General features: G+C 68.4%; 112 protein-coding genes, 1 tRNA gene and 3 rRNA genes (2 of these 116 cut by a window edge). 86 read left to right on the top strand and 30 right to left on the bottom strand.

Translation table 11 applies throughout. From position 1 onward, the window contains the following. The 3 genes from QU603_RS10800 to QU603_RS10790 all read left to right on the top strand — a co-directional run. A protein-coding gene (locus QU603_RS10800) for a PrsW family intramembrane metalloprotease (protein WP_308491394.1) crosses the window boundary here: on the top strand, positions 1-425 show its 3' end. 742 nt of this gene lie to the left of the window's left edge; 425 of the gene's 1,167 nt are visible here — the last part of the coding sequence; its start codon lies off the left edge, out of view; the stop codon is at positions 423-425. A 170-nt stretch (positions 426-595) separates the two neighbouring features. After that, complete coding sequence (locus tag QU603_RS10795) at positions 596-964, top strand: FKBP-type peptidyl-prolyl cis-trans isomerase (RefSeq protein WP_308491393.1); 369 nt, start codon at positions 596-598, stop codon at positions 962-964. A 137-nt stretch (positions 965-1,101) separates the two neighbouring features. Then, the gene (locus QU603_RS10790) at positions 1,102-1,665 is read left to right on the top strand and encodes a YceI family protein (protein WP_308491392.1); all 564 of its coding nucleotides are present in this window, start codon (positions 1,102-1,104) and stop codon (positions 1,663-1,665) included. A gap of 148 nt (positions 1,666-1,813) precedes the next feature. Here the strand turns inward: QU603_RS10790 and QU603_RS10785 are convergent, their stop codons facing one another. Both QU603_RS10785 and QU603_RS10780 read right to left on the bottom strand, forming a co-directional pair. Next, positions 1,814-3,121 carry an MFS transporter gene (locus QU603_RS10785; RefSeq protein ID WP_308491391.1) on the bottom strand — a complete coding sequence of 436 codons (1,308 nt, stop codon included), beginning with the start codon at positions 3,119-3,121 and terminating at the stop codon, positions 1,814-1,816. Between the two features lie 80 nt (positions 3,122-3,201). Further along, positions 3,202-3,423 carry a DUF167 domain-containing protein gene (locus tag QU603_RS10780; protein WP_308491390.1) on the bottom strand — a complete coding sequence of 74 codons (222 nt, stop codon included), beginning with the start codon at positions 3,421-3,423 and terminating at the stop codon, positions 3,202-3,204. A 214-nt stretch (positions 3,424-3,637) separates the two neighbouring features. Between QU603_RS10780 and QU603_RS10775 the strand changes: the two genes are divergently transcribed. After that, positions 3,638-5,218 (top strand): HNH endonuclease signature motif containing protein, encoded by a 1,581-nt coding sequence (locus tag QU603_RS10775; RefSeq protein WP_308491389.1) that lies wholly within the window; start codon positions 3,638-3,640, stop codon positions 5,216-5,218. Positions 5,219-5,410: 192 nt separating this feature from the next. Beyond that, on the top strand, positions 5,411-5,680 hold the full coding sequence (gene rpsO / locus QU603_RS10770; protein ID WP_153745616.1) for a 30S ribosomal protein S15: 270 nt from the start codon (positions 5,411-5,413) through the stop codon (positions 5,678-5,680). Positions 5,681-5,788: 108 nt separating this feature from the next. Here the strand turns inward: rpsO and QU603_RS10765 are convergent, their stop codons facing one another. Continuing rightward, positions 5,789-6,790: an isopenicillin N synthase family dioxygenase gene (locus tag QU603_RS10765; protein ID WP_308491388.1), complete on the bottom strand. Its 1,002-nt coding sequence runs from the start codon at positions 6,788-6,790 to the stop codon at positions 5,789-5,791. Between the two features lie 245 nt (positions 6,791-7,035). Between QU603_RS10765 and efeU the strand changes: the two genes are divergently transcribed. The 5 genes from efeU to QU603_RS10740 all read left to right on the top strand — a co-directional run bounded on the left by efeU (position 7,036) and on the right by QU603_RS10740 (position 12,442). After that, the gene (efeU, locus tag QU603_RS10760) at positions 7,036-7,971 is read left to right on the top strand and encodes an iron uptake transporter permease EfeU (RefSeq protein ID WP_308491387.1); all 936 of its coding nucleotides are present in this window, start codon (positions 7,036-7,038) and stop codon (positions 7,969-7,971) included. Next, positions 7,968-9,197 carry an iron uptake system protein EfeO gene (efeO, locus tag QU603_RS10755; RefSeq protein WP_308491386.1) on the top strand — a complete coding sequence of 410 codons (1,230 nt, stop codon included), beginning with the start codon at positions 7,968-7,970 and terminating at the stop codon, positions 9,195-9,197. Before efeU ends, efeO begins: the two co-directional genes overlap by 4 nt. Continuing rightward, entirely contained in the window at positions 9,194-10,453 is a 1,260-nt protein-coding gene (gene efeB, locus QU603_RS10750) for an iron uptake transporter deferrochelatase/peroxidase subunit (RefSeq protein ID WP_308491385.1), read from the top strand. Before efeO ends, efeB begins: the two co-directional genes overlap by 4 nt. A 148-nt stretch (positions 10,454-10,601) precedes the next feature. Further along, the gene (locus QU603_RS10745) at positions 10,602-11,798 is read left to right on the top strand and encodes an LLM class flavin-dependent oxidoreductase (RefSeq protein WP_370655353.1); all 1,197 of its coding nucleotides are present in this window, start codon (positions 10,602-10,604) and stop codon (positions 11,796-11,798) included. Beyond that, a complete protein-coding gene (locus QU603_RS10740; RefSeq protein ID WP_308491383.1) occupies positions 11,795-12,442 on the top strand; it encodes an FMN reductase in 648 nt (215 codons plus the stop codon). Before QU603_RS10745 ends, QU603_RS10740 begins: the two co-directional genes overlap by 4 nt. A gap of 43 nt (positions 12,443-12,485) precedes the next feature. Here QU603_RS10740 and QU603_RS10735 read toward each other — a convergent pair whose 3' ends face one another. After that, complete coding sequence (locus QU603_RS10735; protein ID WP_308491382.1) at positions 12,486-12,671, bottom strand: DUF5302 domain-containing protein; 186 nt, start codon at positions 12,669-12,671, stop codon at positions 12,486-12,488. A gap of 335 nt (positions 12,672-13,006) precedes the next feature. Between QU603_RS10735 and QU603_RS10730 the strand changes: the two genes are divergently transcribed. The 5 genes from QU603_RS10730 (at position 13,007) to QU603_RS10710 (ending at position 18,604) form a co-directional block, all read left to right on the top strand. Then, entirely contained in the window at positions 13,007-15,289 is a 2,283-nt protein-coding gene (locus QU603_RS10730) for a polyribonucleotide nucleotidyltransferase (RefSeq protein WP_308491381.1), read from the top strand. 222 nt (positions 15,290-15,511) lie between these two features. Next, positions 15,512-16,615, top strand: a complete 1,104-nt coding sequence (locus tag QU603_RS10725) for an aldo/keto reductase (RefSeq protein ID WP_308491380.1) — start codon at positions 15,512-15,514, stop codon at positions 16,613-16,615. A gap of 95 nt (positions 16,616-16,710) precedes the next feature. Then, entirely contained in the window at positions 16,711-17,313 is a 603-nt protein-coding gene (locus QU603_RS10720) for a histidine phosphatase family protein (RefSeq protein WP_308491379.1), read from the top strand. Between the two features lie 77 nt (positions 17,314-17,390). Continuing rightward, positions 17,391-18,161, top strand: a complete 771-nt coding sequence (gene dapB / locus QU603_RS10715; RefSeq protein WP_308491378.1) for a 4-hydroxy-tetrahydrodipicolinate reductase — start codon at positions 17,391-17,393, stop codon at positions 18,159-18,161. After that, positions 18,158-18,604 (top strand): tetratricopeptide repeat protein, encoded by a 447-nt coding sequence (locus QU603_RS10710; RefSeq protein ID WP_308491377.1) that lies wholly within the window; start codon positions 18,158-18,160, stop codon positions 18,602-18,604. The genes dapB and QU603_RS10710 overlap by 4 nt, the downstream gene beginning before the upstream one ends. Here QU603_RS10710 and QU603_RS10705 read toward each other — a convergent pair. The 4 genes from QU603_RS10705 to QU603_RS10690 all read right to left on the bottom strand — a co-directional run bounded on the left by QU603_RS10705 (position 18,568) and on the right by QU603_RS10690 (position 20,965). Further along, positions 18,568-19,539, bottom strand: coding sequence for a TIGR01777 family oxidoreductase (locus QU603_RS10705; RefSeq protein ID WP_308491376.1), 972 nt, complete (start codon positions 19,537-19,539; stop codon positions 18,568-18,570). The genes QU603_RS10710 and QU603_RS10705 overlap by 37 nt on opposite strands. Continuing rightward, on the bottom strand, positions 19,532-19,957 hold the full coding sequence (locus QU603_RS10700; RefSeq protein ID WP_308491375.1) for an OsmC family peroxiredoxin: 426 nt from the start codon (positions 19,955-19,957) through the stop codon (positions 19,532-19,534). The genes QU603_RS10705 and QU603_RS10700 overlap by 8 nt, the downstream gene beginning before the upstream one ends. Positions 19,958-20,034: 77 nt before the next feature. Beyond that, the gene (locus QU603_RS10695) at positions 20,035-20,538 is read right to left on the bottom strand and encodes a DUF4395 domain-containing protein (RefSeq protein WP_308491374.1); all 504 of its coding nucleotides are present in this window, start codon (positions 20,536-20,538) and stop codon (positions 20,035-20,037) included. Further along, positions 20,531-20,965, bottom strand: a complete 435-nt coding sequence (locus QU603_RS10690; protein WP_308491373.1) for a TlpA family protein disulfide reductase — start codon at positions 20,963-20,965, stop codon at positions 20,531-20,533. The genes QU603_RS10695 and QU603_RS10690 overlap by 8 nt, the downstream gene beginning before the upstream one ends. A 74-nt stretch (positions 20,966-21,039) precedes the next feature. On the opposite strand from QU603_RS10690, the gene QU603_RS10685 reads away from it, so the two are divergent. The 15 genes from QU603_RS10685 (at position 21,040) to QU603_RS10615 (ending at position 35,750) form a co-directional block, all read left to right on the top strand. Continuing rightward, positions 21,040-21,843, top strand: a complete 804-nt coding sequence (locus tag QU603_RS10685; protein WP_308491372.1) for a thymidylate synthase — start codon at positions 21,040-21,042, stop codon at positions 21,841-21,843. 1 nt (position 21,844) lies between these two features. Further along, positions 21,845-22,435 (top strand): dihydrofolate reductase, encoded by a 591-nt coding sequence (locus tag QU603_RS10680; RefSeq protein ID WP_308491371.1) that lies wholly within the window; start codon positions 21,845-21,847, stop codon positions 22,433-22,435. A 3-nt stretch (positions 22,436-22,438) separates the two neighbouring features. Beyond that, positions 22,439-23,209 carry an SDR family NAD(P)-dependent oxidoreductase gene (locus QU603_RS10675; protein ID WP_308491370.1) on the top strand — a complete coding sequence of 257 codons (771 nt, stop codon included), beginning with the start codon at positions 22,439-22,441 and terminating at the stop codon, positions 23,207-23,209. Positions 23,210-23,273: 64 nt separating this feature from the next. Continuing rightward, positions 23,274-24,251 (top strand): 4-hydroxy-tetrahydrodipicolinate synthase, encoded by a 978-nt coding sequence (gene dapA / locus QU603_RS10670; protein WP_308491369.1) that lies wholly within the window; start codon positions 23,274-23,276, stop codon positions 24,249-24,251. Continuing rightward, on the top strand, positions 24,248-25,927 hold the full coding sequence (locus QU603_RS10665; RefSeq protein WP_308491368.1) for a ribonuclease J: 1,680 nt from the start codon (positions 24,248-24,250) through the stop codon (positions 25,925-25,927). Before dapA ends, QU603_RS10665 begins: the two co-directional genes overlap by 4 nt. A gap of 92 nt (positions 25,928-26,019) precedes the next feature. Further along, entirely contained in the window at positions 26,020-28,713 is a 2,694-nt protein-coding gene (locus QU603_RS10660) for an FtsK/SpoIIIE family DNA translocase (RefSeq protein WP_308491367.1), read from the top strand. 18 nt (positions 28,714-28,731) lie between these two features. After that, a complete protein-coding gene (pgsA, locus tag QU603_RS10655) occupies positions 28,732-29,298 on the top strand; it encodes a CDP-diacylglycerol--glycerol-3-phosphate 3-phosphatidyltransferase (RefSeq protein WP_308491366.1) in 567 nt (188 codons plus the stop codon). Further along, the gene (locus tag QU603_RS10650; protein ID WP_308491365.1) at positions 29,295-29,780 is read left to right on the top strand and encodes a CinA family protein; all 486 of its coding nucleotides are present in this window, start codon (positions 29,295-29,297) and stop codon (positions 29,778-29,780) included. Before pgsA ends, QU603_RS10650 begins: the two co-directional genes overlap by 4 nt. Before the next feature lie 156 nt (positions 29,781-29,936). Further along, positions 29,937-30,245: a helix-turn-helix domain-containing protein gene (locus QU603_RS10645; RefSeq protein ID WP_308491364.1), complete on the top strand. Its 309-nt coding sequence runs from the start codon at positions 29,937-29,939 to the stop codon at positions 30,243-30,245. A 3-nt stretch (positions 30,246-30,248) separates the two neighbouring features. Then, positions 30,249-30,473: a DUF3046 domain-containing protein gene (locus tag QU603_RS10640; protein WP_308491363.1), complete on the top strand. Its 225-nt coding sequence runs from the start codon at positions 30,249-30,251 to the stop codon at positions 30,471-30,473. Positions 30,474-30,733: 260 nt separating this feature from the next. Then, on the top strand, positions 30,734-31,795 hold the full coding sequence (recA, locus tag QU603_RS10635) for a recombinase RecA (protein ID WP_308491362.1): 1,062 nt from the start codon (positions 30,734-30,736) through the stop codon (positions 31,793-31,795). A gap of 2 nt (positions 31,796-31,797) precedes the next feature. Then, on the top strand, positions 31,798-32,526 hold the full coding sequence (locus tag QU603_RS10630) for a regulatory protein RecX (RefSeq protein ID WP_308491361.1): 729 nt from the start codon (positions 31,798-31,800) through the stop codon (positions 32,524-32,526). Positions 32,527-32,588: 62 nt separating this feature from the next. Further along, on the top strand, positions 32,589-34,142 hold the full coding sequence (miaB, locus tag QU603_RS10625; protein ID WP_308491360.1) for a tRNA (N6-isopentenyl adenosine(37)-C2)-methylthiotransferase MiaB: 1,554 nt from the start codon (positions 32,589-32,591) through the stop codon (positions 34,140-34,142). After that, positions 34,139-35,071: a tRNA (adenosine(37)-N6)-dimethylallyltransferase MiaA gene (gene miaA / locus QU603_RS10620; RefSeq protein WP_308491359.1), complete on the top strand. Its 933-nt coding sequence runs from the start codon at positions 34,139-34,141 to the stop codon at positions 35,069-35,071. Before miaB ends, miaA begins: the two co-directional genes overlap by 4 nt. 118 nt (positions 35,072-35,189) lie before the next feature. After that, positions 35,190-35,750 (top strand): dihydrofolate reductase family protein, encoded by a 561-nt coding sequence (locus tag QU603_RS10615; protein ID WP_308491358.1) that lies wholly within the window; start codon positions 35,190-35,192, stop codon positions 35,748-35,750. Here QU603_RS10615 and secA2 read toward each other — a convergent pair. Next, the gene (gene secA2, locus QU603_RS10610) at positions 35,727-38,048 is read right to left on the bottom strand and encodes an accessory Sec system translocase SecA2 (RefSeq protein WP_308491357.1); all 2,322 of its coding nucleotides are present in this window, start codon (positions 38,046-38,048) and stop codon (positions 35,727-35,729) included. The two genes, QU603_RS10615 and secA2, sit on opposite strands and share 24 nt — an antisense overlap. A gap of 149 nt (positions 38,049-38,197) precedes the next feature. On the opposite strand from secA2, the gene dapF reads away from it, so the two are divergent. Both dapF and QU603_RS10600 read left to right on the top strand, forming a co-directional pair. Beyond that, positions 38,198-39,061 carry a diaminopimelate epimerase gene (dapF, locus tag QU603_RS10605; RefSeq protein ID WP_308491356.1) on the top strand — a complete coding sequence of 288 codons (864 nt, stop codon included), beginning with the start codon at positions 38,198-38,200 and terminating at the stop codon, positions 39,059-39,061. A gap of 64 nt (positions 39,062-39,125) precedes the next feature. Then, positions 39,126-39,488 carry a helix-turn-helix domain-containing protein gene (locus QU603_RS10600; RefSeq protein ID WP_308491355.1) on the top strand — a complete coding sequence of 121 codons (363 nt, stop codon included), beginning with the start codon at positions 39,126-39,128 and terminating at the stop codon, positions 39,486-39,488. 6 nt (positions 39,489-39,494) lie between these two features. On the opposite strand, the gene QU603_RS10595 is transcribed toward QU603_RS10600, so the two are convergent. The 3 genes from QU603_RS10595 to QU603_RS10585 all read right to left on the bottom strand — a co-directional run bounded on the left by QU603_RS10595 (position 39,495) and on the right by QU603_RS10585 (position 41,455). Next, entirely contained in the window at positions 39,495-40,097 is a 603-nt protein-coding gene (locus QU603_RS10595) for a ClpP family protease (RefSeq protein ID WP_308491354.1), read from the bottom strand. Between the two features lies 1 nt (position 40,098). Beyond that, on the bottom strand, positions 40,099-40,719 hold the full coding sequence (locus QU603_RS10590; protein ID WP_308491353.1) for a ClpP family protease: 621 nt from the start codon (positions 40,717-40,719) through the stop codon (positions 40,099-40,101). A gap of 94 nt (positions 40,720-40,813) precedes the next feature. Further along, positions 40,814-41,455 carry a class I SAM-dependent methyltransferase gene (locus QU603_RS10585; RefSeq protein WP_308491352.1) on the bottom strand — a complete coding sequence of 214 codons (642 nt, stop codon included), beginning with the start codon at positions 41,453-41,455 and terminating at the stop codon, positions 40,814-40,816. 54 nt (positions 41,456-41,509) lie between these two features. Here QU603_RS10585 and hflX point away from each other — a divergent pair, with 54 nt between their 5' ends. Beyond that, entirely contained in the window at positions 41,510-43,024 is a 1,515-nt protein-coding gene (hflX, locus tag QU603_RS10580) for a GTPase HflX (protein WP_308491351.1), read from the top strand. 3 nt (positions 43,025-43,027) lie between these two features. Here hflX and QU603_RS10575 read toward each other — a convergent pair whose 3' ends face one another. Further along, positions 43,028-44,923, bottom strand: coding sequence for a prolyl oligopeptidase family serine peptidase (locus QU603_RS10575; protein WP_308491350.1), 1,896 nt, complete (start codon positions 44,921-44,923; stop codon positions 43,028-43,030). Between the two features lie 267 nt (positions 44,924-45,190). Here QU603_RS10575 and QU603_RS10570 point away from each other — a divergent pair, with 267 nt between their 5' ends. After that, positions 45,191-46,189, top strand: a complete 999-nt coding sequence (locus QU603_RS10570; protein ID WP_308491349.1) for a methylenetetrahydrofolate reductase — start codon at positions 45,191-45,193, stop codon at positions 46,187-46,189. Further along, complete coding sequence (metE, locus tag QU603_RS10565; RefSeq protein ID WP_308491348.1) at positions 46,186-48,519, top strand: 5-methyltetrahydropteroyltriglutamate--homocysteine S-methyltransferase; 2,334 nt, start codon at positions 46,186-46,188, stop codon at positions 48,517-48,519. The genes QU603_RS10570 and metE overlap by 4 nt, the downstream gene beginning before the upstream one ends. A gap of 70 nt (positions 48,520-48,589) precedes the next feature. On the opposite strand, the gene lexA is transcribed toward metE, so the two are convergent. Further along, positions 48,590-49,306 (bottom strand): transcriptional repressor LexA, encoded by a 717-nt coding sequence (gene lexA, locus QU603_RS10560; protein ID WP_308491347.1) that lies wholly within the window; start codon positions 49,304-49,306, stop codon positions 48,590-48,592. A gap of 252 nt (positions 49,307-49,558) precedes the next feature. Here lexA and QU603_RS10555 point away from each other — a divergent pair, with 252 nt between their 5' ends. From QU603_RS10555 to QU603_RS10530, 6 genes are all read left to right on the top strand, one after another. After that, complete coding sequence (locus QU603_RS10555; protein WP_308491346.1) at positions 49,559-49,918, top strand: LysM peptidoglycan-binding domain-containing protein; 360 nt, start codon at positions 49,559-49,561, stop codon at positions 49,916-49,918. Positions 49,919-50,011: 93 nt separating this feature from the next. Continuing rightward, positions 50,012-51,106, top strand: coding sequence for a histidinol-phosphate transaminase (locus QU603_RS10550; RefSeq protein ID WP_308491345.1), 1,095 nt, complete (start codon positions 50,012-50,014; stop codon positions 51,104-51,106). 48 nt (positions 51,107-51,154) lie between these two features. Next, positions 51,155-51,763, top strand: coding sequence for an imidazoleglycerol-phosphate dehydratase HisB (gene hisB, locus QU603_RS10545; RefSeq protein ID WP_308491344.1), 609 nt, complete (start codon positions 51,155-51,157; stop codon positions 51,761-51,763). Beyond that, entirely contained in the window at positions 51,760-52,425 is a 666-nt protein-coding gene (gene hisH / locus QU603_RS10540; RefSeq protein WP_308491343.1) for an imidazole glycerol phosphate synthase subunit HisH, read from the top strand. The genes hisB and hisH overlap by 4 nt, the downstream gene beginning before the upstream one ends. Continuing rightward, on the top strand, positions 52,415-53,164 hold the full coding sequence (priA, locus tag QU603_RS10535; protein WP_308491342.1) for a bifunctional 1-(5-phosphoribosyl)-5-((5-phosphoribosylamino)methylideneamino)imidazole-4-carboxamide isomerase/phosphoribosylanthranilate isomerase PriA: 750 nt from the start codon (positions 52,415-52,417) through the stop codon (positions 53,162-53,164). The genes hisH and priA overlap by 11 nt, the downstream gene beginning before the upstream one ends. Then, positions 53,148-54,017, top strand: coding sequence for an SseB family protein (locus QU603_RS10530; RefSeq protein ID WP_308491341.1), 870 nt, complete (start codon positions 53,148-53,150; stop codon positions 54,015-54,017). The genes priA and QU603_RS10530 overlap by 17 nt, the downstream gene beginning before the upstream one ends. A gap of 33 nt (positions 54,018-54,050) precedes the next feature. Here QU603_RS10530 and QU603_RS10525 read toward each other — a convergent pair whose 3' ends face one another. After that, positions 54,051-54,446 (bottom strand): DUF1844 domain-containing protein, encoded by a 396-nt coding sequence (locus tag QU603_RS10525; protein ID WP_308491340.1) that lies wholly within the window; start codon positions 54,444-54,446, stop codon positions 54,051-54,053. A gap of 189 nt (positions 54,447-54,635) precedes the next feature. On the opposite strand from QU603_RS10525, the gene infC reads away from it, so the two are divergent. From infC to QU603_RS10420, 21 genes are all read left to right on the top strand, one after another. Further along, positions 54,636-55,292: a translation initiation factor IF-3 gene (infC, locus tag QU603_RS10520; protein ID WP_308491339.1), complete on the top strand. Its 657-nt coding sequence runs from the start codon at positions 54,636-54,638 to the stop codon at positions 55,290-55,292. Positions 55,293-55,360: 68 nt separating this feature from the next. After that, complete coding sequence (gene rpmI, locus QU603_RS10515) at positions 55,361-55,555, top strand: 50S ribosomal protein L35 (protein WP_308491338.1); 195 nt, start codon at positions 55,361-55,363, stop codon at positions 55,553-55,555. Between the two features lie 31 nt (positions 55,556-55,586). Then, on the top strand, positions 55,587-55,967 hold the full coding sequence (gene rplT, locus QU603_RS10510; protein WP_308491337.1) for a 50S ribosomal protein L20: 381 nt from the start codon (positions 55,587-55,589) through the stop codon (positions 55,965-55,967). A 78-nt stretch (positions 55,968-56,045) separates the two neighbouring features. Beyond that, complete coding sequence (locus QU603_RS10505) at positions 56,046-56,849, top strand: TrmH family RNA methyltransferase (RefSeq protein WP_308491336.1); 804 nt, start codon at positions 56,046-56,048, stop codon at positions 56,847-56,849. A gap of 85 nt (positions 56,850-56,934) precedes the next feature. Beyond that, a complete protein-coding gene (locus QU603_RS10500; protein ID WP_370655299.1) occupies positions 56,935-57,726 on the top strand; it encodes an amino acid ABC transporter ATP-binding protein in 792 nt (263 codons plus the stop codon). 26 nt (positions 57,727-57,752) lie between these two features. Then, positions 57,753-58,664, top strand: a complete 912-nt coding sequence (locus QU603_RS10495) for a glutamate ABC transporter substrate-binding protein (RefSeq protein ID WP_308491335.1) — start codon at positions 57,753-57,755, stop codon at positions 58,662-58,664. Between the two features lie 99 nt (positions 58,665-58,763). Further along, the gene (locus tag QU603_RS10490) at positions 58,764-59,444 is read left to right on the top strand and encodes an amino acid ABC transporter permease (protein WP_308491334.1); all 681 of its coding nucleotides are present in this window, start codon (positions 58,764-58,766) and stop codon (positions 59,442-59,444) included. Continuing rightward, on the top strand, positions 59,441-60,364 hold the full coding sequence (locus QU603_RS10485) for an amino acid ABC transporter permease (protein ID WP_308491333.1): 924 nt from the start codon (positions 59,441-59,443) through the stop codon (positions 60,362-60,364). The genes QU603_RS10490 and QU603_RS10485 overlap by 4 nt, the downstream gene beginning before the upstream one ends. A gap of 51 nt (positions 60,365-60,415) precedes the next feature. Then, positions 60,416-61,465 (top strand): phenylalanine--tRNA ligase subunit alpha, encoded by a 1,050-nt coding sequence (gene pheS, locus QU603_RS10480; protein ID WP_308493999.1) that lies wholly within the window; start codon positions 60,416-60,418, stop codon positions 61,463-61,465. Next, complete coding sequence (gene pheT, locus QU603_RS10475) at positions 61,465-64,017, top strand: phenylalanine--tRNA ligase subunit beta (RefSeq protein ID WP_308491332.1); 2,553 nt, start codon at positions 61,465-61,467, stop codon at positions 64,015-64,017. Before pheS ends, pheT begins: the two co-directional genes overlap by 1 nt. A gap of 18 nt (positions 64,018-64,035) precedes the next feature. After that, positions 64,036-64,803, top strand: coding sequence for an ABC transporter ATP-binding protein (locus tag QU603_RS10470; RefSeq protein ID WP_308491331.1), 768 nt, complete (start codon positions 64,036-64,038; stop codon positions 64,801-64,803). Continuing rightward, positions 64,785-66,368: a hypothetical protein gene (locus QU603_RS10465; RefSeq protein ID WP_308491330.1), complete on the top strand. Its 1,584-nt coding sequence runs from the start codon at positions 64,785-64,787 to the stop codon at positions 66,366-66,368. Before QU603_RS10470 ends, QU603_RS10465 begins: the two co-directional genes overlap by 19 nt. Before the next feature lie 24 nt (positions 66,369-66,392). Beyond that, positions 66,393-67,145 carry a dienelactone hydrolase family protein gene (locus QU603_RS10460; protein WP_308491329.1) on the top strand — a complete coding sequence of 251 codons (753 nt, stop codon included), beginning with the start codon at positions 66,393-66,395 and terminating at the stop codon, positions 67,143-67,145. Continuing rightward, entirely contained in the window at positions 67,142-68,119 is a 978-nt protein-coding gene (locus tag QU603_RS10455) for an NAD-dependent epimerase/dehydratase family protein (RefSeq protein ID WP_308491328.1), read from the top strand. The genes QU603_RS10460 and QU603_RS10455 overlap by 4 nt, the downstream gene beginning before the upstream one ends. 245 nt (positions 68,120-68,364) lie before the next feature. Further along, positions 68,365-69,483 (top strand): N-acetyl-gamma-glutamyl-phosphate reductase, encoded by a 1,119-nt coding sequence (gene argC / locus QU603_RS10450; protein WP_308491327.1) that lies wholly within the window; start codon positions 68,365-68,367, stop codon positions 69,481-69,483. Further along, positions 69,480-70,637, top strand: a complete 1,158-nt coding sequence (gene argJ / locus QU603_RS10445; protein ID WP_308491326.1) for a bifunctional glutamate N-acetyltransferase/amino-acid acetyltransferase ArgJ — start codon at positions 69,480-69,482, stop codon at positions 70,635-70,637. The genes argC and argJ overlap by 4 nt, the downstream gene beginning before the upstream one ends. After that, entirely contained in the window at positions 70,634-71,548 is a 915-nt protein-coding gene (gene argB, locus QU603_RS10440) for an acetylglutamate kinase (protein ID WP_308491325.1), read from the top strand. Before argJ ends, argB begins: the two co-directional genes overlap by 4 nt. After that, positions 71,535-72,776, top strand: a complete 1,242-nt coding sequence (locus QU603_RS10435) for an acetylornithine transaminase (RefSeq protein ID WP_370655298.1) — start codon at positions 71,535-71,537, stop codon at positions 72,774-72,776. Before argB ends, QU603_RS10435 begins: the two co-directional genes overlap by 14 nt. Before the next feature lie 19 nt (positions 72,777-72,795). Next, the gene (gene argF, locus QU603_RS10430) at positions 72,796-73,776 is read left to right on the top strand and encodes an ornithine carbamoyltransferase (protein WP_308491323.1); all 981 of its coding nucleotides are present in this window, start codon (positions 72,796-72,798) and stop codon (positions 73,774-73,776) included. After that, positions 73,773-75,197 (top strand): argininosuccinate lyase, encoded by a 1,425-nt coding sequence (gene argH / locus QU603_RS10425; RefSeq protein ID WP_308491322.1) that lies wholly within the window; start codon positions 73,773-73,775, stop codon positions 75,195-75,197. The genes argF and argH overlap by 4 nt, the downstream gene beginning before the upstream one ends. Positions 75,198-75,324: 127 nt before the next feature. After that, positions 75,325-75,969, top strand: coding sequence for a SatD family protein (locus QU603_RS10420; RefSeq protein WP_308491321.1), 645 nt, complete (start codon positions 75,325-75,327; stop codon positions 75,967-75,969). A 36-nt stretch (positions 75,970-76,005) separates the two neighbouring features. On the opposite strand, the gene QU603_RS10415 is transcribed toward QU603_RS10420, so the two are convergent. Next, positions 76,006-76,602 carry a hypothetical protein gene (locus QU603_RS10415; RefSeq protein WP_308491320.1) on the bottom strand — a complete coding sequence of 199 codons (597 nt, stop codon included), beginning with the start codon at positions 76,600-76,602 and terminating at the stop codon, positions 76,006-76,008. Between the two features lie 51 nt (positions 76,603-76,653). Here QU603_RS10415 and tyrS point away from each other — a divergent pair, with 51 nt between their 5' ends. Further along, positions 76,654-77,958, top strand: coding sequence for a tyrosine--tRNA ligase (gene tyrS / locus QU603_RS10410; RefSeq protein ID WP_308491319.1), 1,305 nt, complete (start codon positions 76,654-76,656; stop codon positions 77,956-77,958). Between the two features lies 1 nt (position 77,959). Next, complete coding sequence (locus QU603_RS10405; RefSeq protein WP_308491318.1) at positions 77,960-78,739, top strand: DUF4184 family protein; 780 nt, start codon at positions 77,960-77,962, stop codon at positions 78,737-78,739. Between the two features lie 47 nt (positions 78,740-78,786). Here the strand turns inward: QU603_RS10405 and QU603_RS10400 are convergent, their stop codons facing one another. Beyond that, the gene (locus QU603_RS10400) at positions 78,787-80,154 is read right to left on the bottom strand and encodes a CoA transferase (protein WP_308491317.1); all 1,368 of its coding nucleotides are present in this window, start codon (positions 80,152-80,154) and stop codon (positions 78,787-78,789) included. A 520-nt stretch (positions 80,155-80,674) separates the two neighbouring features. Between QU603_RS10400 and QU603_RS10395 the strand changes: the two genes are divergently transcribed. From QU603_RS10395 to QU603_RS10295, 21 genes are all read left to right on the top strand, one after another. After that, positions 80,675-82,201, top strand: a 16S ribosomal RNA gene (locus QU603_RS10395). A 383-nt stretch (positions 82,202-82,584) separates the two neighbouring features. Further along, positions 82,585-85,692, top strand: a 23S ribosomal RNA gene (locus QU603_RS10390). Between the two features lie 108 nt (positions 85,693-85,800). Further along, positions 85,801-85,917, top strand: a 5S ribosomal RNA gene (gene rrf / locus QU603_RS10385). Together the 16S, 23S and 5S rRNA genes form the textbook arrangement of a ribosomal RNA operon. A 200-nt stretch (positions 85,918-86,117) precedes the next feature. Continuing rightward, positions 86,118-87,155, top strand: a complete 1,038-nt coding sequence (locus tag QU603_RS10380) for a hypothetical protein (protein WP_308491316.1) — start codon at positions 86,118-86,120, stop codon at positions 87,153-87,155. Further along, positions 87,152-87,958 carry a hypothetical protein gene (locus QU603_RS10375; protein ID WP_308491315.1) on the top strand — a complete coding sequence of 269 codons (807 nt, stop codon included), beginning with the start codon at positions 87,152-87,154 and terminating at the stop codon, positions 87,956-87,958. The genes QU603_RS10380 and QU603_RS10375 overlap by 4 nt, the downstream gene beginning before the upstream one ends. Then, positions 87,958-89,004 (top strand): HAD-IIA family hydrolase, encoded by a 1,047-nt coding sequence (locus QU603_RS10370; protein ID WP_308491314.1) that lies wholly within the window; start codon positions 87,958-87,960, stop codon positions 89,002-89,004. The genes QU603_RS10375 and QU603_RS10370 overlap by 1 nt, the downstream gene beginning before the upstream one ends. A gap of 31 nt (positions 89,005-89,035) precedes the next feature. Continuing rightward, positions 89,036-89,197: a hypothetical protein gene (locus tag QU603_RS10365; protein WP_308491313.1), complete on the top strand. Its 162-nt coding sequence runs from the start codon at positions 89,036-89,038 to the stop codon at positions 89,195-89,197. Continuing rightward, positions 89,194-90,048 carry a TlyA family RNA methyltransferase gene (locus QU603_RS10360; protein WP_308491312.1) on the top strand — a complete coding sequence of 285 codons (855 nt, stop codon included), beginning with the start codon at positions 89,194-89,196 and terminating at the stop codon, positions 90,046-90,048. The genes QU603_RS10365 and QU603_RS10360 overlap by 4 nt, the downstream gene beginning before the upstream one ends. Further along, positions 90,045-90,974, top strand: a complete 930-nt coding sequence (locus QU603_RS10355; RefSeq protein ID WP_308491311.1) for an NAD kinase — start codon at positions 90,045-90,047, stop codon at positions 90,972-90,974. Before QU603_RS10360 ends, QU603_RS10355 begins: the two co-directional genes overlap by 4 nt. Before the next feature lie 49 nt (positions 90,975-91,023). Continuing rightward, positions 91,024-92,715, top strand: coding sequence for a DNA repair protein RecN (recN, locus tag QU603_RS10350; protein WP_308491310.1), 1,692 nt, complete (start codon positions 91,024-91,026; stop codon positions 92,713-92,715). Positions 92,716-92,732: 17 nt separating this feature from the next. After that, on the top strand, positions 92,733-94,463 hold the full coding sequence (gene pyrG, locus QU603_RS10345; RefSeq protein WP_308493998.1) for a CTP synthase: 1,731 nt from the start codon (positions 92,733-92,735) through the stop codon (positions 94,461-94,463). After that, positions 94,447-95,061 (top strand): NUDIX domain-containing protein, encoded by a 615-nt coding sequence (locus tag QU603_RS10340; protein WP_370655297.1) that lies wholly within the window; start codon positions 94,447-94,449, stop codon positions 95,059-95,061. Before pyrG ends, QU603_RS10340 begins: the two co-directional genes overlap by 17 nt. Position 95,062: 1 nt before the next feature. Beyond that, positions 95,063-95,965, top strand: coding sequence for a site-specific tyrosine recombinase XerD (gene xerD, locus QU603_RS10335; RefSeq protein ID WP_308491309.1), 903 nt, complete (start codon positions 95,063-95,065; stop codon positions 95,963-95,965). Positions 95,966-96,140: 175 nt separating this feature from the next. Further along, positions 96,141-96,974, top strand: coding sequence for a ParA family protein (locus tag QU603_RS10330; RefSeq protein ID WP_308493996.1), 834 nt, complete (start codon positions 96,141-96,143; stop codon positions 96,972-96,974). Continuing rightward, positions 96,958-97,806 (top strand): segregation and condensation protein A, encoded by an 849-nt coding sequence (locus QU603_RS10325; protein WP_370655296.1) that lies wholly within the window; start codon positions 96,958-96,960, stop codon positions 97,804-97,806. The genes QU603_RS10330 and QU603_RS10325 overlap by 17 nt, the downstream gene beginning before the upstream one ends. After that, the gene (scpB, locus tag QU603_RS10320; RefSeq protein WP_308491307.1) at positions 97,796-98,473 is read left to right on the top strand and encodes an SMC-Scp complex subunit ScpB; all 678 of its coding nucleotides are present in this window, start codon (positions 97,796-97,798) and stop codon (positions 98,471-98,473) included. The genes QU603_RS10325 and scpB overlap by 11 nt, the downstream gene beginning before the upstream one ends. After that, complete coding sequence (locus tag QU603_RS10315; protein ID WP_308491306.1) at positions 98,470-99,249, top strand: pseudouridine synthase; 780 nt, start codon at positions 98,470-98,472, stop codon at positions 99,247-99,249. Before scpB ends, QU603_RS10315 begins: the two co-directional genes overlap by 4 nt. Then, positions 99,246-100,367: a prephenate dehydrogenase gene (locus QU603_RS10310; RefSeq protein ID WP_308491305.1), complete on the top strand. Its 1,122-nt coding sequence runs from the start codon at positions 99,246-99,248 to the stop codon at positions 100,365-100,367. Before QU603_RS10315 ends, QU603_RS10310 begins: the two co-directional genes overlap by 4 nt. After that, entirely contained in the window at positions 100,360-101,043 is a 684-nt protein-coding gene (gene cmk / locus QU603_RS10305; RefSeq protein WP_308491304.1) for a (d)CMP kinase, read from the top strand. The genes QU603_RS10310 and cmk overlap by 8 nt, the downstream gene beginning before the upstream one ends. After that, positions 101,033-102,556, top strand: coding sequence for a ribosome biogenesis GTPase Der (gene der, locus QU603_RS10300; protein WP_308491303.1), 1,524 nt, complete (start codon positions 101,033-101,035; stop codon positions 102,554-102,556). Before cmk ends, der begins: the two co-directional genes overlap by 11 nt. 64 nt (positions 102,557-102,620) lie before the next feature. Then, positions 102,621-103,532: an NUDIX domain-containing protein gene (locus QU603_RS10295; RefSeq protein ID WP_308491302.1), complete on the top strand. Its 912-nt coding sequence runs from the start codon at positions 102,621-102,623 to the stop codon at positions 103,530-103,532. Positions 103,533-103,618: 86 nt separating this feature from the next. Here the strand turns inward: QU603_RS10295 and QU603_RS10290 are convergent, their stop codons facing one another. Together QU603_RS10290 and QU603_RS10285 are read right to left on the bottom strand one after the other, a co-directional pair. Next, positions 103,619-103,975: an RNA-binding S4 domain-containing protein gene (locus QU603_RS10290; protein ID WP_308491301.1), complete on the bottom strand. Its 357-nt coding sequence runs from the start codon at positions 103,973-103,975 to the stop codon at positions 103,619-103,621. Between the two features lie 128 nt (positions 103,976-104,103). Beyond that, a complete protein-coding gene (locus tag QU603_RS10285; RefSeq protein WP_308491300.1) occupies positions 104,104-104,694 on the bottom strand; it encodes a GNAT family N-acetyltransferase in 591 nt (196 codons plus the stop codon). Positions 104,695-104,921: 227 nt separating this feature from the next. On the opposite strand from QU603_RS10285, the gene QU603_RS10280 reads away from it, so the two are divergent. Then, positions 104,922-104,995, top strand: a tRNA-Pro gene (locus tag QU603_RS10280). 92 nt (positions 104,996-105,087) lie between these two features. On the opposite strand, the gene QU603_RS10275 is transcribed toward QU603_RS10280, so the two are convergent. The 11 genes from QU603_RS10275 to QU603_RS10225 form a co-directional block, all read right to left on the bottom strand. Continuing rightward, positions 105,088-106,275 carry a tyrosine-type recombinase/integrase gene (locus QU603_RS10275; RefSeq protein ID WP_308491299.1) on the bottom strand — a complete coding sequence of 396 codons (1,188 nt, stop codon included), beginning with the start codon at positions 106,273-106,275 and terminating at the stop codon, positions 105,088-105,090. 34 nt (positions 106,276-106,309) lie between these two features. Beyond that, positions 106,310-106,609, bottom strand: a complete 300-nt coding sequence (locus tag QU603_RS10270; protein ID WP_308491298.1) for a hypothetical protein — start codon at positions 106,607-106,609, stop codon at positions 106,310-106,312. 5 nt (positions 106,610-106,614) lie between these two features. Then, on the bottom strand, positions 106,615-106,875 hold the full coding sequence (locus QU603_RS10265) for a hypothetical protein (protein WP_308491297.1): 261 nt from the start codon (positions 106,873-106,875) through the stop codon (positions 106,615-106,617). Positions 106,876-106,897: 22 nt separating this feature from the next. Then, complete coding sequence (locus tag QU603_RS10260) at positions 106,898-107,629, bottom strand: recombinase family protein (RefSeq protein ID WP_308491296.1); 732 nt, start codon at positions 107,627-107,629, stop codon at positions 106,898-106,900. Continuing rightward, positions 107,626-108,009, bottom strand: a complete 384-nt coding sequence (locus QU603_RS10255) for a hypothetical protein (protein ID WP_308491295.1) — start codon at positions 108,007-108,009, stop codon at positions 107,626-107,628. The genes QU603_RS10260 and QU603_RS10255 overlap by 4 nt, the downstream gene beginning before the upstream one ends. A gap of 23 nt (positions 108,010-108,032) precedes the next feature. Continuing rightward, positions 108,033-108,317, bottom strand: a complete 285-nt coding sequence (locus tag QU603_RS10250) for a hypothetical protein (protein ID WP_308491294.1) — start codon at positions 108,315-108,317, stop codon at positions 108,033-108,035. Next, complete coding sequence (locus QU603_RS10245) at positions 108,314-108,727, bottom strand: hypothetical protein (protein ID WP_308491293.1); 414 nt, start codon at positions 108,725-108,727, stop codon at positions 108,314-108,316. Before QU603_RS10245 ends, QU603_RS10250 begins: the two co-directional genes overlap by 4 nt. A gap of 241 nt (positions 108,728-108,968) precedes the next feature. After that, positions 108,969-109,760 carry a hypothetical protein gene (locus tag QU603_RS10240; protein ID WP_308491292.1) on the bottom strand — a complete coding sequence of 264 codons (792 nt, stop codon included), beginning with the start codon at positions 109,758-109,760 and terminating at the stop codon, positions 108,969-108,971. A 102-nt stretch (positions 109,761-109,862) separates the two neighbouring features. After that, the gene (locus QU603_RS10235; protein ID WP_308491291.1) at positions 109,863-112,037 is read right to left on the bottom strand and encodes an AAA family ATPase; all 2,175 of its coding nucleotides are present in this window, start codon (positions 112,035-112,037) and stop codon (positions 109,863-109,865) included. Positions 112,038-112,111: 74 nt separating this feature from the next. After that, positions 112,112-112,330, bottom strand: coding sequence for a hypothetical protein (locus QU603_RS10230; RefSeq protein ID WP_308491290.1), 219 nt, complete (start codon positions 112,328-112,330; stop codon positions 112,112-112,114). A 114-nt stretch (positions 112,331-112,444) separates the two neighbouring features. Further along, a protein-coding gene (locus QU603_RS10225) for a hypothetical protein (RefSeq protein WP_308491289.1) crosses the window boundary here: on the bottom strand, positions 112,445-112,983 show its 3' portion. It continues 85 nt past the right edge of the window; the window shows 539 of its 624 coding nt (coding positions 86-624); its start codon lies off the right edge, out of view — the gene reads right to left on this strand; the stop codon is at positions 112,445-112,447.

The raw sequence follows: 112,983 nt of genomic DNA, 5'->3' as shown, positions 1-112,983 counted from the left end.
TCCTCGGAGCCGCCGCTCTGCACGCGCTGTGGAACGCCTCCGCCCAGTTCTTCGACTTCTTCGCGCTGTACGTCACGCTGCAGATACCGCTGTTCATCGCGTTCATCGTCGGCATCGTGCTGCTGCGCCGCGAGGAGCGGCGGCTGACCCGGGAACGGCTGGGGGAGTATGCCGCGGCGGGCTGGTTCACCCCGCAAGAGGTCGACATGCTCGCCACGTCGCACGGTCGCCGAGCGGCGCGGGCGTGGGCGCGCACGCTGCGAGGCGATCGCACCGGGATCATGAAGGGCTTCATCGCGGACGCCACATCCCTGGCCGCCGTGCGCCAGCGCATCGTGACGGGTCGTGATCCGGCGGCGGCAGCGGATCAGCAGACGCTGTTGATCCGCACGGTCGCCGCTCGCCGGGCGCTGTTCGCACCGTGAGGGCCAAGGCCCCCGAATCAAGACTCAGCGCCCGGTGCCGCGGCGATGCCTGCGTGTCTCCCGAGCGCTGAGTTGGTCTGCCACCAGGATGACACGGGCCGTCAGAGGCGTCAAGCACTGCGGCGTCACGCGCGTTGACCACGGGCGGACCGTCCGGTTGGATAGAACCCATGACTGACAACCGCACGAAGCCTGAGATCGATGCGCCCACCGGGCCCGCTCCGACAGAACTGGTCGTCCGCGACCTCATCGTCGGCGACGGCGCCGAGGCCAAGGCCGGTGACACCGTCACCGTGCACTACGCCGGCGTGGAGTACGAGTCGGGTGAGGAGTTCGATTCGTCGTGGACCCGCGGCGAATCCATCCAGTTCCCGCTGCGCGGGCTCATCCAGGGATGGCAGGACGGCATCCCGGGCATGAAGGTGGGTGGCCGTCGCGAGCTGGTCATCCCGCCGCACCTGGCCTACGGGCCGGCCGGTGGGCACTTCCTGGGGGGAAAGACCCTGATCTTCGTCATCGACCTCATCGCCGTCGGCTGACGCCGCGCGAACAGAGAGTGGATGCCTCGGCTGAGGCATCCACTCTCTTTTTTCAATTCACAGGAATAGATATTGTGGAGGGGCAGTTACACGTCTCTGACCGCGCCGTCCGGCGTTCCCCAGACAAAAGGACTGTTATGACCGACACGACCCTCGCCCCCGAGATCGCAGGCTACAAGCCCGGCACGTACGTGCTCGACCCCGCTCACAGTGAGGTGCAGTTCAGCGTGCGCCACATGATGATCTCGAAGGTGCGTGGCACCTTCGGTGTCAAGAGCGCGACGCTCTACGCGCCCGAGAACCCGCTCGAGGCCCGTGTTGAGGCCACCGTCGACGTCACCAGCGTCGACACCAACGACGACGGCCGCGACGGCCACCTGCGTTCGGCCGACTTCTTCGACGTCGAGAACCACCCGACGATGGAGTTCCGCTCCACCGGCGTGCGCCTCCAGAAGGGCGACTTCCTCGTCGACGGCGACCTGACCATCCGCGGGGTCACCAAGCCCGTCACGTTCGACTTCGACTTCGGTGGCTTCGGCTCCGACCCGTACGGCAACTACAAGGCCGGCGCGACCGCCAAGACCGTCGTGAACCGTGAGGACTTCGGCCTCGTTTGGAATGCCGCCCTCGAGACCGGCGGCGTGCTCGTCGGCAAGGACGTCACCATCGAACTCGACCTGCAGGGTGCGCTGAGCGCCTGACGCCTTCTGCGAACGACCCCGACCCATCCCAGACGGTCGGGGTCGTTTCGCGTCTGCGGGTGTGCCTGTGCGGTCGGCTGCGGGTCCGGCCGCGCGGTCGGTTGCAGGGTCGGTTGCAGGGTCGGTTGCAGGGAGCGGGGCTGCCTCGTCACGGTACGGGGTGCAGTGCGTCGTACTCCCGGAACCGCGGGTGCATGCGCGCGAACGTGGCCACCAGGGCGATGACGATCAGTCCACCCAGCAGCGGCGGAAACCACAGCGTCGTGAACGTCGCGAGGGCACCGGCATACAGCGCTCCCACGCGCGGGCCGCCGGCGACCACGACGATGAAGATCCCCTGCAGCCGGCCGCGCATCGCGTCGGGCACCGCGGCCTGCATCATCGTGTTGCGGTAGATCGAGCTGATGTTGTCGGCGGCTCCCGACAGCGCCAGCAGCACCGCTGCTGCGCAGATCAGCACGATGTTCGCCGAGCTCTCGTCCACGTGCGCCGGTGCGAACCATCCGACGGCGGCGGCCACCAGGACGAGGCCGAACGCGGCGATCGCGGCGCCGTAAGCGGTCACGGCACGCTGGATGCCCAGGCCGTGATGACGCACCCGCCCGATCGGGCCTGAGAACACGCTCGACAGGAGCGTGCCCGCAGCGACGGCAGCGGTCAGCACGCCGGTGGTGATGGCTCCTCCGCCCAGCAGCACTGCCCCGATCGCGGGGAACAGTGTCAACGGCTGGCCGAATGTCATGGCCGTGATATCCATCAGGTACTGCACGCGGATGTTCGACGCGCGCCGCAGGAACCGCCATCCGTCCTTCAGCGACTCGAGCCCCGGGCGCACGATCGCCCCTTCGGGGCGGATCGCCGGCAGCGTCCACAGCCCGAGGAACAGCGACGTCATCAGCACGACGTCGACCGTGTACGTCCAGGCGTAGCCCGTGGTGGCCACCAGGATGCCGGCCAGCGCCGGACCGGCCATGACCATCAGGCCGAAGCCGATGCCGTTCAGCGCCGAAGCGGCCGGCAGCAGCACCACCGGGATCAGCCGCGGCACGATCGCCGTGCGTGCGGCCATCACGATCGAGTTGGCTGCCGAATTCACCACGCTCAGGGCATACAGCCACCACTGGGTCTCCCACCCGAACCACGTCAGGAGTGCCAGCAGCAGGGTCGAGGCGAAGGTGATGGATGCCGCGGCCAACGCGACCTTGCGCCGGTCGAACGCGTCGGCGAGCATGCCGCCGTACAGACCTGCGAGGATCATCGGCACCAGGCCGGCCACGGCGATCATCGAGACGGCGAACGTGTCATGTGTGATCGCGTACATCTGCAACATTGCTGCCACGATCGTCAGCTGACCGCCCAGGCCCGACAGCGTGGAGCCTGCCCACAGGCGCGCGAACGCGGGAGAGGTGGTCAGAGGTCGCAGGTCGATGAAATGATCGCGGGAGAGTCGGGCCATCACTGCAGTGCCCGTACCCGCGGGGTATGTCGCACGATTCGAGCGTAGCCCGTGCGCGAGCCAGGGTCGGGTGCGGGCCTCTACTCGTCGATCTCGACGCGTTTCGTGCGGGAGGTGTGGCCGCGCACGATCCGCACACGGCTCGGCGCGACGCCGAAGTGCGCGGCCAGCGCACGCTCGACGCCCTTGTTCGCGGCGCCTTCTGCGGCCCGTTCGCGGACGAACACGATCAGGCCATCGGCTTCCTCTTCTACGAGAGGCCCTTTGCGACTGCCGGGCTTGACGCGCACCGTGAGCTGCATGTCGTCGAGACTAGTGGGGTCGGGCTCAGGGGTGGGCCGCATAGGAGTCGATATCTACGAAAGTGGAGGATCTCGCGCGTTTGGCCGCTGTCAGGGCTGTGGTGCAGCGCAAACGCCACGGGAAAGGCTGGAAAAGAGATCAATGCGTCTCTTGACTATGGGTACACATGTTCGATAGTATGGGTGATACAAGGTCAGCCGGGAGGAGCCGTTCATGTCGATGTTGACGAACGCGGGCTTGTCTCCGGTGCTGGTGGAGTTGGATGAGTTGGTGGGTCATCTGACCGCGTCGCGGGAGCGGGCGGCGCGGATGTTCGCGGCGGAGATGTTCTTCTTCGAGCAGGTCGCCGGGATCGTCGAACGCCGGGAGGCCGAGCGTGCCGCGGCCGATGAGGGGGCGATCACCCGGTCCTCGCAGTTGGGGATGCGGGAGGTGTTCGCCGAGATCGGCGCCGCACTCAAGCTCAGCGAATGGCAGGTCGCGCGGAAGGTGTCGTCGGCGTGGACGTTGATGCACCAGTTCCATGAGACGCTGTGCGACGCGAGCTGCGGGGTGTTCTCCGGGGAGCACGCGGCGCTGATCGCCGACGCGGGCGCGGTGATCGAGAACGCGACGATCCGGGCGGAGTTCGAGCGGATCGCGCGGGAGCTGGCGGCGGAGCTGACGCCGGGGCAGTTGAAGGCGGCGCTGGCCGGGCTGGTGCAGCGCCTGGACCCGGAAGGCTGCGAGAGGCGGGTGCGGGATGCGGTGGCACGTCGGAAGGTCACCGCCCGGGAGGTTGAGCCGGGGCTGACCCGGATCACCGCGGATGTGCCCACCGCGCAGGGTGCGGGCATCATCGACCGGATCCGGGCGATGGCCACCGAACTGCACGACCAGAACACCACCGTCAAGGCTGATGCCGAAGCCGCCGCTGCTGACGTTGCGGCGCAGAAGGCCGCGGCTGAGAAGGCCGCGGCTGACGCTGCGGCCACGGACGACGCCGCGGCCAAGGCCGATGGCGCCGAAGCTGCGGGCGCCGAAGCTGATGGCGCCGAAGCTGCGGGCGCCGGTACTGCCGAAGCCAGCGCTGATGCCGATGCCGAGGATGTGGATGCCGAGGATGTGGATGCTGATGCTGTGGTGTTCGATGAGCGCACGCACACGCAGATCATGGCGGACATCTTCTGCGACCTGCTGCTGACCGGAAACACGCACGGGCACGGCACCACCGAGGCGGGCCGGGATGCGATCAACAGCATCACCCCGACCGTGCAGGTGACCATCCCTGCCACGACCCTTGCCGGGGCGACGGTCGGCGGGGCGGCGGTGGACGGGTTCGGACCCATCGACGACACCACGGCGAAACATCTTGCTGGGGTCGCGAAAGCGTGGGTGCGGGTGTTCACCGACCCGTGCTCCGGCATCCCGATCAGTGTGGACCGGTACCGGCCCTCCAAGAAACAGAAACTGTTCCTGCAGGTGCGGGACCGGCACTGCCGGTTCCCCGGCTGCCGCCGCCCCGCCCAAACATGCGACATCGACCACACCATCCCGTACGCGCAGGGCGGGCCGACGTGCCTGTGCAACCTGGAACACTTCTGCAAACGCCATCACACCGTCAAACACGACACCGCCTGGACGGTCGAGCAACTCTCTGGTGGGATCCTCCGGTTCACCGCGCCGACCAGGCGCGTCCACACCACCAGACCACCCGGGACCGTCAGATTCACCCCGATACAACTGATCGACCCTGACCCGCACCTGAAACACCAGTTCGCACAACAACTCGCCGACGACCCCGCACCCTACTGATCCGCGAACAGGGCACGTCACCGGGCACGAACTGGCACGAGCAGGTGCGTGGTTTCACACCCTCCGACGCAGGACGGCGGACGCTGCGTCGTGCGGTAGACTTGTTCGGTTGCCGTTCGATCGGCCGCGGATAAAGAGAGCTCACGCATCGGGCGTCGGGCACCGCGCAATGACCAGAGAGGGGACCGCTTTATGGCACTGGATGCAGAAGTCAAGAAGGCGATCATCGAAGAGTACGCGACGCACCCCGGTGACACCGGTTCCCCCGAGGTGCAGGTCGCGATGCTGACGCAGCGCATCAAAGACCTGACCGAGCACCTGAAAGAGCACAAGCACGACCACCACTCGCGTCGTGGGCTCTTCCTGCTCGTGGGTCAGCGCCGCCGTCTGCTCGGCTATCTTCAGGACATCGACATCGCGCGTTATCGCTCGTTGATCGAGCGCCTGGGGCTCCGCCGCTAAGGCACGCGAACCAGCGTTCAATCGCTCCAAACATTCTTGGAAGGCCGTCCCCCGGTGGGGACGGCCTTCGTCGTTGCCGGGCTGCTGACGCGGTCAGCGCCTGCGCACTCAGTGTGCGATGAGATCGGAGTGCCACTTGGCCGCGACGTCGGGGTGCGCGCGCAGCCGTGACTTCAGAGCATTCTCGCCATACAGCGCATGGATCGGGTTGGCCGGGTCCCGTTCCACTCCGCGTGCCTGTGCGGCCAGCTCGTCGGGCAGCTCGATCAGCGGCAGCCGCCGATCCAGCTGAGGGTTGAAGAAGAACGGCACCGAGATGCGCTCGTCCGGGCGTGCGGGCGAGATCACGCGGTGGTTGGTCGCCGTCAGGTATCCCTGGGTCGCGTACTCGAGCTGCTCGCCGATGTTCACGACGAACGCGCCCGGAACGGGAGGTGCGTCGACCCACACGCCGTCTCGCTGCACCTGCAGCCCGCCCTTGCCGGGCTCGACCCACAGCAGCGTGAGCACGCCCGAATCCTTGTGCGCGCCCACCCCCTGACCGGCGGGGTCGTCGATGCCGGGGTACCGCACGATCTTCGTCAGGGTCGACGGCTCGCCGAAGTGCGCGTCGAAGTACGACTCCTCGGCGCCGAGGGCGAGCGCCCAGGCGCGCAGCAGGCGGCGGGAGACGTCCCGCAGGTGCGCTTCCCAGTCGTCGACCACTTCGCGCAGCTCGGGCAGGGCCGCCGGCCACAGATTCGGTCCGATCAGCCGGGCGTAGCCGGGGGCATCCTCCCACGCGACGGCCTCGCGCTCTGGACCGATGTCGATCTGCTCGCGCCAATCCACCCGACCCTGCGTGCGTTCGCCGCCGATCCGCGTGTACCCACGGAAATGCGGGCTGTTCACGTTCTCTATCGCGAGCTTGTCGGCCTCGGGCAGTGCGAAGAACGCGCGGGCGGTGCGCAGCAGCCGCTCTTCGAGTTCGGGCGGCACCCCCGTGCCCGTCAGATAGAAGAATCCGACGTCGTGCGTGGCAGTGCGCAGCTCGTCGCGAAAGCGGGCGCCGGCGGCCGGCCCGTCGTCCAGCAGCGACAGGTCGAGGATCGGAAGGTTCAACGTCGTCATGGTCCGACGTTAGAGGGATGTCGCAGTCTGGTCGGATCGTGTTGCCCTGCGTGAACGCCGACGGCGGTTTGTGACAATCTGTTCACGGTCCGCGCCCGCCTTGAGTGCCATGGTCCGCTCACGGTAAGGTCATACTTACTGAGGGTCGCCTTACCTGACTTTTGCTGTCGGACTGCACCGGTGCAGGGCGTCGGAGAGACGCAGGCGACCCGTGTCCCGTCATCACGATCGAGATCGGATCCCCCGTGCTCGCAACCTTCCTCATCGGCCTGCGCGAAGGCCTCGAAGCGGCTCTCGTCGTCGGCATCCTCGCCGCGTATCTCAGCCGCCTCGGCCGCCGCGACGTGCTGCCGCGTCTGTGGATCGGGGTGGGCCTGGCGATCGTCCTGGCGGTCGGTGTGGGCGCGGTGCTCACGTTCGGCGAATACGCGCTGACGTTCCAGGGGCAGGAGATCCTCGGCGGCCTGCTGTCGCTGGTGGCCGTGGCAATGGTCACCTGGATGATCTTCTGGATGCAGAAGACCTCGCGCCATATGAAGAAGGCGTTGGAGGGGCATCTCGACAAGGCGCTGGCCTCGGGAACGATCTGGGCGCTCGTCCTGGTCGGCTTCGTCTCGGTGGCCCGCGAGGGCGTCGAGTCCGCGCTGCTGCTGTGGTCGATGACGCAGTCCTTCGGCTCGTCGCCTGCGGTGCTGCTGGGCGCCCTGCTCGGATTCGCGGTCGCCGCCGTCGCCGGCTGGGCCTTGGCCAAGGGCATGCTGCATCTGAATCTGCGGCTGTTCTTCGCGTGGACCGGAGCGTTCCTGGTGATCGTGGCCGCGGGAGTTCTGGCCTATGCCCTGCACGATCTGCAGGAAGCGGGAGTGGTTCCGGGGCCGTTCACCGCTCTGGCACCGGTTGCGGCGAACGGTGCCGTGGCCGTCGGGTGGGCAGGCTTCCCCTTCGGCTGGGCTTTCGACGTCTCGCACGTGATCGCCCCCGGCAGTGCGCTGGCCGTCGTCCTGCAGGCACTGGTCGGCTTCATGCCGCAGATGAGCTGGGTCCAGGTCATCGCCTGGGTGCTCTACGTCGCGGTGGTCGGCACGTTCTTCCTGCGCGGGCTGCGCGCACCGGCGCGCGCCGTGAGCGCGCCCGCTCCTTCTCTCACAACCGTCACCCCCTCACACCAAGGAGTCCGATGACCGCGCCCCGCGCCCTCGCCCTATCCGCCGCCGTCGGCGTCGCCGCTCTCGCCCTCACCGGGTGCGTCGCGAAGGCCGACGTCGCGGCCTCTGACGCGTTGACGGTCACCTCGACGGACACCGCGTGCACCGTCTCGGCACCGAAGGCCACCAGCGGCACTCTTGCGTTCGATGTGTCCAACACCGGCAGCCAGGTCACCGAGTTCTACCTGCTGGCAGACGACGGTCTGCGAATCATCGGCGAAGTCGAGAACGTCGCCCCCGGCGCCACGCGCACACTGACGCTGGTCGCCCAGCCGGGCGACTACTACACGCTGTGCAAGCCCGGCATGGTCGGCGACGGTGTCGGGAAAGCCTCGTTCACGGTCTCGGGCGAAAAGGTCAAGGCGGAAGGGTCGGACGCCGCACAGAAGAAGAAGGCCGTCGACCTGTACGCCGCGTTCGTGAAGGACCAGACAGGTCAGCTGCTGCCGGCGGTCAAGACGTTCGCCGCCGTGTACGAGAAGGGTGACGACGCTGCTGCCAAAGAGCAGTTCCCGCGCGTGCGCTCCTTCTACGAGCGCATCGAACCGATCGCCGAGTCGCTCGGCGACCTCGACCCGAAGATCGACTTCCGTGAGGTCGATGCGAAGGCCGACGGCATCCCGTGGACCGGTTTCCACCGCATCGAGAAGGACCTCTGGGTCCCCGCGAAGAACGCTCTGAACGCCGACGACGCGACGCCGGCGTGGAAGGACTGGGTGCCCTCGACGCCCGCCGAGCGTGCCACGATCGGCGCGCAGCTGGTGACCGACGTGCAGTCGCTGTATGACTACGTGCACGGCGGCCAGTTCGTCGCCGCGCTGGAGGAGCAGGGCGTCGCGGGCCTGTCCAACGGTGCGATCAGCCTGCTCGACGAAGTCGCCAAGAACAAGATCACCGGTGAAGAGGACTGGTGGAGTGGCACCGATCTGTGGGACTTCGCAGCGAACGTGGAAGGTTCGAAGATGGCCTTCTCGCTCGTGCGCGACCTGGCAGGGTCCGCGGGCTCTGACGGCACGGCTCTGGTCGCCAAGATCGACAAGGGCTACCAGGAGCTGCAGGCGAAGCTGGCCACCTACGGCGATGCAGACAAGGGCTACGTCGCGTACGGCAAGCTCACCGATCAGGACCGTCGCGACCTCACCGATCTCATCAACCGCCTCGCCGAGCCGCTCTCGCAGCTGACGCAGACGATCCTGTCATGAGCGAGGGTCTGAGCCGCCGCGGACTCCTGGGCCTGCTCGGGGCAGGTGCCGGTGGTCTGGTCGTCGGTGGCATCGGGGGAGTGGCGATCGGCGCGGGCGTGGCCTCGTCGGCTGCAGCCGGGGCCGCCGGCACCGTGCACCCGTTCTACGGTGCGCACCAGGGCGGCATCTCCACCCCCGTGCAGGAGCACCTGCACTTCGCCGCGTTCGACATGGCCGACGATGCCACCCGCGACGATCTCATCTCGCTGCTGAAGGACTGGACCTACGCGTCAGCCCGCATGACCAAGGGTCTGGACGTCAGCGCGAAGGGTGCCGTCCACGGCTCGCCGCAGGCGCCGCCCGATGACACCGGCGAGGCTCTGGGGCTGTCGGCTTCGGCCCTGACGATCACTTTCGGCTTCGGCCCCGGGCTGTTCACGAACGCGTCGTTCGGGCTCGCTGCCGCTCGCCCGGCGCAGCTCGCAGACCTGCCGCCGTTCATCGGCGAGCAGCTCGATGCACAGCTGTGCGGGGGAGACCTCTGCATCCAGGCGTGCGCGGATGACCCCCAGGTCGCCTTCCACGCCGTGCGCAACCTCAGCCGCATCGCGTTCGGTCGCGCGCGCATCCGCTGGTCGCAGCTCGGCTTCGGGCGCACGTCCAAGACCACCGCAGATCAGTCCACTCCGCGCAATCTCTTCGGATTCAAGGACGGCACGGCCAACATCCTCGCCGACGATCCGAAGGCGCTTGACGAGCACGTGTGGGCGTCCGCGTCGGATGGGCCCGCGTGGCTTGTCGGTGGCTCGTATCTCGCGGTGCGCAACATCCGCCAGCGCATCGAGACGTGGGATCGTGTGCGGCTCGTCGAGCAGGAGCAGATCATCGGCCGAGACAAGGGCGAGGGGGCTCCGCTGTCCGGAGGCACCGAGTTCACCGCCCTGGACTTCCACAAGAAGGATGCCGCCGGCCGCCCCGCGATCGATGTCAAGGCACACGCGCGCCTCGCGCATCCCGAACTCAATCAGGGAGTGCGTCTGCTGCGCCGGGGCTACAACTTCGTCAACGGCAATGACCTGACCGGAGACCTGTCGGCGGGACTGTTCTTCCTGTCCTATCAGCGCTCGCCGGACCGATTCATCCGTGTGCAGCGGTCAGTGGCCAAAGACCTGATGGCCGAATACCTCGTCCATGTCGGGTCTGCGATCTTCGCGGTCCCGCCGGGGACCGAAGAGGGCTCGTACGTGGGTGCGGGGCTGTTCGCGGCGACCTGAATCAGGCATCCTGAACGCGAGGAATAATCTCAGCGGCTCCGTGTTTGATCAGATACATTCAGTTGCATAGAGGTGGATGCCGCGGCATCCCGAAAGCGAGACTTCGATGAGCGAGAACACCACGGGCGCGGGAGCAACCGACGCAGGCATGCAGTTCGGCCTGTTCTCGGTCAGCGACATCACACAGGACCCGACCACGGGCGTGACCCCGAGTGAGGCCGAGCGCATCCAGGCGACGCTGACGATCGCCACGCACGCCGAAGAGGTCGGGCTCGACGTCTTCGCGATCGGCGAGCACCACAACCCGCCGTTCTGGTCCTCGTCGCCGACCACCACCCTCGCCTACATCGCCGCGAAGACCGAGCGCCTGATCGTCTCGACGGCCACGACCCTGATCACGACGAACGACCCGGTGAAGATCGCCGAGGATTTCGCCGTGCTGCAGCACGTGTCCGGCGGCCGCGCCGACCTGATGCTGGGCCGTGGCAACACCGGTCCCGTGTACCCGTGGTTCGGAAAGGACATCCGACAGGGTCTGCCGCTGGCCGTGGAGAACTATGCGCTGCTGCACAAGCTGTGGCGCGAAGACGTGGTGGACTGGGAAGGGAAGTTCCGCACGCCGCTGCAGGGCTTCACCTCGACGCCGCGTCCGCTGGACGGCGTGCCGCCGTTCGTCTGGCACGGGTCGATCCGCACGCCTGAGATCGCCGAGCAGGCCGCGTATTACGGCGACGGCTTCTTCGCCAACAACATCTTCTGGCCCGCCGAGCACTATCAGCGCCTGATCGAGCTGTACCGCCAGCGCTGGGACCACTACGGCCACGGGGCCCCTGAGACGGCCATCGTGGGCCTGGGCGGCCAGGCGTTCATGCGCAAGAACTCGCAGGACGCGGTCAACGAGTTCCGCCCCTACTTCGACAACGCCCCGGTGTACGGGCACGGTCCGTCGATGGAGGACTTCACCAAGATGACGCCCCTGACGGTCGGCTCGCCGCAGCAGGTCATCGATCGCTACGCCGGCATGCGCGACCTGTTCGGCGACTACCAGCGTCAGCTGTTCCTGATCGACCACTCCGGCCTGCCGCTGAAGACCGTGCTCGAGCAGTTGGATCTGCTCGGCGGCGAGGTCGTGCCGGTGCTTCGTCGCGAGCTCGCGAAGAACCGCCCCGCGGCGGTTCCGGATGCCCCGACCCATGCATCGCTGGTGAAGGCGGCCTACGGCGACGGACCGGTACGCCAGCCCCGGCCGAACGCCAACCGCGGCGACAACGTCACCGGTGGCTCGCCCTACCAGGACACCCCCGCACCGGCAGGCGCCGCGTTCGGCCTCGGCGGCGCACGGTGAGCGCGCCGCGGCGCATCGCCGTTGTTGCGGCGGGGCTGTCCACACCCTCCTCGACGCGCATGCTCGCCGACCGGCTCGCCCATGCGGTCGTGCAGCACCTGCGCGAGCGCGACATCGAGGCATCCGTCGACACATTCGAGCTGCGCGACTACGCGCACGAGATCACGAACCATCTGCTCACCGGCTTCGCCGCGCCCGAACTGGAGTCGATGATCAACACCGTGATCTCGGCCGACGCGATCATCGTGGTCACCCCGATCTTCACCACGAGCTACTCGGGTCTGTTCAAGTCGTTCATCGACGTCCTCGACAAGGATTCCCTGATCGGCAAGCCGGTGCTCATCGGCGCCACCGCCGGCACGTCGCGCCATTCGCTGGCGATCGACTACGCGATCCGCCCGTTGTTCGCCTACCTGCACGCAGACGCCGTCTCGACCGGTGTGTTCGCCGCCTCCGATGACTGGGGGGTCACGGCAGACCAGGTCGCGCCGCTGGGAGCGCGCATCGAGAAGGGCGCCAGCGAGCTCGCCGACGCCGTCGCGCAACGGCAGCCGGCGACCTCGTCGGACCCGTTCGACCCCGCGAATTATCTGCGCGGTGGAAACTCCTTCGAGAACCTGCTGGGCGGGCTCTCGGGGGAGTGATTCGGTGCGGCCACGCGGCATGAAGGGGCGGGCAGCACAGCGCTCACCCGCTCTTGCGGCGGAACTCGCGCTTCTGGCCGGCCCGACCGTGAGGCTCTGCAACCGAGCCCCGTCCGTCCAGGTGGGACTCGCCGTCGCGGCTGCGGGCGTTCTTCCTGTCGAGCGCCTCACGGAACTTGCGCTTCACCTCATCGGATGCCGCGGACTGCGTGGTGTCGTCGTCGCTCATGGTCCCACCCTAGGCGAGGGCCCGGGTGCCCGCCATCCCGTACCCCTCCTGATAGGATTGCGAAGGTTGCCGTGTGGCATCCGCTCAATCGAATACTGAGCTCGAATATCGAGCTCCAGGAGCAGACCGGTGAGAAGCTGGTCTCCTGTGGTGGGTTCCTCTCCGGTCCGATGGTCGACACGAGGGTGATCTTCTACTGGTGACCAGCGCGGGCGGTCGTCGCGACGACATGCGCATCACGCATGACGTCATGCGCTCATATCTGCCTGCTGCTCCTTCGCATGACCTCGCCTGCGATACGCGCGGACGAGTCTAAACAAAGAAGGAGAGACCTCTTGGAAGGTCCTGAAATCACTGCCGCCGAGGCCGTTTTGGACAACGGCCGCTTCGGCACCCGTACTGTCCGGTTCGAAACCGGGCGCCTCGCCCAGCAGGCACAGGGTTCTGTCGCCGCATATCTGGACGATGAGACCATGCTGCTGTCGGCCACGAGCGCCGGCAAGCACCCCCGTGAAGGGTTCGACTTCTTCCCGCTCACCGTCGATGTCGAGGAGCGTTCGTACGCTGCCGGCAAGATCCCCGGTTCGTTCTTCCGTCGCGAAGGTCGCCCCTCGACCGATGCGATCCTGGTGTGCCGTCTGATCGACCGCCCGCTGCGCCCGTCGTTCGTCGACGGCCTGCGCAACGAGGTGCAGATCGTCGTCACGGTCCTCTCGATCGCTCCGGGCGAGTTCTACGACGCCCTGGCCATCAACGCGGCCTCGCTGTCGACGCAGATCTCCGGTCTGCCGTTCTCCGGTCCGATCGCCGGCGTGCGCCTGGCGCTGGTTCCCGGTTACGGCCAGCACGAAGACCAGTGGGTCGCGTTCCCGAGCGCGAAGCTGCTCGAAGAGGCAGTGTTCGACATCATGGTCGCGGGCCGCGTGCTCGACGACGGCGATGTCGCGATCATGATGGTCGAAGCCGAGGCCACCGAGCACAGCTGGAACCTCATCAAGGGCGGCGCCACCAAGCCGAGCGAGCAGGTCGTCGCCAGCGGACTGGAAGCCGCCAAGCCCTTCATCAAGGAGCTCGTCGCTGCGCAGAGCGTCGTGGCGAACACCGCCGCGAAGGAGATCCAGTCGTTCCCCGTGTTCCTGCCCTACTCGCAGGCCACGTACGACTTCGTCGCCGAGCGCGCGTACGACGACCTCGTGGGCGTCTACCAGATCGCCGACAAGATCGAGCGCCAGAACGCCGACGACGCGATCAAGGACCGCGTCAAGGAGCAGCTGTCCGCAGCTGTCGCCGACGGCTCGCTCGATGAGGTCGCCGCATCCGAGTTCTCGGCCGCGTACAAGGCCGTCACGAAGAAGATCGTGCGCGGTCGCATCCTCGCCGAAGGCGTGCGCATCGACGGTCGGGGCCTTGCCGACATCCGCCCGCTGGACGCCGAGGTGCAGGTCATCCCGCGCGTGCACGGCTCGGCCATCTTCCAGCGCGGCGAGACCCAGATCCTGGGTGTCACCACGCTGAACATGCTCAAGATGGAGCAGCAGATCGACTCGCTGTCGCCGGTCACGCACAAGCGGTACATCCACCACTACAACTTCCCGCCCTACTCGACCGGTGAGACCGGCCGGGTCGGCAGCCCCAAGCGTCGCGAGATCGGCCACGGGTTCCTGGCCGAGCGCGCGCTCGTGCCGGTGCTGCCCTCGCGCGAGGAGTTCCCGTACGCGATCCGTCAGGTCTCCGAGGCGCTCGGATCCAACGGCTCCACCTCGATGGGCTCGGTCTGCGCATCGACGCTCGCACTGCTCAATGCCGGTGTGCCGCTGCGCGCACCTGTGGCCGGCATCGCGATGGGCCTCGTGTCCGACACCGTCGACGGTGAGACCCGCTATGCGGCGCTGACCGACATCCTGGGTGCCGAAGACGCGCTGGGCGACATGGACTTCAAGGTCGCCGGCACGAGCGATTTCGTCACCGCGATCCAGCTGGACACCAAGCTCGACGGCATCCCGTCGTCGGTGCTGTCGGCCGCCCTGCAGCAGGCGCACGACGCGCGCATCACGATCCTGAACGTCTTGAACGCGGCGATCGACGCCCCGGACGAGATGGCTCCGACCGCGCCGCGTGTGATCAGCGTGCAGATCCCCGTCGACAAGATCGGCGAGCTGATCGGCCCGAAGGGCAAGACGATCAACGCGATCCAGGACGAGACCGGTGCGGACATCTCGATCGAAGAGGACGGCACCGTGTACATCGGTGCGGTCGACGGTCCTTCAGCCGAGGCCGCGCGCGCCCAGGTCAATGCGATCGCCAACCCGACCAACCCCGAAGTGGGTGAGCAGTTCCTCGGCACGGTCGTGAAGATCGCGACGTTCGGCGCGTTCATCTCGCTGCTGCCGGGCAGGGATGGTCTGCTGCACATCAGCGAGGTGCGCAAGCTGACCGGTGGCAAGCGCGTCGAGAACGTCGACGACGTGCTGTCGGTCGGCCAGAAGCTGCTCGTGCGCATCACCAAGGTCGACGACCGCGGCAAGCTGTCGCTCGAGCCCGTGCTCGAAGAGGTCGCAGACCAGTCCGCTCCCGCCGAGGCCGCGCCCGCGGCTGAGACGGCTCCCGCCGAAGCCTGATCCTTCGACGGACGGTGCCCGTGTCCCTTCGGGGCACGGGCACCGTCCGTTTTCGGCCGATGGGACGGCATTTGTCCGCCGGATGGGGGACAAATGGCTTCAGACGCGCCAAAGCGTTACCGAATGTTTACCCGGGTCATGCTTCAGTGCCCAGCAAGGTCACACTCGTCACCTACGCTCGAAGTACGCGCCGGGGGGCGCGCATAACAGTGGCCACGGATCATGGAGATTCGTGAGGGGGTGGGCATGGCGGTCTTCGGTGTCGGTTCTGCGCGAGCAGCCGGGGGGCGCTCCGCGCCGACGGCCATGCCCGCCCCGTCCACTCCGCCCGCGGTCACGATGCCCGAGGCGGCGACCACCGTGCACCCGTCGGCTCCCATCCCCGTGCAGGGAAGAGCTGTCGGGGCGCAGGTGCGCGTCGAGCTCGGCGAAGGCGGCCCGCGGATCTTCCCGCTCATGCTCGGGGGAGCCGAGTTCGGGTGGAACGTCGACGTCGAATCCAGCCACGAGATCCTCGACGCCTACCTGGAGCGCGGCGGCAACGCCGTGCACACGGCCGACAGCTTCGCCGGCGGGCGCAGCGAGCACATCATCGGTGAATGGCTGCGTACGCGCGGCGTGCGCGACGAGGTCGCCCTCGCCGTCCGCGTGGGTGCCCACCCCGATCATCCCGGCCTCGGCCCGGTGAACCTCGTCCGCGCGGTGGAGTCATCCCTCACGCGTCTGGGCACCGACCACATCGACGTGGTCTATCTGAACGCCAGCAGCGGAATCACGGCGATGGAAGACGTGCTGGCCACGTCTGAGTGGCTCGTCGAGACCGGCAAGGCACGCGCGGTCGGGGCGTTCGGGTTCACCGCCGCCCAGCTGGTCGAGGCCCGCATCCTGGCCTCGGCAGGGTATCCGCGCATCACCGTGCTGGACGCGCCCTACAATGTGCTCCGCCGCCACGAATTCGAGGGCGACCTCAAGCTCGTGGCCGGCGCCCAGTCGATGGCGGTCACTGCGTCGCACGCGCTCGAACACGGATTCCTCTCCGGCCGGCACCGCACGCGCGGAGATCTCGCGCGGTCGACGCGCGGCGCGCAGCTGGCGGGCAATATGAACCGTCGGGGCACGCGCACGCTGCGCGCACTGGACGGCATCGGCGAAGAACTGGGCGTGCCCACCGCGGCGGTGGCCGTGGCCTGGCTACTCGCACAGCCGATCGTGACCGCGCCGATCGTCAACGCCTTCGCTCCCACTCAGGTCGATGAACTCGTCCGAGGGGTCGGTGTGCGATTCAGCCGCGCGCAGCTGGCCGAGATCGTGCGCGCCGCAGAATAAGCACGGGTCGGCACGACCCTGCGAGGCGTGAACCTCGCATAAGCTGGAAGTGGGCCTTCGGTCCGATTCCTCCCCCGATGAAGAGAGAGCTTGGCGTGACGCATTACATCTATCTCGTGCGGCACGGCGAACACCAAGACGCGGAACAGGGAGTCGCCGACGGGCCGCTGTCGGCGCGTGGCCGTCGTCAGGCCGAGGCGCTGGCCGACCGGCTCTCGGGGCTGCCGCTGACCGCCGTGTGGCACTCGCCGCTCGAGCGGGCAGCCGAGACCGCCCGCGCCGTGGCCGCGCGCCTGCCCTCGGTCGACCCGCAGCCGTCCGCGCTGCTGTTCGACTGCGTGCCCACCGGGATGACCCCGGACACGCCGGCGGTCTACGAGCCGTTCTTCGGATCTGTCACCGACGCCGAGATCGAGGCCGGACGCGCTCAGATGAGCGACGCGATCAGCGCGTTCCTCGTGCGCAAGCCCGGTGATGTGCACGAGGTGCTGATCACCCACAACTTCGTCATCAGCTGGTTCGTGCGCGAAGTGCTGCAGATGCCCGAATGGCGCTGGATGACCCTCAACCAGGCCCACTGCGGCCTCACCGTCATCGCGCAGAAGCCCGGGCGCCCGTGGAGCCTGCTGACGCACAATGACCTCGCGCACCTGCCATTCGAGCTGCAGACCGGCCTGCCCGAGCCGCTGCCGGTCTGAGCGCACTGCAGCGCACATATATGCCGTAGTCGCCATATGGCGTCATCACCCCTCGCGCGCAACGTAGGCTTGATGTCATGACGACACGCGTGGCGATCGTGGGTGGCACCGGAAAGCTCGGTGGCGTCATCCGCGAGGTCGTGGCATCCGAGCCCGACTTCGCTGTGCACGCGACCCTTTCATCGCGCGATGACATCGCCTCGATCGCCGGCGCGGATCTGGTGGTGGATGCCTCGACCCCGGCGGTGTCGATCGATGTGGTGCGCGCAGCCATCGAGCGTGGCATCACGATCGTGGTCGGAACGTCTGGCTGGTCGGCCGAGCGCATCGCCCTCGTGCGTCCGCTGGTGGAGGCGGCGGGCACCGGCGCGGTGTTCGTGCCGAACTTCTCCCTCGGATCGGTGCTCGGCTCGGCGCTGGCGGCTGCGGCAGCGCCGTTCTTCCCCTCCGCGGAGGTCGTCGAGGCGCACCGCGACACCAAGGTCGACTCGCCCAGCGGCACCGCGGTGCGCACGGCCGAGCTGATCGCTGCGGCCCGCGTGGCGCAGGGTCCCGTGCTGGCCCCGCACGCCGATCAGCGTGCACGCGGACAGCAGGTCGGCTCTGTTCCGGTGCATTCGCTGCGCCGCCCCGGCGTGATCGCCCGTCAGGAAGTGCTCCTGTCGGGAGCGGGCGAGACGCTGTCGATCGTGCACGACACCGTCGATTCGGCGGCGGCATACGCTCCCGGCATCCGACTGGCGCTGCGCAATGCCCTCACGGTGCGCGGAGTGGTCGTCGGGCTCGACAGCTTCCTGGACATCGGCATCGGCGCGCCCCGTGCGGCCGGCGACGCCGGCCGCGCATGAAGACCCGCATCTCCGTGGCTCTGATCGCGGCAGTGCTGGTGCTGTACATCGTTGTGATCGCCCAGTGGGCCTGGCTGCTGCTGGCCAGCGGCAGCGCGCTGGCAGTCGTCATGGGCGTCGCGCTGTTCGTGCTGCCGGTGATCGCCGCATGGGCCATCGGGCGGGAGATCTGGTTCGGTGTGCGCGCCGAACAGGTCGGCCGTCGGCTCGAGAAGGAGGGCGGCCTGCCCGACGACGACGTCGCAGTCCATCCCAGCGGCCGCGTGGTGCGCGCGGACGGCGACGCGGTCTTCCCGCATTACCGCGACGAGGCGCAGGCGCACCCCGACGACTGGCGCGCGTGGTACCGGTTGGGCCTTGCGTACGACGCCGCCGGTGACCGCAAGCGCGCGCGGGGCGCGATCCGTCAGTCGATCAAGCTCGAGTCGGCCGACAAGGCCTGAGAAGAGGCCGCGTCCGCATCTCCGGGACGGGGTACGGCGGCAGCGATCGCGTCGTCGACCGTCGCGTGCACGAACGAGAAGCCCGAGTTCAGCAGCGCGGCCGGGACGACGTGTGCGTCGGCCAGCAGCAGCGCCTCGGCGGCAGCGCCCAGCGCGAGGCGCATCGCCCAGGCAGGTGCGCGCACCAGGTACGGCCGGTTCAGGCGCACCGCCAGCCCGAAGCCGAGGTCGTTCGCAGTGGCGCGGGTCGGGCCGGTCAGATTGACCGGCCCCGACAGGCCGGCGTCGATGATGTGTCGGATCGCCCGCACCTGGTCGACCAGCGAGATCCACGGCCACGCCTGCGTGCCGCGCCCGAGCGGCCCGGAAAGGCCCGCCCGGGTGAGCAGGATCAGCGGTTTGAGCACGCCCTGGGCATGCACGACCGGCGCGGTGCGCAGCACGGCCACGCGTGCGTGCGGACCTGCGTCTGCGGCGGCGTGCTCCCACTCGCCGCACAGATCGGCCAGGAACGTGTCGCCTCGGGGTGACTGCTCGGTCAGGGTGAGGCCCGGGGCCGAGCCGTACACGCCGACCGCCGACGCACTGACGAAGGCCGGGGCATCCACACCCAGCGCACGGATCGCGGTGGCCAGCGTCCGCGTCGGAGTGACGCGCGACCACAGCAAAGTGCTGCGATAGCGTGCGGTCCACGGCATCCGCCCGATCGAGGCGCCGTTCAGCCCCACCACCGCCTCGGCGCCGGCGAGCACGTCGGGATCCAGCGGGCGGGCATCGGCCAGCCACTGCACCTCTCCCGGCCCGCGCGGTGCGCGGCGCACGAGCCGGGTGACCCGCACGCCGTCTGCCTGCAGGGCTGCCGTCAGCGCGGTCCCGATCAGGCCGGATGCGCCCGCCACGACGATGTGGCCGGCAGAGGAAGGGGTTTCAGGCAAGCGATGCCTCGAGGGTGATCTCGACACCCGCCAGGGCCTGCGAGACCGGGCAGCCGACCTTCGCCTCTTCGGCCAGGCGGTCGAAGTCGGCCTCGGTGAGGCCGGGGACGACCGCCGACACGTTCAGGTGACTGCCGGTGATCCCGGTGCCCGGCGTGAAGGTGACGGATGCCGATGCCTGCAGGTTCTCGGGCGGAGTGCCGTTCTGCGCCAGGGCATTCGACAGCGCCATGCAGTAGCAGGAGGCGTGGGCGGCGGCGAGCAGCTCCTCGGGAGTCGTGACCGCGTCAGAGCCTTCGCTTCGCGCCTTCCAGTTCACCGGGAACGAGCCCTGGCCCGAGCTGGTCAGGCTCACTCGGCCGGATCCTTCGAACAGGCTGCCGCTCCACTGTGCCGCGGCTTCGCTGGTGACGCTCATGGTGTCCTCCGTCGTCGATCGGTCGTGTGCGGCCCAGCCTAATCGTGGGCGGCGACCGGTGCGACGGGTTGCCGAGCCTACGCGGTGGCGTGCCCGATGACGCCGGCCCGCTGCAGCAGCAGGTACAGCTGGCAGCCGAGGCAGAATCCGAAGGCGGCGTTCAGGAATGCGGCGACGAACGCTGCGGCGGCCGCGACCGTCAGTCCCCACGGGACTCCTGCCAGCTGCAGCACCAGGCCGATGACGCTCACCAGCAGTCCGACGCCCTGTGCGAAGCGCGGCGGGCGGGGGTCTTCGAGCTCGCTCGGTGCGGCAAGGCGCGGCTGCACGAATCGGCGGAACAGCGCACCCCACGGTGCGGTGCGCGGCCAGCCGACGCCCCATGTGAACAGCAGGGCGATCACCAGGAGCAGAAGGAATGCCGGGTCCAGGATGCGGGCGCCGATGGTCGCGCTTGCGATCAGAGCCGTCGTGGACAGCCCCGTCAGGCCCAGCACGATCGTGATCAGGGTCAGAACCGAAGTGATCGCGGCGCCGAAACGCGGGCCGCGCGGGTCGATGCCGATGGTCTTGTCAGGCATGGGCGGGTTCTCCGATCAGTCGGGTGAGCTCGGCGGCGACGGCCTGCCGGTGCGGGGCGCCGCCGAAGCGCGAGTGCACGGCGCCGTCGGCGTCGAGCACGAACACCGTGGGCGTCTGCAGGATGTGCAGTCGGGTCGCCAGGTCGGGGCGATGCGTCAGATCGACCTCGGCGTGCGTGACGCCGACGTGTTCGCCGGCCACGGCATCCAGGGTCCGCCGAACCTGGGGGCAGCGCGAGCAGAACTCGGTGCTGAACAGCACGAGCGTGGCCCGTTCGCCGCGTTCGCCCAGCTCGAGCCCGGCCACGTCGAGGTCTCCGTCGGCGACCGAGCGGGCGCGGCTCTGACCGAGCCGCCACAGCAGGCCGCCGACGGTGGTGGCGACCACCAGCGCGGCCACGACGACCAGGGCGATCCAGACGGGCATGTCCATCACGCTAGTCGGGCGCCACCCCGCCGGCTTCTGGATGACGCAGTGTGTCAGCGGGTATCGTGGCGGACGTGAGCATCCCGACGCCCTATGAGGATCTGCTGCGCGACGTGCTGGCAGGCGGCACGCACAAGGACGACCGCACCGGAACCGGAACCACGAGCGTGTTCGGAAGGCAGCTGCGGTTCGACCTGTCGCAGTCGTTCCCCCTCATCACGACCAAGCGGGTGCACTTCAAGTCTCTGGCCTATGAGCTGCTGTGGTTCCTGCGGGGCGAGTCGAACGTGCGCTGGCTGCACGAGCACGGCGTCTCGATCTGGGACGAGTGGGCGGATGCCGACGGTGAGCTGGGTCCGGTGTACGGCGTGCAGTGGCGCTCATGGCCGACGCCCGACGGTGCGCACATCGATCAGATCTCGCAGGTTCTCGACCAGATCCGTTCGACCCCCGACTCGCGCCGGCTGATCGTGTCGGCGTGGAACGTGGCCGAGATCCCCGAGATGGCGCTCGCGCCCTGCCACGCGTTCTTCCAGTTCTACGTCGCCGACGGCAGGCTGTCGTGCCAGCTGTACCAGCGCAGTGCCGATCTGTTCCTGGGCGTGCCGTTCAACATCGCCTCCTACGCGCTGCTGACGCTCATGGTCGCCCAGCAGACCGGCCTCGAGCCCGGCGATTTCGTGTGGACCGGCGGAGACTGCCACATCTACGACAACCACCGCGAACAGGTGCGCGAGCAGCTCAGCCGCGATCCGTACCCCTACCCGACGCTGCGATTCGCCCGCACGCCGGAGTCGATCTTCGACTACGACTACGAGGACTTCATCCTCGAGGACTACCAGCATCACCCCACGATCCGTGCCGCCGTCGCCGTCTGAGATGCCCGTCGGACTGATCTGGGCGCAGGCGCGCGGGGCAGTGATCGGTGCCGCCGGCGGCATGCCCTGGCACGTTCCCGAAGACATGGCGCATTTCAGACAGCTCACGACGGGGCACCCTGTGGTGATGGGACGCCGCACATGGGAGTCGTTCCCCGAACGGTTCCGCCCGCTGCCCGGGCGACGCAACATCGTGATCACCCGCAACGACGGCTGGGCGGCCGACGGCGCCGAGCGAGCGGCGTCACTGGATGCTGCGCTCGCGCTCGCCGGTGGCGGGGCCGCCGGCGAGCCTGACGAGCACGGTGCCGATGGCGTCGTCTGGGTCATCGGCGGGGGCCAGATCTTCCGCGATGCGATCGCGCGTGCCGACGAGCTCGGCGTCACCGTGCTCGAAGTCACCGAGTTGGACCTGGACGTGCCCGGAGACACGACGGCGCCCGAGATCGCCGGATGGCGGCCCGCGGCATCCGATCCGTCGCCGACCGAGTGGCACTCCTCGCGCACCGGTGTGCGCTACCGCTTCGTGCGTTACGTGCGCGAGGTAAGGACATCGTCCCTGTCCCCAGGAGTGCCAGGCAGTAGCGTGTGACGCATGGTGACGGCACTGGTGACGGGGGCGAGCTCGGGGCTCGGCGCGGAGTACGCGCGGCAGTTGGCCGAGCGGGGCGCCGATGTCGTCCTGGTGGGTCGTGACCGGCAGGCCCTGGAGAGCGTGGCCGCCGAGGTTCGGGTGCAGGGCCGCGAGGCTGAGGTGCTCGTGGCCGACCTGCTCGACCCCGCGCAGATCGCGACGGTGGTGGCGCGGCTGACCGACGCCCAGCGGCCGGTCGAGGTGCTGGTCAGCAACGCCGGGCACGGGTTGTCGCTGGCATTCGAGCACAACGACGTCGAGGCCGAAGTGCGCCACCTGCGTCTGCACGATGAGGTCGCACTCCGGCTGATCCACGCGGCTCTGGGGCCGATGCTCGACCGCGGGCATGGCAAGATCCTGACCGTCGCATCGATCGCGGCCTTCATGCCGCGCTCGACCTACGGCGCGGTCAAGCAGTGGCTGGTGTCGTTCTGCCGCTGGGCGAACGTCACGTACGCGCCGCGCGGGGTGACGGTGACCGCGGTGTGCCCGGGGTTCGTGCACACGAACTTCCACGAGCGGCTGGGTCTGCCGCCGGGCCAGGAGGGCATCCCCGGCTGGATGTGGCTGGACGCGCCCCTGGTGGTGCGCGCATCGCTGCGCGATCTCGCCCACGGCCGCGCTGTGTCGATTCCATCGCTGCGCTACAAGCTCGTCGCCCGAGTGCTGCCGCTGCTGCCCGACCGCCTGACTGCCCGAATCGGCCAGCGCGGGCGCTCGTCCGAGGCCTGAGGTCGCGCGGGACGGCGCTGGGGGTGCACATCACCGGGGTGGGCCGAACCGATACTCTGGGGATATGACGCATACGGGCAACCCCTTCGGGCAGGTGATCGTCGCGCTGGTCACTCCGATGACAGCGGACGGCGAAGTCGACTGGCCAGCCGTCGCCAAGCACATGGACGACGTGATCACGGCCGGGGCCGACAGCATCCTGGTCACCGGCACCACCGGTGAGACCAGCACGCTCACCGACGCCGAGAAGGTGCGCCTCGTGGAGGTCGGCAAAGAGGTGGCCGCGGGCCGGGCGACGATCATCACCGGCGGCGGGTCGAACGAGACCGCACACGCGATACAGCTCTACCGCGACAGCGCGAAAGCCGGCGCCGACGGCATCCTGGTGGTCACGCCGTACTACAACAAGCCCACCCAGGCGGGAATCCTCACGCACTTCCGGCTGATCGCCGATTCCACCGACCTGCCGATGATGCTGTACGACATCCCGGGCCGCACCGGCGTCCCGATCGCGTACGAGACGATCTTGCGACTGGCCAAGCATCCGAACATCCTGGCGGTGAAGGACGCGAAGGGGAACTTCAGCGAGGTCTCTCGCGTGCTGAACCAGACTGACCTGATGTACTTCTCCGGTGACGACTCCAACGTGCTGCCGCACATGGCCATCGGCGCGGTCGGCCTGGTCGGGGTCACCGCGAACATCGCCGCCCAGCCGTACCGGACGATCGTGGACGCGGTGAACCGCGGCGATCTGGCGGCCGCGACCGAAGCGCACAAGAAGCTCGAACCCCTCGTGCGTGCTGTCATGACCCACGTGCCGGGCACCGTCTCGGCGAAGTACATCTTGCACGGCCTCGGCCGTATCTCCAGCCCCCGCGTGCGATTGCCGCTGGTGGGACCCGAGGAATGGGAGGCGGCGAAGATCGAAGACGAACTGGCATTGGTGACCGGCATTCCGGGCGTCGACTTCTCGGACTTCCGTCCCGACCGCAATGCCGCCGCCGGCGGCGCGCTGCCGAAGGTCTCGGGGACCACCCGATGATCGCGCAGCAGGTCCTCGATCCGCCGGCACTTGAATCCGGCACCCTGCGCGTCATCCCCCTCGGGGGCCTCGGCGAGGTCGGGCGCAACATGACCGTCTTCGAGTTCGACGGCAAGCTGCTCGTCGTCGACTGCGGCGTGCTCTTCCCCGAAGAGAACCAGCCGGGCGTGGACCTGATCCTCCCCGACTTCGAGCCGATCCGCGACCGTCTCGACGACATCGTCGGCGTCGTGCTCACGCACGGTCACGAGGACCACATCGGCGCGGTGCCGTACCTGCTCAAGCTGAAGGGCGACATCCCGCTCATCGGCTCGGGTCTGACGCTGGCGCTGGTGGAGGCCAAGCTCAAAGAGCACCGCATCAAGCCCTACACCTTGACCGTCAAAGAGGGGCAGCGCGAGAAGGTCGGCGCGTTCGACCTCGAGTTCGTCTCGGTGAACCACTCGATCCCCGACGCACTGGCCGTCGCGATCCGCACGCCCGCAGGCCTGGTGCTGGGCACCGGTGACTTCAAGATGGACCAGCTGCCGCTGGACGGGCGTCTGACCGACCTGCGCGCGTTCGCACGCCTGGGTGAAGAGGGAGTCGACCTGTTCATGGTCGACTCCACCAATGCCGACATCCCGGGCTTCACCGCGTTGGAGCGGTCGATCGGTCCCGTGCTGGACCAGGTGATCGGCAGGGCCCCGCGGCGCGTGATCGTGGCCAGCTTCTCGAGCCACGTGCACCGGGTGCAGCAGGTCATCGACGCCGCGCACGCCCACGGCCGCCGCGTCGCGTTCCTCGGCCGCAGCATGGTGCGCAACATGACCATCGCCGAACAGCTCGGCTACCTGCACGTGCCCGAGGGCGTGCTGATCGACTACAAGAAGGCCAAGGATCTCCCGGACGACCAGATCGTCTACATGTCCACGGGCTCGCAGGGCGAGCCGATGGCGGTCCTGTCGCGCATGGCGAACCTCGACCACGCGATCGAGCCGGGTCCCGGCGACACCGTGATCCTGGCATCCAGTCTGATCCCCGGCAACGAGAACGCGGTCTACCGTGTGATCGACGGCTTGACCAAGCTCGGGGCGACCGTCGTGCACAAGGGCAATGCGAAGGTGCACGTCTCCGGGCATGCGGCCGCCGGTGAGCTGCTGTACTGCTACAACATCGTGGGCCCGCGCAACGTCATGCCGATCCACGGCGAGCACCGGCACCTGCGCGCCAACGCGCAGCTCGCCCAAGACACCGGTGTGCCCGTCGAGCGCACGATCCTGGGCGAGAACGGCACCGTGGTCGATCTGCGCGACGGGATCGCGAAGGTCGTCGGCCAGCTCGACCTCGGCTTCGTCTACGTCGACGGGTCGACCGTCGGCGAGATCACCGATGCCGACCTCAAGGACCGCCGGATCCTGGGCGAAGAGGGGTTCATCTCGGTGATCGTCGTGGTCGACTCCTCGACCGGCAAGATCATCTCCGGTCCCGAGATCCACGCCCGCGGTGTGGCAGAGGATGACGCGGTCTTCGATGATGTCGTCCCCAAGATCGTCGCGGCGCTGCGCGAGGCGGCCGGCAACGGCGTGCGCGACAGCCACGCGCTGTCGCAGATCGTGCGGCGCACGATCGGCCGCTGGGTGAACCAGAAGCTGCGTCGCCGGCCGATGATCGTTCCGTTGGTGATCGAGGCATAGCCTCGACCACTGACCGGCGCAGTATCGAGGCGTGAGCCTCTAAACCCGCGTCGCTCCGGGCCGAGGTCGGCACCCCGCGATAGCGTGGAGCAATGGCCAGGAGCACCACGAGCAGTCGCACGCCCGCGAAAGGCTCGTCGTCGCGTGCGAAGGCGAAAGAGGCGCCTTCGCGCGCCAAGAAGCCTGCGCCGGCGCCGAGGCGGTATGTCGGCGAGGTCGACAGACCGCCTCTGATCGTACGGATGTGGCTGGGTCTGGCGCACGTGGTGGGCGGGCTGTTTCGCGCGTTCGGCCCCGAGACGCTCCAGAAGGAGCAGCGTCGCGACGGCTTCCCGTTCCTGATCGTGCTGCTGGCCGTCGCGGGCGCCGTGGACGAGTGGTTCTTCATCGGCGATCCGGTCGCGATGAACATCAGCGCCTACTCGGTCGGCGGGCTGATCGGCCGCGTCGCCTTCGTCCTCCCGGTGCTGCTGATCCTTCTGGCCGGGTGGCTGTTCCGGCATCCTGCCTCGGTGCACGACAACGGGCGCATCGGCATCGGCTTCGCCCTGTTCATTCTGTCCGCGGCCGGCTTCTGCCACGTCTTCGGGGGGCGTCCGAACCCCAAGGACGGGCTTCCCTCGCTGAGTGCGGCGGGAGGGCTGTTCGGGTGGATGCTCGGCGAGCCGCTGAGCTTCCTCACGCAGATCGGCGCCACTGTCGTCTTGTCGCTGCTGACCGTCCTGTCGGTCCTGATCCTCACCCGGACTCCGCCCAATCGCATCGGCCGGCGTCTGGGCGACCTCTATTCGTGGATGTTCGGTGCCGAGCGCGGTGGCGATGACGCCAACGCACCGACGGCTGTGCTGCCGGCAGGCGACGACGGCGATGACAAGCTGCCCTGGTGGCGTCGCAACAAGAGCGGCCGCGAGAAGGATGCCGATGCCACGGTCGGCTCGCAGGACCTTGATCTGCTGGTTCCGGGTTCGGACCACGGAGGCTTCGAGCAAGCGATCGCCCCGAGTACGCCACCGGCGCTGCCGGACGCGGTGACCGAGGTCATCTCGCCGTCTGTGCTCGCCGGGGCGCAGCGTCGCGTGGATGCGGCCGCCACCGGGCTGGCCGATGACAGCGACACCGGACCGGTGGACGCGGCCCTGCCGGGTCTGACCGGCATCAGCGGTTCGGGAGAGCGGATCGTGCCCTCCACTCCCTATCAGCTGCCGTCCACGCAGACGCTGGTCGCCGGTGAGCCCGGCAAGACGCGATCAGAGGCCAACGACAAGGTCGTGGCCGCGATCACGGGCGTCTTCCAGCAGTTCAAAGTGGATGCCCGGGTCACGGGCTTCTCCCGTGGCCCGACCGTGACGCAGTACGAGATCTCGCTGGGCTCGGGCGTCAAGGTCGAGCGCATCACGGCCCTGACGAACAACATCGCCTATGCCGTGGCATCCAACGAGGTGCGCATCCTCGCCCCGATCCCGGGCAAGAGCGCGATCGGAGTCGAGATCCCCAACACGGATCGCGAGATCGTGACGCTCGGCGACATCCTTCGCTCGGATGCCGCAGCCAAGGCCAAACACCCCATGACGATCGGCGTCGGCAAGGACGTCGGCGGCGGCTATGTGGTGGCCAACCTCGCGAAAATGCCGCACCTTCTGGTGGCCGGGTCCACCGGATCGGGCAAGTCGAGCTTCGTGAACTCGATGATCACGAGTCTGCTGATGCGCTCCAAGCCCAGCGAAGTGCGCATGGTGCTCATCGACCCCAAGCGCGTGGAGCTGACCGGCTACACGGGCGTGCCGCACCTGATCACGCCCATCATCACGAACCCGAAGAAGGCCGCCGAGGCGCTGCAATGGGTCGTGAAAGAGATGGACCTGCGCTACGACGACCTCGCGTCGTTCGGCTTCCGTCACATCGACGACTTCAACAAGGCGGTTGTCGCCGACCAGATCCATCTGCCTCCGGGAAGCGAGCGGGTGCTCAAGCCCTATCCCTACCTGCTGGTCGTCGTCGATGAGCTCGCCGACCTCATGATGGTGGCCCCGCGTGACGTCGAGGATTCGATCGTGCGCATCACGCAGCTCGCGCGGGCCAGCGGCATCCACCTCGTCCTTGCCACGCAGCGACCGTCGGTCGATGTGGTGACGGGCCTGATCAAGGCCAACGTCCCTTCGCGTCTGGCGTTCGCGGTGACCAGCGTCACCGACTCACGGGTCATCCTCGACCAGCCCGGCGCCGACCGACTGATCGGACAGGGCGACGCGCTGTTCCTGCCGATGGGCGCCTCCAAGCCCATCCGCGTGCAGGGGGCGTGGGTCAGCGAGCCCGAGATCGAGCGCGTGGTCAAGCACGTGACCGGCCAGGCGCGGCCCGAATACCGCTCCGATGTGCAGGCCGTCGTGCACAGGAAAGAGGTCGACGCCGACATCGGGGATGACCTCGACCTGCTGCTGGCGGCCGCCGAGCAGATCATCTCCACGCAGTTCGGGTCGACATCGATGCTGCAGCGCAAGCTGCGCGTCGGCTTCGCGAAGGCCGGCCGGCTCATGGATCTGCTCGAATCGCGCGAGATCGTCGGACCGTCCGAAGGGTCGAAGGCCCGCGACGTGCTGGTGACGGCCGAGCAGCTGCCCCAGGTGCTCGCGCGGCTGCGCGGAGAGGAGCCGCCGGCTCCGGCGGCTTCGGCGGCGCCCCCTGAGCCGTACAGCGGCGACCCGATCGAGGCGCAGTACGACGGTCTGCCCGTGGTGGACGGCGATGACGGCGACGAGGATGCCTGGGGCCTCACCGGCCGCGAGTAGCACTGCAATACTGAAGCCGTGACTGTTCCCCGCCAATTGCCCAATGCCATCACCGTGGTGCGCATCATCTGTGCGCCGGTGTTCCTGTGGATGCTGCTGGCAGACGACGGCGCGAACGGCCCGTTGCGGTGGTGGTCGGCTGTCCTGTTCGTCGTGGCGATCGCCACCGACGGCATCGACGGCTACCTCGCGCGCCACAACGACATCGTCACCGATGTGGGCAAGATCCTGGATCCCATCGCCGACAAGGCGCTCACCGGCTGCGCCTTCGTCGGGCTGTCGATCCTCGGCGAGCTGGACTGGTGGATCACGATCATCGTGCTGGTGCGCGAGGTGGGCATCACGATCTACCGGTTCGCGGTGGTCAGCGACCACGTTCTGGCGGCGGCGTGGATGGGCAAGCTGAAGACCCTGGCGCAAGCTGTCGCGCTGACCCTGGCCCTGCTGCCGCTGGCGATGCTCGTGGGCGACTGGATCCGCTGGGTGAACATCGTCACGATGACGATCGCCGTTGTGCTGACCATCGCCAGCGGCATCGACTACATCGTCAGCGAGGTGCGCGGCAGCCGGAAGAAGCAGCGGTGACAGCCTCTCCCGATGCGGTCGAGGTGCTCGCGCGGCTGCAGGCGCGAGGGTGGACGGTCGGAGTCGCCGAGTCGCTGACCGGCGGCCTGGTGGTGGCATCCCTCATCGACGTGCCAGGTGCTTCAGCGTGGGTGCGTGGGGGAGTGGTCGCGTACGCCACCGAGCTCAAGCACCGGATCCTCGGCGTGGACGCCGTGCTGCTGGCCGAGCACGGCCCCGTGCATCCCGACGTCGCGCGGCAGATGGCAGAAGGCGTCCGTGCGGCCACGACGACGGCGGACGGCCCGGCCGACGTCGGCATCGCCACCACCGGCATCGCAGGCCCGACCTCTCCCGACGGCCAGCCGGTGGGTACGGTGCACGTCGGCGTGGCGACCCCCGAGGGGACGCAGGTCGTCTCGGCAGTGCTCTCGGGCAACCGTGATGACATCCGGCATGACGCGGTGCGGCTCGCCCTTCGTGCCGCGATCGGCGCATTGTGACATGGTTCGGCCGATCGGGAACAACCCCCGTCACAGAACGGTTGCATTCGGCGATTCCCAAGTATTACCAAGCGCGTGGGATTAGTGTGACCCACACGGGTGTTGTACTCTTGTGCACCCGGCAACGAGGGAAATAACGGTGAGGAGGGGCCCGAAATGATCCTGGTACGTCAAGAGATCGGCGACGTGCTTCGCGACTTCCGTCAGCAGAAGGGCGATACCCTCCGGCAGGTGGCGGGCCGCGCGAGCGTCGCCCTCGGCTACCTCAGTGAGGTCGAGCGCGGCCAGAAGGAGGCATCGAGCGAGATCCTCGCATCGGTCGCCGACGCGCTCGATGTTCCCATCTCGACGATCATGCGCGAAGTCAGCGACCGCATCTCGGTGCTCGAGGGCGTCCAGTCCTTCCCGGACGTGGTGCCCGACGACCTTGTGGCAGAGGTCGGTCCCGAACTGTCGCTGCGCTGACGCGTGCGTCGCAGCGAGTTCCAACGGGCGGTCGCCGCAGAGTTCGGCGGCCGCTCGTCGGCGTTGGTGAACGACCTCGTGCTGCCGGGCCTGGGTGATCGCACGGCAGCAGAAGCGCTGGATGCCGGCATCCCGCCGCGAGAGGTCTGGCTCGCGCTGTGCATCGAAACAGATGTGCCCGAGTCGCGTCGGCACGGTGCGGGCCGGCTCGAACCGCGGCGATCCTGAGGGGCACCGCGCACGATTTCTGCGCGCCGACGCGTGCGGCGTGTCGTCGAAGATGCGTTCGAGATAAGCGTAGGCTCCTGCACAGCAGGTTCGTGAAGGCGATTGTCCACGGATGCGACGGTGAACGGCAGAGGATGTCGGAGCCCGCTCGTACTGTGAACAGCGTCGAACGACACCTCCGCCTTGTCGCAGCATCCGTCCAGACGGACAGAGCGTGACAGCCTACAGGCGACGGACACCGATTGTGTAAGGAGCACGTCATGCCCTCTCCCGCTGACCGCGAGAAAGCCCTCGAATCGGCTCTCGCTCAGATTGACCGGCAATTCGGAAAGGGCTCGGTGATGCGCCTCGGCAGTGACGAGCGTGCTCCGGTCGAGGTCATCCCCACCGGCTCGATCGCCCTCGACGTCGCCCTCGGCGTCGGTGGCCTTCCGCGCGGCCGCATCATCGAGATCTACGGCCCGGAGTCCTCGGGCAAGACGACGCTGACGCTGCATGCGATCGCGAACGTCCAGAGCGCAGGCGGCATCGCTGCGTTCATCGACGCCGAGCACGCGCTGGACCCCGACTACGCGAAGAAGCTGGGGGTCGACATCGATCAGCTGCTCGTGTCGCAGCCCGACACAGGTGAGCAGGCGCTCGAGATCGCCGACATGCTGATCCGCTCGGGGGCGATCGACCTCGTCGTGATCGACTCGGTGGCCGCCCTCGTGCCGCGTGCCGAGATCGAAGGCGAGATGGGCGACTCGCACGTCGGTCTGCAGGCACGACTCATGTCGCAGGCGCTGCGCAAGCTCACCGGTGGTCTGAACCAGACCAAGACGACCGCGATCTTCATCAACCAGCTGCGTGAGAAGATCGGCGTCTTCTTCGGCTCGCCCGAGACCACCGCCGGTGGAAAGGCGCTGAAGTTCTATGCGTCCGTGCGTCTGGACATCCGTCGCATCGAGACGCTCAAGGACGGATCGGACGCGGTCGGCAACCGGACCCGCGTCAAGGTCGTCAAGAACAAGATGGCGCCGCCGTTCAAGCAGGCGGAATTCGACATTCTGTACGGCATCGGCATCTCGCGTGAGGGCAGCCTCATCGACTTCGGCGTCGAGCACGCGATCGTCAAGAAGTCGGGTGCGTGGTACACGTACGACGGCGAGCAGCTCGGGCAGGGCAAAGAGAACGCCCGCAACTTCCTGCTCAAGCACCCGGACGTCGCGGACGACATCGAGTCGAAGATCAAGGTGAAGCTCGGCATCGGCGTGCCGAAGGCCGTCGAAGCGGTCGCCGAGGGTGCTGACGACGCGGTGCCGCAGAAGGTCTCTGCCTGATCATGGCCGACGAGAACGGGGGCGGCCGTGAGCGGCTTGCCCCCGTGATCCCGCTCTTCGGCGGTCGGTCCGAGCCTCCGGCAGCCGATCGCGCACCGAATCCGGCCGAGGAGCGGACGACGGTTCCGGTCGTAGCGCAAGCACAGCTTCCGGTCGTAGCGCAAGCGCCGCGAGACGAGACGACGCCCCCGCCGTCCGCGACGTGGCACTCCGTCTGGGATGACGAAGAAGACGCCGCGGACGACGTCGGCGGCGAGATCGATGAGAGCCTGCGGGCTGAGCTCGACGTCGCCGAGCGCGACCTGCTGCGCAAGCTCCGTACGCGGCAGCTGTCGGTCTCGGAGGCCCGCACGGTGGTCGCCGAGCGCGATCTCGAAGCACACGACGTCGACAAGCTGCTGCACGTGTTCGTGCGTCGGGGATACCTCGATGATCGTGCGCTGGCCGAGCAGTTGGTCACAGCGGCCGTGGAACGCAAGGGACAGGGGCGCAAGATCATCGCGCAAAGCCTTGCCAAGCGGCGCATCCCACGGGATGTGATCGATGCTGCGCTGGCGGAGCTTCCCGATGACGACGCCGAACGGGCGCTGGAGTTCGCACGGCAGAAGGCGCGGTCGATGCACGGCCTCGAACGCGACGTCGCTCTGCGCAGGTTGGTCGGCCAGCTCGCGCGGCGCGGGTACGGATCGGCGGCGCTGGATGCCGCACGTCGGGCGCTCGACGAGCTCTGAGCGCCGTCGCCCACAGAGCGGATGACCCGGCCCTCGGCTGCGGCTCGTAGAATGTTGTGACTATGTCTTCGCCCTCTTCAGCCCCGACGATCATCGCGCCCTCGCCTGCCGCGCTCGATGACTTCGGGCACGCGCGCACTTACGAAGTCCGTACGTTCGGCTGTCAGATGAACGTGCACGATTCCGAGCGTCTTGCCGGCTCGCTCGAGAGCGCCGGATACATCCGCGCGACCGAGGGGCAGGACCCCGACGTCGTCGTGATCAACACGTGCGCGGTGCGTGAGAACGCTGCCGGCAAGCTGTACGGCACGCTCGGGCACCTCAAGAGCAAGAAAGACGTGCACGACGGCATGCAGATCGCCGTCGGCGGCTGCCTGGCCCAGATGGACAAGCAGGCCGTGCTCGACAAGGCGCCGTGGGTGGATGTCGTGTTCGGCACGCACAACATGGGTTCGCTGCCGGGTCTGCTCGAGCGCGCGCGCCACAACGGCGAGGCCGAGCTCGAGATCCTGGAGTCCCTCGAGGTCTTCCCCTCGACGCTGCCGACCAAGCGCGAGAGCGCCTACAGCGGGTGGGTGTCGATCTCGGTCGGCTGCAACAACACCTGCACTTTCTGCATCGTGCCGAGCCTGCGCGGCAAAGAGAAGGATCGCCGGCCTGGCGACATCCTCAGCGAGATTCGGCTGCTGGTCGATGACGGTGCCGTCGAGGTCACACTGCTCGGCCAGAATGTCAACTCCTACGGAGTCGAGTTCGGCGACCGGCAGGCGTTCGCGAAGCTGCTGCGCGCCGCCGGCTCGATCGAGGGGCTCGAGCGCGTGCGGTTCACCAGCCCGCACCCGGCCATGTTCACCGACGACGTCATCGACGCGATGGCCGAGACGCCCAACGTCATGCCGCAGCTGCACATGCCCCTGCAGTCGGGCAGCGATCGCGTGCTGCGCGCGATGCGCCGCTCGTACCGCAGTGCGCGCTTCCTCGGCATCCTCGACCGCGTGCGCGCGAAAATGCCCGACGCCTCGATCACCACCGACATCATCGTGGGCTTCCCCGGTGAGACCGACGAGGACTTCGAAGACACCCTGCGGGTCGTCGAGCAGGCACGCTTCTCCAGCGCTTTCACTTTCCAGTACTCGATCCGCGAAGGCACACCCGCGGCGACCATGGCCGACCAGGTGCCGAAGGAGGTCGTGCAGGAGCGCTACGATCGCCTGCTCGCCGTGCAGGAGCGGATCTCGCTCGAAGAGAACGAGAAGCAGGTAGGTCGCGAGGTCGAGGTGCTCGTCTCGACCGGTGAAGGCAAGAAGGATGCCGCGACCCACCGGCTCACCGGGCGTGCGCGCGACAACCGGCTCGTCCACTTCGAGGCCCCCGCAGGCTCCGACCTGCCGCGGCCCGGAGACATGGTGACCGTGCAGATCACGCACGCGGCGCCGTTCCACCTGTTGGCCGATTCACCCGACGGTGCGCAGCTGCGCATCCGCCGCACGCAGGCCGGCGATGCGTGGGAGCGCGGCCAGGCCGACACGTGCGGTGTGCCCTCGCACGGTGGCTCCACCGGGGGTGCGGTGTCACTGGGCATGCCGTCGATCGGCCTGCGCTCCACAGGTCGTTGAGCGAGCGCAGCGAGTCGAAACGGCGCCGCCGCAGGCTCTGGGCGCTCGTCGGCGCCACCGGCACCGGCAAGACAGCCCTGTCGCTCGACCTCGCCGAGGCGCTCGCCGCAGCCGGCGCGCCCGCCGAAATCGTCAACGCCGATGCGATGCAGCTGTATCGCGGCATGGACGTCGGTACGGCCAAGCTGCCGCACTCGGAGCGCCGCGGCATCCCGCACCACGTGTTCGACGTGCTCGAGGTGACCGAAGACGCCGCCGTGGTTCGCTATCAGGGCGATGCGCGGACCGCGATCGAACAGATCCACGCGCGCGGCGCCGACGCGATCCTCGTCGGCGGCTCGGGGCTGTATGTGTCCAGCGTCCTCTACGACTTCCGCTTTCCGCCGCGGGACGATGCGGTGCGCGCGGCCCTCGAGGCCGAGCTCGAACAGCACGGCGCGGCGGTGCTGTTCGCCCGCCTGCGCGAGCAGGACCCCGCCACGGCGGCACGGATCGATCCGCGCAACGGGCGCCGCATCGTGCGTGCGCTCGAGGTGCTCGCCCAGGGTCATGCCACGCATGGCGCGGCATTGCCCGATCAGCCTGTGCTGTGGCATTCTGACACGCGCATCGTCGGTGTGCACGCCGATCGGGCCGAGCTCGTGCCCCGGCTGGACGCGCGCGTCCAGCACATGTGGCAGGGCGGCCTGCTCGACGAGGTCGAGCGGCTGCGCGCGGCGGGCCTGGAGCGCGGCACGACGGCGCCCCGGGCGATCGGCTACGCGCAGGCGTTGGCACAGCTGCGCGGTGAGAAGACCGAGGCCGAGGCGATCGCCGAGACCCAAGCGCTGACGCGCCGTTACGCGCGCCGGCAGGTGTCGTGGTTCAAGCGCTACCCGGGCATCGAGTGGGTGGCGCCGAGAACGGGCGCCGCGGCCCTGGTGCGCTGAGGCGGAAGGGGGCGTCACACGGGCTGGGAGACACAAGGGGCGAGGTGACACGGGAACCTCGATCCGGCAGAGAAGGCGGCAGTGCGCCGTTGTCGGTGGCGTGCGCAATGATGTCGGTATGACCACCGTCTTCTACACGGCCTCGAGTCTTGACGGATTCATCGCCACTGCGCAGCACCGGCTCGATTGGCTGCTGCGGCGGGATGTCGATCCTGACGGGCCGATGGGCTACAACGCTTTCGCGCGGTCGGTCGGCGCGCTCGTGATGGGCGCGGCGACGTACGAGTGGGTCCTCGCCCATGACAAGGGGTGGGCGTACACGCAGCCGACGTGGGTTCTCACGCACCGGACGCTGCCCCAGCGGGCAGGCGCCGACGTGCGATTCGCGTACGGAGATGTGCGCCGCGTGCACAAGCAGATGACCAAGGCGGCTGGTGGCCGTGATCTGTGGGTGGTCGGCGGGGGAGACGTCGCCGGACAGTTCGCGGTGGCGGGCCTGCTCGATGAGGTCTGGGTGCAGTTCGCGCCGGTGACCCTCGGCGCAGGCTTCCCGTTCATGCCGCTTGCGCTGGAACTGGAGCTGCTCGAGGTGGCTCGCAACCGTGACTTCCTGTGCGGCCGGTACGGCGTCGTGGGCGCCCCCGGCACGCTCGACTCATTCGATGCCGAGGACGCGTGAGCGAAACCACCGACCTGCCGTGCGCGCACCGCGCTCCAGTGACCCGCCGAACGGGTTCTCGCGCACCATGTATGTCCACGTCGCCGATGGTCGGCGCATCCCCAGCGCGGCACCTCCGGCGGTGAGCTGTGCGGCGGTGATCGTGCGCAGGATGCCGGCGGCCCGGTCGTAGACCGTGTCGAAGAAGCCCTCGAATCGGCGCAGGGTGATGCGGTGGAACTCGTCGCGCGGGCTGAGGCCTGCCAGCGCCTGCAGATGGATGCCGTCACGGATCTCACCCAGCTGGGCCAGGTGGTCGCTCCACGCATCGTCCAGGCACCACAGGATGACCTCGCGGGCCGCGTCGTCGACGGTCTGCACGGAGGTCGCGGCGGTCAAGGCTTTCAGCTGGGTCGGGATGCGGCTGCCCAGCTGCTCGCGCACGTGCTCGCCGCGCATCACCTCGTCACGCTCGGCCAGCACCGTGTGCCGCTGCCGGGCGATGGCGCGGGAGAAGTCCCAGGTGTCGCGGTGGCGGTCGCGTCGCGCACCTTCGGCGATCCGCTGCGCCGCGTCGACGACGGCGCCCAGCGCGTGAGTGTCGGCCGCGCCGTCCTGGCGCGTCGCCTTGGTCATCAGGTACGCCGGCGCGTGCGTGAGCACGAGTTCGTCGTCGAGGCTCGTGAACGTCACGGCGACCCCCGGATCTCCCTGCCGACCCGAGCGGCCCCGCAGCTGAGCATCCAGGCGCTGCGAGGGGTAGCGGCCGACTTGCAGCACGGCCAGACCTCCGGCTCGGGCCACCCGGTCGTGGTCGCGCTCATCGGCGCCGCCGAGGCGGATGTCGGTGCCGCGTCCAGACATCTGCGTGGAGATCGTGATCGATCCGAACTCACCCGCCGCGGAGATGACAGATGCCTCGGCCGCGTCATTGCGGGCGTTGAGCACGTCCACCTCCAGCCCGATGCCGGTCAGACGTGCGGCCACCCGCTCCGACTCGGCGACGCTCTGCGTGCCGACCAGGATCGGCTGACCGGTGCGATGGCGCTCCTGTACCTCAGCGACCAGAGCCTGCGTACGGCTCTCGTCGTCGAGGAACACGCGCTGCGGCAGATCGACGCGCCGGTTCGGCAGTCGTCGGGGGACGCGACCGGAGGACAGTCCGTAGAACTCCGAGAGCTCCTCGGCGACCGGCAGCACGGTTCCGCTCATCCCCACCACCGTGGCGTAGCCGCGCAGCAGGTCCTGCACCGTGAGGTTGTCGAGCACCATGCCCGGCGAGGACAGCGCCAGATGTTCCTTCTGCTCGATCGCGGCATGCAGACCGTCGGGCCACCGCTGGTGTTCGGCCACACGCCCCCGCGCGGCGCTGATCAGGATGACCTCGCCGTCCTGCACCAGATAGTCCACGTCGCGCACGATCAGCACGTGTGCGTGCAGGGCGAGATTGATGCGGGTGAGAGTCTCTGCCTGCGCCGCGTCATAGAGGTTCACCCCGCCCAGGCGCCACTCCAGCGCGTCGATGCCGGCATCGGTCAGCGACACGGTGGCGTGATCGTCGTCGACCGTGTAGTGCTCGCCGGCGCGCAGCGTCTGCACCAGCTGGTCGGCCAGGGCCACGTTCCCGGTGGCCGCCGGCGCCGTGCCCGCCAGGACGAGCGGCGACATCGCCTCATCGATCATGACGGCGTCGGCCTCGTCGACGATGGCCACGTCCTGCGCAGGGGCGACGCGCGCACCGGCGGTCGTGACGAAACGATCGCGCAGCACGTCGTAGCCGATCTCGCTGACCGGAGCGTGCACGATGTCGGCGCGGTACAGCTGCCGACGCTCACCGTGCGGAGTGTCCTGACCGACGCATCCCGAACTCATGCCGAGGGCGGCATACAGCGGCCGCATCCATTCCGCGTCGCGCCGGGCGAGGTAGTCGTTGACCGTCAGCACATGCACGCGGCGGCCGGCCAGGGCGTAGGCCGCCGCGGCCATGGCGCCCACCAGCGTCTTGCCTTCGCCGGTGTCCAGCTCGATGGCATGTCCGCTGATCAGGGCGCAGCAGGCGAGCATCTGCTGGTCGAACGGACGCTGTCCGAGCGTGCGTTCGGCGGCGGTGCGCAGTACGGCCAGAAGTCCCGCGCCCGCTGTGCGCCCGCTGGCCTGATCGCCGTGCAGAACCGCAGCGCGGGCGGCGGGCCGCAGCTCGGCGTCGGAAAGCGCCCGCGCCCAGGGCTCGAGGGTGCGCGCGTCGTCCACCGCGGCCTGGAACCGGTCGAATGAGACGGTTCCGGGAGCGCCGATCGCACGATCGAACCACCCTTTCACGACTTCATCCAAACACGCGGCGACGCCGATTCGGGCCATGGGCGGCGTCGCCGGCAGAATCGGAGGATATCGATCACCGTCCGCAGCGTGACATCGAGCGTACGCTCGCCGATGTCTGAGTGCGGGCGTGCAACCCTAGGATGAAGGGGATGCCTACCTCACTCGCGTTCACCAAGGGCCACGGCACCGGCAACGACTTCGTGGTCGTGGCCGACGCGGACGGCGCCCTTGCCCTCACCGACGATCAGGTGGCCGCGCTGTGCGACCGCCACTTCGGCGTCGGCGGCGACGGGCTGCTGCGCGTCGTGCGCTCTCGCGCCATCGATGAAGGACAGGATGCCGCAGCCGCCGGTGCGCAGTGGTTCATGGATTACCGCAACGCGGACGGCTCTGCCGCCGAGATGTGCGGCAACGGCATCCGCGTGTATCTGCACTATCTGCTCAAGACCGGGCTCGCACAGCTGGATGCCGACGGCGCGATCGGCATCGGCACGCGCAACGGCGTGCTGCGCATGACCCGCAGCGACCTCGGCTACGAGGTCGATCTCGGACCTTTCCGTGTCGAGGACGATGACGTGCTCGTGCGTGCACGCGGGCTGGATGTCGCCCGTCCCGGCCAGGGCGTGGACGTCGGCAACCCGCACGTCGTGGTGGCCGTCTCATCCGTGGCCGAACTGAACGGGCTCGATCTGCACGTCGCACCGGTCCTCGACCCGCGTCCGACCGCCGGTGCCAACGTCGAGTTCGTCGTGCCCGCCGACCCCCTGGTCACCGACGGCGTCGGTGCGATCAGGATGCGGGTGTTCGAGCGCGGAGTGGGCGAGACGCTCAGCTGCGGCACCGGGGTTGCGGCGGCCGCTCTCGCGGTGCGGGCGTGGGCGGGCAGCGCCGCCCCCGATCGCTGGATCGTCGATGTGCCCGGCGGGCGCCTGGGCGTGCGCGTGGATGACGGTCACGTCTTTCTGTCAGGGCCGGCCGCGTTGGCCTATTCGGGGACCATCACCCTCGCCTGACGCATCTTTCCGCTCTCAGCAGAGAATCGTGCGGTGCGCGGCCGTGCGCGCCTAGCATGTGGCCATGACCGAAGCCGCCGCACCACCGGATCTCCGTTCGTGTCAGACCGACCACGGCACGCCGCCGGCGCCCGAACCACTGTGGCGCGAACTCGTCGGCGACGTGCTGCGCGCGCGGCGCACGGAGCGCGACGAGACACTCGCCGACACGTCGCGGCGTGCCGGCATCTCGCCGCAGTATCTGTCCGAGATCGAACGCGGACGCAAGGAGCCCTCGAGCGAGATGCTCGCGGCGGTGGCCGGGGCGCTCGGCCTGACCCTGCTCGACCTGACGCTCGGCGTCGCCGAACGCGTGGCGACGGCCCCCGACCGGGTTGCCTCGCCGCAACGGGCGGTCCTGCGGGCCGCGTACGCCCTGGCCGCCTGAGGCATATCACGCAGCCGAAGGAGCCCGCTGCGAGATCACCTGGTCGACGATGCCGTAGTCGCGGGCGCCGTCGGCGGTCAGCACGAGATCGTGGTCGGTGTCGGCCCGCAGCCGCTGGATGCTCTGACCCGTGTGGGTGGTGAGGATCCGTTCGATCTCTCCGCGCACCCGCACGACCTCGTCGGCCTGCAGGATCAGGTCGGGCACGGCGCCTCGGGCCTGTGCGGCCGGCTGGTGCAGGATCACCCGCGCGTGCGGGAGGGCCGCCCGCTTTCCCGGAGTGCCGGCCGCCAGCAGCACGGCGCCCACGGCGACGGCTTCACCGATGCAGAAGGTCGCGATGTCGCTGCGCACGAAGCGCATCGTGTCGTAGACCGCGAGCATCGCGCTCGGGTCACCGCCCGCGCAGTTGATGTACAGCTGGATGTCACGGTCGCCGCCCTGGGCGTCCAGGTGCAGCAGCTGCGCGACGAGCGAGTTGGCCACATCGGCATCCAGCGGGGTGCCCAGGTAGATCACCCTTTCGGTCAGCAGCTGCGAATAGACGTCCATCACGCGGTCTCCGCGGGGGGATTCGGCGATCACGTTGGGGATCAGAAACTGCGCCATGTCAGGCCGCCTCGGTGGCAAGGCCCACGGCGCGGCGGGCGACGTGGGGGAGGATGTCGGGGAACGAGGTGGTGATCTCATCGATGAACCCGTAGGCCAGAGCCTCGTCGGCGCTGAACCAGCGATCGTGCAGCGAGTCTTCGAACACGCGGTCCAACGGCTGCCCGGTGTCGTGGGCGATGAGCCCGAGCACCGTGTCACGGGTCTCACGCAGGTCGGCGGCCTGCAGCTCGACGTCCACGGCCGTGCCGCCGATGCCGGACGAGCCCTGGTGCAGCAGGATGCGGCTGTGCGGCAGCGCGCGGCGCTTTCCCGGCGTGCCGGCCGAGAGCAGGAACTGGCCGGCGCTGCAGGCCAGCCCGAACGCCACCGTAGCCACGTCGCAGGGCACCGTGCGCATGAGGTCGCGGATCGCCAGCATCGCCGGCACCGAGCCGCCGGGAGAGTGTATCCACAGGGTGATGTCGGCTCGGTCGTCTTCGGCGGCCAGAGCCAGCAGCTGTGTCATCAGCAGCACGCCGTTGTCGTCGTCGAGCGGGCCGTCCAGCACCAGCACGCGTCGGGCGTACAGCGAACGGCGGGTCTCGGTGTCGAACAGGTGGCGCGGGGTGTCTTCGCTCATGCCCTCAGCCTGTGCGATCCCGGCCGGACGTGCACTCGGATCCGCTGCAGGCAGATCGGCCCACGGCAGAGCACCAGGTCGCAGAGCCGGCTCGTCAGGGCAGCGTGATCGATTCGGTGGCCGGTGTGCCGTGCCGACGCACTTTGAGCACCCGGTAGCCGCGCGCCGTGGCGGCACGATGCACGCTGAAAGACTCGTCGAGAGTGGCCGCCAGCCACCGCTGCAGTGAGTCCGAGCCCAGGTTGCGCTGCACGACGAACCAGCCGTCGCCGCGCTCGTCCAGACGCGGGATCCACCGCAGCAGCATGTCGTGCAGCACGCTCTTGCCGACCCGGATCGGGGGATTGGACCGGATGCCGCGGAACACGACGTCTGCGGGAACATCGTCGGGTGTGACGGCGTTGATGTTGGCAAGGCCGAGACGTTCGGCATTGCGGCGCACGAGATCGAGGGCGCGTTCGTTCACGTCCACTGCCCACACGGTGGCGTGCGGCGAGTCCATGGCCACCGACAGAGAGACAGGACCCCAGCCGCAACCCAGATCGAGGATGTCGCCGCCCGGAGGAGGCGGAGGGGTGTTCGCCAGGAGCACTTGGGTTCCGGCATCCACTCGATCCGGACTGAACACTCCGCCGGCGGTCGTGACCTGGACGTCGCGCCCCGCCAAGTGGGCGGAGATCTGACGGAGGTTCTCGGCGCTGGCAGGAGACGCGCTGAAGTAGTGGTCACTGCCCATGATGCTTCAGAGTAGCGGAAGGAGGGGCGTGTGCCCCAGGCTAGAGTTTTACAAATGGATGAGACCCGTTCCGAGCCCGTCGACCCGGTGGACCGGGTGCTCGCGCACGCTGACGCGCACTCGGGCGTGAGGGTGTTCGGCGCGGCGCAAGCGCTGCAGGATGCCGCGACCGCGGCCGGCGACGGCTCCGACACGGCTTTCAACGGAGAGCAGTGGGATCGTGAGGAGCGCGCGGCGCTGCGCCGTGTGCAGGGGCTGTCGACCGAGCTCGAAGACGTCACCGAGGTCGAGTACCGCCAGCTGCGTCTGGAGAACGTGATCCTGGTCGGCGTGCACCCGCAGGGCGCCACCGAAGACGCGGAGAATTCGCTGCGTGAGCTGGCCGCGCTCGCCGAGACGGCGGGAGCCGTCGTTCTCGACGGTCTGCTGCAGCGGCGCCCGCATCCGGACCCCGCGACCTACGTCGGTCGCGGCAAGGCGCAGGAGCTGCGCGATGCGGTGGCGGCCCTGGGCGCCGATACCGTGATCGCCGACACCGAGCTGGCCCCGAGCCAGCGGCGTGCGCTGGAAGATGTCGTGAAGGTCAAGGTCATCGACCGGACCACCGTCATCCTGGACATCTTCAGCCAGCACGCCAAGAGCCGTGAGGGCAAGGCGCAGGTCGAGCTCGCGCAGCTGGAATACCTGCTGCCGCGCCTGCGTGGCTGGGGTGATTCGATGAGCCGTCAGGCCGGTGGCCAGGTCGGCGCCGGCGGTGCGGGAATGGGCTCGCGCGGACCCGGTGAGACCAAGATCGAGCTGGACCGTCGTCGCATCCGTACGCGGATGGCGCTGCTGCGCCGCCAGATCAAGGACTTCGGGCCGGCCCGAGAGGCCAAGCGCGCCGAGCGCAAACGGCACACGGTGCCGTCGGTGGCCATCGCCGGGTACACGAACGCGGGCAAGTCCAGCCTGCTGAACCGTCTGACCAGCGCCGGTGTGCTGGTCGAGAACGCGCTGTTCGCGACGCTGGATGCCACCGTCCGCCGGTCCGAGGCGGCAGACGGTCGCGTCTACACCCTGACCGACACCGTCGGGTTCGTGCGCAATCTGCCGCACCAGCTGGTCGAGGCGTTCCGTTCGACCCTCGAAGAGGTCGCCGATGCCGACGTGATCGTGCACGTCGTGGACGCTGCGCACCCCGATCCGGCCGCACAGCTGGCGACGGTGCGCGATGTCATCGGCGACGTGGGCGGGCGGGACATCCCCGAGATCGTCGTGTTCAACAAGGCGGACCTCGTCTCGGACGACACACGTCTCGTGCTGCGCGGACTCGAGCCGGATGCGATGTTCGTCTCCAGCCGCACCGGCGAGGGGGTGGACGTGCTGCGCGAGCGCATCGAGCAGACGCTGCCCCTGCCGGCGGTGGAGATCACGGCCCTCGTCCCTTACGACCGCGGCGACCTGGTGGCCGCCGCGCACGAATCGGGGATCATCGTGTCGCAGAGCCACGAGCCCGGTGGCACGCTGCTGCACGTGCACGTCGGCGAGCACCTGGCGTCACAGCTCGGACCGTACCGGGTCGGCTGAGGCCTACGACAGCGCCAGCGGCGGCACTCCCGCCGGGGTGAAGTCGAAGACCGCTCCCAAGAACGCGAGCTCCTTCTGCAGGGAGTCGATCACCGTGTCGGTGCCGCGGAACCCGTGCGCCTCGCCGGGATAGAGCACGTACGCATACCGCACACCGCGCGCGATGAGCGCGTCACGGATCGCCTCGGCCTGCGCGGGCGGGACGATCGGGTCGTCGGCGCCTTGCAGCAGCAGCACCGGCACGCGGAACCGCTCGGGATGTGACAGCGGCGAGCGCTCGAGGTACACGGCCTCGGCCTCTGGCAGAGGCCCGATCAGCCCGTCGAGGTAGCGTGACTCGAAGTCGTGGGTGTCGGCGGCCAGAGCCCGCGCATCGCCGACGCCGTAGCGGGAGATGCCCGCGGCGAACACATCGGTGTTCGTCAACGCCGCCAGCACCGTCCAGCCTCCGGCCGAGCCGCCCGCGATGGCAAGTCGTGCAGGATCGGCAAGGCCTGCGGCGGCAAGGCCGGCAGCCGCTGCGGCCACGTCGTCGACGTCGACGACGCCCCACTGCCCGCGCAGCCGCTCGCGGTACTCCCGGCCGTACCCGGTCGATCCGCCGTAATTGACATCGAGCACGCCGATGCCGCGGCTGGTCAGAAGCGCGGTGCGGGCCGACGCGGCAGGCGCGGTGTGCGAGGTCGGGCCGCCGTGCACCGTCACGAGATACGGCGGCAGCTCACCGGTCGGCGCGGTGGCGTCGGGGTTGCGGGGCGGGTAGTCGAACGCGTGCACGGGTCCGTGCGGGCCGTCGAAGGTGACGGCGCGAGGCTGCGGCATCCACTCTGCTGCCCAGGGCACAGACCCGTCGGTCACCCGTTCGGCGCTCGTCGGGTCGTCGACGTCGAGGAGCCAGACTGCCGATGGGCCGGTCACTCCGGCGGCGGTCAGCAGCACGCGCGTCCCCGACACGTCGGTGATCGAGACGTTCGCGGTGGCATCGAGGGGGAGAGTGCGGACAGTGCCGTCGGCGGGATCGATGATCACCACCTGGTCTGCCCCGTTCGTGCGTACCGCGACGATGCGCCCGTCGGCCAGCGGGCGGAACCACCGCGTGCCCAGCACCCAGACGGGACCGCCCGTGTCGGCGTCTGAGGGGGCGACAGCCACGGGTTCGAGGGCCGCGTCCACCCGCACGCGCTGCAGGTTCCATCGCCCGGTGGCGTCGTCGGCGTAGAGCAGCTCGTCGTCGCCGATCCAGATCGGCTGCAGCGGGGCGGTCTCGCCGCCGGCGATCACCGTCGGGTCGGACCCGTCGTGGCCGCGCCGCACGAACAGACGCGTGTGGTCCCACGGCATGTTCGGGTGGTTCCAGCCGATCCACGCCAGTCGTGTGCCGTCGGCCGAGAGCGCCGGATGGGCGACGAAGTCGGTGCCGCGTGCGAGCGAGACCACCGCGGGTGGGTCGGTGGGCACGATCTCGACGATGTCGCGCTCGGGGGTGCGCTGCCCGGTGTGCGTCTCGCGGACGGCGAGCAGCCGCCCGTTCTGCCAGTCCAGGCCGCCGTAGCGCTGGCCGGCATCGGCCGGCGTGAGCCGGCGCGGTAGCCCGCCTGTGACCAGCTCCCACACGCACTGGTCGCCCTTCTCGACGAAGAACAGGCGTCCGTCCGGCGACGCCGTCCATGCGCCGCCGCCGTACTCGTGCACGCGTGAGGCGATCGACCATGGTGCGGGCAGCAGCACGCCGCCCCGGCGTGAGCGCACCGTCATGCGGCCGCCCTCGGACGGCACGGACTCGCCCCACCAGATGTCGCCGTCGACGAAGCGGGCGCCCTCCAGACGCGGGGCGGATGAGGCGGCCAGAGCGGCCGTGACAGGCGAGGGCCAGGTTCCGTAAGAGAGAGTTTGCGGCATCCACCCACGCTAGCCGCAGACACCGAAAACGGCGGTGATCGGGATGCCTATGCCGATAGACCTCGCCACAGAGGGACCTCGCAACAGTACGTCACAGCGGGTGCCGGCGGGCCCTCGTGCGCCTACCGTGGACCCATCGTCGCCCGGGAGCTCCCGGGCAGGAGCGACAGCCGAGCCCGGCACCCGCCCGCGATCCATCCGCGCACGACCATGCGCGGACCGCGGCCGCCAGGCCATCGTTCTTGCCCCCGATCTGGAGAACCCGTCATGCCCCTCGCCGACGACCTGCTGCGTGCCCCGGCACGTGTGCCGTTCTCGTTCGAGCTGTACCCGCCGCGAACCCCGGGCGCCGCCGCGGCGCTGGAGGAGACGATCCAGCGTCTGGCCGAGGCCGGCCCCGGGTTCATCTCGGTCACCTACGGCGCGGGCGGATCCACCGGCGGGCGCTCGCTCGAGGTGCTCCGGCGCATCCGCGAGCACACGCCCGTGGAGCCCCTGGCCCACCTGACCTGCGTAGGCAACACCTACGCCGGGGCGGCGGCCCTGATCCGCGAGTTCCTCGACGCCGGCATCGGCAGCTTCCTCGCCCTGCGGGGCGACCCGCCCTCGGGCCTCGACGAGGACGACGTGTTCCTCGGCGACCTCGAGAGCGCGGCCCAGCTCGTGCAGCTGATCGACCGGGTGCAGGCCGAGCGGACACCGTACGTCGAGTCGGGCATTCCGGGACTGCCCGGGGCTGCGCGCGTGGACCGCCGCGAAGGCGTCGAGATCGCCGTGGCGGCCTTCCCGAACGGGCACCCGCGTTCACGCCATGCGCGCCAGCACATCGACGCGCTGCTGGCCAAGCAGGCAGCCGGGGCGACGTTCGCGATCACGCAGCTGTTCTTCCACGCGGACGACTACCTCGGCTTCCTCGACCGCTGCCGCACGGCCGGGGTGGTGATCCCGATCCTGCCCGGCATCATGCCGATCACTTCACCCGCGCGCCTGCATCGGGTGCTCGAGCTCACCGGCGAGCAGGTGCCGGCCGAGCTCGAGATCGCGCTGCAGATCGAGCCCGATGCCGAGGCCCAGCGCGCGTTCGGCATCGGCTACGCCGCGCGACTGGCCGCCGACGTGGTCGCCGCCGGCGCTCCCGGCGTGCACCTGTACGCGTTCAACAGCCACGACACGGTTCTCGCGGTCCTGCGCGAGGCCGGCATCCTCACCACCACCGATCGCACCACCACCGACCGCACCACCACCGACAAGGAGATCGCACGATGACCACCGCATTCCCCGCCGGGACCATTCTCGGCTACCCCCGCATCGGCCGCCACCGCGAGCTCAAGCGCGCCCTCGAAGCGCACTGGGCCGGCCGCATCGACGCCGACGAACTCGAGCGCATCGCGGCCGAGCTTCGCCGAACCACCCGCACCCGCCTGCGCGAGCTGGGCCTCGGCGCAGACGATTCGTCGATCCCCGAATCGTTCTCGTTCTATGACCAGGTGCTGGATGCCGCGACCGCCGTCGGAGCCCTTCCCGAGCGGTTCGCACAGCTGCGCGAGGCGGACGGGACGATCGGGCTGCGCGCGTACTTCACCGCCGCCCGCGGCCAGGGCGCGAAGGCGCCGCTGGAGATGACGAAGTGGTTCGACACGAACTACCACTACCTGGTGCCCGAAATCGGCCCCGAGACGCTGTTCGCCCTCTCGAGCGACCGGCTGGCGCGCGAGGTGGCCGAAGCGCGTGCGGACGGTGTGACCAGCCGTCCGGTCCTCGTCGGCCCGGTGACGCTGCTGGCCCTGTCGAAGGCGTCGGATGCCGCGCCCGAGGGCTTCTCGCCGCTGTCGCGGCTCGATGACGTGCTGCCGGTGTATGTGCGGCTGCTGTCGGCGCTGCGCGCCGCCGGGGCCGACTGGGTGCAGCTGGACGAGCCGGCGCTGGTCAGTGAGAGCCTGCCGGTGGGAGCCGCGGAGCTGGCGGCGGCAGCCGAGCGTGCCTACACGGTGCTGGGCGGGGCGGGTGATCGCCCGCAGATCGTGGTGGCGGCCGGCTATGCGCAGCTGTCGTTCCCGGCGTGGGCGGCGCTGGCTGCCGCACCGATCGAGGCCATCGCGCTGGACCTGGTGCGCGGCGAGGTTCCGGTGGCGGTTCCCGGCCTTGCCGACAAAGTGCTGGTGGGTGGCGTCATCGACGGGCGCAACATCTGGCGCGGCGACCTGGAGGCGGCGTGGCTGAAGCTGGAGCGACTGCGGCAGCTGCCGGCGCGCGGTGTCGCCGTCGGCACGACCACCTCGCTGCAGCACGTGCCGCACGACGTGGGCGACGAGCCCGACCTCGACCCGAGGCTCGCGTCGTGGCTCGCCTTCGCCGACCAGAAGGTCGGGCAGATCGCGACGCTGGCCACCGGCCTGGTGCACGGGCGCGACGCGATCGACGACGAGGTGGCCGCGGCATCCACCGCTCTGGCCGACCGCCGGCGTGCGCCGGGAGTGCGCGACGACGCCGTGCGCGAGCGCCAGGCGGCGCTGACGCCGGGCGCGTTCACCCGCGCGGACTATGCCCAGCGTGCGGCCGCGCAGGATGCCGCGCTCGCGCTGCCGCTGCTGCCCACCACCACGATCGGCTCATTCCCGCAGACTGCGGAGATCCGCCGTGCCCGCGCCGCGCACGACCGGGGCGAGCTGAGCACGTCGGACTATGAAGACGTGCTGCGCCTGGAGATCACGACGGTGATCGGGCTGCAGGAAGAGCTCGGACTGGACGTGCTCGTGCACGGCGAACCCGAGCGCAACGACATGGTGCAGTACTTCGCCGAGTACCTGGACGGGTTCGCGGTCACCCGCAATGGCTGGGTGCAGTCGTACGGATCGCGTGCGACGCGACCGTCGATCCTGTGGGGCGACGTGTCGCGACCGGCTCCCATCACGGTGGCCTGGTCGCAGTTCGCCCAGTCGCTGACCGACAAGCCTGTGAAGGGGATGCTGACCGGTCCGGTCACGATCCTCGCGTGGTCGTTCGTGCGCGACGACCAGCCGCTGGCCGAGACGGCGAACCAGGTGGCGCTCGCGCTGCGCGATGAGATCGCCGATCTCGAGGCGGCGGGCATCGGCATCGTGCAGGTCGACGAGCCGGCGCTGCGCGAACTGCTGCCGCTCAAGCACGCCGACCAGTCGTCGTATCTCGACTGGTCGGTCGGATCGTTCCGGTTGGCCACCGGCGGCGCGGGCGTGGCCACGCAGGTGCACACGCACCTGTGCTACTCCGAGTTCGCCGTCGTGATCGACGCGATCGCCGGGCTGGATGCCGACGTCACCTCGATCGAGGCAGCCCGCAGTCGCGGTGAGGTGGTCGCCGACATCGCCTCGTCGGGATTCGCCCACGGCATCGGCCCGGGCGTCTACGACATCCACTCCCCGCGCGTGCCGTCGGTCGACGAGATGGCGCGACTGCTCGCGCAGGCCGCCGCCGACCTGCCACTGCGACAGCTCTGGGCCAACCCCGACTGCGGGCTGAAGACCCGCGCCTACCCCGAGACGGTCTCGTCACTGCGCAACCTCGTCGAGGCGACGCAGCGGGTGCGCGCCGCCCACGAGGCGCTGACGGTGATCTGAGGCAGACCCCGTCACACTGACAGAGGCCCGACCGGTCGACACCGGTCGGGCCTCTGTCGGACTCTGCGGCTCAGACGGCGCGAAGCACCGCCACCACCTTGCCCAGCACCACGGACTCGTCACCCAGGATCGGTTCGAAGGCCGAGTTGCGGGGGAGCAGCCACGTGTGTCCGTCGCGCTGGCGGAAGGTCTTGACCGTCGCTTCGCCGTCGAGCATCGCCGCCACGATCTCACCGTTGGCCGCAGTGTTCTGCGCGCGCACCACCACCCAGTCGCCGTCGCAGATGGCGGCGTCGATCATCGACTCGCCCTGCACCTTGAGCATGAACAGCTCGCCCTTGCCCACGAGCTGACGCGGCAGGGGGAAGATCTCTTCGACCTGCTGCTCGGCGGTGATCGGCACGCCGGCCGCGATGTGACCCACCAGCGGCACCAGCGCCGCGTCGCCGACCGCGGGGGCGGTGTCTGCGGGGTTCTCTGCAGACGTGCCAGGCAGGTCGATCAGGATCTCCATCGCGCGGGTCTTGCCCGCATCCCGGCGCAGATAGCCGCTGAGTTCGAGCTGATTGAGCTGATGCGTGACGCTGGAGAGCGACTTGAGACCGACCGCGTCGCCGATCTCGCGCATGCTGGGCGGGTAGCCGTAGCGGGTGATCGACTGGGCGATGACCTCGAGGATGGCCAGCTGCTTGTCGCTCAGGCTCTTTCGGCGTCGCGTCTGACGTCGCGGCTTGGTGTCGCCTGCCGCGGCGGCGTGGTTCTCGCCGCGCTGGTTCGCATCGGTCATGTCAGCTCCCGTCCTGCCACCCGGGGCAGCGTCTTCGAATGTCGGAGGTTGGTGATGGGGTGTCCTCATCGAAACGGTATCCGGTCCGAAGACGAACGAGGGCCAGCCTGCGGGCGTGTCGGCTTGAAACATCTCCGATCCGGATCCCTGTTGACAGTGTACTGAATCGAAGATAACTTTGGAAGAGAGATTCGGGGGCCACGCTCCCGGCCGAGTGCGGCCCCCGAACTTCTCGTCCGAACAGGAGGACCAATGTCCGGCATCTCACTGGTTTCGCACCCGGCACCCACCACGCGGTTGCGGTTGACGCTGCGTGGTCGTCGTGTCCTTGCAGCGATCGTGGCGATTCCGGTCGCGGGGGCGATCGCGATGGCGGTGATCGGCGGCGGAGCGGCGTTGGCGTCGAAGGATGCCGGGGCTCCGGCGGGAACGTTCTCCACGGTGTCGGTCCAGGCCGGCGACACGCTGTGGTCGATCGCGCAAGAGGTCGCGCCCCGTTCGGATCCTCGTGACGTGGTCGACGCGATCGTGCGGCTGAACGCCCTGGACGGCGTCGCGCTCCAGCCGGGGGAGCGCATCGCGATCCCCGCGCAGTACGTGCCGGCGTCGTGAGGCGCGAGGCCGGCGTCTGCGGCTGACACGGGTGGGAGCCGGCACGGGTGAGAGCCGGCACGGGTGAGAGCAGTGCGGACGCGGCACTCTACGATGGATGCTGTGAGTCCTCGCCTGGAAGATCTGCCCGTTCGTGACGATCTGCGCGGGATGACGCCGTACGGCGCCCCGCAGGCCGCGTTGCCGGTCGCGCTGAATGTGAATGAGAACACACATCCGATCCCGAAGGACGTCTCAGACGACATCGTCGATGCGATCGCGTTCGCGCTGCGAGACGTCAACCGGTATCCCGACCGCGAGTTCACGCACCTGCGGGAAGGGTTCGCGGACTACCTCGGTCACGGGCTGACCCGCGAGCAGATCTGGGCGGGCAACGGGTCGAACGAGGTTCTGCAGCACCTGCTGCAGGCTTTCGCCGGTCCCGGCCGCACCGTCTTCGGCTTCGCGCCGACATATTCGATGTATCCGCTGCTCACGCGCGGGACCGGAGCGCAGTGGGTGGCCGGCACCCGTGCCCACGACTTCACCATCGCTGCCGACGACGCGGTGGCGCAGGTCGCCGAGGCCGATCCGGATGTCGTCATCCTCTGCTCGCCGAACAACCCGACCGGCACCCCGTTGTCGCTCGAGGTGATCGATGCGGTCTATGCGCGCTCGCGCGGGATCGTGATCGTGGACGAGGCGTACTGGGAGTTCGCGCCGCGCGAGCAGCAGTCCGCGCTGACGCTGCTGCCCGATCGGGAGCGCCTGGTCGTTTCGCGCACGATGAGCAAGGCGTTCGCCTTCGCCGGCGCGCGCGTCGGGTATCTGGCCGCCGACCCCGCGCTGATCGACGCTCTGCGGCTGGTGCGGCTGCCGTACCACCTCAGCGCGCTCACGCAGGCGGCGGCCTCGGCCGCGCTGCGGCACGCGCCGACGATGCTGGCCGCCGTCGACGAGATCGTCGTGCAGCGTGACCGCATCTCGGCGACCCTGGCCGCTCTGGGGTACAACCCGTATGAGTCATGGACGAACTTCGTGCTCTTCTCGGGCGTTGAGGACCCGGCCGCGACCTGGCAGGCGCTGTACGACCGCGGGGTGCTCATCCGTGACGTGGGGCTGCCCGGCAGCCTGCGGGTCACTGCCGGCACCGAGGCCGAGACCTCCGCGTTCCTGGACGCCCTCGCCTCCGTCACACCCGCGCGGTGATCGCGGCCGGGCCGCAACACGCCCCGTGCGCTCAGTAGAATCAGCTTCATGAGCAGACCCGCCCGCACGGCCTCCCGCACGCGTACGACGAGCGAGTCCTCGGTCGAACTGCACCTCGACCTGGACGGCACGGGCGTGGGCCGCATCGACACCAGCGTGCCGTTCTTCGACCACCTGCTGACCGCATTCGCCAAGCACTCGCTGACCGACCTGACGGTGCGCGCATCGGGCGACACCGATATCGACGTGCACCACACGGTCGAAGACGTCTCGATCGTGCTGGGCCAGGCCGTCGCCGAGGCGCTGGGCGACAAATCCGGCATCTCCCGCTACGGCGACGCGCTCGTGCCCCTCGATGAGGCCCTGGCCCAGGCCGTCGTGGACGTCAGCGGTCGCCCCTATCTGGTGCATGAGGGCGAGCCCTCCGGCTTCGAGCTGCACCTGATCGGCGGGCACTTCACCGGCTCGCTGGTGCGCCACAGCTTCGAGGCGATCTCGTTCCACGCCGCCCTCACCACGCACGTCCGGCTGGTCAGCGGCCGCGACCCGCACCACATCGCCGAGGCGGAGTTCAAGGCCTTCGCCCGGGCGTTCCGACAGGCCAAGGCCTTCGACCCCCAGGTGATCGGCATCCCGAGCACCAAGGGTGCCCTGTGACCGTCCGGCCGCTGGTGGCGGTCCTGGACTACGGCTCGGGGAACGTGCACTCCGCCGTCAAGGCGCTCATCGCCGCCGGTGCGGATGCCCGATTGACCGCCGACCGGGGCCTGGTGAGGGATGCCGATGGCTTGGTCGTTCCGGGCGTCGGTGCGTTCGCTGCGGTGATGGACCAGCTGCGCGCGATCCGCGGCGACGAGCTGATCGACCGGCGGCTCGCCGGCGGCAGGTCGGTGCTCGGCATCTGCGTGGGCATGCAGGTGCTGTTCGGGCAGGGCATCGAACGCGGAGTGGACACGGAGGGGCTGGGGGAGTGGCCGGGAGCGGTCACCGCACTCGATGCCCCGGTGCTGCCACACATGGGCTGGAACACGGTGCGCGCAGGCGCCGGGTCGCGACTGTTCGCCGGTGTCGAGGACGAGCGCTTCTATTTCGTGCACTCCAACGCAGCGCAGCAGTGGAGCCTGCAGACCCAGCAGCCGTTCGCAGAACCGGTGCTGACGTGGTGCGACTACGGGTCGCCGTTCCTGGCGGCGGTGGAGAACGGTCCGCTGTGTGCGACGCAGTTCCATCCGGAGAAGTCGGGCGCTGCGGGCATCAGGTTGCTGTCCAATTGGTTAGAAGGCCTGGGCGGGGCTAACCTTTCACCTCGTGTCCAGTGAATTCGCCGCCACTCCCGAACTCGTCCTCCTTCCTGCCATCGACGTCGCCGGCGGCAAGGCCGTCCGCCTGACGCAGGGGGAGGCCGGCAGCGAGACGGACTACGGCGATCCAGTCGAGGCGGCTCACCAGTGGGTCAAGCAGGGCGCCGCATGGATTCATCTGGTCGACCTGGATGCGGCGTTCGGCCGTGGCAACAACGCCGCGGTGCTGCGCCGGGTGATCAAGCAGGTCAAAGGGGTGCAGGTGGAGCTCTCGGGCGGCATCCGGGATGACGTGTCGCTGGAGGCGGCGCTGGAGTCCGGCGCCACGCGCATCAACCTCGGCACTGCGGCCCTGGAGAACCCGGAGTGGGCCGCGAATGTGATCGGTCGCTGCGGCGACGCGGTCGCGGTCGGTCTCGACGTGCGCGGCACGACGCTGGCCGCCCGCGGCTGGACGCGCGACGGCGGCGATCTGTGGTCGGTGCTGGAGCGCCTCGAAGACGCCGGATGCAGCCGCTATGTCGTCACCGATGTCACGAAGGACGGCACGCTGCGCGGCCCGAACCTCGACCTGCTGCGGCAGATCACCGGACGTACCACCAAACCCGTCGTCGCCTCGGGGGGCGTCTCGAGTCTCGACGACATCGCCGCGCTGCGCGAGCTGGTGCCGCTGGGTGTCGAGGGCGCGATCGTCGGCAAGGCGCTGTACGCCGGTGCGTTCACGCTCGCGGAGGCGCTGGATGTCGCACGCGACTGACGACGCCGGCCTCACGCACGACGATCACGCGCACGACGATCACTGCGCGCACCACGACCACGCCGCCCGCGAGTACCACGGTCCGGCGCAGTTCGCACCGCACCCCACCGACTCCGCAGGCCAGCCCTGGGCAGGCCGGTCCTTCCACGCCAATCCGCACGCCGGCGACGACGGCACGGCCGACGCGGCGCTGCTGGCGGCGCTGAGCGCGTTCCACGCCGGCGACGGCGACCCTGCGGCGATCGTGGATGCGTACCGCACCGCGCGCCTGCTGATCCCGCTGGTCACGTCGAAGGGTGACGACGGGGTGGCGCCGTCGGGTCTGCACGTGGACAAGACCCACGAACTGTCGATCGTGACCCTCGCCGCCCCCGACGGGCGCCGGGTGCAGCCCGTGTTCACCTCGGTGGAGGCGGTGACGCGGTGGGATGCCACGGCCCGCCCTGTTCCGGCCGAAGGCATCCGCACGGCCCTTGCTGCGGCCGACGATGACACCGACCTGATCGTCATCGACCCGGGTTCTCCGACGGAGTACGTATTGCGCCGGCCGGCGGTGTGGGCCGTCGCGCAGCAGATCCCCTGGGTGCCCAGCTTCCGCAACACGGAGGTGTTCGAGGGCCTGCAGGAGAGCATTGCGCGCGAACTGGCCGTCGTCGACCTTCAGGTCGCACCGGGCGACCCCGACGGACGCCTGCGGGGTCCGGAGCTCATCGTGCGGCTGACGCTCGTGGACGGTCTCGATCAGCAGGAGCTGGACTCCGTGCTCTCGCGCCTGGCCAAGCGCTGGGCGGCCGATGACCGCATCGCCACGCTCGTGGACTCGTTGAGCGTCAAGCTCGTCCGCTCGGAGTGAGCCGCGGGCCCGTGATTCCCGCACCCGTTCGGGTCAGGTGACCGGGCCGGTCCACTTCTCGCCCGCGCCCTTGCCGATCGGGTCGGGGACCGGCGAGGCCTCGCGGAAGGCCAGCTGCAGCGAACGCAGCCCGTCGCGCAGCGATCGGGCGTGCACGTCACTGATCTCGGGGGCGCCGGCGGTGATGAGCCCGGCCAGCGCGTTGATGAGCTTGCGCGCCTCATCCAGATCCAGCTGCGCGTCGGGGTCGTCTGCCAGGCCCACCTTGACCGCCGCGGCACTCATCAGGTGCACGGCGGCGGTGGTGATGATCTCGACCGCCGGCACGTCCGCGATGTCGCGGGTGGCCGCCGCGGCGGCGCGCTCCTGTTCTTCCCAGCGCGCCTGACGCGCGGCTTCCTCATCGGCCTCAGACGGAATCGTGGTCACTGTGCACTCTCTGCTAGACTGGGCAAGTTCTGGGGCAGTCTGTCCTGGTTCGAAAGAGGATCACATCCCACCCGCGCTTGCCGTTCCAGGCTACCGGGTCGTTGCACTCCGTCGGTTCGCCGGCAGCCAGGGTGCGGAGCCGGTGCGTGACGCACCGTGCGGGTGGCCTGTCCCTCCCGTGGCGCAGTTGTGCCACGGATCTCCACCCGCACGACAGAGGAGTTCCGCATCAGCGATCCCCGCACCAACGAGCGCATCCGCGTGCCCGAGGTCCGACTCGTCGGTCCCAACGGCGAGCAGGTCGGCGTCGTCGCCATCCAGGTTGCACAGCGTCTGGCTCAAGAGGCAGACCTCGATCTCGTCGAGGTTGCGCCCAACTCCAAGCCTCCCGTGGTCAAGATCATGGACTACGGCAAGTACAAGTACGAGGCTGCGCAGAAGGCGAAAGAGGCCCGACGCAATCAGGCCAACACCATCCTCAAAGAGGTGCGCTTCCGCCTGAAGATCGAGGGTCACGACTACGAAACCAAGCGCAAGCGCGCCGAGGGCTTCCTCCAGGGCGGCGACAAGGTGAAGGCCATGATCCTGTTCCGCGGTCGTGAGCAGTCCCGGCCCGAACTGGGTGTGCGTCTGCTCAAGCGCTTCGCCGAAGACGTGGCCGAGTTCGGCGCCGTCGAGTCGAGCCCGCGCATCGACGGCCGGAACATGGTGATGGTGATCGCTCCGCACAAGAACAAGTCCGAGGTCAAGACCGAGCAGAACGCCCAGCGCGCCGCGAACAAGCAGGCGGCGCGGCAGGCGAAGACCTCGACTTCTCCCGAGTCCTCCACGGCGGACGCCGAATAGGCCCCACATGCTCCCGCTCCGCGGGATGACCATTCCCGCACCGCGGGATGCACAACGAAGGAAGAGAAATGCCGAAGCAGAAGACGAACTCGAGCGCCAAGAAGCGCTTCAAGGTCACCGGAAGCGGAAAGATCATGAAGCAGCAGGCCGGCATGCGTCACAACCTCGAGGTGAAGCCCAGCAAGCGCACCCGCCGCCTGAACAAGGACGAGGTCATCTCGGGCGCCGACGCCAAGAACGTCAAGAAGCTCCTCGGGCGCTGAGCGACCGACCGCACGTTAGGAACGAAACGAAATGGCTAGAGTCAAGCGGGCAGTCAACGCCCAGAAGAAGCGTCGCGTCATCCTCGAGCGCGCCTCCGGTTACCGGGGTCAGCGTTCGCGCCTGTACCGCAAGGCGAAGGAGCAGGTCACCCACTCGCTCGTCTACGCGTACCGCGACCGTCGCAAGCGCAAGGGTGACTTCCGTCGCCTGTGGATCCAGCGCATCAACGCTGCGAGCCGTCAGAACGGCCTCACCTACAACCGCTTCATGCAGGGCCTGGGCCTTGCCGGTGTCCAGGTGGACCGTCGCATGCTCGCCGAGCTGGCAGTGAACGAGCCCGCCACATTCGCCTCGCTGGTCGAGACCGCGAAGACGGCGCTGCCCGAGAACGTGAACGCCCCCAGGGCGTGAGCTGAGCTTTTCGAAAGGGTGTCCCTCCGGGTGGAGGGGCACCCTTCGTCGTCGAGCGAGCGCCCATAGACTGGGCGCGTGCTGGAGAACCCCCGATCCGCGCGTGTGCGCGCCGTGGCAAAGCTGACCAAGCGTCGTATGCGGGATGAGACCGGACTGTTCCTGCTCGAAGGCCCGCAGGCGGTTCGTGAGGCGCTGACCTACGGACCGGACGGCATCGTCGAGCTGTATGCGACACCTGCCGCCGCCGACAAGCACACCGATATCGCCCGGCACGCCGCCGAAGCCGGAGTCGACCTCGTCTTCACCAGCGAGCAGGTGCTGGAGGCCATGTCCGACACCGTCACTCCGCAGGGCGTCGTTGCGGTGGCGCGCCAATTCCCGACCTCCGCGCGCGACGTGTTCGCAGCATCCCCGCGGCTGGTGGCGGTGTGCGAGCAGGTACGCGACCCCGGCAATCTCGGCACGATCATCCGTGCAGCCGACGCGGCGGGGGCCGATGCCGTGATCCTGACCGGTCGCACCGTCGACCCATACAACCCGAAGGTCGTCCGCTCCACGACGGGGTCGCTTTTCCACGTGCCCATCGCGCTCGGGGGCGAACTGGCCGATGTCGTCGACGCCGCCCGCGCGGCGGGCCTGCACGTGGTGGCAGCGGACGTCAAAGGCGGCGACCTGCTCGCCGCCCGCGCAGACGGGACTCTGGCCCGACCCACGGCGTGGCTGTTCGGCAACGAGGCACGCGGTCTCGAAGACGACGCGCTGGCCCTGGCCGACGTGGCGCTGCGCCTGCCGATATACGGTCGTGCCGAGTCGCTGAACCTCGCCACGGCGGCGAGCGTCTGCCTGTACGAGACGGCGTTCGCGCAGCGCACACCCTGATGCTGCGCCGGCGTTGGGTCACGGATGAGTTAAGACTCACGGCTGGTACCGGTGATTTCTTCACCCAGTCCATAAGCTTGTGCGCATGACGAACCCCGATGACGCGGCCCCGCCCACGTCGAACATCAGCGTTCGGCGGGGCGATCCGCTGGTCGTGATCGAGAACGTGCAGAAGCACTACGGCGATTTCCAGGCGTTGAAAGACATCGACCTGACGGTGCACCGCGGCGAGGTCGTCGTGGTGATCGGGCCGTCCGGCTCGGGCAAGTCGACGCTGTGCCGCACCATCAACCGGCTCGAGACGATCACGAGCGGCAGCATCACGATCGACGGCGAAGAACTGCCGAAAGAGGGCAAGGGCCTCGCGCAGCTGCGCAGCGACGTGGGCATGGTGTTCCAGTCGTTCAACCTGTTCTCACATCTGACGATCCTCGACAACGTCACCCTCGGCCCGATCAAGGTCCGCAAGATCAAGAAGGAGGACGCCCAGAAGGAGGCGCGGATCCTGCTGGAGCGCGTCGGGGTGGGGCAGCAGGCCGACAAGCTGCCCGCGCAGCTGTCGGGCGGCCAGCAGCAGCGTGTGGCCATCGCGCGGGCCCTCGCGATGAACCCGAAGGTGATGCTGTTCGACGAGCCCACCAGCGCCCTCGACCCGGAGATGATCAACGAGGTCCTCGACGTCATGGTGGGCCTGGCCCAGGACGGCATGACGATGATCGTCGTCACGCACGAGATGGGCTTCGCCCGAAAGGCCGCCGATCGGGTGGTGTTCATGGCCGACGGCCAGATCGTCGAGCAGTCCACCCCCGAAGACTTCTTCACGAACCCCCAGTCGGGCCGTGCGAAGGACTTCCTCTCGAAGCTTCTCACGCACTGACCGACCCGCACGAAAGAGAGAGACACATGCGAAAGACCCGCCTGATCGCGAGCCTGAGCGTTGCGGCCGCGGCCCTGCTCGCGCTCACCGCCTGCAACAGCGGCACTCCCGGCGACACCGGCACGAACGGCGACGGCGGCGACGCCGCCTCCAGCACCCCGTGGACCGTCGCCACCGATGTGTCGGTGCCCGACAGCCCCACCTTCGAGAGCATCCAGAAGGCCGACAAGGTCACGATCGGCGTGAAGGAGGACCAGCCGGGTCTGGGCTACCTGGACGCGACGACCGGCAAGCGCACGGGCTTCGACGTCGACATCGCACGCTGGATGGCGGCCTCCCTCGGCTACGGCGCAGACAAGATCGACTTCAAGCCGATCGCCTCGGCCAACCGCGAGCAGTCGATCGTGAACGGTGACATCGACTTCTACGTCGGCACGTACTCGATCACCGACAAGCGCAAGGAGCAGATCTCCTTCGCCGGTCCCTACTTCATCACCGGGCAGGGCCTGCTGGTGTCCAAGGACAACAGCACGATCACCGGCAAGGACTCACTGACCAAGGACGACGTGGTGTGCTCGGCCACCGGCTCGACTTCGATCCAGCGGATCAAGGACGAGACGCCGGCCCAGACCAAGGAGTACGACACGTACTCCAAGTGCGTCCAGGCCCTGCTGCAGGGACAGGTGGATGCCGTCACCACCGACCAGGCGATCCTCCTCGGCTACGCGGCCCAGGACCCCGACAAGCTGAAGACGGTCGGTGACGTGTTCAGCGAGGAGCGCTACGGCATCGGCCTGAAGAAGGGCGACACCGGGCTGCAGACGTTCTTCAACAACACGCTGACCGACGGTCACGACGTGTGGCAGAAGATCTTCGACAACAACCTGGGCGCCTCCGGCGTGAAGGCAGAGCAGCCGGCGGTCGACCCGGTCGGCTGATCATGCAGGATCGGGTGGCGCGCTGTGCGCGCCACCCGATCCCCGCTCCGGCCCTGAAACGAACAGACCAGTGCCGGAGCCGATGAGGGAGGAGGCGGGATGAACGTCTCGCAGTTGTGGCTGCACGCTCTGCAGGGAACGCTGATCCTGTTCTTCGCAGGCGGTGCCATAGCGCTCGTGCTGGGCATCATCGTGGGCGTCATGCGCGTCTCGCCGGTGCCGGTGGCACGGGGCGTGGGCGCGGTCTACGTGAACTGGATCCGCAATACGCCGCTGACGCTGGTGATGTTCTTCTTCGCGTTCTGCATGCCGCTGCTCCTGCAGCAGCGGATCGACTCGCTGACCCTGGCGACCATCGCGCTGGGCATCTACACGGCCACCTACGTCGCCGAGACGATCCGGTCCGGTGTGAACACCGTGCCGGTCGGGCAGGCCGAGGCCGCACGCGCGATCGGACTCGGCTTCGGACAGGTGATGTCGCTCGTGGTGCTGCCGCAGGCGTTCCGCTCCGTCATCCCACCGATGGTCAGCGTGTTCATCGCACTGCTGAAGAACACGACCGTCGCCGCCGGCTTCTCGGTGCTGAACCTGGGCTCGGTGACGCTGTACCTCAGCGAGATCCGTGAAGCGGGCCGCACCGACAACATCCTGCAGCAGATGCTGTCGGGCGAGAACCTGCTGCTGACCCTGGTCTTGATCGCCGCGATCTTCGTGGTCCTGGTGCTGCTGCTGGCGTGGCTGCAGCGCGTCCTCGAGAAGAAGTGGAAGGTCGAGCGATGAGCTCCGTCCTGTATGACGTGCCCGGCCCCCGCGCCCGTGTGCGCAACCGGGTGCTCGGCGCCGCCACGATCCTCGTGGTGCTCGCGCTGCTGGGCATCACTGTCTGGCGCCTGGCGGCCACCGGACAGTTCGAGGCCCAGAAATGGGCGATCTTCACCTACTCGCGCCCGTGGCTGCTGCTGCTGGAAGGCCTGGGCGCCACCCTGTCCGCGTTCATCGTGGCAGCCATCGGTGCCCTCGCGCTCGGGTTCATCCTCGCCGTGGGCAGGCTCTCGGATCACGCGTGGGTGCGCGGGCCGGTCGGCTGGATCGTCGAGATCCTGCGCGCCATCCCGGTGCTGATCTTCATGATGCTGCTGTACTACGGACTGCCCATCGTCGGGGTGCGCATGGACCCGTACTGGGCGGTGGTGATCGCACTGATCGCGTACAACGGCTCGGTGCTGGCCGAGGCGCTGCGCGCGGGCGTGGAGTCTCTGCCCCGCGGGCAGGGCGAAGCAGGCTACGCGATCGGCTTGCGCAAGAACGCCGTCATGCGACTGATCCTCATGCCGCAGGCGGTGCGCGCAATGATGCCGGTGATCATCTCGCAGCTCGTGGTCGCGTTGAAGGACACGGCGCTGGGCTTCATCATCACCTACCCGGAGCTGCTGCACTTCATCCAGCTGCTGGGCAACCAGGTGCCGTTCGGCTCACCGCTGGTGCCCACCGCGATCGTCGGCGGCACGATCTACGTCGTCCTGTGTCTGATCCTGTCGTACGTCGCCTACCGCGTGCAGCGCAGCACCAGCCGTTCGCCCAAGGTGCGCACGACCGGTCGCGGCGGCGGCGGAGCGGGGGCCACGGCCACCGCCACCGCCACCGAGTCGATCGCGCTGCGCGGCGGGGCGGCCGGACCGCTGGAGGGCACCTCGCGGTGACGCTCCGGATATCCTGTCGTCGGGGAGTGCCGCCGGCCGCCGGTAGACTCGATTCTCGTGTCCGACGAGGTTTCTGAGATTTCACCCGAGGCGGTGGATGCCGCGGTCCACGCAGCGCTTGCTGCCATCGCCGCAGCCACCGACACCGCGCAGCTGAAGGCGGCCCGCGGCGCGCACATGGCCGAGGGCTCGCCGCTGGCGCGGCTGAACGCCGGCATGCGCCAGGTCGCACCCGAGCACAAGGCGCAGTTCGGCAAGCTCATCGGTCAGGGCCGCGGGCAGGTCACTCAGGCGCTGGCGGCTCGCGAGGCCCAGCTCGAGCAGGCCGAGACGGCGGCGCGGCTGGAGGCCGAGCGCGTGGACATCACCGCGATCGCGCAGCGGTCGCGGGTGGGCGCACGGCATCCACTCACTCTTCTGCAGGAGCAGATCGGCGACCTGTTCGTCGGCATGGGGTGGGAAATCGCCGAAGGCCCCGAGCTCGAGCACGAGTGGTACAACTTCGATGCCCTCAACCTCGACGAAGACCACCCGGCCCGTCAGATGCAGGACACCTTCTATGTCGACCCGGTCGAGCGTCACCTCGTGATGCGCACGCAGACCAGTCCCGTGCAGATGCGCACGATGCTCACCCGTGAGCTGCCGGTGTACATCATTTCGCCCGGACGCGTGTTCCGTACCGACGAGTACGACGCCACGCACCTGCCCGTGTTCACGCAGGCCGAAGGGCTCGTCGTGGACAAGGGCATCACGATGGCGCATCTGAAGGGCACCCTCGACCACATCGCCCGACAGCTGTTCGGCGCCGAGGCGAAGACGCGCATGCGCACGAACTACTTCCCGTTCACCGAGCCGTCCGCAGAGTTCGACCTGTGGCATCCCACCTTCAAGGGCGGCGCACGCTGGATCGAATGGGGCGGCTGCGGCATGGTCAACCCCAATGTGCTGCGGGCGGCGGGCATCGACCCCGAGGTCTACAGCGGCTTCGCGTTCGGCATCGGCATCGAGCGCGCGCTCATGTTCCGCAGCGACGTGCAGGACATGCGTGACATGGCGGAGGGCGATATTCGGTTCAGCGAGCAGTTCGGGATGGTGGTGTGATGCGCGTCCCGCTCTCGTGGCTGCGTGAATACGTCGAGGTGGCACCGGATGTCACCCCCGAAGACGTGCTGGCGTCCCTGGTGGCGGTCGGGTTCGAAGAAGAGGACGTGCACCGCTTCGAGATCTCCGGCCCCGTCGTGGTCGGCCAGGTGCTCGAGTTCGCGCCCGAGCCGCAGACCAACGGCAAGACCATCAACTGGTGTCAGGTCGACGTCGGCGAGGCGAACGGGGGAGTGCGCGGCATCGTCTGCGGTGCGCACAACTTCACCGCCGGTGACAAGGTCGTGGTCACGCTGCCCGGCGCGGTGCTGCCCGGCCCGTTCCCGATCGCCGCGCGCAAGACCTACGGTCATGTCTCGGACGGCATGATCGCCTCGGCGCGCGAACTGGGCCTGGGCGACGAGCATGACGGCATCCTGCGGCTGGCCGACCTCGGCATCGACGCACCGGTGGGCGCCGACGCGATAGCGCTGCTGGGGCTGGATGACGTCGCCGTCGAGATCAATGTGACCCCCGACCGCGGCTATGCGCTGTCGATGCGCGGGGTGGCCCGCGAGTACGCGCACGCCACCGGGGCGGCCTTCCGCGACCCGGGGGAGCGCCTCTGGGATGAGCTGGGCCAGCCCGAGGGTGGCTTCGCCGTCGCTGTGGCCGACGACGCTCCCATCCGCGGCAACGTCGGTGCCAGCGAATTCGTGGTGCGCGTCGTGCGTGACGTCGACCCGTCTGCTCCGACGCCGCCGTGGATGATCGCGCGTCTGGTGCTGGCCGGCATCCGCTCCATCTCGGTGCTGGTGGACATCACCAACTACGTGATGCTCGAACTGGGCAACCCGATCCACGGCTACGACCTGGACAAGCTCTCCGGCGGCATCACTGTGCGCCGTGCCCGGCCCGGCGAGAAGCTGACCACCCTGGACGACCAGGTGCGCACGCTGGATGTGCAGGACCTGCTGATCACCGACGACTCCGGCCCGATCGGCCTGGCCGGCGTGATGGGCGGGGGAGCCACCGAGATCAGCGCGTCCACCCGCAACGTGCTCATCGAGGCGGCGACGTTCGACCCGGTGACCATCGCGCGCAGCGCGCGCCGGCACAAGCTGCCCAGCGAGGCATCCCGCCGCTTCGAGCGGGGCGTGGACCCGGCCATTCCGTTCGTCGCCGCCCGGCGCGTGGCCGATCTGATGGTCGAGCTTGCCGGAGGCACGCTGGATTCGGAGGTCGGCGGGGCGCTGTTCACCGCCTACCAGCAGGAAGGGATCTTCCTGCCCAAGACGTTCGTCCCGGGTCTGATCGGCGTGGACTACACCGCCGAGGAGATCACCGGTGCACTGGAGATGATCGGCTGCGACGTGGTCGACGTCGAGGGGCTGCGCGCCGGTGGACCGCAATGGGCGGTCACCCCGCCGTCGTGGCGACCGGACCTGACCGACAAGTGGACCCTGGCCGAAGAGGTCGCGCGCATCCACGGGCTGGACCGCGTGCCGTCGGTGCTGCCCACGCCGCCCTCCGGCCGCGGGTGGACCGCCGAGCAGCAGGGCCGTCGTCGCGTGGCCAACGCCCTGGCGGCCGCGGGACTGGTCGAGACCCCGTCGTTCCCGTTCACGACCGCCGCGCACAATGACGCCTACGGTGACCTGCGCGGGACTGCCGCGGGCGTACCGCTGCCGGGCATCAAGCTCGCCAATCCGCTCGACGGGCAGGCACCGTACCTGCGCCGTTCCCTCGTGCCGGGCCTGCTGCAGGTCGCGCACCGCAACCTCGCGCGCGGGTTCACCGACCTCGCGCTGTTCGAACTCGGTGCGGTGTTCCTGCCCGAGCCGGGTGTCGAGTACGGCACGGCCACCGTGCCGCCGCTCGCACAGCGCCCCGACGATGAGACCCTGGCCGCGCTGGATGCCGCGCTCCCGCCGCAGCCGCGGCACGTCGGCGTGCTGCTGGCGGGCGACGCGATCGCCAAGCAGCCCGGCCTCGCGGCTGTGCCCGTCTCGATCGCCGACGTGATCGATGCCGTGCGGGTGATCGCGGCGGCCGCGGGCGTCTCGGCCGACGTCGTCCAGGCCGAGAGCGCCGCCGGGCACCCTGCCCTCCACCCGGGCCGCACCGGCATCGTCACCGTGGGAGGAGCCGCCGTCGGCTATCTCGGCGAGCTGCTGCCGCAGGTGACCGAAGATGCCGATCTGCACGGCCGCGTGTACGTCGCCGAGCTCGACTTGGATGCGCTGCTGTCGGCGGCGGGCGAGCGCGTGGTGGCAGCCTCGCTGTCGACGCAGACGCCCGCCACGCAGGATGTGTCGCTGGTCGTGGACGCCGAGGTCGCCGCAGCCGATGTGCGCCGCGCGCTGGTGGACGGCTGCGGGGCACTGCTGGAGTCGCTGCGCCTGGTCGACGACTATCGCGGGCCGGGGGTGCCCGACGGGACGAAGAGCCTGACGTTCGCGCTGCTGTTCCGCGCCGGCGATCGCACACTGACCGCCGCCGAGGCAACCGACGCCAAGCTGCAGGGAGTGCAGCTGGCGGCCGAACGCTTCGCAGCGAAGCTGCGCGACTGACGCGATACGCTCGTCGCGATGACGTCTTCGATCGAACCCGCGCTGCGGGTCCGCAATCTCACCAAGCGATTCGGCGAGAAGATCGCCGTCGCCGGCATCGACCTCGAGGTGCCGACCGGCTCGTTCTTCGGTCTGGTGGGCCCGAACGGCGCCGGCAAGACGACGACCCTGTCGATGGCCACTGGCCTTCTGCGGCCTGACGCGGGCGAGGTCAGCGTGCACGGCATCGACCTCTGGCAGGCGCCGGCCGATGCCAAGCGCATCATCGGCAACCTTGCCGACGGGGTGCGTCTGTTCGACAGGCTGACCGGCGAACAGCTCATCACCTACACCGCGATGATGTTCGGCATCGCGCGACCTGAGATCGCCGAACGGGTCGCCGATCTGCTGGAGATGATGGATCTGCGCGAGGCGGCGGGCACGGTGGTCGCCGACTACTCGGCGGGCATGACCAAGAAGGTCGCCCTCGCTTGCGCCCTCGTGCACGCGCCGCGTCTGCTCGTGCTGGACGAGCCGTTCGAATCCGTCGACCCGGTGTCGGCGGCCAACATCGAAGACGTGCTGCGCGGCTACACCGCATCGGGCGGGTCGGTCGTCGTGTCGAGCCATTCGATGGACCTCGTCCAGCGCATGTGCGACCACGTCGCGATCCTGGCCGCCGGCCGGGTGCTGGCCGCGGGCACTGTCGACGAGGTCCGTGCCGGCGCGAGTCTGCAGGACCGCTTCCTCTCGCTGGTGGGCGGCAGGCACGATGGGCGGGGACCGGCGTGGTTGCGACAGTCCTGAGGCTGCGGTATCGGATCCTGTTCACCACGCTGGCCCGCAACCCGTGGCAGTTGGTGGGCTTCGTGTTCGGACTGCTGTGGGCACTGGGTGCGGTGGCGCTGGTGGTCGGCGCGTCGATCGCCCTGGCCGTGCTGCAGGGACCGCTCGAGGCGCGGACGGCGGCGATCCTGGGCGGGGCGGCGCTGATCCTGGGATGGGTGGTCGCCCCGGTCCTGGTCGCAGGCACCGACACCTCGGTCGATGCGGCCAAGCTCGCCCCGTTCCCGTTCACGCAGCGCCAGACCATGATCGCGCTGTCGGCGACCGGGGCGACCGGCATCCCGGGCATCGCCACCTCGCTCGCAGCCCTGGGCACCGTGGCACTGTGGGTGCGCTGGCCGGCTGCGGCGGTGCTGGCAGTCGTGGGCGTCGTCGTCGGCGTGGGCACGTGCGTGGTGGCCAGCAGACTGGTGGCGACGCTGTCGACCGGATTCGGGACAGGGCGCCGCGGTCGCGAGATCCTGGGGACCGTGGTACTGGTGCTGCTGATATTCACCGGCCCGATCCTGACGGCCGTGGTCGGTCTGCTGGATGCCGCCGGAGCGTCGCTGGATCGCGTGACGCAGGCAGCCGACGTGCTCGGCTGGACGCCGTTGGGTGCCGTCTGGGCAGCACCTGCCGATCTGGCCGTCGGCGACGTGGTACCCGCACTGATCAAACTGGCCATCGGCTGCGTGACGCTGGCCGCGCTGTGGTTCGCCTGGTCGCAGGCACTGGCCGCAGCCACCGCTTCGCCGCCACGGCGCGCTGCCCGCGCAGTGAAGGCCGGGTCGTTGGGGATGCTGGGCGTGATGCCCACCGGTGGGGTCGGCGCCACGTGGGCGCGCTCGCTGAAGGCCTGGACGCGCGACCCCCGTTATCTGCGGCAGCTCATCATCGTTCCGCTGCTGCCGGTCCTGTTCGTGTTCACCGGCGGGACCGACGGATTCCCGTTCGCCGCGTCCACGGTGGTCGTCGGCTTCGTGCTCTCGCTGGTCGGCTACACCGATGTCTCCTACGACGGCACGGCCTTTGCCAGCGTGCTCTCATCGGGCGTGCGCGGCCGGGAGGACAGGTTGGGGCGGATGCTGGCGGCCGCGTGCATCGGCGTGCCCGCCATCGCGGCGGTCGCAGTGATCACCGCCGCGGTCGGAGACACCTGGCACACGCTGCCGGCGGTCTTCGCGGCCGCGCTCGCACTGGTGCTCGCCGGGTACGGCGTGTCGGCCGTGTCGTCGGCGCTGATCGTGGTGCCCGTCGCCCGCCCCGGCGACAGTCCGTTCAAGACGGTTCCCGGACAGACGTTCGTCAACGGCCTGCTCGTGTTCGTCGTGATGGGCGCGGTGATGGTGATCGCGGCCCCGACGCTGGTCCTGGCCGCCATCGGCGTGGTCGCAGACCGGGCGGCGCTGGGATGGATCGCCCTGATCGTCGCGGTCGCGGTGGGGGTCGGGGCGATGATCGCCGGGGCGATCCTCGGCGGGCGTCTGCTGGATCGCACCGGCCCCGATCTGTTGCAGCGCATCAAGGCGTTCCCGACCGGGTGAGGTTCGTGGGCGTACCGTGAAGTCATGTCCGAAACCGTGACGCTGACCGCCCCCGACGGTGAGATCTTCGCCGCCTACCTCGCCCATCCGGACTCCCGGCCGCGCGGCGGCCTCGTGCTCGTCCACGAGATCTGGGGGTTGACCGATCACATCACGGATGTCGCAGACCGGCTCGCCGGCGAAGGCTACGTCGTCCTGGCCCCCGACATCCTGAGCCACGGCGGCATCGAGCCCTCGTTGGGCGCCGAGCTGTTCGCCCTCATGAACTCGAGCGACGAGCAGGCCCGCACCGCGGCGCAGCCGCGCATGCGCGAGGCGCTCGCCGGTGCGCACGCGCCCGAATACGCCGCATGGGCCGTGGGGGCGCTGCAGGCAGCCGTCGACCGGGTCGCCTCCGTTGCGGGCGTCGACGGCCGCATCGGCACCATCGGATTCTGCTTCGGCGGCACGTACGCCTTCCTGCTCGCGGCCACCGACGACCGCATCCGAGCTGTCGCACCGTTCTACGGCACCGCGCCCGACACCGCCCGGATCGCCGGCATCCACGCCCCGGTGCTCGCACTGTACGGCGGGCAGGACAAGGCGCTGATGGACGCGCTGCCCGCCGTCCGCGCACAGATGGCCGATGCCGGCGTCGCCTTCACCCCGATCGTGTACGACGAGGCGGCGCACGCCTTCTTCAACGACACGGGCACGCGCTACGACGCCGAGGCGGCCGCGGATGCCTGGCAGCGGGTCACCGCGTTCTTCGCATCGGTTCTGGGCGCCACACGGTGACCGAGGTCCTCATCCTCGGCGGTACGGGCTGGTTGAGCGGTCGCATCGCGCGCCGGTGGCGGGATGCCGGGGCCGCAGTGACGTGCTTTGCCCGCGGCATCCGTCCCGCACCCGACGGGACCCGCCTGGTCGCCGGGGACCGCACCGCCCCGGGTGCCCTCTCCGCGGTCGCGGATCGGGAGTGGGATGCGGTCGTGGATGTCACTTCTGAGGCGGCCTGGGCGGCCTCAGCGCTCGCGACGCTCGGCGAGCGCGCGCGGCACTGGACCGACATCTCGTCGGTCTCGGTCTACGCCGACGACCACCTCGCCGGGGCCGATGAGACGGCGGCCACGGTGCCTTCGGGCTCGCCCGGTGACGACCTGGACTATCCGCGTGCGAAGGCGACGATCGAGTCTGCGGTGCGTGCGCAGCTCGGCGACCGGGCGGCGATCATCCGCCCGGGCCTGATCGTCGGTCCCGGCGACACGTCCGACCGCTTCGGCTACTGGGTGTCGCGCTTCGCGCTGGCCGCCGACCAGCCCGTGCTCGTCCCCGAAGCCCGCGGACTCGGCGCGTCGGTGATCGACGTCGACGACCTCGCGGCGTTCGTGGTGGGTGTGGGGCGCACCGCGTGGGCGGGCACGGTCAACGCCATCGGCGACCCGATCGCGCTGGACGAGCTGCTCGCCCAGGCACGCGGGGTCGCCGGCCACACCGGACCGCTGGTCGCGGCCCCGGACGCGTGGCTGCGCGCGCACGAGGTCGAGTACTGGGCGGGCCCGCGCTCGTTGCCGCTGTGGCTGCCGCGCGACCTCGTCGGCTTCTGGGGCCGCAGCAACCTGCGCTACCGCGAGCGGGGCGGCACTTTCCGCCCGCTCGAAGACACTCTGCGCAGGACCTTGGACGATGAACGCGTGCGCGGGCTGGACAGGCGGCGTCGCGCGGGGCTCAGCCGCGACGACGAGCTCGCATTGCTGCGCGAACGGGACTGAATTTGCGGATGCGGCATCCTGACCGATATCGTCGGGCCATGCGCGCGATCAGCCTCGAGCAGCTCCCGGTGAGCCTCGGTTGCGTGCGCGCCACCGCCGACAGCCGACGCCGGCTGCGTCCGGTTTCCCGCGGCCGCCGACTCTAGGCGACCCCGCGTCGCATCCCGCATGGATGCGCGAGGGCGTCGCCGTCATACGGCCCGTGCCGGCAGAGTCCGGCGAACCTCGGAAACTAAGGTAGAAGAATGACCTATTCGGTCGCCGTCTCCGGCGCCTCCGGCTATGCAGGGGGAGAGCTTCTGCGAATTCTCGCGGCCCACCCCGACATCGAGATCCGCACCGTCACCGCGCACGCGAACGCCGGTCAGCCGCTGGTCGCCCACCAGCCGCACCTGCGGTCGCTGTCGCATCTCACGCTGCAAGACACCACGCCCGCCACTCTCGCGGGCCACGACATCGTGTTCCTCGCGCTGCCGCACGGCCAATCGGGGCAGTACACCGATGCGCTCACCGATGTGCCGCTGGTCATCGACGCCGGCGCAGACCACCGCCTCGAATCGGCCGCGGACTGGGACGCGTTCTACTCCGGCCCGTTCCACGAACCGTGGGCGTACGGCGTCCCCGAGTTGCCGCTCGGGCCGTTGGCCGACGGTCGCAAGCAGCGCGAGCGCCTGGTCGGGGCCACCCGCATCGCGGCTCCCGGGTGCAACGCGTCCACCGTCAGCCTGAGCCTCGCGCCCGGCATCGCCGCCGGTGTCATCGACGGCTCCGACCTCGTCGCCGTGCTGGCGGTCGGGCCCTCCGGTGCCGGCAAGAGCGCCAAGACGCACCTGCTGGGCTCCGAGATCCTCGGCTCGGCCAATCCCTACGCGGTCGGCGGCGTGCACCGGCACATCCCCGAGATCAAGCAGGCCCTCTCCTGGGCGTTCAGCGACGCTTCGACTCGCACTGCGGGCTCGCCCGGCGCAGGTCTGCGCGAGTCGAAACGCGGGGGCTCCGGCATCCATCTGTCCTTCACTCCGGTGATCGTCCCGATGTCGCGCGGCATCCTCGCCACGGTGTCGGCCCCCATCGCCGCCGGCGCCACCGACGCCGAGATCCGCAGCGCGTGGCAGCAGGCCTACGACGGCGAGATGTTCGTGCACGTGCTGCCCGAGGGCGTCTACCCGCGCACCGCCGACGTGATCGGGGCGAACACGGCCCTGATGGGCCTGCACATCGACCGGGACGTCGATCGGGTCACGATCGTCACCGCGGTCGACAATCTTGCCAAGGGGACTGCCGGCGCCGCCGTGCAGTCCATGAACATCGCGCTCGGCCTCGCGGAGGACCGGGCCCTCACTGTGAACGGAGTCGCCCCGTGACCGTCACCGCGCCGAAAGGGTTCGAGGCGGCCGGCGTCGCCGTGGGCCTGAAATCCACCGGCAAGCCCGACGTCGCCGTCGTCGTCAACCGCGGGCCTGACAAGGTCGCAGCGGCGGTGTTCACGAGCAACCGCGCCCAGGCGAACCCGATCCTGTGGTCGCAGCAGGTCATCGGCGACGGTGTCGTCGAGGCGATCGTGCTCAATTCGGGCGGGGCGAACTGCTTCACCGGTGCGTTCGGGTTCCAGACCACGCACCAGACCGCCGAGAAGGCAGCCGAACTGCTCGGGGTCAGCTCGGGCGACGTGCTGGTGTGCTCGACGGGGCTGATCGGGTCCGGCGACGAGGTGTTCCGCGCGAAGGTGCTCGACGGCGTGCAGAAGGGCGTGGCGGCCCTGTCCGCCGACGGCGGCGCGGTCGCGGCCGAAGCGATCATGACCACCGACACCGTGAGCAAGACCGTCGTGCACTCCGAAGACGGGTGGACGATCGGCGCCATGGCGAAGGGCGCCGGAATGCTGGCGCCCGGTCTTGCCACGATGCTCGTCGTGATCACGACCGACGCCGTGCTGGACGCCGCGGCCGCCGACGCGCATCTGCGCGCGGCCACGCGGGTCAGCTTCGACCGGCTCGACTCGGACGGCTGCATGTCGACGAACGACCAGGTCACGCTGCTGTCGAGCGGGGCCAGCGGCATCACGCCCGAACCGGCGGGGTTCCGAGACGCGCTGACGGCCGTGTGCATCGAACTGGCCGAGAAGCTGCAGGGCGACGCCGAGGGCGCAAGCCACGACATCACGATCGAGGTGCAGCGCGCGGCATCCGAATCCGACGCGGTCGAGGTCGGCCGCTCGGTCGCCCGCAACAACCTGTTCAAGGCGGCGATCTTCGGCAACGACCCCAACTGGGGGCGGGTGCTGGCCGCGATCGGCACGACCAAGGCGCAGTTCGACCCGTACGACACCGACGTGTGGATGAACGGCGTGCGCGTGTGCACCGCCGGCGGCCCTGACGCGCCGCGCGAAGACGTGGACCTCACCCCGCGCGCCACGCACGTGGTCATCGACCTGAAGAGCGGCCAGGCCACCGCCCGCATCCTCACGAACGATCTCACCCACGACTACGTCCACGAGAACAGCGCCTATTCGTCATGACCGATGCCCGCATCCAAGACACCAACCCCCGTGAGGCCAGTGTCAAGGCAGAGACGCTCATCGAGTCGCTGCCGTGGCTCAAACGCTTTCGCGACCAGATCGTCGTGATCAAATACGGCGGCAACGCCATGGTCTCCGAGCAGCTGCAGGATGCCTTCGCCGCCGACATCGCCTATCTGCGCTATGTCGGGGTGCAGCCGGTGGTCGTGCACGGCGGCGGCCCGCAGATCTCGGCGATGCTGGATCGGCTGGCCATCCCGAGCGAGTTCAAGGGCGGATACCGGGTCACCTCGACCGAGGCGATCTCGGTCGTGCGCATGGTGCTGACCGGACAGATCAACCCGCAGCTGGTCGCCAAGATCAACGCGCACGGGCCGATCGCGGCAGGGCTGTCGGGAGAGGACGCGGGCCTGTTCGGCGGACGTCGTCGAGGCGTCGTCATCGACGGTGTCGAGCACGACCTGGGCCGCGTGGGCGATGTCGCGCAGGTCGACCCGCAGCCGATCCTCGACCACCTCTCTGCCGGGCGCATCCCTGTCGTCTCCTCGATCGCACCCGACCTGGACCGACCCGGCCACTCCCTGAACGTGAACGCCGACGCGGCTGCGGCCGCCCTCGCGATCGCGCTGCGCGCGTCCAAGCTCGTGATCCTCACCGATGTGGCGGGCCTGTACGCCGACTGGCCCAACCGCGACTCGCTCGTCTCGCACCTGACGGCGACAGAGCTCGCCGAGATGATGCCGCGGCTGGAGTCCGGCATGATCCCCAAGATGCGCGCGTGCCTGGACGCCGTGCAGGCGGGTGTGGACACGGCGGCCATCATCGACGGACGTGTGCCCCACTCGGTGCTTGTGGAGATCTTCACGCAGAACGGAATCGGAACGGAAGTGGTGGCGGATGCAACGCACTGAGCGAGCGGAGCGAGTCGACGTGAGCTGGCAAGACGATGTCTCACACGATCTGCTGAATGTGGGCGGGCGTTTGGCGCTGCTCGTGCGCGGCGAGGGCTCGCACGTCTGGGACGCCGATGGCATCCGTTACCTCGACTTCCTCGGCGGCATCGCCGTCAACGCGCTCGGGCACTCGCATCCCGTGTTCGTCGAAGCGGTGTCTCGCCAGGCGGCGACGCTGGCGCATGTGTCGAACTACTTCGCGACCCCGCCGCAGCTCGAGCTGGCCGCTCGACTGAAGCGGCTGGCAGGCACCGGCGATGGCGGGCACGTGTTCTTCGCCAACTCCGGATCGGAGGCCAACGAGACAGCGATCAAGCTCGCCCGGCTGCACGCCCACGCCACCGGCACCACGACCATCGTCAGCTTGGACGGCGCCTTCCACGGGCGCACGATGGGCTCGTTGTCGCTGACTCCCAAGCACGCCTACCAGGACCCGTTCCTGCCGCTGCTGCCCGACGTCGCCCACATCGAGCTGTCGCTTCAGGCGCTGGAGCGCGTGTTCGACGAGCAGTCCGTGGCCGCGCTGATGGTGGAGCCGATCCAGGGCGAGGCGGGCGTCGTGCCGCTGCCGGACGGCTTTCTGCGCCGCGCGCGGGAGCTGACCACCGAGCACGGCGCGCTGCTGATCCTCGACGAGGTGCAGACCGGCGTCGGTCGCACCGGGGAGTGGTTCGCGTTCCAGCGCGAGGGCATCACGCCCGACGCGATGAGCCTTGCCAAGGGCATCGCCGGCGGTTTTCCGCTCGGCGCGCTGGTCACCTTCGGCCACAACGATCTGTTCTCCCCGGGCACTCACAATTCGACGTTCGGCGGCAACCCGCTGGCCACCGCGGTCGGCACGGCGGTGCTCACCGAGATCGAGGACGCAGGGCTGCTGGCGAACGTGACCGAACGAGGGGCCCAGCTGCGCGCCGCCGTGGCCGGTCTGCCGCTGGTGACGGGAACGCGCGGTGCGGGGCTGCTCATCGGCATCACCCTGGCCGCGCCTGTCGCGTCGCAGGTTCGGGATGCCGCGCAGCGGCGTGGCCTGATCATCAACGCGCCCACAGCCGACGTGATCCGCATCGCTCCCGCCTACACGATCGGCGACGCCGAGATCGACGAATTCACCACCCTTTTCTCCGCCGCACTGGCCGAAGTCGCGGCATCCACATCTGTACCGGAGGTTCCGCATGCCATGCACTGAGCAACCCAAGGGAGTCGACGTGACCCGCCACCTGCTGCGCGATGACGATCTGACTCGTGCCGAGCAGTCCGAGATCCTCGATCTCGCGATCGAACTGAAGAAGGACCGCTGGGCGTCCAAGGCCCTGGCCGGTCCGCAGACCGTCGCTGTGATCTTCGACAAGTCCTCGACGCGCACGCGCGTGTCGTTCGCCGTCGGCATCGCCGACCTGGGCGGCTCGCCGCTGATCATCTCGACCGCGAGCAGCCAGCTCGGAGGCAAAGAGACCCCCTCCGACACGGCGCGTGTGATGGAGCGGCAGGTGGCGGCGATCGTCTGGCGCACCTACGCGCAGGCGGGCCTGGAGGAGATGGCGCGGGGGACCCGCGTGCCGGTGATCAACGCCCTGTCGGACGACTTCCACCCGTGCCAGCTGCTGGCCGACCTGCTGACGATCCGCGAGCACAAGGGCGAGCTCGAAGGCCTGACCCTCGCGTTCTTCGGCGACGGCAAGTCGAACATGGCGCACTCCTACGTGCTGGCCGGAGTCACCGCGGGCATGCACGTGCGCGTCGCCTCGCCCGAGGCGTACGCACCGCGCGAAGACGTCGTCGCCGACGCCGACCGTCGCGCGGCCGAGACCGGCGGTTCGCTCTCGCTGTTCACCGACGTGCACGAGGCGGTCGCCGGAGCCGACGTCGTGGTCACCGACACGTGGGTGTCGATGGGCAAAGAAGAAGAGAAGCTCGAGCGCATCCGCGACCTCGGCGGCTACAAGGTCACCAGTGACCTCATGCGTGAGGCACGTGAAGACGCGATCTTCATCCACTGCCTGCCCGCCGACCGCGGCTACGAGGTCGACGCCGAGGTCATCGACGGCCCGCAGTCCGTCGTGTGGGACGAGGCCGAGAACCGCCTGCACGCCCAGAAGGCGCTGCTGGTGTGGCTGCTGCAGCACAACGGCGCGGCTTCGCCGCCCGTTGCGGGCGTGGCGGGTGTTGCGGCCGGAGGCGCGGCGTGACCAACCAGCACGGCACCAACGAGGGGGCCCTGTGGGGCGCCCGGTTCGCATCGGGGCCGTCGCCGGAGCTTGCGGCCCTGAGCAAGTCCACGCACTTCGACTGGGCGCTAGCCCCATATGACATCGCCGGCTCCCGCGCCCACGCGGCGGCGCTGCATGCGGCCGGCTACCTCGACGACGAGCAGTGGGCGGGAATGCGCGCGGCGCTGGACGCGCTGGAAGCGGACGTCGCCAGCGGGGCGTTCACCGCGGCTGAGACCGACGAAGACGTGCACGGCGCCCTGGAGCGGGGCCTGATCGAACGCGCCGGCGCCGATCTGGGCGGACGACTGCGCGCCGGTCGCAGCCGCAACGACCAGATCGCCACGCTCGTACGGCTGTATCTGCTCGATCATGCCCGCTCGATCAGCCACGGCATCCTGCGTCTGATCGACGCGATCGTCGCGCAGTCCGAGGCCCATCCCGCGGCGATCATGCCCGGCCGCACCCACCTGCAGCACGCGCAGCCGATCCTGCTGGCACACCACCTGCAGGCCCACGGCTGGCCGCTCGTGCGCGACCTGGAGCGGCTGCGCGACTGGGCCGCCCGTGCGCGTGTGAGCCCATACGGCGGGGGAGCGCTCGCCGGCTCGAGCCTGGGCCTGGACCCGGCACTGGTCGCCCGTGAACTGGGCCTGGACCGACCGGCCGAGAACTCGCTCGACGGCACCGCCGCGCGGGACGTGGTGGCCGAGTTCGCCTTCGTCGCGGCGCAGATCGGCGTGGACCTCTCGCGGTTCGCCGAAGACATCATCCTGTGGAACACGCGCGAGTTCGGCTTCGTCACCCTCGACGACGGCTATTCGACCGGTTCGAGCATCATGCCGCAGAAGAAGAATCCCGACATCGCGGAACTCGCCCGTGGCAAGGCCGGCCGAGTGATCGGCAATCTCACCGGGCTCCTGGCGACGCTGAAGGGCCTGCCGATCGCGTACAACCGCGATCTGCAGGAAGACAAGGAGCCTGTCTTCGACTCCGCCGCGACGCTCGAACTGCTGCTGCCTGCGTTCGCGGGGATGGTCGCGACGCTGCGCTTCGACACCGCCCGCATGGCGGCGCTGGCCCCAGAGGGATTCTCGCTGGCGACCGACGTAGCGGACTGGCTCGTGCGGCAGGGGGTTCCGTTCCGCGATGCGCACGAGATCTCCGGCGCGCTGGTGCAGGCGTGCGAACAGCGGGGGATCGGGCTGGCGGATGCCTCCGACGAGCTTCTCGCGCAGATCTCGCCGCAGCTGACTCCCGTGGTGCGCGATGTGCTCACGATCGAAGGTTCGGTGGCCTCTCGCGACGGGGCAGGCGGCACCGCACCCGTGCGGGTCGCCGAGCAGCGCGCCGAGCTCATCGCCCGCGCCCAGGCTGCGGCGCGCGCCCTCGGCGTCTGAGCCCGCATGCGCGGACGGGGCTAGAGCAGCAGGATGCTGCGACCCGGGCGTGATCACCGAGGGTGATCCATCGAGGTTGATCAGATAAAGACTTATCGTCGCAAATTATCAGTGATATCCTTATCCCATGGTGGTCGCAGTCACTGCCGACATGATCGGCTCCCGACAGCTCGAAGACCGCGCGCGGGCGCAGCGCACGCTCGATGACGCCATTGCGCGGGTTGAAGACGACCTCCCTCTGGCCGACCGGGCGCTGAAGCCCACGGTGGGCGACGAACAGCAGGGCGTGTATCCGACGCTCGAGGCGGCGCTCGGCTCGCTGCTGCTGCTGCGCCTCGCTCTGCCCGACGCGGTGGGGGTGCGCTTCGGGCTGGGGATCGGCGCGGTGGGCGTCATCCCGTCCGAGGCCGCAGCGGCGGGCATCTCCGACGGGCCGGGCTGGTGGGCGGCGCGAGCCGCGATCGATCACGTGCACAAGCTCGAGCAGCGTCAGGTGCCCGGCGTGCGCACCTGGGTGGTCGCACACGACTCCGAGCCCGCCGCCGCGCAGGACGCGGTGCGTTGGGCGAACGCCTATCTGCTCGCGCGCGATCAGCTGGTAAGCGACATGAGCGAACGGACCCGGCGCCTGACCTACGGCCGCTGTCTCGGCCGGACCCAGCGCCGTCTTGCCGCATCGGAGGAGATCACGCAGTCGGCCGTCTCGCAGGCGCTCGCGTCATCGGGCGCCGCCGCGATCGTCGAAGGATTCGTCCAGCTCGGACTGCGCTGAGTGCGGCTGTGACGCCCGAACGGGCCACGGGGCCGGTCACCACATGGCGAAGCGCAGCAGCGCCCCGATCAGGCACGCCCAGATCAGACTCGCCATCGACCCGATGATGAAGCGCTCGCGCGACTCGGCCTGCGCCAGCTCCGAGAAGCGGCCGATGCCCTTGAGGGCCACGAGCGCGGCGATCGCCTCGGGATAGCCGACCACGATCGCCAGAACCGCGGCGAGCCGCTCGAGGTATCCGATGGCGGTTCCGCCGCGCATGAGGGTCTGCGCCGGCTCGGCCGAGGCATCCTCTCCCTCCACCGGAAGCAGCATGATGCCGCCGTCCTCAGTCTCGCGCACGCGCGACCCGGCGGCCGCATCGAGCACCCGCCGCGACACCGGGTTGCCGCCGAGGACGGCCACGGTCACTCCCAGCAGTGTCAGGATCAGCCCCATCAGGGTCGGCACCCTCACCGGCGCGATGGCGACCACGACCAGGCCGAGCACCACCAGCGCACCCGCGATGACCAGCGGCACCGTCGTCGGTCGACGCAGGCTCAGCACGATGAGCACGAGCGCGCCGCACAGCACGAGGAACAAGAAGATCGCCAGCATCGCGATGAGCAGCGGTTGCGTTCCGTCCAGCACCATGGGCCTCAGTCTGGCACGGGGCACGGACACGCCGCTGATACCCTGAATCGCGTGTCTGAATCCGCTCTGAGTGCGACCGCGCCGGCGAACGACCCGACGTTCGAGAACGTCTGGGACGAGATCGTCTGGCGTGGACTCGTGCATGTGTCCACCGATCAAGAAGCTCTGCGCGAGCTGCTCGGCGGGGACCCCATCACGTATTACTGCGGGTTCGATCCGACGGCGCCGAGTCTGCATCTGGGCAACCTCGTGCAGCTGCTGCTGCTGCGTCGACTTCAGCTGGCCGGGCACAAGCCACTGGGGCTGGTGGGCGGTTCGACCGGTCTGATCGGCGACCCGCGGCCCACGGCCGAGCGCACGCTGAACGCGAAGGAGACCGTCGTCGAATGGGTCGGGCGGCTGCGGGCCCAGGTCGAGCACGTGCTCAGCTTCGAGGGCGAGAACGCTGCGCGCATCGTCAACAACCTCGACTGGACTGCGCCGATGAGCGCGATCGACTTCCTCCGCGACATCGGCAAGCACTACCGCGTCGGCACGATGCTGAAGAAGGATGCCGTCTCCGCGCGGCTGAACTCCGAAGCCGGCATCAGCTACACCGAGTTCAGCTACCAGCTGCTGCAGGGCATGGACTACTTGGAGCTCTACCGCCAATACGGCTGTGTGCTGCAGACCGGAGGGTCGGATCAGTGGGGCAATCTCACCAGCGGCACGGATCTCATCCACCGTGTCGAGGGCGTGTCGGTGCACGCGATCGGCACGCCGCTGATCACCAACAGCGACGGCACGAAGTTCGGCAAGAGCGAGGGCAACGCGATCTGGCTCGACCCGGAGATGTGCAGCCCGTACGCGTTCTACCAGTTCTGGCTGAACACCGACGACGCCGACGTCGTGGACCGCATGAAGGTCTTCACGTTCCTGACCCGCGCCGAGATCGACGAGTACGCCCGTCTGGTCGAGGCCGAGCCGTACCGGCGGGCCGCGCAGAAACGGCTGGCGCGGGAGGTCACGGCCTTCGTGCACGGGGTGGATGCCACGACCGCGGTGGCTGCGGCATCCGAAGCGCTCTTCGGCAAGGGCGATCTGACCGCGCTCGACGCCCAGACGCTGCGCAGCGCGCTGCGTGAGCTGCCGAACGTCGAAGCATCCGTCGATGCGACGGTCGCCCAGGTGCTCTTCGACACGGGTCTGGTCGCCAGTCTCGGCGAGGCGCGTCGTGCGATCGCGCAGGGCGGCGTCACCCTCGACGGTGTGCGCGTCGACGATGAGGGAGCGCTCGTGACCGGTGCGCTGCCGGGTGGTGTCTCAGTCGTCCGCCGTGGCAAGAAGACGCTCGCGGGCGTCTTCGTGTCGGGCTGACGTGCCGTTCACTCCGAGTCACGCGGTCGTCGCGCTGCCGTTTCTGCGCACACCGATGGTGCCCGCAGCCATCGTGGTCGGCGCGATGGCTCCCGACCTGCCGCTGTTCCTGCCGTGGCTGCCGTTCTCCTACCAGGTGATGCACACGAACATCGTGATCGCCGGGGTGGTTGCGGCGCTGCTGCTGGGCCTCTGGTATGTGCTCGTGCGCCCCGCGGTGCGCGAGCTCAGTCCGGACGCCGTGGCCAGGCGACTGCCGGAGCTGTGGGATCACGTTCCGCTGCGCCGAGACCGCAGTCGTCCGCGCCTGCAGATCACCTGGCTTGCGCTGTCGATCCTGTTCGGCGTCATCTCGCACATCGTGTGGGACGCCTTCACGCACGCCGGCCGGTGGGGGGTGCGTGCAGTGCCCGCGCTGAACGAGCAGTGGGGGCCGTTGCCGGGCTACAAGTGGCTGCAGCACGGCTCGGGCCTTCTGGCCCTCGCGATACTGGGGGTGTTCGCGGTCGTGTGGTTCATGCGCGCGACGCGCACCGGACTGGAGCGCGTGTTCCCGAGCGCGGTGCGCTGGGGCTGGTGGATGTCGCTGCCGGTGGCGTTGGTGGTGGCCTGGGGCATCGGGCTGCTCGTGCTCGGTCCGCTCACGCCCGGTTTCACGACCGAGCAGCTGGCGTATCGGGTGCTGCCGCCGGCGGTGGGGATCTGGGGCGTGCTGACCCTCGTGCTGTGCGGTGCCGTGCAGATGCGGCGCGCGGGACGGGGCATCGCCGACCGCCGTTGAGTGCCGGCAGTCGCCGATGAGCGCCGGCGATCACCGCTGACCGGCCGCTACCGGGGCATCCATTCGGGGGCGTCGCGTCCCCACGGTCGCGGCGCCGCGAACCGCAGCGGTCCACCGGTGTAGGCGATGGCGGGCACAGCAGTGGTCACGCGGTGACCTTCGACATCGAACGTCTGCATGTGCTCGTGGATGTCGAACGCGGGCGTTGCGGCGACGGTCGGTGTGCGCCCGAGCCCGAGCAGCTCGGCCGCGACGCGCCGCAGCGACGTTTCGACGACCCATGACCCGCCCTCGGCCTCGCGCCGCGCGAGCGCGGTGATGACTCCTGCGGCCAGCAGGTAGCCCGTGGTGTGGTCGAGGGCCTGCGCGGGCAGCGCCCCCGGGGCATCCGGGCCCCCCTCGATCACGGCGATGCCGCAATTGGCCTGTACCAGGCTGTCGAACCCGCGCCGATCGGGCGCGTCGGCGTCCTGGTTGCCCCAGGCGGAGTGGCGGGCGACGATGATGCCGGGTCGGCGCTCTGCGAGGGTTTCGGAGGTCAGTCCGAGGCGGGCCAGTGCCGTGGGCCGGTAGCCGAGCGCGACGACGTCGGCGGTGGCGAGCAGCTCGTCGAAGACGGCGCGCTGCGCCGGGACGGTGAGGTCGAGCAGCGTGGAACGCTTGCCGTGGCCGGTGTCGAGATGCTGTCGCACGATCTCCGGCATGTGGGGAGGGTCGATGCGCAGAACGTCGGCTCCCAGCAGTGCGAGGGTGCGCGTTCCCACCGGGCCGGCGATCACCCGTGTCAGGTCGAGGACCCGGATGCCGCGCAGCGGCGCGTCCGCCGTCGCCGCGCGAGTTGGTACCGCGGGTGAGGGATGGATGCCGCGGACCGAGATGATCGGCTGAGTCCGCAGTCGCTCGTCGGTGACGCGGGATTCGTATGCCACGGCGACGCACAGTCCGCCGCTGCGCGTGATCACACGCACTGCATCGTCGACCGTGCGGCGCGAGAGCGCGGCTGCTGCCGCCGTGCGTCCCCCATCGGCGGGCAGCGCGAGAGCCGCGCGCAGCGCTGCGGCGTGATGCGGGTAGTTCCCGTGGGTGCGCACCCAGCCGTCCGTACAGCGGAAGAACCCCGACAGCGCTGCGAAGGCGCCGGACAGCGCTCCGTCCATGCGGAAGAGCCGGTCACTGGTGTAGGCAACGGCGACGCGATCGGGATCGACGACGACGTCTGCGGCACCCGCGAGGCGAGCGGCGGCGAGGGAAGCCACGATCGCCGCGGCCCAGGCGAGAGACGGCACGTCGGTGTGCGCGGGCAGGGGGACCGGACGCGACGGCGCACACGCGGCCGATAGGTCGTTCGCATCGCGGCCGAGCGCTGCCCACATCGAGCGGGCAACCGCATCCGCCGGGTCGGGGAACCTGATCATGAGGTGACCCTACGCCGTGCAGCATGGACGGAAACCACCCCTGACCTGCGCGACACGCCCGGGAAGCGGACACGATTCGACGCACAGTGCTCATGGCGCGTAGAGTCTTACCTGTTCGCCCCAAAGGGAAGAGCGAAGCGGCCGAAAGGCCCCGCACCTCAAGCAGCGAACGAACCCCTTCCTTCCTCACTGAACAGTGAACATCCGGGCTTCCGGGTGCTAGGATGGGGACTCCACCCGATACGGCGCGTCGGTTTGACGGCCGCAACATGGTGGGTATGATTGTGAAGTTGCCCTGCGGCGATGGACTGTGGTCCGGGTTTGTGGGTGTGTCCGATCCTTGAGAACTCAACAGCGTGCACTTGTCAAATGCCAAATTATCCTCGTCGGTCTTTCGGGACTGGTGAGAATTCCTTTGGATCAATTATATGAATGTCAGCAATGATGTTTGTTCTTTTGGTCATGGTTGAACTCGCTGCAGCGTGGACTGTTTTCCCGGTCTGGTTGTGGCATTCGTTTTTTTACGGAGAGTTTGATCCTGGCTCAGGATGAACGCTGGCGGCGTGCTTAACACATGCAAGTCGAACGATGATCCTGGTGCTTGCACTGGGGGATTAGTGGCGAACGGGTGAGTAACACGTGAGCAACCTGCCCTTCACTCTGGGATAAGCGCTGGAAACGGTGTCTAATACTGGATATGAGGCACGGCCGCATGGTCTGTGTCTGGAAAGATTTTTCGGTGGGGGATGGGCTCACGGCCTATCAGCTTGTTGGTGAGGTAATGGCTCACCAAGGCGTCGACGGGTAGCCGGCCTGAGAGGGTGACCGGCCACACTGGGACTGAGACACGGCCCAGACTCCTACGGGAGGCAGCAGTGGGGAATATTGCACAATGGGCGGAAGCCTGATGCAGCAACGCCGCGTGGGGGATGACGGCCTTCGGGTTGTAAACCTCTTTTAGCAGGGAAGAAGCCTTTCGGGGTGACGGTACTTGCAGAAAAAGCACCGGCTAACTACGTGCCAGCAGCCGCGGTAATACGTAGGGTGCAAGCGTTATCCGGAATTATTGGGCGTAAAGAGCTCGTAGGCGGTTTGTCGCGTCTGCTGTGAAATCCCGAGGCTCAACCTCGGGTCTGCAGTGGGTACGGGCAGACTAGAGTGCGGTAGGGGAGATTGGAATTCCTGGTGTAGCGGTGGAATGCGCAGATATCAGGAGGAACACCGATGGCGAAGGCAGATCTCTGGGCCGTAACTGACGCTGAGGAGCGAAAGGGTGGGGAGCAAACAGGCTTAGATACCCTGGTAGTCCACCCCGTAAACGTTGGGAACTAGTTGTGGGGTCCTTTCCACGGATTCCGTGACGCAGCTAACGCATTAAGTTCCCCGCCTGGGGAGTACGGCCGCAAGGCTAAAACTCAAAGGAATTGACGGGGACCCGCACAAGCGGCGGAGCATGCGGATTAATTCGATGCAACGCGAAGAACCTTACCAAGGCTTGACATACACCGGAAACGGCCAGAGATGGTCGCCCCGCAAGGCTGGTGTACAGGTGGTGCATGGTTGTCGTCAGCTCGTGTCGTGAGATGTTGGGTTAAGTCCCGCAACGAGCGCAACCCTCGTTCTATGTTGCCAGCACGTTATGGTGGGAACTCATGGGATACTGCCGGGGTCAACTCGGAGGAAGGTGGGGATGACGTCAAATCATCATGCCCCTTATGTCTTGGGCTTCACGCATGCTACAATGGCCGGTACAAAGGGCTGCGATACCGTGAGGTGGAGCGAATCCCAAAAAGCCGGTCCCAGTTCGGATCGTAGTCTGCAACTCGACTACGTGAAGTCGGAGTCGCTAGTAATCGCAGATCAGCAACGCTGCGGTGAATACGTTCCCGGGTCTTGTACACACCGCCCGTCAAGTCATGAAAGTCGGTAACACCTGAAGCCGGTGGCCCAACCCTTGTGGAGGGAGCCGTCGAAGGTGGGATCGGTAATTAGGACTAAGTCGTAACAAGGTAGCCGTACCGGAAGGTGCGGCTGGATCACCTCCTTTCTAAGGAGCTTCTGAAGGCTTTCGGGTCTTCCAGAACCCGGTCCGGATCCGTTTGTGATCCGCTGGGAGCTCATGGGTGGAACATTTGACATGGCATCAGCGCAGCTGGTCACCGTTAGTACACCGTTTTCGGACGGGGGGAACGTGGGGGTCGGGGAGCGGGGTGCCTGCACGCTGTTGGGTCCTGAGGGACCGGGCCGGCCCCGTGGGGGGTTGGACGGATCTTCTGGTAGGGCCGTTGGGTGTGCTGGTTTCGGCTGGTGACTCTGGCGGTGCCGCCCGTACTTTGAGAACTACACAGTGGACGCGAGCATCTTGAAGATGCATGCCCTTCGGGGTGTGTGTCATATTTTTTGATTCTTTTTAGATCAAAGCTCATGTGATTTCAAGTCTTTAAGAGCGAACGGTGGATGCCTTGGCATCTGGAGCCGAAGAAGGACGTAGCAATCTGCGATAAGCCTCGGGGAACTGATAAGCAAGTTTTGATCCGAGGGTGTCCGAATGGGGAAACCCCGCCAGGCGGCGTGCTGACCTGGTGACTCCCGTCTGAATGTATAGGGCGGGTAGAGGGAACGCGGGGAAGTGAAACATCTCAGTACCCGCAGGAAGAGAAAACAACCGTGATTCCGTGAGTAGTGGCGAGCGAAATCGGAAGAGGCTAAACCTGGCGTGTGTGATATCCGGCAGGAGTTGCACGTTGGGGGTTGTGGGACATGTCTGGTTTTTCTGCCGAGAGACCGGCGTGACAAGAGCGTATAGGCGAACCGTCTGGGAAGGCGGGCCATAGCAGGTGAGAGCCCTGTAGCCGAAATGCGTGTTCTTGGCGTGATGTGTATCCCAAGTAGCACGGGGCCCGAGAAATCCCGTGTGAATCTGTCAGGACCACCTGATAAGCCTAAATACTCCCAGATGACCGATAGCGGACAAGTACCGTGAGGGAAAGGTGAAAAGTACCCCGGGAGGGGAGTGAAATAGTACCTGAAACCGTTTGCTTACAAACCGTTGGAGCACCCTTGGTAGGTGTGACAGCGTGCCTTTTGAAGAATGAGCCTGCGAGTTAGCGATATGTGGCGAGGTTAACCCGTGTGGGGTAGCCGTAGCGAAAGCGAGTCTGAACAGGGCGTTCAGTCGCATGTCCTAGACCCGAAGCGAAGTGATCTATCCATGGCCAGGCTGAAGCGACGGTAAGACGTCGTGGAGGGCCGAACCCACTTAGGTTGAAAACTGAGGGGATGAGCTGTGGATAGGGGTGAAAGGCCAATCAAACTTCGTGATAGCTGGTTCTCTCCGAAATGCATTTAGGTGCAGCGTTGCGTGTTTCTTGCCGGAGGTAGAGCTACTGGATGGCCGATGGGCCTCACCAGGTTACTGACGTCAGCCAAACTCCGAATGCCGGTAAGTGAGAGCGCAGCAGTGAGACTGTGGGGGATAAGCTTCATAGTCGAGAGGGAAACAACCCAGACCACCATCTAAGGTCCCTAAGCGCGTGCTAAGTGGGAAAGGATGTGGAGTTGCTTTGACAACCAGGAGGTTGGCTTAGAAGCAGCCACCCTTGAAAGAGTGCGTAATAGCTCACTGGTCAAGTGATTCCGCGCCGACAATGTAACGGGGCTCAAGCACGCCACCGAAGTTGTGGCATTCGCATTTTATGACAGGCCTTCGTGGTCCAGTCGTGTGGATGGGTAGGAGAGCGTCGTGTGCCGAGTGAAGCGGCGGGGTGACCCAGCCGTGGACGGCACACGAGTGAGAATGCAGGCATGAGTAGCGAATGACGTGTGAGAAACACGTCCTCCGAAAGACCAAGGGTTCCAGGGTCAAGCTAATCTGCCCTGGGTAAGTCGGGACCTAAGGCGAGGCCGACAGGCGTAGTCGATGGACAACGGGTTGATATTCCCGTACCGGCGAAGAACCGCCCCAGTCAATCCAGTGGTGCTAAGAGTCCTAGCCAGGCGTTGCCTGATCCCTTCGGGGTGATGGTTGTTCTGGTGAACGCTCGACCCCATGCTGGTGCGGCTAGCGTATTAACAGGTGTGACGCAGGAAGGTAGCCCAAGCCAGGCGATGGTTGTCCTGGTGCAAGTGCGTAGGCCGACTCTTAGGCAAATCCGGGAGTCATGAGGCTGAGACACGATGCGGATGAAAAGTGGGTGATCCTATGCTGCCGAGAAAAGCATCGACGCGAGGTTCTAGCCGCCCGTACCCCAAACCGACTCAGGTGGTCAGGTAGAGAATACCAAGGAGATCGAGAGAATCGTGGTTAAGGAACTCGGCAAAATACCCCCGTAACTTCGGGAGAAGGGGGGCCATCCACTTATTAGGTTTTACACCGAAAGGGTGTGGTGGCCGCAGAGACCAGTGGGTAGCGACTGTTTACTAAAAACACAGGTCCGTGCCAAGTCGCAAGACGATGTATACGGACTGACGCCTGCCCGGTGCTGGAAGGTTAAGAGGAGCGGTTAGCGTAAGCGAAGCTGCGAATTTAAGCCCCAGTAAACGGCGGTGGTAACTATAACCATCCTAAGGTAGCGAAATTCCTTGTCGGGTAAGTTCCGACCTGCACGAATGGCGTAACGACTTCCCAACTGTCTCAACCACGAACTCGGCGAAATTGCATTACGAGTAAAGATGCTCGTTACGCGCAGCAGGACGGAAAGACCCCGTGACCTTTACTACAGCTTGGTATTGGTATTCGGTGTGGCTTGTGTAGGATAGGTGGGAGACTGTGAAGCCCGGACGCCAGTTCGGGTGGAGTCATTGTTGAAATACCACTCTGGTCACTCTGGATGCCTAACTTCGGACCGTGATCCGGTTCAGGGACAGTGCCTGGTGGGTAGTTTAACTGGGGCGGTTGCCTCCTAAAGAGTAACGGAGGCGCCCAAAGGTTCCCTCAACCTGGTTGGCAATCAGGTGGCGAGTGTAAGTGCACAAGGGAGCTTGACTGTGAGACTGACAGGTCGAGCAGGGACGAAAGTCGGGACTAGTGATCCGGCAGTGGCTTGTGGAAGCGCTGTCGCTCAACGGATAAAAGGTACCTCGGGGATAACAGGCTGATCTTGCCCAAGAGTCCATATCGACGGCATGGTTTGGCACCTCGATGTCGGCTCGTCGCATCCTGGGGCTGGAGTAGGTCCCAAGGGTTGGGCTGTTCGCCCATTAAAGCGGTACGCGAGCTGGGTTTAGAACGTCGTGAGACAGTTCGGTCCCTATCCGCTGCGCGCGTAGGAAGTTTGAGAGGATCTGACCCTAGTACGAGAGGACCGGGTTGGACGAACCTCTGGTGTGCCAGTTGTTCCGCCAGGAGCACCGCTGGTTAGCTACGTTCGGGATGGATAACCGCTGAAAGCATCTAAGCGGGAAGCCGGCCTCGAGATGAGACTTCCATCCCCTTCGGGGGGAGAGGCTCCCAGCCAGATTACTGGGTTGATAGGCCGGATGTGGAAGCACGGTAACGTGTGGAGCTGACCGGTACTAATAAGCCGATGACTTGATAACATCACCCTTTCAGGGTGCGCGCGTCCACTGAGTGGTTCTCGATGTACGGTCGGGAACACAACAACATATGAACAACTTCGTTGTTGGTTTTTGAAACATCCATAGTGTTTCGGCGGCCATAGCGAGAGGGAAACGCCCGGTCACATTCCGAACCCGGAAGCTAAGCCTCTCAGCGCCGATGGTACTGCAAGGGGGACCTTGTGGGAGAGTAGGACACCGCCGGACTTCCTTTACAGAAATGGCCACCCTCAGGGGTGGCCATTTCTGCTTTACGGGCCTGTACGCAGCATCAGGGAGAGATATGTCGGATCACGAAGAAGACGCGCGGCGCAAGGGTGCGCGCGACGACAGCTCACCGCGCGCGGACAAGTCCTCGCCCCGTGGGGGGAACCGGGGGGGCGACCGTTCCTCCGGGGATCGTTCCCGTGGGGATCGCCCGTATGGTGACCGCCCGCGCGGGGATCGCCCGTATGGTGACCGCCCGCGCGGGGATCGCCCGTATGGTGACCGCCCGCGCGGGGATCGCCCGTATGGTGACAAGCCCCGCGGTGACCGGTCTCACGGTGACCGGCCGTATGGTGACAAGCCCCGCGGTGATCGGCCTTACGGTGATCGTCCGCGCGGTGACCGCCCGTACGGTGAGAAGCCGCGTGGTGGTCGCCCGTATGGTGATCGGCCTTATGGTGACCGTCCGTATGGTGACCGTCCGCGCGGTGATCGGTCTTATGGTGACCGTCCGCGTGGGGATCGCCCGTACGGTGACCGTCCGCGCGGGGATCGTCCGTATGGTGACAAGCCCCGGGGTGACCGCCCGTATGGTGACAAGCCGCGCAGTGATCGGTCTTATGGTGACCGTCCGCGTGGTGACCGCCGGTATGGTGACAAGCCGCGCGGTGATCGGCCTTATGGTGACCGGCTGCGCGGGGATCGCCCGTACGGTGACCGTCCGCGCGGGGATCGTCCGTATGGTGACAAGCCCCGGGGTGACCGCCCGTATGGTGACAAGCCGCGCAGTGATCGGTCTTATGGTGACCGTCCGCGTGGTGACCGCCGGTATGGTGACAAGCCCCGCGGTGACCGGCCTTACGGTGACCGGCCGCGTGGGGATCGCCCTTACGGTGACAAGCCCCGGGTTGACCGCCCGTATGGTGACAAGCCCCGCGGTGACCGGCCTTACGGTGACCGCCCGTACGGTGACAAGCCGCGCAGTGATCGGCCTTATGGTGATCGTCCGCGCGGGGATCGCCCGTATGGTGACAAGCCACGCAGTGATCGGCCGCATGGTGACAAGCCCCGCGGCGATCGCCCGTACGGCGACCGGCCGCACGGTGACCGTCCGTACGGTGGTCGTTCTTCTGGCGACCGGCCCTACGAGGAGCGTCGTTCCTATGGAGATCGGCCGCGCCTCACGCGTGACGAGCGCGACGCACGGCCGGCTGATCCGGCGCTGCCTGATGACGTGACGCCGAAGGATCTGAACCAGGGAGCGCGCAACGAGCTGAAGACGCTCAGCAAGGAGAACGCAGAGCGCGTGGCGCGTCATCTGGCGATGGCAGCGCAGCTGATCGACGAAGATCCCGCGGCCGCGCATGAGCACGCGCTGGCGGCTTCGCGTCACGCAGGCCGCATCCCGGTTGTTCGCGAGACCGTGGCGATCACGGCTTACGCGATGGGGGACTTCGCCCTGGCATTGCGCGAGCTGCGGACGTATCGCCGCATCTCTGGCCGTGAAGACCAGATCGCGCTGATGGTGGACAGCGAACGCGGGGTCGGCCGGCCGGAGCGTGCACTGGAGACCGCCCGTTCGGTGGACCGTGCTGAGCTGCCGACGCCTGTGCGCGTGAACCTTGCGATCGCCATGTCGGGTGCCTGGCTCGACCTGGGAGACCCGACGCGTGCGCTTCAGGAACTGGAGATTCCCGAGGCCGATCCCGATCGCGCTTTCGAGTGGAGCCCCGCGCTGTTCGCTGCGCGCTCCACAGTGCTCGCTGAGCTGGGCAGGACCGAAGAAGCCGAGCGCTGGCAACGGCTTGCCGATGTGGCAGCGGATGCGTTGGATGCGGCATCCGGCGTCGGACAGGATGAGGTGATCTTCATCGAAGATCTCCAGGACGATGACGACGAAGACGGCGACTCGGTCCCTGACGACGCGGCCGCCGTGGAGCCTGACGCGGCAGCGGAAGCCGAAGCGGAAGCGGAAGCCGAAGCGGAAGCGGAAGCGGAAGAACCGGACGCAAATGCAGACGAGGGCGAGGCCAAGAACTGATGGGGCTGTTCGGCCGTTCGCACAAGCCGTCCGCGGCAACGCCTCTGGATGGGGTCGACACCGTCCTGGCGGACCTCGACGGCGTCGTGTACGCCGGCTCGGGGGCACTGCCTCACGCCGTCGAGAGTCTGAACCGTGCGGCCGAGGGCCGGCGGCTCGGCTACATCACGAACAACGCGTCGCGCACCGACGCGAACGTCGCGGCGCATCTGCGGGAACTGGGCCTGACAGACACGCAGCCCACGGACATCGTGACCAGCCCGCAGGCCGCCGTGCGCCTGCTGCGCACGAAGATCGACCCGGGTGCGGTGATCCTCGTGGTCGGGGGCGAAGGCCTGGTCACCGAGGTGCAGAAGGCCGGCTACACCGTCACGCGCAGCGCCGATGATGGGCCGGCTGCGGTACTGCAGGGCTTCTCGCCTGACATCGCCTGGACCGACCTGGCCGAAGCGGCCTTCGCGCTGAAGGCACCCGAAGATGAGGGCGGCATTCCGTGGATCGCCACGAACACCGACTGGACGCTCCCGCAGGCACGCGGCATCGCCCCGGGCAACGGCACGCTGGTCTCGGCCGTGCACACCGCAGTGGGTCGCCTGGCCACGGTGGCGGGCAAGCCCGAGCCGGCGATCTTCCACGAGGCCGTCGCACGGTTCCAGGCGAGGTCGCCGCTGTTCATCGGCGACCGACTCGACACCGACATCGCCGGGGCACAGGCCGCCGGGTTGCCGTCGGTGATGGTGCTGACCGGGGTGGATCGCCCGAAGCACCTGCTGGCCGCGCCGCCCACGAGCCGGCCCACCTTCATCCTCGAAGACCTGCGCCAACTGTTCGAGCCGTACCCCGACACCGTCGCCGAGCGCGACACGACCCGAGTGGGCGATGCCGTGGTGCGCATCGACGGCCCGGATCTGCGCATCGTCGAGGCGGGAAGCCGTCCGATCGACCTGGTGCGGGCAGGGGCGGCCGCGGTCTGGAACTCCGGCAGAGCGATCTTCGGATTCACCGTTCAGCCTGAGTTGTACGCCGATCCGTTCTTCCGCCCCTGATCTGTCTGCGGCCACGGCTAGCATGGGGACCATGGCCGACGAAGAGCACACCGAGCTGATCAGCCGGCTTCGGGTGATCGAGGGTCAGCCGCTGGGCGAACGTGCCGAGGCATACACGGCGCTGCACGATGAACTTGCCCGCGAGCTCGAGCCCAAGAGCGCGAACACGTCCCCGATGCCGCGCGGCGCATGACGGCGCGCTTGGACCAGACGCTGGCGGCGCGTGGACTCGCGCGCTCGCGCACGCACGCGCAGACCCTCATCGCGCGGGGCGTTGTGACCGTGGACGGTCGCGCCGCCGTCAAGGCCTCGACACCCGTCGATGATGACGCTCGCGTCGAGGTCGCGGCATCCGATCATTACGTCAGCAGGGCCGCGCACAAACTTCTGGCGGGTCTGGACGCCTTCGACGTGCGCGTGGCCGGTCGCGTGGCGCTGGACATGGGCGCCTCGACCGGCGGATTCACCCAAGTGCTGCGTGAACGCGGGGCGCGCCCGGTGATCGCCGTCGACGTCGGCCACGGTCAGTTGGTCGACCAGATCGCCACCGACCCCGGCGTGCGCGCCGTGGAGGGCTTCAACGTGCGGTACATGACGCCCGAGACGCTGCGCGAGGCAAGCGGGGTGGATGCCGCGCCCGGCGTGATCACGGGCGACCTGTCCTTCATCTCGCTCACGCTCGTGCTGCCGGCCGCCCGTGCGGTCGCCGCGCCCGGCGCCGACCTCGTGCTGCTGATCAAACCGCAGTTCGAGGCGGGACGCACGGCGGTCAGAGGCGGGCTGGTCACCGATCCCGCGGTGCGCGCCGAGGCCGTCGCCGACGTGCTGTGGGCCGCGTGGGACCATGGTCTCGCCGTGCGAGGACTGATCGCATCACCGATCCTCGGCACCCATGGCAACCGCGAGTTCGTCGTGCACCTCACCGAGACCACGCCGGCCGCGCGCGATGCGACTGTGCACAGTCCGACCGACGCGACGCCGGCACCCGTTGGTGATCCGTCAGAATGGATGGGCACCGTGAACCGACTGACGGGAAGCTCATGACCACGCCGCAGCGCAGCATCCTGGTCGTCGCGCATGCCCAGCGCGACGACGCCGTCGACGCGGCCGCGCGCATCATCGGCTTCTTGCAGGCCGCGGGCGCTCGCCCCGTGCTCGCCCCCGACGACCGGGCAGAGCTCGCGGCGCTGCGCGACGACTTCGCCGGCATCGCGGCACTGGGCATCGACGTCGCCGTGCCCGAGATCGAGATAGCGATCGTGCTCGGCGGCGATGGGACGATCCTGCGGGCGGCAGAGCTCGTGCGCGGCGGCACGGCGCCGATCCTCGGCATCAACATGGGGCACGTGGGATTCCTGGCCGAGATCGAGCCCGACGACATGGTCGGCGCGGTGCATCGAGCGATCGCCGGCGACTACCGGGTCGAAGAGCGCCTCGCGCTGTCGGTGCGGATCAAAGACATCACGGGCAAGGTCATCTACTCCACGTGGGCGCTGAACGAGGCAACCGTGGAGAAGGCCAGCCGCGAGAGGATGCTCGAGGTCGTCGTGGAGATCGACGGCAAGCCGTTGTCGACCTTCGGGTGCGACGGGATGGTTGTCTCGACGCCGACAGGCTCGACCGCCTACAACTTCTCGGCCGGCGGGCCGGTCATCTGGCCGACCGTCGAAGCCATCGCGGTCGTGCCGCTCTCGGCCCATGCGCTGTTCGCCAAGCCGCTCGTGGTCGGCCCCGAGACGGCTGTCACGATCGAGGTGCTCGAGCGCACCAACGGCACCGGCATCCTGTGGTGCGACGGTCGACGCTCGCACGAGCTGCCGCCGGGCGCCCGCGTGGTCGTGCGTCGGTCCAGCGAGCCCGTGCGCCTGGCACGTCTGCACCCCGCGGCCTTCACCGACCGGCTGGTGCGCAAGTTCCGTCTGCCGGTCGGCGGCTGGCGCGGCCCGAGCGAACCCGGGGCCATGGCGTGATCGGGCACAGCAGCAATCGGCGGGGAGTGAGCCGGCGAGGAGTCGCAGCGTGATCGAACAGATGCACCTGCGTGACCTCGGCGTGATCGCCGAGGCGACGCTGCCCATCGGCCCAGGATTCACGGCGATCACCGGTGAGACCGGCGCGGGCAAGACGATGGTGATCACCGGACTCAGCCTGCTGCTGGGCCAGCGCGCGGATTCGGGCGCCGTGCGCGCGGGGGCGACGCAGGCCTCGGTCGACGGCGTGTGGAACGTGCCCGAAGAAGGCGCCGTCGCAGACCGCGTGCGCGAAGCCGGGGGAGAGGTCGAACCCATCGGCGACGGTCGCGCGGAACTGTACGTCGGGCGCACTCTGACGGCAGAGGGCCGCAGCCGCGCGAGTGTCGGCGGGCGCAGCGCGCCGGCCGGTGTGCTGGCCGATCTCGCCGACGAGCTCGTCGTCGTGCACGGCCAGTCCGATCAGCTGCGGCTGCGTTCGGCTGCGGCCCAGCGCGATGCGCTCGACAGGTTCGGCGGCGAGCAGGTCGCCGGGGCCCTCGCCGCCTACCGCGCATGCCACGACGCGTGGCGGCAGGTCGAGCAGGAGTTTCAGGCGCTGGTCGCCGACCGAGACGCCCGGGCGCGCGAAGCCGATGATCTGCGTGCGACCCTCGCCGAGATCGAGGCGGCCGACCCCCAGCCCGGCGAGGACGCCGACCTCGCCGCGCGCGCGGAGCGACTGTCCAACATCGAAGAGCTGCGGCTGGCCGCCGCCACGGCGCACGTGCTGCTGTCGGGTGAGGGCGACGGCCCGGATGTGACGGTGCTGGTGGCCGAGGCGCGCCGCAGCCTCGAGCGCGCCGGCGGCAGCGACCCGGCGTTGCAGGCCTTTGCCGATCAGGCCGCCGACCTCGGCTACCGCGTCGCCGATCTGGCGTCCGGGCTGTCGGGCTACCTCGCCGACCTCGATGACTCCGGCCCGCATGAACTGGCCGCTGTCCAGGAACGGCAGTCGGTGCTGGCGGGGCTCGTGCGCGCCCACGGGACGGTCGACGCCGCGCTCACACTGCTGCAGACCGGCTCGGCGCGGCTGGCCGAACTCGATGACGACTCGGATCGCATCGACAGACTCACCGCTGCGCGGGAGGATGCCGCATCCGCCCTCGACGCTGCGGCGGAGGCATTGTCGGCCGCTCGCCGCGAAGCCGCCCTGCGGCTCGGCAGCGAGGTGACCGCCGAACTGCGGCAGCTCGCGATGCCCGATGCGCGGCTGGAGGTCACCGTGACACCCGGTGCACAGACCGCGCACGGACGTGACGACGTCGCGATCCTGCTGGCACCGCACCCCGGCGCGCAACCGCGGTCGGTGGCGCGCGGGGCCTCGGGCGGCGAGCTGAGCCGTGTGATGCTCGCGATCGAAGTCGTGATCGCCGCGACCGACCCGGTGCCCACGTTCGTCTTCGACGAGGTGGACGCGGGCATCGGCGGGGCTGCGGCGATCGAGGTGGGGCGGCGTCTGCGACGGCTGTCGCGCACCGCGCAGGTGATCGCCGTCACGCACCTCGCGCAGGTCGCCGCCTTCGCCACGAATCATCTCAGCGTCGTGAAAGCCAACGACGGCACTGTCACCTCGTCGAGCGTGCGGGGCCTGGACGGTGCGCAGCGCGAGATCGAGATGGCACGGCTGCTGTCGGGCTCGGACTCCGAGGCCGCGCGCACCCACGCGCGGGAACTGCTCCAGACGGCCTCATCCGACTGATAACATAGAAGCCCGTGATGCATACTTCTGGCGCAGGCAGCTCGGATCCTCTGGTCGACACGGCAGCAGACACCACGGCAGCAGGCGACACCACCAAGCACATCTTCGTGACCGGTGGTGTCGTTTCGTCTTTGGGCAAGGGTCTGACCGCGGCAAGTCTCGGCAACCTGCTCACCGCCCGCGGCCTGCGGGTGGTCATGCAGAAGCTCGACCCGTACCTGAACGTGGACCCCGGCACGATGAACCCCTTCCAGCACGGCGAGGTGTTCGTGACCGACGACGGCGCCGAGACCGACCTCGACATCGGCCACTACGAGCGGTTCCTCGACGTCGACCTGAACCAGGCCGCCAACGTCACCACCGGCCAGATCTACTCGCGCGTGATCGCACGCGAACGCGCCGGCGAGTACCTCGGCGACACCGTGCAGGTGATCCCGCACATCACCGACGAGATCAAGCGCCGCATGCGCCTGCAGGCCGACGCCGACCCCAAGCCCGACGTGATCATCACCGAGGTGGGCGGCACGATCGGCGACATCGAGTCGCAGCCGTTCATCGAGTCCGCACGTCAGATCAGGCACGAACTGGGCCGGCAGAACGTGTTCTTCGTGCACGTGTCGCTGCTGCCGTACATGGGCGCGTCGGGCGAGCAGAAGACCAAACCCACCCAGCACTCCGTCGCAGCCCTGCGCTCGATCGGCATCCAGCCCGACGCACTCGTGCTGCGCAGCGACCGGCCGGTTACCGAAGCCAACAAGCGCAAGGTCGCGCTGATGTGCGACGTCGATGAGCGCGCCGTGGTCAACGCCGTCGACGTGCCGAGCATCTACGACATCCCCTCGATGCTGCACGACCAGGGCCTGGACGGCTACATCGTGCGCACGCTCGGTCTGAACAAGGCCCGAGAGGTCGACTGGACGCGGTGGGAGCAGGTGCTGCGCGCCGTGCACAACCCGAAGCACGAGGTGACGATCGGTCTGGTCGGCAAGTACATCGACCTCCCCGACGCGTACCTGTCGGTCACCGAGGCGCTGCGTGCGGGTGGATTCGGGCAGGAGACCCACGTGAACATCCGGTGGATCCCCTCGGATTCGTGCGAGACCCAAGAGGGCGCGCAGACGAACCTGTCGAGCCTGGACGGCATCGTGGTGCCCGGCGGCTTCGGCATCCGCGGCATCGAGGGCAAGCTCGGCGCGCTGCGGTTCGCGCGTGAGCAGGGCATTCCGACCCTGGGCATCTGCCTCGGCCTGCAGTGCATGGTCATCGAGTACGCGCGCAACGTCGCCGGCATCGTCGGGGCCTCCTCCAGCGAGTTCGATCCCGACACCGCCGACCCGGTGATCGCCACGATGGCAGAGCAGGTCGACATCATCGCCGCCGGCGACATGGGCGGCACGATGCGGCTCGGCCTGTACCCGGCCGACCTCGCCGAGGGGTCGCTGGCTGCCGAACTCTACGGCGCGGACTCGGCCTCTGAGCGCCACCGCCACCGCTATGAGGTCAACAACGCGTACCGCGACCGTCTCGCGGCGGCGGGGCTCTCGTTCTCGGGCCTGTCGCCGGATCACCATCTCGTCGAGTACGTGGAGCTGCCGCGCGACGTGCACCCGTACTACATCGCCACGCAGGCCCACCCCGAGCTGCGATCGCGTCCGACCGCTCCGCACCCGCTGTTCCGCGGACTGGTGGGGGCGGCGCTGGAGCGCCACCAAGCCGGCGAACTGTTCACCGATGACAACGATGACTGACCCGCGCGTGTATGAGACCGGCACTGCGGCCTCGGCGCTGCGCGACGAGCCGGTGACCGCCGATGTGATCTCCAGCGAGCTCGTGTTCCGTGGGCGGGTGTGGGACGTGCGCCGCGACACGTTCGGCTACAACGACCAGCAGCTGGTGCGCGAATACGTCGCCCACACGGGGGCTGCGGCGGTGGTGGCACTGGACGATCAGGAGCGGGTTCTGCTGATCCAGCAGTATCGGCATCCCATTCGCCACCGTGACTGGGAGATCCCGGCCGGGCTGTTGGATGTCGCCGGCGAGCCGGCCGAGCAGGCCGCGCGTCGGGAGCTGGCCGAAGAGGCCGACATGGCCGCCGAGGAGTGGTCGGAGCTGGCGAGCGTGTTCACCACGCCCGGCGGCAACGACGAGGTCGTGCACATCTTTCTGGCCCGCGGGCTCTCCGCCGTCGACGCCGATTTCGCGCGCGACGCCGAAGAGGCCGACATCCGGGTCGAATGGGTGCCGCTGAACGACGCCGTGACCGCGGTGCTCGAGGGGCGCATGCGCAACGGCATCCTCTCGGTCGGCCTGCTCGCGGCCGCGGAACGGCTGCGACGCGGGGTGTGAGATGCGGCTGGACCGGGCGGTGGATGCGTTCCTGCGTCACATCACGGTCGAGCGCGGACTGAGCCAGAACACGATCGCCGCCTATCGCCGGGACCTCGGCGGATACATCGAATGGATGCGGCAGCACGGCGCCGAGGATTCGCAGGCGGTGACCGCGGCCCTCGTGGCGGAGTTCATCGCGGCCCGGGGTGCGGCGGTGCCGCGGCCTGCGGCATCCAGCCTCGCGCGTCTGCAGTCCTCGGTGCGCAGCCTGCACCGCTTCCTGACCCGCGAAGGCATCGACACCGCCGACCCGACCGGGCGGATGCATCCGCCCAAGCTGCCGCAGCGGCTGCCCAAGGCGCTCACGGTCGACCAGGTCGAGAGGCTGCTGGCCGCCCCCGACCCGAACGAGCCGATCGGACTGCGCGACCGTGCGCTGCTCGAGCTGCTGTACGCGACCGGGGCGCGGGTGTCTGAGGCAGTGCAGCTGGATGTCGACGACGTCGGCCACGGCGACGTGCTGCGCGTGCGCGGCAAGGGCTCGAAGGAGCGGGTGGTGCCGATCGGCGAGTACGCGCGTGACGCACTGGATGCCTATCTCACACGGGTCAGGCCGGCGCTCGCGGCGCGCGGCAGGGCCACGCCGCGACTGTTCCTGGGGGTGCGCGGGGCACCGCTGTCGCGGCAGAGCGCGTGGCTGGTGATCCGCCAGGCGGCAGAGCGCGCGCAGCTGAGCGCGCACGTGTCGCCGCACACGCTGCGCCACTCGTTCGCCACCCACCTGCTGCAGGGCGGTGCCGACGTGCGCGTGGTGCAAGAGCTGCTCGGTCACGCGTCGGTGGCCACGACGCAGATCTACACCCACGTCAGCGTCGACGCCCTGCGCGATGTGTACGCGACATCGCACCCGCGGGCCCGATGACGGTGCGAAACACGGGTCAGTATGCGACATCCCACTCGCAGACCCTGTGAACACGCGTCGGCATCGTTAGAATCGAGCGGACGACACGGACGAGAGCAGGAGACCGGTGGCGGGAAGCACGGCTAAGACGACGGCGGCCTCGAAGGGTGCGGGCACGGCTTCGGACGACGCTCCGCTGGGTCCCACGGGGCGCCCCTACCACGGGTTCGCCACCCCGCCGACGCTGTCGACGCACGGACCTGCGCGGATCATCGCGCTGTGCAACCAGAAGGGCGGCGTGGGCAAGACCACCACGACGATCAACCTGGCTGCGGCTTTGGCCAGCTACGGACGCAAGGTGCTGGCCGTGGACTTCGACCCGCAGGGCGCGCTGTCGGCGGGCCTGGGCATCGCCACCCACGATATGGCCACGATCTACGACCTGCTGCTGGATCCCAAGCGCGACGCGGGTGAGGTCATCGTGCCCACCGGCGTGGAGAACCTCGACCTGCTGCCGGCCAACATCGATCTGTCGGCGGCAGAGGTGCACCTGGTCAACGAGGTGGCCCGCGAGCAGATCCTCGCCCGCACATTGCGGTCGGTCAGCCCGCGGTACGACGTGATCCTGATCGACTGCCAGCCCTCGCTCGGCCTGCTGACGGTCAACGCGCTCACCGCCAGCCACGGCGTGATCATCCCGCTGGAGTGCGAGTTCTTCGCGCTGCGCGGCGTTGCGCTGCTGATCGAGACGATCGACAAGGTGCGCGACCGGCTGAACCCGTCGATCACGCTGGACGGGGTGCTCGCGACGATGTACGACCCGCGCACTCTGCACTCGCGTGAAGTGCTCGAGCGCGTCGTCGAAGCGTTCGGCCACGACGTGCTGGAGACCGTGATCGGGCGCACCGTGAAGTTCCCGGATGCCTCGGTGTCGGGCATGCCGATCACCGACTTCGCCCCCGAGCACCCGGCCGCTCAGGCATACCTGCGATTGGCGCGGGAGCTGGTCGACCGTGGCGCTGTCGCCTGAGACGGCGCCGGAAGGGCACGTGCCGTCGCCTGAGACGGCGCCCGCCGACGACGCCGGCTTCCGGGTGTCGCTGAGCGTCTTCGACGGTCCGTTCGACCTGCTGCTGACGCTGCTGAGCAAACACGAGCTCGACATCACCGATGTGTCGCTGTCGAAGGTGACGGGGGAGTTCATCGCGTATCTGCGCGAGCTGCAGTCCGATGACGAGCTGGAGGAGGCATCCGAGTTCCTCGTCGTGGCCGCGACCCTGCTCGACATGAAGGTGGCAGGTCTGCTGCCGCAGGGCGAGCTCGTCGACGCCGAATCGGTCGCGCTGCTCGAGGCGCGCGACCTGCTGTTCGCCCGGCTGCTGCAGTACCGGGCGTTCAAAGAGGTCTCGGTCTGGTTCGCCCGCTGCCTGCAGCGCGAAGACGTGCGGCACGCGCGGTCGGTACGGCTGGATGCGAAGTACCGGCGCAAGGCGCCCGAGCTGGCGTGGACGCTGTCGGCCGACGACTTCGCCGCCATCGCGGTGCTGGCCTTCGCGCCGAAGGAGATCCCGACCGTGGGGCTGGACCACCTGCACGCCCCGCTGGTGAGCATCCGCGAACAGGCTGCCGTCGTGGTGACCCTGCTGCGCGGGGCGGGTACGCTGTCGTTCCGGGAGCTGGTCGCCGGCGTGACCCAGACCGGGGTCGTGGTCGCACGGTTCCTGTCGGTGCTGGAGCTGTACCGCCGCGCCGCGCTCTCGTTCGAGCAGCTCGAGCCGCTCGGCGAGCTGACGCTGCGCTGGACCGCCGAGCGCTGGAGCGAAGAGAACCTGGCCACGTTGGGAGCCGACTATGACCGATGACGCGTCGCCTGTCACCGCAGGTTCGCTCGGCGACTCGCCGGCCGACCCGCCGGCCGACTCGCCGGCCGACCCGCCGACCCTCACGCAGAAGCTCGAGGCGATCCTCCTGATCGTCGAAGAGCCGCACAGCCTCGTGTCGCTGGCCACCGCCGTGGGGGCGCCGGTCCCGGCCGTTCGCCAGGCGATCGAGACGCTCGTGGCCGACTACGACGGCGAGGGCGCCGGACCCCGCCGCGGCTTCGAGCTGCGCGAAGTCGGCGGCGGCTGGCGGCTGTACGTGCGCGAAGAGCACGACGGGCTGGTCGCCGAGTTCGTGGGCACCCAGGCGCCTGCACGTCTGTCACAGGCGGCGCTGGAGACGCTGGCGGTCATCGCCTACAAGCAGCCCGTGTCACGCGGGCAGGTGGCTTCGATCCGTGCGGTCAACGTCGACTCGGTCGTGCGCACACTGCTCGCGCGGGGCCTGGTCACCGAGGTCGGAACCGACCCCGAGACCGGTGCGATCCTGTATGGCACCACCGATGCGCTGCTGGTGAACCTCGGGATCAACTCGATCGACGAGCTGCCGCACATCTCGCCGCTGCTCGACGACGTCGACACGGTCGGCTCGGATGGGCTGGACGATGCACGCGCACAGACATACCCGCAGAGAGGATTTCGACGATGACGGATGCCGAGGGCGTGCGCCTGCAGAAGGCCCTGGCACATGCGGGGGTGGCCTCGCGCCGCGTCGCCGAAGAGCTGATCGCCGCCGGCCGTGTGCGCGTGAACGGCACGGTGGTCGATGAGCTCGGCTCTCGGATCGACCCCGAGACCGACCTCATCGACGTGGACGGCGTCGCGGTGCAGCTGGACCAGACCAAGCGCTACGTGATGCTGAACAAGCCGACCGGCGTGGTCAGCTCGATGCACGATGACCGCGGCCGGACCGACCTGCGTCAGTACACGCGGGAGTGGGAGGAGCGGCTCTACAACGTGGGGCGATTGGATGTCGAGACCAGCGGCCTGCTGGTGCTCACCAACGACGGCGAACTCGCTCACATGCTGGCACACCCCTCGTTCGGGGTCACGAAGGTGTATATCGCGAAGGTGAGCGGAACCGTCACACCGCAGACGATCGGGCGTCTCACGCGCGGCTTCGACCTGGAGGACGGGCCCATCCACGCCGACAAGGCGCGGCTGCTGGACCGGTCGGGCGACACGAGCCTGGTCGAACTCACGCTGCATTCGGGGCGCAACCGCATCGTGCGGCGCATGATGGCCGCGGTCGGCCACCCGGTGATCGACCTCGTGCGCCGTCGGTTCGGACCGCTGCACCTGGGAACTCTCCCGGTGGGGGCGGTACGTGAGTTGACTAAAGTGGAACGCGGCGCGCTGCTCACCCTGTCGCGCCGTGAGCCTGCGGAACCCACTCCGCCGAAGGATGATCCGGAGACCTCGTGAGCGAAAAGACGGCCGTGCCTGCGCGGGGATCTGCGCGCACCTCGGGCACGGTGCGGATCGTGGGGTCGGGACTGCTCGGGGCCAGCATCGGCCACGCGCTGACGGCACGCGGAGTGGATGTCGCCCTGGACGACACCTCGCCTGCCGCGCTGCGTCTGGCCGTCGACTACGGCGCCGGTCGCGCCGCACGAGCCGACGACCGCCCGCGGCTTGTCGTGGTGGCTGTGCCCCCGGATGTCACCGCCGATGTGATCCAGCGCGAACTGGCCGCCTTTCCCGATGCGGTCGTCACCGACGTCGCCAGCGTCAAGCTCGAGCCGCTGCGCGCACTGCGTGAGCGCGGCGTCGACCTCACCCACTACATCGGCTCGCACCCGCTGGCCGGCCGTGAGCGCGGAGGGGCGATCTCAGCCCGCGCCGACCTCTTCATCGGCCGCCCCTGGGTGGTGTGCCGTGACGATGAGACGAGCCCCGCCGACCTGACTGTGGTCGAGGGCCTTGCGCTGGACTTGGGCGCGATGCCGATGGAGATGGACCCTGCCGAGCACGATCGTTCGGTGGCCCTGACCTCTCATGTGCCGCAGCTGGTGGCCAGCCTTCTGGCGGGCCGGTTCGTGGACGCGCCGGAAGGGTCGCTGCAGCTGGCAGGTCAGGGGGTGCGCGACACGACGCGCATCGCAGCATCCGCCCCCGAACTGTGGGTGCAGATCCTCTCCTCGAACGCGGCGCCCGTGGTCGACGTGCTCGATGCACTCGCCGATGATCTGGCCGGTGTCGCCGACGCGCTGCGCCGCCATGAAGCCCCCGGCTCGCGCCGGGCGGTGGCCGACATGATCCGCCGCGGCAACGAAGGCGTCGACCGTCTGCCCGGAAAGCACGGCCAGAACCGCCGCTTCGACCAGGTGGTCGTCATGGTCGACGACACCCCCGGGCAGCTCGGACGCCTGTTCGGCGAACTGGGCGACCTCGACGTGAACGTGGAAGACCTGCGCTTGGAGCATTCTCCCGGCGCCCAGTTCGGCCTGGCCGAGATCAGCGTGACCCCTGCCGCCGTGCGGCGCGCGGTGGACGGGCTGACCGAGCGCGGCTGGAAGATTGCGAGCAGCACCCTTGACTGACGTCGTCATCGTCGCCATCGACGGTCCGGCCGGCTCCGGCAAGTCGAGCGTGTCGAAGCAGGCCGCCCGTGAGCTGGGCTACGGCTATCTCGACACCGGAGCCGCCTACCGGGCTCTGGCCTGGCACGTCCTCGAGCAGGGCGCTGACACCGCCGACGCCGATGCGGTGCGTGCCGCGGCATCCCGATTCCCGTACGCCATCTCGCTGGACCCCGACCAGTACTGGGTGCGGGTGGGAGAGGCCGACGTCACCGAGGCGATCCGCGACCCGCGGGTCTCGTCGGCGGTCAGCGGGGTCGCGCGCGTGCCCGAGGTGCGCACGCAGGTCAACGCGCTGTTCCGACAGCTCGCGGCCGGCTCCGACCGACCGGGCGTGGTCATCGAGGGGCGCGACATCACGACAGTGGTCGCCCCCGACGCGCCGGTGCGCATCTTGCTCACGGCAGCTCCCGAGGTGCGCGCCGCGCGCCGTTCGGCGGAGCTTTCGGGCCAGGATGCCGCAGCCGTCGCCGCGGCGCTGCACAGGCGCGACGCCTCAGATTCGACGGTGGTCGACTTCCTCAACGCCGCAGACGGCGTCGAGGTCGTCGATTCCACCGACCTCGACTTCGCCCAGACCGTTGCCGCGGTGCTGGGCGTCATCCACCAGAAGCAGGAGAGTCCCCATGGGCGTTGACGACGAATACGAGGGCGGCCCCGACCACCTCGCCGAACGGCTCGCCGCCGTGGACGAGCAGCTCGCCGAGCAGCGCGCCCACGCGCTGCAGGCATCGCTGAGCGACTACGAACTCGAAGATGAAGACGCCGCGCTGCTGGCCGGCATCACCCTCGGCGAGGACGGCATCGAATATCTGCCGGCGCTGCCGGTGGTCGCCATCGTCGGTCGGCCGAACGTCGGAAAATCGGCGCTGGTCAACCGCATCCTCGGGCGGCGCGAAGCCGTCGTCGAAGACACCCCGGGTGTCACCCGCGACCGCGTGATGTACAAGGCCGAGTGGCTGGACCGTCAGTTCACCCTCGTCGACACCGGCGGGTGGGAGCCGGATGCGAAGGGCATCGACCGGTCGGTGGCCGCACAGGCCGAGGTCGCGATCGACCTGTCGGATGTCGTGCTGTTCGTCGTGGACGCCATGGTCGGGGCCACCTCGACCGACGAGCACGTCGTGCGACTGCTGCGCAAGTCCGGCCGGCCGACCTTCTTGGTGGCCAACAAGGTCGATGACGCGCGGCAGGAGCCCGAGGCGGCGGCCCTGTGGAACCTGGGGCTGGGGGAGCCGCACCCGGTCTCGGCGATCCACGGGCGCGGGGTGGCCGACCTGCTCGACGCGGTCGTGAAGAGCCTGCCCGACGAGTCCGCCGTCGCCAAGCAGGAGATCGGCGGCCCGCGCCGCGTCGCGATCCTGGGGCGGCCGAACGTGGGCAAGTCGTCGCTGCTGAACAAGGCCGCCGGTGAAGAGCGGGTGGTCGTCAACGAGCTGGCAGGCACCACTCGCGACCCGGTTGACGAGATCGTCGAGCTCGGCGGCAAGATCTGGCGCTTCGTCGACACCGCCGGCATCCGCCGCCGCGTGCACCTGCAGCAAGGCGCCGACTTCTATGCGTCGCTGCGCACCTCCGCCGCGCTGGAGAAGGCCGAAGTCGCCGTCGTCGTGCTGGATGTCTCGCAGCCGATCAGCGAGCAGGACGTGCGCATCATCGACATGGTGCTCGAGTCCGGCCGCGCACTGGTGCTCGCGTACAACAAGTGGGACGTGCTCTCCACGGCCGAATTCGAGGACAGCGAGCGGCGCCGGTACCTGGAGCGTGAGATCGAACAGGACCTCGCCCACGTCGCGTGGGCGCCGCGGGTGAACATCTCGGCGCGCACCGGCCGTCACCTCGACAAGCTCGTGCCGGCGCTGCAGACGGCGCTGGACTCGTGGGACACCCGCATCCCGACCGGCAAGTTCAATGCATTCCTGGCCGAGCTCGTCGCCGAGCACCCGCACCCGCTGCGCGGCGGAAAGCAGCCGCGCATCCTGTTCGGCACGCAGGCCGGCACCCGACCGCCGACGTTCGTGCTGTTCACGACAGGGTTCCTCGACCCCGGTTACCGGCGGTTCATCCAGCGCCGGCTGCGCGAGCTCTACGGTTTCGAGGGGTCGCCGATCGTGGTCAACATGCGCGTGCGCGAGAAGCGCCAGCGTTGAACACGTGCGTCGCCACGTGACGCGTGCGCGCCGCGGCATCCTTGCCGTGTGACAGTCTGGAACGGTGAGGATCGAGTATCCCGAGTTCGGTGCGCATCGGCGTCCAGAGGGTCCGCGCGACCCCGGCGACGCCTGGGTCATCACCGACGAAGGCGAGCGGTACTGGGGGCGCTATGGCGCGGCCGGGCTGCTCGCCTATGACCGCTCGCGCGGAGTGCTGCTGCAGCATCGCGTGTCGTGGAGTCACCACGGCAACACGTGGGGGCTGCCCGGCGGCGCGCGGCATCAGGGTGAATCAGCCTGCGACGGCGCACTGCGCGAAGCGCAAGAAGAGGCGGGCGTGCCCGATGACGCCGTGCGAGCGCGGCTGGAGAGCGTGCTGGACCTCGACGTGTGGACCTACACGACGCTCGTGGGCGACGTCGTGGAGCCGTTCGAGCCGGTGATCAGCGACCCCGAGAGCCGGGCGCTGGAGTGGGTTGCGCTCGATGAGATCACGGGCCGACCGCTGCACCCCGGCTTCGCCGACGCGTGGCCGCGGCTGCGCGCGCTGCTCGAGGTGCGTCCGGCGGTCGTCGTGGATGCGGCCAACGTCATCGGCTCGGTGCCCGACGGGTGGTGGCGCGACCGTGCCGGAGCCGCCGCACGCCTCATCGAGCGCGTGTCGAGCCTGGCCGTGGCCGGTGTGGACGCCTCAGCCCTCGATCTTGCAGAGCAGACCTGGTTCCCGGAATTCTCGGTGGTCGTCGAGGGCCAGGCGAAGGCGGTGGATGCCGCAGCCGACGGCGTGCGGATCGTGCGGGCAGCCGCATCCGGCGACGACGCCATCGTCGACGAGGCGCGGCGCCTCGTGGAGTCGGGGCGCCAGGTCAGCGTCGTGACCAGCGACCGCGAGCTGACCGATCGGTCACGCGCGCTCGGCGCCGAGGTGCACGGCACGCGCTGGCTGCTCGACCTGCTGCCGGCCGCGCCGTAGCCGCAGGGCGCCGGCGTCGAACCAGGGATTCTTGGTGAGACCAGGGATTCTTGGTGAGAGCGGGCGTGATGGTGCCCGCGCAACGGTCAGCGCCCGCGCAGCCGGTCGATGTCGCGGCGCTCACGCTTGGTGGGCCGACCCGCCCCGCGGTCGCGCTGTGCGATCACCGGTGCCGGGTCGCGCGCCGGGGTGCGGTCTTCGAGGGCGGTCGCCGCCACGGCCGCGCCCACGCGCTTGGCGATCGTCTGGCGCACCACGAGGATGCGGTCGAACCCGGCGATCCGCACGCGCAGCTCATCTCCGGGCCGCACGGCCTGAGCGGCCTTGACCCGTTCGCCGTTGACCCGCACGTGTCCTGCTCGGCAAGCAGTCGTCGCGGCCGATCGCGTCTTGTAGATCCGCACCGCCCAGAGCCAGGCATCCACCCGAACCGTGTCAGCCATGCGCGAGCTCCACAGGCACCGCGCCGCCGCCCACCGCAGGCACGACGAGGGAGGGCACGGAGCCCGCCCCACGGGCGATTGACGACATCGGCGGCACGTGCTCCATCGTAGGCGCGCGCCCGGACCACTCAGCCCGTTTGCTCGTCGAGCAGCAGCTGCACGATCGCGAGGTCGGGTTTGGGTCTGGCGACCTCTGCGAATCCCGCGGCCAGGAACACCGACAGGATGCCGATGTACAGATCGTTCGTGTGCCGCTTCGAGACAGGCACATCGACCGGATACGCCTCGATCGCCCGCGCGCCGTTCGCCCGGGCATGCGCGACGGCCGCCTCGAGCAGACGGTGGTTGAGCCCTTGCCCACGGAATTCGCGCCGGATGACGAAACACGTCACCGCCCACACGTCCGGATCGTCCCAGGCGAGCGGCGATGCCGCGAACGCGCGCGTGTAGGCGAGCCTGGTCTGCGCGGTGCGCGGCCCGACGCGGACCCACCCGGCGGCTTCGCCGTCGACGTACGCGATGAGGGCGGGGGAGACGGGAGCGCCGATCTCGTGGCGCAGCATCTCTTCGCGGTCGGTGCGGGAGGTGTTCTGCCAGTCCTTGTTGCGCAGCATCCACCATTGGCACTGGCAGGCGGCGCCGTCACCGCCGCCGCTGAGCGCGTGCTGCACGTCGTCGAAGCGATCGGCCGTGGCCGGTTGGATCGTGATCGTAGACATGCACGAGACGGTAGTAGGGACGTCGGACATCGACAAGAGTCGGGAGCTCAGGGTCGACGACGCCATTGTCGCCGACGTGGTCAGCCTACGGTCGCACGCGTCGAACCCGGGTAACGTTTGCGCATCGTTGTCGGGTGGATGCCGCGGCTCGCCGCCGATCCATCGCCGGTTTCGCGCGGCCTGCCCGGACGGGTTAGGATGGTGGAGTTGTCCGCTTCGGCGAGCAACGGGATGTGGCGCAGCTTGGTAGCGCACCTGACTGGGGGTCAGGGGGTCGCAGGTTCAAATCCTGTCATCCCGACAGAAAAGGCCCGGAATCTCGCAAGAGTCTCCGGGCCTTCTGCATGTCTGGGATAGCCGAGGACTCCAAAAGGACTCCGGTTATCCACAGACTCAGCCGCCTATCGCTCGGATCGGCGTGGGCTGCGAGCGCGCTGCCTTGATCCCCGCAGAGAACGCGGCGCGGTGAGCGCTGAAGTCGCGTGGGCGGACGTGCGCATAGACCCTGTCTGTGATGTCCTGGTTGGCGTGGCCCATGGCACGAGACAGCTCGAACATGTCGAGCGCTCGAAGCTCCAGCGCGAGCGTGGCGAAGGTGTGGCGCAATTCGTGGAAGTGCAACCCATCGAGTCCGGCGCGCGTGGCGGCAGGCTTAAAGGTGTATCGATAGAAGCCCTTCGGGTCGAAGTCGCGGTCGTAGCTGAGCCTGTTGTGACCGGGCACCTTTCCGGGCCACAGCCCCGCCTCCAGGTTGTCGCGGTGCGGATGGTGGCGCAGGTACACCCCGATGTCGCGGAACAGGTCGTCGTCCAGAATGGGGACATCGCGCCGGGCGTGTGCGGTCTTGGGTGCGGCAGTGATGTAGCCCTTGCTGGTGTGGGTCTTGCTGAGCTCGACCTTCACCAGAGCATTACGCAGATCGATGTCGCGGATGCGCAGTGCAGCAACTTCTCCGAGCCGCAAGCCGGTCAGCGCGGCGAACCTGACCAGCAGATCGTACGGTGGCTGCGCGGCGAGCTCGTGGGCCAGTCGGTCGATCTCCTGCACTGTGAGGAACCGCGCCTCAGCGGTGTCTGCCTTGGGCTTGGTAACGGCGATGCACGGGTTGAACGGGATCAGCCGGTGAGCGTAGGCGTACGAGAACACCTTCCGCACCACCTTGTAGGTACCCAGCACGCTCGTCTCGCTGCGTCGCGTCCCGTCCTTCTTCGGCTTCGCACGCAGGTCGGCGATCCAGTGGTCGATGTCGGAGGCCTTCAACACTGAGATGCGGCGGTTCCCGAACGCTGGGTACGCGTGCACGCGGAGTGCCATCTCGTAGCCGTCGAGCGTCTTCTGCTTCAGATGTGCGCTCGCCGCGATCATCTGCTCAGCCGCCTGTCGAAACGTCTTCGATCGGCCTGCCAGGTGCTCGGTCGAGTTGCCCTCCTCCAGCTCGCGGATGATCCTGTCGCGGAACCGCTCGGCCTCGCGCTTGTTGTAGGACGTTTTCTTGCGGAAGCTGCCCGACTGCGGTCGCCACCGCACGGTGTACCGGGTCCCCTTGGACGTTTGGTCTACCTTGATGTGTGCAGATGCCATGTCCTTCTCCTTGGTGTGTGGTCGGATATTCGGATTAGTGCTCGGCGTGGGTGTGCGGGTACTCGCCGGGCAGGGCCACTGCGACGCGCGCGGCGAGCGGGTAGCGGCCCACGGACCAGGCCGTTTCGTGGGCGGCCTGCCAGATGTAGCGCCCGGTGACGTTCACGCCGCCGTACTTGCGGCGCAGGGCTGTGATCACGACCGGACACCCCGGCTCGGGCACGATCACATCGCCGTGGCGTAGGCGCTGTGCCTCGGTGGCCCGAGTCGCGGGGTGCAGGTTGTAGGCGGTGCCCTCGGTCTTGTGTGCGGGCATCGGCCGGTGCAGCGGCATGCTCATCACGCCGCGGCGACGGCCAGGCGGAACTCGCGGCTGACGGGCAGGTCGCCCAGAGAGGCGGCGGGTACGCTCGCCGCGCCGTTGACGTTGCGCACGTGTACGCGTACGCGACCGTCGGGCAGTGGGGTCAGCGCCGTGACGGTGGCCGGGGTGATCGGTACCGGCACTCCGACGCCGCGCCGCTCGCGCAGGAAGATGGTGTTGCCGACTTCCAGAGTGCCGACGGTGACGACGGCTCCAGGGGTGTACTGCGTGGACATGGTGTGCTCCTTGTGTTGTGTGTCATGCAGCGCGGGGTGCGCTGGCTTCCTCGGTGTGGTTCGTGTGGTTCATGTCGCGGGCGTGACTGGCGTGACTGGTGTGCGCTGTGGCCGCGCGGGTGAGGCGCTTGTGCACCTTGGCGACGGTGTTCGCTGACCAGGCCTGACCGGTCGCGGTGGTCAGGCCTTCCGCGTTGAGTCGGTCGGCGGTGCCGGCCAGGGTGTACTGCTTGCGCAGGGCGAGCAAGCGTGCACCCGTGGCGGCGGGCAAGGCAGACGCGACGCCGAAGGTCTGTCCACGGCGCTTGGCGGCTTGCATCGCGGCGGACGTGCGCTCGCCGATGATCCGCCGTTCCCACTGCGCCACCGACATCATCACGTTCGCGACGAGCTCGCCGGTCGGGGTACTGGTGTCCACACCCAGGTCGATCGCCACCAGTGACCACTTGCGCGCGCGAGCGAGCTCCAGCACCCCGGCGAAGTCCGGCACGGACCTGGACAGGCGGTCAAGCTTCGCGACCACGAGGCCGTCGACGTCACGCTTCTTCGGGCTGGTGTGCAGTCGCTGGAGCGCGGCTTGCAGCTGCGGACGGTCCAGGGACTTCGCGGACAGGCCCTCGTCGGCGTACCAGGCGATGTCCCAGCCGTGCCGGTCCGCGTAGGCCCGGATGGTGTCGCGCTGCGCCTGCAGTCCCAGACCGCTGCTGGCCTGGTCCTCCGTGCTCACGCGCAGGTATCCGATCATGGTCGTCATCGCTCGTCCTCCTCGGTCGCGGGTGCATCGGCTTGGTCTGCGGTGTACAGGATGATGTCCGTGGTGTCGCAGCAACCGGGAGCGAGCGGCCTGCCACAGCGTGAGCAGATCGGCGCTGGCGTCTTGTCGAACACATCGCCTTCGACGTACTGCAGCTTCGCGTGTGAGGTGGGGTGCTCGGCGGTGTACAGGTAGTCCGCTCCTCGGAAGGTGAGGTACCAGCCCGCGTCGCGCAGCGCGTGCGCGAGGGTGTCATCAGCACCATCGGGGAAGAAGGCATCACCGCTGGAAGGTGGCTGGAAGCGGTCCAGGATGGCCTTGAGGCTGTGGAACGTGGCAGGCCTCTCGTCGCGGATGCGCGCGAGGGTGATGTCGTACATCTGCCAGTAAGCGTCGAGGTTCATCAGGCACGCCCCTCGAAGGCCTCGTCAACGGTGAGGTCGCCGTCTGTGCAGTACACGACGATCACCGCCGTGTTGCCGGTGCGGTAGTCGGCGACGTTCACCAGACCCCACACGCCCGCCACTGCCGGATCGGGGATCCACGTGTGCGTGCCCTCAGTGACGACCCGTTGCGCCAGCGCGGCGATGTCGGGGTGTGCGATGTCGGTCAGGCACTGGATCGCACCGTCGCGGGTGTCCGGGTATGCCGGGGTGTTAGGCCCGCGCTCGATGTCGAACAGCATCACGCACCCGCCTTCGCGCCGGTGGTGGTCGGCGTGGTGGTCGCGTCGATGTGGCGCTGCTCAGCGATCACGACGCCCGCCTTGGTCGCGACAGTGGAACCCTTCGCGGGGCGACGGCGCGTGACCTTCTTCGGCTGCGCCTTGGCCTTGAGTGCCGTCTTGGCCGCGGATGCAGGCTGGGAGGCCTTCGCGGCGCGAGCCTTGGCGGCTTCCGCGAGCCGAGCCTGGTTGCCGTCGCTCTTCTGGAACAAGCCGCGCAGCTGGCTACCGAGATAGACCGACATGGGGTCGACCTTCTGACCGGTCTGCTCCTCGATCCAGGCGCTGTAGGTCTGGATGAGTGCGCTGACCTCGGCGGGCACGCGGTGTGCCAGCGGAGCGGGAGTGGAGGCGGTGACCTTCTTAGCGTTCATGGTGGGAGTCCTTTCCGACCCAGTTGGTATCGAACGGATGTTCGATCTGACCTAATGATCGCCCCCAAGGTCCCCTTATGGCAAACTGCTCACCCAATTTGGTATGGGCTAAGCAATATGCTCGTGACTACGGTGGCGTAGGGCTCATCGGGCTGGCCGTACCCTCCCAGCTACCCATCTCGCGGGCTCTCGTGTGGCTACGGCCAGCCCTGTGTGGCTCCGGGGTGGCTACGGTCCGAACTCAGCCGCCGTTACGCTGCGCCCGGCGCTTCGGGGACATCGTGCGGCCACTACCTCGGCTGGACGTGCTGTCGCCGCGCTCGCGGGCGAGCATCAGCTGTTCCCTGGTCATCCGCTCTTCCGGATTGTGGTCCGGCGCGTTCCAGGGGTCGGGTCGGTCCGGCTCGTCCACTGGTCCGCCCGCGCTGGCACGGCGCGCGGCTGAGGCGCGCTGCTCCTCGGTCAATCGCGCACCGCGCTTCGCCTTGGACAGGGCCTGGTGTTCGCGGCGGCGCTCGGCGAGGGCCTCGCGGAACGCGGCACGGTCATGCCGGGTCTCGGCGGGCGGCTCGTCCTCCACAACCTCGGCATCGACGATGTCGTCGTACTCGTCGTCCAGGTCGTCCTCGTCGTCCTCGTCAACGTCGAGGTCCATGACCATATCGCTCGCGTGATCCTCGAACGTGCGCTTGGTCACACCTATCTCGACCTGTTGCGTCCCTGCAAGGTTCGCCCGGTCGGCGAGGTCCTTCGCGGCAGCGAGTACGACTCGCTCATCCTTGGAGGTCAGGAGTTTCACCAGCTTGGCGACTGCCAGATCGCTCGACATGAGAATGCGGACCTGGGCGGCAGCGCGGACAGCAGGAGCCCTTCCGCCATGAGTAGCACATACGTTCGATCCTTTGATGGGTACCCGATTACAAGGATCCCCGTTGGTTCGGTGTGCGGTGCACAGCACCTTCGGTCTACGCCCGTCCTTCCACACTCCGACCTCGCGCTTGACCGGCTCGTCAATGCCCTTCTTGTCAGTCATGACCTTCCACCCTTCATTTCGTTGATCGTTGTTCCGTACAGGCCGAGAGGACGGGGCGAACGCGAACGGAACGACCCAGCGAGCACCCGTCCCCTCGGCGGCCTATGGAGCGACATCGCCTTCTCGCAGAATGCGCAGACGAGGCGAACGTGAAGAACCCGCTTCTCTCTTAAGAGCGGAATATTGGTCTTCTTCCGGAATTACTGAGGAGCCTTGGTCATCGGGGTGGGATTCTTGGTCGGAACTGCCATCGGGATTCTTGGCGGACCCTTGGGAGCGCGATGACCAAGAATCCTGCGAGATTCCGGAAGAAGACCAAGACTGCGCTCTCGGGGAGAATTGGTCTTCTTCGGCGGACGGCGGCTCCACCGTCGCGAAGCACCAAAACCATGGAGCGTTCATCGCACCGCGCGCCTTCTTGCTCTTGACGGCGGGGGAGCATTTTGCGCGCGCGGACAGCATTTGGCGTTCGGTCCAGCCGTTCTCCTCGTGAGCGGCGTCTTGGACATCTGTGGCGAGCGCGAAGCCGTTACGGTGCGAGAGGTAATCCACGATCCACCGAGCGCGCACGCCAACCTCTTCGCGCAGCGGCTCTCGGTTGACGATCTCCTCTACGGACATACTCGTGGCACCGACGATTTCGACACGCGCGTAGTCCTGCACAGTGAAGTCGTCCAGCTCTACCGGGGTGTTCACGAGCTTGAACGCCAGCGAGTCGGTGGCCTCATCCGCCGAGTAGTTGCCCTTGACCTGAGACATGATCACCTGGCCGGATTCGTCGTCTTTGGCGAAGAGCATCACTGCACGCGCGGCGTCGTAGTAGGCGTGCGAGCCAGACAGCAGATCGTTTGCGGCTCCGCCACCCTTCCTGGTGTGCATGATGCCGAACAGGGTTGAACGTGTCCGTGCGAGCGCCCCGAGCAATGGGTCCAGTGCAGCCCGCACGACGTTACGGCGGTGGTCGTCATCATGGATGAGCGACGGCAACGGGTCGACGATCATCAGGCACGGCCCGAACTGCTCAAGGGCTTCCTCGAGAAGGGGCATGTCCTGGGACAGATCGGGCACGCGATCACCCGTGGTCTCCTCGACGGTCTCCGTGACCTTGAGGAACAGCGCCAGGTTCATGTTTGCGCCAGCAGCCGCCAGCCGGGGCTTGACCTGGGTCTCCCAGTCGTCCTCGATCCCGACGTAGAGGACCGGGAGCGACTTGTCGTGGAAGTCGCCCGGGAGTCGACCGTGCTGGAGCTCGACTGCAGCCCACAGCGAGAACGTGGACTTACCGACCCCGCCACGACCACCGAGCAATGCGAGGATGCCCAGCGGCACACGACCCTCCCACAGCCACCGCTGACGGGTCGACTTGACCTCGGATGCCTTCACAATCACAAGGTCACGTTTCGCCGCAGGCTCCTGCGCATTGCTGGAAGACCGAGATCCCTTCCCCAGAGGCTCGGGGAGCTTCTTGGCGTCCGCGATCTCTGCACGAAGCTGGTCCGGCGTTACTGCAATGAACTCGTCGGCGTCGTGGTCAGGTACATGGTCTGCGGCGTCTTTCCCGACGACGGGGTAAGCGAGCTCTGCCTCGATGCCCGTAACGCGCAGCAGGGACTCGTACGCGGTGAGCGCGTGTTTCTGGCCCGGCTTGGAAGGCTTCTCGTCGGCGTCAATGACGATAACCACCTGCCCCGGGAAGCCTTCGAGGTACGACGAGTGCTCGTCGGTCCATTTGCCAGCCCCGCCGTGATTACACGTCGCCACGTCGCCATAGGCCTCCTCGATGGCCTGAACGTCCTTTTCACCCTCGACGATCCAGATCGTGTCTTCGGCGGTACCGTGCGCGACGAGCTCGGCGAGCGCAGGCAGGTGGTACGGGATTGGCGCGACACCGGTCGTGTTGTTGATCCACTGCCCCTTGCGCTCACCGGGGCGACGCTGGAAGAACGCCTTGGGATCCTCGCGTACCACCTGGTACTCCAGGTGGCCGTCCTCGTTCTCGTAGTCGTACGTGGCGACGATCTGGCGCGGCGTCTCGATATCCTTGCGGGTCAGACCGAGCGCGCTGATGATGTCTGAGAACTCGCACTCGGCGTGGCACTTGGCGAGCACCTTGCCCTTGTCGCTCCACCCGATCGACAGCGACGGCATGTCGTCATCGTGCGCAGGGCATCGCGCCTTGAATTGCAGTCCGCCCGCGTGCGTGAGCGAATCCTGGTCGAGCCGGTCGAGGAACCGCTGAAGCACCGGAGGAATCTCTCGCTCGATGTGGATAGACATGGATGATCCTTCTGGGGTCGGGTGAGCGCAGTACCTTGGATGCCGCTCGGAACGGTGGTGTCAGGCGTGGGCGCTCATCGGACCGCTTTCACAGTCAGCGAGTCGATCAGAGCGTCGAGATTCTCATCCGTGAAGTAGACGCGATGGCCGATCTTCAGATGATCGACGCGTCGCAATTCGACCCAGCGCTGCAGTTGACGCGTCGAGATGGTGATGCCGTGACGCTCCAGGATGCGAGCGGGTGCGGTGCTGTAGGTGAACTGCCGAGTCGGCTCGGCGATGGACTTGGCCATGATTGAACCCTTCGTGATGGAAGGTCCGTCCGGGCAAACAAATAGGACCCGGTCGAGCCATCCGGTAATGGATGATCACGACGGGGTCCTTCCCATCGATGTAGCCCAGAGGCGCTACACAGCCTGTTCTCCTCGCGTTGTCGTTGACGTGTGAGAGGTATTCTGCCGCTTCGGCGATGCGATAGCAAACCGTGACCCCGGTTGACGCTGGGAGTCGTCGGCAGGATCGAACCTCGCGATGGCCTCGTGCAGGCGCACGGTCTCGAAGGTGTAGGCGTCGTGTGCGGTGGGCACGTCGCACCACCACTCGACTGAGCCGATGGAGCGCAGGTCGGTCAGGCGGAGCAGTTCAAGCCCGCGCCAGGGGTCGGCTTGCAGCGTCCGGTAGCGGCCGAATACCGGCTTCGACAGCGGCCAGTAGATCGACTGCAAGTTCTCGGCAATCTGCCACGCTGAGCGACGGTGTCCTTGGAAGCGCCAGTGCGCCAGGCGGCATGTGGCCTCGGTGACGATGCCCCAGCTGTTCGGCACGATCCCGTCGAGCGGGGGCGCGAGGTAGCGCAGCGTGGCCAGGGCGATGGCCGGCAGATACCGCATGGGAGTGTGCTTGCCGTCGATGTCCACGCGGGGCTCAAGCGGCAGGGTCCATGACT

The organism is Microbacterium terrisoli (assembly GCF_030866805.1).
GTDB classification, from domain to species: domain Bacteria; phylum Actinomycetota; class Actinomycetes; order Actinomycetales; family Microbacteriaceae; genus Microbacterium; species Microbacterium terrisoli.
The sequence above is the reverse complement of the archived record's forward strand: the minus strand, read 5'-3'. Positions and strand labels throughout refer to the sequence as shown.

What these genes read in the sequence shown, in the direction of transcription:
- rplT (WP_308491337.1), top strand. Translation starts at nt 55,587, where the DNA reads ATGGCTAGAGTCAAGCGGGCAGTCAACGCCCAGAAGAAGCGTCGCGTC.
- QU603_RS10370 (WP_308491314.1), top strand. Translation starts at nt 87,958, where the DNA reads ATGGGGCTGTTCGGCCGTTCGCACAAGCCGTCCGCGGCAACGCCTCTG.
- QU603_RS10680 (WP_308491371.1), top strand. Translation starts at nt 21,845, where the DNA reads ATGCCCGTCGGACTGATCTGGGCGCAGGCGCGCGGGGCAGTGATCGGT.
- QU603_RS10765 (WP_308491388.1), bottom strand. Translation starts at nt 6,790, where the DNA reads ATGACGACGTTGAACCTTCCGATCCTCGACCTGTCGCTGCTGGACGAC.
- QU603_RS10630 (WP_308491361.1), top strand. Translation starts at nt 31,798, where the DNA reads ATGGCCGACGAGAACGGGGGCGGCCGTGAGCGGCTTGCCCCCGTGATC.
- rpmI (WP_308491338.1), top strand. Translation starts at nt 55,361, where the DNA reads ATGCCGAAGCAGAAGACGAACTCGAGCGCCAAGAAGCGCTTCAAGGTC.
- QU603_RS10285 (WP_308491300.1), bottom strand. Translation starts at nt 104,694, where the DNA reads ATGTCTACGATCACGATCCAACCGGCCACGGCCGATCGCTTCGACGAC.
- QU603_RS10710 (WP_308491377.1), top strand. Translation starts at nt 18,158, where the DNA reads ATGAAGACCCGCATCTCCGTGGCTCTGATCGCGGCAGTGCTGGTGCTG.
- QU603_RS10665 (WP_308491368.1), top strand. Translation starts at nt 24,248, where the DNA reads ATGATCGCGCAGCAGGTCCTCGATCCGCCGGCACTTGAATCCGGCACC.
- argC (WP_308491327.1), top strand. Translation starts at nt 68,365, where the DNA reads ATGACCTATTCGGTCGCCGTCTCCGGCGCCTCCGGCTATGCAGGGGGA.
- QU603_RS10745 (WP_370655353.1), top strand. Translation starts at nt 10,602, where the DNA reads ATGCAGTTCGGCCTGTTCTCGGTCAGCGACATCACACAGGACCCGACC.
- QU603_RS10400 (WP_308491317.1), bottom strand. Translation starts at nt 80,154, where the DNA reads ATGATCAGGTTCCCCGACCCGGCGGATGCGGTTGCCCGCTCGATGTGG.
- QU603_RS10600 (WP_308491355.1), top strand. Translation starts at nt 39,126, where the DNA reads ATGACCGAAGCCGCCGCACCACCGGATCTCCGTTCGTGTCAGACCGAC.
- QU603_RS10275 (WP_308491299.1), bottom strand. Translation starts at nt 106,275, where the DNA reads ATGGCATCTGCACACATCAAGGTAGACCAAACGTCCAAGGGGACCCGG.
- QU603_RS10435 (WP_370655298.1), top strand. Translation starts at nt 71,535, where the DNA reads ATGCAACGCACTGAGCGAGCGGAGCGAGTCGACGTGAGCTGGCAAGAC.
- recA (WP_308491362.1), top strand. Translation starts at nt 30,734, where the DNA reads ATGCCCTCTCCCGCTGACCGCGAGAAAGCCCTCGAATCGGCTCTCGCT.
- efeB (WP_308491385.1), top strand. Translation starts at nt 9,194, where the DNA reads ATGAGCGAGGGTCTGAGCCGCCGCGGACTCCTGGGCCTGCTCGGGGCA.
- QU603_RS10700 (WP_308491375.1), bottom strand. Translation starts at nt 19,957, where the DNA reads ATGAGCGTCACCAGCGAAGCCGCGGCACAGTGGAGCGGCAGCCTGTTC.
- QU603_RS10590 (WP_308491353.1), bottom strand. Translation starts at nt 40,719, where the DNA reads ATGAGCGAAGACACCCCGCGCCACCTGTTCGACACCGAGACCCGCCGT.
- QU603_RS10585 (WP_308491352.1), bottom strand. Translation starts at nt 41,455, where the DNA reads ATGGGCAGTGACCACTACTTCAGCGCGTCTCCTGCCAGCGCCGAGAAC.
- QU603_RS10645 (WP_308491364.1), top strand. Translation starts at nt 29,937, where the DNA reads ATGATCCTGGTACGTCAAGAGATCGGCGACGTGCTTCGCGACTTCCGT.
- QU603_RS10420 (WP_308491321.1), top strand. Translation starts at nt 75,325, where the DNA reads ATGGTGGTCGCAGTCACTGCCGACATGATCGGCTCCCGACAGCTCGAA.
- QU603_RS10485 (WP_308491333.1), top strand. Translation starts at nt 59,441, where the DNA reads ATGAGCTCCGTCCTGTATGACGTGCCCGGCCCCCGCGCCCGTGTGCGC.
- QU603_RS10555 (WP_308491346.1), top strand. Translation starts at nt 49,559, where the DNA reads ATGTCCGGCATCTCACTGGTTTCGCACCCGGCACCCACCACGCGGTTG.
- miaB (WP_308491360.1), top strand. Translation starts at nt 32,589, where the DNA reads ATGTCTTCGCCCTCTTCAGCCCCGACGATCATCGCGCCCTCGCCTGCC.
- QU603_RS10355 (WP_308491311.1), top strand. Translation starts at nt 90,045, where the DNA reads ATGACCACGCCGCAGCGCAGCATCCTGGTCGTCGCGCATGCCCAGCGC.
- hflX (WP_308491351.1), top strand. Translation starts at nt 41,510, where the DNA reads ATGGATGAGACCCGTTCCGAGCCCGTCGACCCGGTGGACCGGGTGCTC.
- QU603_RS10290 (WP_308491301.1), bottom strand. Translation starts at nt 103,975, where the DNA reads ATGGCTGACACGGTTCGGGTGGATGCCTGGCTCTGGGCGGTGCGGATC.
- hisB (WP_308491344.1), top strand. Translation starts at nt 51,155, where the DNA reads ATGAGCAGACCCGCCCGCACGGCCTCCCGCACGCGTACGACGAGCGAG.
- rpsO (WP_153745616.1), top strand. Translation starts at nt 5,411, where the DNA reads ATGGCACTGGATGCAGAAGTCAAGAAGGCGATCATCGAAGAGTACGCG.
- QU603_RS10460 (WP_308491329.1), top strand. Translation starts at nt 66,393, where the DNA reads ATGTCCGAAACCGTGACGCTGACCGCCCCCGACGGTGAGATCTTCGCC.
- QU603_RS10660 (WP_308491367.1), top strand. Translation starts at nt 26,020, where the DNA reads ATGGCCAGGAGCACCACGAGCAGTCGCACGCCCGCGAAAGGCTCGTCG.
- QU603_RS10530 (WP_308491341.1), top strand. Translation starts at nt 53,148, where the DNA reads ATGTCGCACGCGACTGACGACGCCGGCCTCACGCACGACGATCACGCG.
- QU603_RS10365 (WP_308491313.1), top strand. Translation starts at nt 89,036, where the DNA reads ATGGCCGACGAAGAGCACACCGAGCTGATCAGCCGGCTTCGGGTGATC.
- efeO (WP_308491386.1), top strand. Translation starts at nt 7,968, where the DNA reads ATGACCGCGCCCCGCGCCCTCGCCCTATCCGCCGCCGTCGGCGTCGCC.
- QU603_RS10780 (WP_308491390.1), bottom strand. Translation starts at nt 3,423, where the DNA reads ATGCAGCTCACGGTGCGCGTCAAGCCCGGCAGTCGCAAAGGGCCTCTC.
- QU603_RS10240 (WP_308491292.1), bottom strand. Translation starts at nt 109,760, where the DNA reads ATGACTGACAAGAAGGGCATTGACGAGCCGGTCAAGCGCGAGGTCGGA.
- der (WP_308491303.1), top strand. Translation starts at nt 101,033, where the DNA reads ATGGGCGTTGACGACGAATACGAGGGCGGCCCCGACCACCTCGCCGAA.
- dapA (WP_308491369.1), top strand. Translation starts at nt 23,274, where the DNA reads ATGACGCATACGGGCAACCCCTTCGGGCAGGTGATCGTCGCGCTGGTC.
- QU603_RS10500 (WP_370655299.1), top strand. Translation starts at nt 56,935, where the DNA reads ATGACGAACCCCGATGACGCGGCCCCGCCCACGTCGAACATCAGCGTT.
- QU603_RS10690 (WP_308491373.1), bottom strand. Translation starts at nt 20,965, where the DNA reads ATGCCCGTCTGGATCGCCCTGGTCGTCGTGGCCGCGCTGGTGGTCGCC.
- QU603_RS10270 (WP_308491298.1), bottom strand. Translation starts at nt 106,609, where the DNA reads ATGCCGCTGCACCGGCCGATGCCCGCACACAAGACCGAGGGCACCGCC.
- QU603_RS10255 (WP_308491295.1), bottom strand. Translation starts at nt 108,009, where the DNA reads ATGTACGACATCACCCTCGCGCGCATCCGCGACGAGAGGCCTGCCACG.
- scpB (WP_308491307.1), top strand. Translation starts at nt 97,796, where the DNA reads ATGACCGATGACGCGTCGCCTGTCACCGCAGGTTCGCTCGGCGACTCG.
- QU603_RS10470 (WP_308491331.1), top strand. Translation starts at nt 64,036, where the DNA reads ATGACGTCTTCGATCGAACCCGCGCTGCGGGTCCGCAATCTCACCAAG.
- QU603_RS10230 (WP_308491290.1), bottom strand. Translation starts at nt 112,330, where the DNA reads ATGGCCAAGTCCATCGCCGAGCCGACTCGGCAGTTCACCTACAGCACC.
- pheT (WP_308491332.1), top strand. Translation starts at nt 61,465, where the DNA reads ATGCGCGTCCCGCTCTCGTGGCTGCGTGAATACGTCGAGGTGGCACCG.
- QU603_RS10615 (WP_308491358.1), top strand. Translation starts at nt 35,190, where the DNA reads ATGACCACCGTCTTCTACACGGCCTCGAGTCTTGACGGATTCATCGCC.
- QU603_RS10490 (WP_308491334.1), top strand. Translation starts at nt 58,764, where the DNA reads ATGAACGTCTCGCAGTTGTGGCTGCACGCTCTGCAGGGAACGCTGATC.
- QU603_RS10735 (WP_308491382.1), bottom strand. Translation starts at nt 12,671, where the DNA reads ATGAGCGACGACGACACCACGCAGTCCGCGGCATCCGATGAGGTGAAG.
- QU603_RS10725 (WP_308491380.1), top strand. Translation starts at nt 15,512, where the DNA reads ATGGAGATTCGTGAGGGGGTGGGCATGGCGGTCTTCGGTGTCGGTTCT.
- xerD (WP_308491309.1), top strand. Translation starts at nt 95,063, where the DNA reads ATGCGGCTGGACCGGGCGGTGGATGCGTTCCTGCGTCACATCACGGTC.
- pyrG (WP_308493998.1), top strand. Translation starts at nt 92,733, where the DNA reads ATGCATACTTCTGGCGCAGGCAGCTCGGATCCTCTGGTCGACACGGCA.
- QU603_RS10695 (WP_308491374.1), bottom strand. Translation starts at nt 20,538, where the DNA reads ATGCCTGACAAGACCATCGGCATCGACCCGCGCGGCCCGCGTTTCGGC.
- argB (WP_308491325.1), top strand. Translation starts at nt 70,634, where the DNA reads ATGACCGATGCCCGCATCCAAGACACCAACCCCCGTGAGGCCAGTGTC.
- QU603_RS10260 (WP_308491296.1), bottom strand. Translation starts at nt 107,629, where the DNA reads ATGACGACCATGATCGGATACCTGCGCGTGAGCACGGAGGACCAGGCC.
- dapF (WP_308491356.1), top strand. Translation starts at nt 38,198, where the DNA reads ATGCCTACCTCACTCGCGTTCACCAAGGGCCACGGCACCGGCAACGAC.
- QU603_RS10675 (WP_308491370.1), top strand. Translation starts at nt 22,439, where the DNA reads ATGGTGACGGCACTGGTGACGGGGGCGAGCTCGGGGCTCGGCGCGGAG.
- dapB (WP_308491378.1), top strand. Translation starts at nt 17,391, where the DNA reads ATGACGACACGCGTGGCGATCGTGGGTGGCACCGGAAAGCTCGGTGGC.
- QU603_RS10775 (WP_308491389.1), top strand. Translation starts at nt 3,638, where the DNA reads ATGTCGATGTTGACGAACGCGGGCTTGTCTCCGGTGCTGGTGGAGTTG.
- QU603_RS10595 (WP_308491354.1), bottom strand. Translation starts at nt 40,097, where the DNA reads ATGGCGCAGTTTCTGATCCCCAACGTGATCGCCGAATCCCCCCGCGGA.
- QU603_RS10415 (WP_308491320.1), bottom strand. Translation starts at nt 76,602, where the DNA reads ATGGTGCTGGACGGAACGCAACCGCTGCTCATCGCGATGCTGGCGATC.
- QU603_RS10340 (WP_370655297.1), top strand. Translation starts at nt 94,447, where the DNA reads ATGACAACGATGACTGACCCGCGCGTGTATGAGACCGGCACTGCGGCC.
- QU603_RS10495 (WP_308491335.1), top strand. Translation starts at nt 57,753, where the DNA reads ATGCGAAAGACCCGCCTGATCGCGAGCCTGAGCGTTGCGGCCGCGGCC.
- QU603_RS10315 (WP_308491306.1), top strand. Translation starts at nt 98,470, where the DNA reads ATGACGGATGCCGAGGGCGTGCGCCTGCAGAAGGCCCTGGCACATGCG.
- QU603_RS10790 (WP_308491392.1), top strand. Translation starts at nt 1,102, where the DNA reads ATGACCGACACGACCCTCGCCCCCGAGATCGCAGGCTACAAGCCCGGC.
- QU603_RS10245 (WP_308491293.1), bottom strand. Translation starts at nt 108,727, where the DNA reads ATGAACGCTAAGAAGGTCACCGCCTCCACTCCCGCTCCGCTGGCACAC.
- QU603_RS10265 (WP_308491297.1), bottom strand. Translation starts at nt 106,875, where the DNA reads ATGTCCACGCAGTACACCCCTGGAGCCGTCGTCACCGTCGGCACTCTG.
- QU603_RS10235 (WP_308491291.1), bottom strand. Translation starts at nt 112,037, where the DNA reads ATGTCTATCCACATCGAGCGAGAGATTCCTCCGGTGCTTCAGCGGTTC.
- QU603_RS10550 (WP_308491345.1), top strand. Translation starts at nt 50,012, where the DNA reads ATGGATGCTGTGAGTCCTCGCCTGGAAGATCTGCCCGTTCGTGACGAT.
- QU603_RS10795 (WP_308491393.1), top strand. Translation starts at nt 596, where the DNA reads ATGACTGACAACCGCACGAAGCCTGAGATCGATGCGCCCACCGGGCCC.
- QU603_RS10570 (WP_308491349.1), top strand. Translation starts at nt 45,191, where the DNA reads ATGCCCCTCGCCGACGACCTGCTGCGTGCCCCGGCACGTGTGCCGTTC.
- metE (WP_308491348.1), top strand. Translation starts at nt 46,186, where the DNA reads ATGACCACCGCATTCCCCGCCGGGACCATTCTCGGCTACCCCCGCATC.
- QU603_RS10575 (WP_308491350.1), bottom strand. Translation starts at nt 44,923, where the DNA reads ATGCCGCAAACTCTCTCTTACGGAACCTGGCCCTCGCCTGTCACGGCC.
- QU603_RS10360 (WP_308491312.1), top strand. Translation starts at nt 89,194, where the DNA reads ATGACGGCGCGCTTGGACCAGACGCTGGCGGCGCGTGGACTCGCGCGC.
- lexA (WP_308491347.1), bottom strand. Translation starts at nt 49,306, where the DNA reads ATGACCGATGCGAACCAGCGCGGCGAGAACCACGCCGCCGCGGCAGGC.
- QU603_RS10785 (WP_308491391.1), bottom strand. Translation starts at nt 3,121, where the DNA reads ATGGCCCGACTCTCCCGCGATCATTTCATCGACCTGCGACCTCTGACC.